The sequence below is a fragment of the Micromonospora sp. NPDC007208 genome (assembly GCF_042869175.1).
GTDB classification, from domain to species: domain Bacteria; phylum Actinomycetota; class Actinomycetes; order Mycobacteriales; family Micromonosporaceae; genus Micromonospora; species Micromonospora foliorum.
Genome location: NZ_JBIAFG010000004.1, coordinates 115,344 through 228,651, shown reverse-complemented (window position 1 = coordinate 228,651; position 113,308 = coordinate 115,344). Strand labels below are relative to the sequence as shown.

The window sequence follows — 113,308 nt, the reverse complement described above, 5'->3', positions numbered from 1 at the left end:
ACCTGGCGGCGCTGGTGCCGCCGCCGGCCAAGCGGCGTCGGCGCGCGAATCGCGTGGCCGACTCGGACGCGGCCGTGGGCGGCGGGGCGGGTGCGTCGCGGTGAGGCGCGTCACGACACCACCCCCGACCGGGGCGTCAGCGCATGCCGGAACGGCCGCCACGCCCGGGTGTAACCCCTGTTACACCGGGCGCGCCGTCCCTGCGGCGATTCGCGTCGGTGGGGTGCGCGGTGCCAGGGCGGGCCGGATAGGGTCGTGGGTATGACCCACCAGGTGCACGCCTTCGAACCGCCGGAGCGGTTCGTCGCCGGGACTGTCGGGCCGCCGGGGGAGCGCACGTTCTTCCTGCAGGCCCGCGGCGGCGGCAGGCTGGTCAGCGTCGCGCTGGAGAAGGTCCAGGTGTCCCTGCTCGCCGAAAAGCTGGAGGAGCTGCTCACCGAGGCGCAGCGTCGCTTCGGGGTGGACCTGCCCGAGCTGGCGCCGGTGATCGGCGACAACGAGCCGCTGGACACTCCGGTCGACGAGGAGTTCCGGGTCGGGACGCTGGGGCTGGCCTTCGACGTGGACACCGCGACCGTGGTGATCGAGGCGATCGCGGCGGGCGAGGTGGAGCCCGAGGTCGAGCTCGGCGACGAGGATGACGAGGACGACGACGAGGACGACGAGCCGGACGAGGACCTGGATCGGCTCCGGGTCCGGCTCACCCCGCAGGCGACCCGCCAGTTCATCGAGCGGGCCCGGCGAGTGGTCAACGCGGGCCGGCCACCGTGCCCGCTCTGCGGCCAACCGTTGGACCCCGCCGGGCACCTCTGCCCGCGGCACAACGGTTATCACCGGTGACCTCGTCCGGCCTCCAGCCTCGCCAGGACGGCGACGCCGCGCTGCGGCTGCTGCGTGACGGCGCCCTCGACCTGGAGGGTCGGCTGGTCGACGCGTCGAACACGACGCTGCGCGGCATCCTGACCCTGGACGGGGTGACGGCCCGCTGCGTCTACAAGCCGGTCCGTGGCGAGCGCCCACTCTGGGACTTCCCCGACGGCACCCTGGCCGGTCGGGAGGTCTCGGCGTACCTGGTCTCCCGGGCCACCGGTTGGGGCCTGGTGCCGCCCACCGTGCTGCGCGACGGCCCGTTCGGCCCCGGCTCCTGCCAGCTGTGGATCGACGAGCCGGAGGACGCCGAACCGCTCGTCGGGTTCCTGCCCGCCGGGGAGTTGCCGCCGCGCTGGATCCCGATCGCCGCGGCCCGTGACGACGACGGCGCCGCGTACGCCCTCGCCCACGCCGACGACCCACGGCTGGCCCGGCTCGCGGTGCTCGACGCGGTGCTCAACAACGCCGACCGCAAGGGCGGTCACGTGCTCGTCGGGGCCGACGACCGGATCTACGGCGTGGACCACGGGGTGAGCTTCCACGTGGAGGACAAGCTGCGGACGGTGCTCTGGGGTTGGGCCGGTAAGCAGTTGCCCCCGGACGCCGTGGAGATGCTCGACGCGCTGGCCGGGCAGGTCGCCGGGGAGCTCGGCGCGGAGCTGGCCGACCACCTGACGATCAGCGAGGTGGCCGAGGTGGCCGCCCGGGTCGACCGGCTGCGCGAGACCGGCCGCTTCCCCCAGCCTCCGGAGGACTGGCCGGCGATGCCCTGGCCGCCCATGTGAGCCGCTGTCATCTTGATCACCCGTGGGGTGCTCCGGCGTCGTCGCCGGGCTGGCTAGGCTGATCCCATGGAGTCTTGGGCGGGACACGAGGTGCCACGGCTGCCGGGCAGGGGCGAGCCACTGGCGTTGTACGACTCGGCGCGGCAGGGCGTCCACCCGAGTGAGCCGGCGGACGCGGGAAGCATGTACGTCTGCGGCATCACCCCGTACGACGCCACCCACCTCGGCCACGCCGCCACCATGATCACGTTCGACCTGGTGCAGCGGATGTGGCGCGACGCCGGCCGCCCGGTGCGCTACGTGCAGAACGTCACCGACATCGACGACCCGCTGCTGGAGCGGGCCGCCCGCGACGGCGAGGACTGGGTGGTCCTGGCGATGCGCGAGACGGCGCTGTTCCGGGAAGACATGGAGGCGCTGCGGATCATCCCGCCGGCCCACTACGTGGGCGCGGTCGAGTCGATCCCGGACATCGCCGACAAGGTCGAGGTGCTGCTCAAGGACGGCGCCGCGTACCGGCTCGACGACGGCACCGGTGACGTCTACTTCGACATCTCGGCCACGCCCCGCTTCGGCTACGAGTCGAACCTGACCCGCGAGCAGATGCTGGAGATCTTCCCCGAGCGCGGCGGCGACCCCGACCGGGCCGGCAAGCGGGACCCCCTGGACCCGCTGCTGTGGCGCGGCGCCCGCGAGGGCGAGCCGTCCTGGCCGGGCGGCGAGCTGGGCCCGGGCCGCCCCGGCTGGCACATCGAGTGCGCGGTGATCGCGCTCAACCTGCTCGGCGACCGGATCGACGTGCAGGGCGGCGGCAACGACCTGCTGTTCCCGCACCACGAGGCGTCCGCCGCGCACGCCGAGCGGCTCACCGGCCAGGCACCGTTCGCCGAGCACTACGTCCACGCCGGCATGATCGGTCTGGACGGCGAGAAGATGTCCAAGTCCCGCGGCAACCTGGTCTTCGTGTCCCGGCTGCGCGCCGACAAGGTCGACCCGATGGCGATCCGGCTGGCGCTGATCTCCGGGCACTACCGCAGCGACCGTACCTGGACCGACGACCTGCTCACCGCCGCACACGAGCGCCTGGACCGTTGGCGGCGGGCCGCCGCCGCGCCCGCCGGGCCGTCCGGGGCCGAGCTGCTGGCCGAGGTACGCGCCCGCCTGGCCGACGACCTGGACACCCCCGGAGCCCTGGCCGCAGCCGACCGCTGGGCCGACGCGACCCTCGCCGGCGCCACGGACGACCCCGAAGCGCCCGCCCTCTTCGCGAAGACGGTAGACGCCCTCCTGGGCATCCGCCTCTAATCCCTCGCGGCCTCGCGGCCTCGCGGCCTCGCGGCCTCGCGGCCTCGCGGCCTCGCGGCCTCGCCCCGCGCTGACCGGGGTCGATCATGGAGTTGTGGTGGCCGGTATGCGGTGCTGCGCCCCTTATGTGACCCACCGCAACTCCATGATCGAGGAGCGCTCGGGGCAGGGCATAACGCTGCGGGCCGTGCCCCCACTACTTCACCGTCGATCTTGCACTTTCGGTCGTTACGAAAGTCGCCAATCGGGGCAAAGCGGCGACAAGAAGTGCAAGATCGCCGGGCCGGGCCGGGCCGGGGCGGGGCGGGGCGGGGCGGGTCAGCCTAGGACCAGGCCGGGGTCGGGTTCCGGGTCGGGGGTTGGGCCGGGGATCTTGTACTCCTCGGTGAGGGTGGTCATGGGGCCGGGCCAGGTCGCCTGGGACACCTCGATCGGCTTGCGGTGCGCGTCGTACGCGACGTGCAGCAGGTGCAGCACCGGGGTGTCCGGCCGGATCTGGAGGGTCTCGGCCTCCTCCCGGCTCGGCTGGCGGGCGCTGATCGTGTCGGTGGCCGAGACGTACCGCCGTCCGGTGGCTTCCTCGGCCTCCTGGTAGAGCGGCCGGCCGAACGCCTCGGTGCGTTCCAGCGAGGTGCCGGCGGTGTCGCGGGGCAGGAACCAGGAGGCGCCCACCTCGACGGGGGAGTCGTCGGTGCGGACGAGGTGTCGGCGGCAGAGCAGGTTGGTGCCGTCGGACACGCCGAAGGCGTCGGCCACCTCGGCGGGGGCGGGGGCGTGCCCCACGGAGACGAGTTGTTGACGGTATCGGGCGGCCAGGTCGGTGTGGTAGCCGCGGAAGCCTCCGTACCGGCCTCGGGAGAGGCGGTTGAGTCGGCGGCGGGTGCCCCGGACGTACGTACCGGAGCCGGGTTTGGTGATCAGGATGCCCTCGACCCGCAGCTGGTCGACGGCGCGCTGCACGGTCTGCTTGGCGACGCCGAACATCTCGGCGATGGCCGGGATGGACGGCAGCCGCTCGCCCGGCCCCCAGTCGCCGCGGCGGACCTGGGCCTTGAGCTGCGCGGCGATCTGTCGGTGTGGGAACTCGGCGGCCCCGGGGTTGATCTGCACACCCGCCTCCTTGATCACATCTAGGTTCCTAGGATGCCCCAGCGGGTGTGACGGCGCCACCCCAGACACGCGAAAACGGGCCCCCGGACCACAAAAGGTCCGAAGGCCCGCAACGAAGAGCGGCCCGCAGCGAAGAGCGGCCCGCAACGAAGAGCGGCCCGCAGCGAGACAGTGCTACCAGGAGCCGGCGGTGGGGCCGGCGGAGCCGCCCCGGCGGCGCAGGTACTTCTCGAACTCCTGGGCGATCTCGTCACCGGTCAACGGGGTGATCCCCTCGTCGCCGACCCGTTCCTCCAGCTCGCGGACGTACTCGCCCAGCTCGGCGTCCTGCTCGGCGGCGCTGCGCACCCGCTGCTCCCACTCCGCGGACTCCTCGGCGAGGTCGGCCATCGGCACCGGCAGGTCGACGACCTCCTCGACCCGGTGCAGCAGGGCGAGGGTGGCCTTCGGGCAGGGCGGGTTGTTGGCGTAGTGCGGCACGTGCACCCAGAACGAGACGGCGTCCACCTCGGCGCGGGTGCAGGCGTCGTGCAGCACGCCGACGATGCCGGTCGGCCCGTCGTACCGGGTGGGGGTGAGCTGGTAGCGCTCGGCGGCCTGCGCGTCGGAGGCGCTGCCGCTGATCGGCAGCGGCCGGGTGTACGGCACGTCGGCCAGCAACGCGCCGAGCAGCACCACCCGTTCCACCTCCAGGCTGTGGCAGATCTCCAGCACCTGCTCGCAGAACGTCCGCCACCGCATGCTCGGCTCGATGCCGCGGATCAGTACCACGTCGCGGTCGGTGCCCTCCGGGCTGGCCACCATGAACCGGGTCGTCGGCCACTCCACCCGCCGGGTCTCCCCGTCGGCCATGGTGATCGTGGGCCGGCTGACCTGGAAGTCGTAGAAGTCCTCCGGATCCAGCTCGGCGATCTGCCGCGCGTTCCAGACCTGCTCCAGGTGCTCGACCGCGGCGGTGGACGCGTCGGCGGCGTCATTCCAGCCCTCGAAAGCGGCGATCGCCACCGGGGACCGCAGTACCGGCAGTCCGTCGAACTCGGTCACGCCGTCACCTCACCCTGCTCGTCGCGGCTGGCGCCGGGACCGCGCCCGGTCGTCATACCGTGTGGCACGGCGGCGTCCCTGTTGTCCTTCACGTCCGTCAGCCTACGTGCAGGGCGAGGGTGCGGCCCGGTGGCCGCGCCGGTCGGCCGCTCCGGCAGCAGGTCATACCCAAACGAACCGGACAGGGTGATCCCCGTGACACAATAGGGGATCGCTCGAGGAAAGTCGTGGAGTCCGGCCGGGTCGCACTAACCTGAACGGGTGCGGACTTCATTGATGGATGTGCTAGCTGATCGCATTCTCATCGCCGACGGCGCGATGGGCACGATGCTGCAGGCCGCGGACCTCACGCTCGACGACTTCGACGGGCTGGAGGGGTGCAACGAGATCCTCAACGTCACGCGCCCGGACGTGGTGCGCGGGGTGCACGACGCCTACCTGGCCGTGGGTGCCGACTGCGTGGAGACCAACACCTTCGGCGCCAACCTCGCCAACCTCGCCGAGTACGACATCCCGCACCGCATCCGCGAGTTGTCCGAGGCGGGCGCCCGGATCGCGCGGGAGGCCGCCGACGCGGCCAGCACCCCGCAGCGGCCCCGGTTCGTGCTCGGCTCGATCGGGCCGGGCACCAAGCTGCCCACCCTCGGGCACGCCGACTACTCGACCCTGCGCGACGCCTACCAGGAGAACGCCGCGGGTCTGATCGTCGGTGGCGCGGACGCGCTGATCATCGAGACCTGCCAGGACCTGCTTCAGGTCAAGGCGGCCGTGGTCGGGTCGAAGCGGGCGATGGCCGAGCTGGGCCAGCCGGTGCCGATCATCTGTCACGTGGCCGTGGAGACCACCGGCACGATGCTGGTCGGCAGTGAGATCGGCGCGGCCCTCGCCGCGATCGAGCCACTCGGTGTGGACCTGATCGGGCTCAACTGCTCGACCGGCCCGGCCGAGATGAGCGAGCACCTGCGCTACCTGTCGCAGCACTCCCGCATCCCGCTGTCGGTGATGCCGAACGCCGGCCTGCCGGTGCTGACCGCCGACGGGGCGTACTTCCCGCTGACTCCCGTGGAGCTGGCCGACGCCCTGGAGCGGTTCATCACCGAGTACGGCGTGGGGCTGGTCGGCGGCTGCTGCGGCACCACCCCGGAGCACATCCGGGTGCTGGCCGAGCGGCTGCACGGCGTCACCGCCCCGGCCCGCGAGCCCCGGCACGAGGCGGGCGTCTCCTCGGTGTACCACCCGGTTCCGTTCGCCCAGGACGCGTCGGTGCTGATGGTGGGGGAGCGGACCAACGCCAACGGCTCGAAGGCGTTCCGGGAGGCGATGCTCGCCGGCGACTGGCGGGCCTGTGTGGAGATCGCCCGCAGTCAGGCACGCGACGGCTCGCACCTGCTCGACCTGTGCGTGGACTACGTCGGGCGCGACGGCACGCAGGACATGCGGGAACTGGCCGGCCGGTTCGCCACCGCGTCCACCCTGCCGATCATGTTGGACTCCACCGAGCCGAACGTGGTGGAGGCCGGGTTGGAGATGCTCGGCGGCCGCTGCGTGGTCAACTCGGTGAACTTCGAGGACGGCGACGGCCCCGACTCCCGGTACGCGCGGGTGATGCCGATCGTGCGCGAGCACGGCGCCGCGGTGGTGGCGCTGCTCATCGACGAGGAGGGCCAGGCCCGTACCCAGGAGTGGAAGGTCCGGGTCGCGGCGCGGCTGATCGACGACCTGACCACCCGGTGGGGCATGGACCGCTCCGACATCCTGATCGACGCGCTGACCTTCCCGATCGCCACCGGGCAGGAGGAGACCCGCCGCGACGGCATCGAGACGATCGAGGCGATCCGGGAGATCTCCCGCCGCTACCCGGGCGTCAACTTCACCCTGGGCATCTCGAACATCTCCTTCGGGCTCAACCCGGCGGCCCGGCAGGTGCTCAACTCGGTGTTCCTGCACGAGTGCGTGCAGGCCGGCCTGACGTCGGCGATCGTGCACGCCAGCAAGATCCTGCCGATGTCGAAGATCCCCGACGAGCAGCGCGAGGTCGCCCTGGACCTGGTCTACGACAGGCGCCGCGAGGGGTACGACCCGGTGCAGCGTTTCCTGGAGCTGTTCGAGGGCGTCGACGTGACAAGCGCCCGGGCCAGCCGCGCCCAGGAGTTGGCGGCGCTGCCGTTGGACGAGCGGCTCAAGCGGCGGATCATCGACGGTGAGCGCAACGGCCTGGAGGCCGACCTGGACGAGGCGATGGCCGGCGGCCGGTCCCCGTTGTCGATCATCAATGACATTCTGCTGGACGGCATGAAGGTGGTCGGTGAGCTGTTCGGCTCCGGCCAGATGCAGTTGCCGTTCGTGCTCCAGTCCGCCGAGGTGATGAAGACCGCGGTGGCCTACCTGGAACCGCACATGGAGACCGCGGAGGACGGCGGCAAGGGCCGCATCGTGCTCGCCACCGTGCGCGGCGACGTGCACGACATCGGCAAGAACCTGGTCGACATCATCCTGTCCAACAACGGCTACGAGGTGGTGAACATCGGCATCAAGCAGCCGATCAGCGCCATCCTGGAGGCCGCCGAGCAGCACCGCGCCGACGCGATCGGCATGTCCGGGCTGCTGGTGAAGAGCACGGTCATCATGAAGGAGAACCTGGCCGAGATGGCCACCCGCGGGGTCGCGGAGCGTTGGCCCGTCCTGCTGGGTGGCGCGGCGCTGACCCGCGCGTACGTCGAGGACGACCTGCGGTCGACGTTCCCCGGGCAGGTGCACTACGCGCGGGACGCGTTCGAGGGCCTGTCCCTGATGGACCGGGTGATGACCGCCAAGCGTGGCGGCGCCCCGGTGATCGACCCGGAGCGGGAGGCGGCTCTCGCGGCCCGGCGGGCGCGCCGGGAACGGCAGCGCTCGATGGTCACCACGTCGCTGCCCGAGCTGCACGACTCCTCGGTCCGTTCCGACGTGTCAGCCGACGTGGCGGTGCCCACCCCGCCGTTCTTCGGCACCCGCGTCGTCAAGGGCGTGCCGATGGCCGACTACGCGGCGCTGCTCGACGAGCGGGCCACCTTCTCGGGGCAGTGGGGGCTGCGCGGCGCCCGGGGCGGCAGCGGACCCTCCTACGAGGAACTGGTCGAGACCGAGGGGCGGCCGCGTCTGCGGTACTGGCTGGACCGGCTGATCGCCGACCAGGTCCTTGAGGCAGCCGTGGTGTACGGCTACTTCCCGGCGTACTCCGAAGGCAACGACCTGGTGGTGCTCGACGAGAACGGGCACGCGGAGCGCGCCCGGTTCTCCTTCCCCCGGCAGCGGCAGGAGCGGCGGCTCTGCCTGGCGGACTTCTTCAAGCCCCAGGGCGACCAGCTCGATGTGGTCGCGTTGCAACTGGTCACCGTCGGCCAGCCGGTCAGCGAGTACGCGGCGAAGCTGTTCGCCCGCAACGAGTACCGCGACTACCTGGAGGTGCACGGCCTCTCCGTGCAGCTCACCGAGGCCCTCGCCGAATACTGGCACCAGCGCATCCGCGCCGAGATGACCCTGCCCGACGGTCGTCCGCTGGGGCACGACGACCCGGCGGACCTGGCCGGGATCCTGCACAACGACTACCGGGGCTGCCGGTACGCGTTCGGCTACCCGGCCTGCCCCGACCTGGAGGACCGGGCGAAGATCATGGATCTGCTGGGCGCGGACCGGATCGGGGTCGAGCTGTCCGAGGAGTTCCAGCTCATGCCGGAGCAGGCCACCGACGCGATCGTGGTCCACCACCCGGAGGCCAACTACTTCAACGCCAAGTGACGGGCACAGGTGCCCTGACCTGCACCTGAGGTCGTCCGGACGGCCGCTGATCCATGATCATGCCGTCCGGCGACCAGGCCGAGCACACGAACTGCGGCAGGAAAGTGCATCAAGCCAGGTCGTGGGGTTGGCTCGAAACCAATTGCGCTTCCGGCCCCCACTACTGCAGGCTGCGGACATGATCAACTCGGCTCGACTGCTTGCGGCCTACGACGAACAGCTTCGGACCGACGCCGAGACGCCGAGCGCGGTCTCAGTCACCCGGCACGGGCCACTGCGTCTCGTGACCTTCGCGGGTGGTCGTGGGTTTGTCACCTACCGCGATCTCGGCGGGGCGGACGCCGATACGATTCGTCGGCTCGTCACAGCGGCGCTCGCTCACTACCGGGCAGACCCCGAGATCGAGCGGGTCAAGTGGAAGGCGCGTGGGCACGACCATGCGCCGGGGTTGCACGAGGCGTTGCTGGAGAATGGGTTCACCGCGGATGAGCCTGAGTCGATCATGATTGGCGAGGCGCGGCTGCTAGCCGTTGACGTTTCGCTGCCCGAAGGCGTGACGCTGCGTCGGGTCAGCGAGGAGGCGGACGTCCGCGCGATGAGTGCGATGCAGGACGAAGCCTTTGAGAACCCGGTCAGCGATGACATGGCGAACGCCCTCCTGCGCCGCCTGGCCCGCGATGACGGCATGGAGTTGTGGGTTGCGGAGGCGGAGGGACGGATCGTCAGTGCCGGCCGGCTGGAGCCGGTGGCTGGGACCGACTTCGCCGGGATCTGGGGCGGCGCGACCCTTGCGGAGTGGCGCGGCCGTGGGATCTACCGCGCGTTGACCGCGGCGCGGGCCCGCTCAGCACTCCGTATGGGCAAGACACTCATCAACAGCGACTCGACCGAGTACTCGCGCCCGATCCTTGAACGCTACGGTCTGATCAAGGTGTCGACGACGACGCCCTACAACTGGCAGCGGTGAGCGCCCTTCTCGCGGGACCCCCGTCCGCTCGTCCTCGACTTGTCCCGTTCTCCGTGACAGGGGCAGGATTGGATACGTGGGACCGGTCGGTAGCCCGTGGTGGCAGGCAGCGAAGACGCCGAAGCAGGGGTTCATCCTGGGGGCGTCTGGTCTTTCCTTGCCGTGACGTACTGGGTGTTCGCCATCGGGGAGCCGATCGGTTGGTCCGTGATCATCGCCGCGCTGGCTGCACTGCTTGGCGTTGGCTACCTAGTGACAGCCGTGCTGCTGCGCCGGCGCCAGCGCTCAAATCAGTAGTAACCGGCGGCATCCCACACCAGCGGTGTCCACGCCACCTGAGGAAATGACACGCTAAGTTCATGCGACAGGTCACCGTGCTCGGCAGTTCTGGGGCCTTTCCCGAGCCAGGCCGTGCCTGTAGCGGCTTCGCTGTGGACTGGGACGGCTACCGCCTGGTGCTCGACCTGGGCTACGCCACGCTGCCACGGTTGCTCCAGCACTGGCCGGACGGTGCGGTGGACGCCGTCGTCATCACCCATGAGCACCCGGATCACTGCGTCGACCTGCACGGTCTGTTCAGGATGCGGTTCTACGGTCAGCCCGGCGGGCCACGGCTGCCGTTGTACTGCCCGCCCGGCGTGCTCGACCGGCTCGGCGGCCTGGAGCCCGATGTCGACCTGCACGCGGTCTTCGACCTGCACCCATTACCAGGCAGCTACCGAGTCGGGCCGTTCGACCTCACCGGGCTGTCTCTGCCGCACTTCGTGCCCAACGCCGGCATCCGGCTCCAGGCCGACGGGATTGCCGTGGCCTACTCAGGGGACACGGGGCCGGCTCCCGCGTTGGCCGAGCTGGGCCGTGACGCCGACCTGTTCATCGTCGAGGCGACGGACTACGACGGCGAGGCCAGCCGTCCCACCCGAAACCTGCTGACCTCCACCGAGGCCGGTCTGTGGGCTCGCCGGGCGGGTGCCCGCCGCCTGATGCTCACCCACTTTTGGCCCGGCAACGACCGGACAGCTGCGGTGGCAGCCGCTCAGGTGGAGTTCGGCGGTGCCGTGCTGGCGGCCGAGGAAGGGCTCACCCTGGTGCTCGGGGAGTCGGACAGCTGAACCCCCCTCGCTTGAGGCTCGCCGACGGCTAGCGGGGCCGCCACGCGAAGCTCTGGATGTCGAGAACGGCCAAGCGGCTCCGTCCTCGGGGAGGATGCGGTCACCGTGACCGCACCAGAGCAGGGAGATCCAGCATGGCGATCCAGCGGATGGACAACGTCCTCATCGTTGTCGAGGACCTGGACGCGGTCATCGCGTTCTTCGTCGAACTCGGCATGGAGTTGGAGGGGCGCGGGCCGGTCGAGGGCCGGTGGGTGGAGCGGGTCATCGGGATCGAGGACGTCCGGCAGGAGGTCGCGATGCTGCGGACCCCGGACGGCCACGGCAAGGTCGAGTTGGCGATGTTCCACCGACCGGCGGCGATCAGCGCGGAACCGAAGAACGCCCCGGCAAATACGCTGGGCATCCGGCGCATCATGTTCGCCGTCGACGACATCGAGGACGTCATCGCCCGGCTGCGCGGCCACGGCGCCGAACTCGTCGGGGAGTTGGAGCGGTACGAGGACGTCTACCGGCTCTGCTACGTCCGCGGTCCGGAGGGCATCATCGTCGGCCTGGCCGAACAGCTCCGCTGACGGCCCCCCGCCGCAGGCCCCCTACTTCAGGGATATAGGGGCCTCGCGGGCGGCGGAGACCACTACATCCCTGAAGTAGTGCGGATCTTGGGGCGCCCCCGGCCCTGAGCAGCAGCAGCGGGCAGGCGGCCGGCTCAGGAGATCAGGGTGCCGCCGTCCACTGTCACCACCGTGCCGGTGGCGTAGGTCGCCCGCAAAAGGTAGACGAACGCCTCGGCGACCTCCTCGGGCTCGCCCACCCGCCCGAGCGGAAGCGACGCGCTGAGCTGCGCGTACATCTGCTCTCGGGTTTCGGTCGGTAGTGAGTCCCAGAGCGGTGAGCGGATCACGCCGGCCGAGACGGCGTTGACCCGTATCGGGGCGAGTTCGACAGCGAGCGCGCGGACCAGCGCGTCGATCGCCCCGGTGATGCTGGCCGCGACGGACCAGCCGGCGCTGGGCCGGTGGTTGGCGGTGCCGGTGGTGAGGGTGATCGACCCACCGGGGCGCAGGTACGGCAGCGCCGCGTTGACCGCCGACAGGGAGCCGAAGTAGCGCAGGTCGAAGGCGGCCCGGGCGGCGGCGAGGTCGAGGGTGTCGACGGACATCAGCGCAAGGGGTTCGCCGGCGGTGAAGACGAGGTGGTCGAACGCCCCGAGATCATGGAACAGCCGGGACACGGCGTCGGGGTCGGTGAGGTTGGCGACGTACCCCTGGGTGGTGGTCGGCAGGGTCGTGAGGGCGCGGTCCACGCTGCGCTGATTGCTGGAGGCGACCACGACCTGGGCGCCCTCGCGGGCGGCGCGGGCAGCGGTGGCGAGGCCGATCCCCGAGGTTCCGCCGAGTACGACGACGCGCTTGTCGATGAGGGTCATGATCGTGTCCTTCCGGATCGGGTGGTGGGAACGGTTACCACCCTGCTCCGCCGGGAACGCTGGCGTCCAAGACCTCTTTCACCTCCTGTGATGCCCGTTGAGCATCATCCCGGTCATACCTGGCGGGTATCGTGGAACCGCCCGGAGCGTAAACCGGACGGGGGCAGGGTGGACGTCGATCTGCGCAAGCTCCGCTACTTCGTGGCGGTCGCGGAGGAGCTGCATTTCGGCCGGGCCGCCGCGCGGCTGCACATCGCCCAGCCGGTCCTGTCGCGCCAGATCCGGGCCTTCGAGCACGAACTGGGCGCCGAGCTCTTCGTCCGGGACCGGCGCTCCACCGTGCTGACCGACGCCGGCCGCCAGCTGTTGAGCGATGCCGGTCCGCTGCTCGCCTCGGCCGAGGCCCTGCGGCGGCGGGTGCAACGGGCCGCACACGGCAGGCCGACGTTCACCATCGCGTTCATGCCCGGCGTTCTCGTCACCGCCGAGGCCCGCGCCATCGGCCAACGGCACCCCGACCTTGCCGTCAACGTCGTCCGTACGTCCTGGGACGACCAGGCCGAGATCGTCCGCGAGGGGCGCGCGGACGTCAGCTACGTGCGACTCCCGGTGGACCAGCGTGGCCTGCGCCTGCGCCCACTGTTCACCGAACCCCGCGTCGTCGTCCTACCCACCGATCACCGCCTGGCCGGCAAGGAGTCGGTCGACCTCGCCGAGTTGGTCGAGGAACGGCTCTTGCAGGACCCGGACGCGGTGCCGGAGTGGCGGGACCTACCGAACCGCCCGACGGAGCCCGGCCCCCGCCCCCGGCCCGAGCTGAACTCCGTGGAGGAGAAGCTGGAGCATGTCGCCGCGTACGCCGGGATGGTGATCCTGCCGTTGTCGACGGCGACGTTCTACACGAGACCCGACGTCAGCCACGTGCCCGTCGCCGACCTCGGCCACAACCAGGTGTGCCTGGCCTGGGCCGAGGACAACCGGTCGCCTCTGGTGCACGAGTTCGTCGAGATCGCCGCCCGGCAGGTCCCACCACCCGACGATCGACGCCACGGGGAGTCAGGCGGCGGCGATCGGGAAGGTCTCGCGTAGGGCCGGGTCCAGCGGGCGGCCGCTCGTCGGTTCGATGAACAGGTCGGCGAGCAGGAGGTCGGCGAGGTAGCTGGGGTTCACCCCCGACTCCTTGCGGCCGAGGGCCTGCGCCGCGCCGCCGAGTCGCAGCGCGGCCCGCGCCGCGCCGGCTGGCAGGCGACCGACCCGGCGGGGGCGGCCCACCGCGTCGGCGATGCGCCCGATCATGTCGTGCCAGGTGAGGTTCTCGTCGGCGACCGGCAGGTCCGCGCCGCTGGCCTGCTCCAGGGCGTCGACCGCGGCCTCGGCCACGCTGCGGGCGGAGGCCGCGGCGCTTCCGCCGGTCGGGGCGACCAGCGGGGTACGCGAGCGGGCCCACCGGTCCAGCGGACCGGCCCAGTTGGGCAGCCGGTCGCCGGCCCGACCGAAGACGAAGGGCAGTTCGAGTACGGCGACCGGCAGGCCCTCGCCCGCGGCCGCCCGCCCCTCCCGGGCCTGCTCCAGGCGGCACCGGATGTACGTGTGGCGCTCGGCGAGGCGCCACTGGGGGTGGAGCCGGTCGAAGTAGGTGTAGTAGGAGCCCATCACGACGCCCCGGCTGAGACCTTCGAGGCGGGCGGCGGTGAACAGGCGGACCACCGGGTCGACGTTGTCGCGGCGGAACTCGGGGTAGATCGGCTTGGGTAGCGGCCGTTGCTCGTCGGTGCGGGTGGCGTACACGACGCCGTCGTGACCGGCGAGCAACGGCCGCAGCTCGTCGACCGAGGCGGACCCGACATCGAGCAGGTGGTCGACGCCCGGCTGGGCGGTACGCGCCACAGTGGTCGCGGCGTGGCCACGCTCCCGGAGCACGTCCACCACGTGAGCGCCGATCAGGCCACTGCCACCCACCACAAGAATTCGCACGGTGCATCGTCCACTCTCGAGCCGGTGTCTTGTCAACCCACGACCAGCCGTCCGTGGCTACCGGTCACTGCTTGTTCTTCGCGACGTTGTAGATGTCCAGGACGTCGTCGTCGAAGTAGGGGCCGTACATGTTGCCCGAGTACTTGTAGGACATCACCGAGTTGACGTAGCCGAACCGGAGGGCGTTGTCCCAGGCGCGCAGGAACGGACCCCCGCTGGCACCTCGGTTGAGCGGGCAGTCCTTCAGTTTGACCCGCTGTACCCCGGCCGCCTTGATGTTGCCCTGGGCGTAGTACTGCGACTGGCCGTCGTACGGTGCTTCCGCCGGATAGCCGAGCAGCATCGCGGAGAGCGTCTTGGACTTGTTGACGCTGAGCCCCTGTCCGCCGGTGACGTGTACCAGCCGGTCACCGCCGAGTGGGTGCATGGTGACGAACGCGAAGTCCCACCAGAGGTAACCCCAGTCGACCCAGCCTTCGACCGAGGTGAACTCCTTGGCCGACCAGAGGCCGTGCAGCGGCTCGCCCTCGGTGAACTCCGGCGCGTACACCCAGTTGTCGAACCAGACCGACCCGCCGTCACCCGGGTGTACGCAGTGGCCGGCGGTGGACACCATGTTCGCCTGGGGGTTGTTGATGGTGCCACCGGAGCAGAAGAAGTCCTCGTCGTTGTGGGTGAAGAAGACCCGACCGACGCCGGGTGAGGCGTTCACCGCCTGGGTTTGCTGGCCGCTGCCCGCCGCGCTCAGGGCGGCGGCCGAGGAACGTGGTGCCGCCGGCGCTGCCACGTCGCGGGGCGCACCGATTCGGCCGGGGCGGTCGGCGGCCTCCCCGTCGGGCGCGTCGACCCCGTCCGGCATGGGAGCGGGTCGCGCGGCTCGCATGCGTTCCGGCGTCCAGTAGGCGGTGCTCAACCTCGCCGCGGTGTCGGCGTCGGTGGACGGCCGACCATGGATGGTGGCGCGCCCCTCGGCCACGGTCGCGGACCCGGCGGCAGCGGTCTCGGCCGCCTGGGCCGGCGGCGGCGCGACAGTGAGAGCGGCCAGCACCATGCTGCCCACCGTGATGAATCCGAATCGCCTACGCACGGAACCTCCCGGGGTTGCGGTCGGAGCCGATACGCTCCGACGTCCTTCCGCAGACGCTAGGCTCGGACGGACGGTCTACAGTGGGCATGTCGTATACGGTCAGTGACGGTTGCCTGACTGCGGGATGCGCCACCGTGTGTCCGAGAACTTCTCACAAACGGGGGTTGAGGATGCCGGAACCGCGCGCCTTCTGGCTGGACGAGCAGTTCGACCGCGAACACGGCGCCGACGGGCGCGGCCGGTACGAGGCCGCGGTGCTTCGTCGGATCGACGAGTTCGCCGACACCTGGGGTGACTTCGCGCCCGTCGCGTTCGCGGTGACGGCCTGGCGGCTGGCCACCGAGTTGTCGCCGGGTTTCGTCCGCTGGCACCGGCGGATCATCTCGGCGACCTGCGCGCGCAGCCCGTGGGACGGCAGCCTGGTCTGCGCGGTGACCGTGGCCTCCCGCTGGCCGGCCGAGCTGACCTGGACCAAGCAGTGGCAGCGCGACCGTGGCTGGCAGGACTGGCCCCAGCTGTTCGGCCAGTTCACCACACCCACCGACCAGGACCAGACCCGCCGGCCGCATCTGCGCGCGCTGCTCCAGGTGGAGGCGCCGGTTCCGCTCGGCGACCTGCCGCCGACGCCCGGCGGTCCGGACGACGACGTCGCCGCGGCGGCGCGCCGGGCCGTGGCGGTGCTGGCCCGGGAGCTCAATGACCTCCTCGCGCCGATGATCGGGCAGCTCGACGCCGGGGTGCCGGCGGACTCCTGAGAAGGCCCGCCGGCCGGTAGGGTCGTCCGCGTGGATCTGGACGACATCGCCGCCCGGCTCGGGGTGCCCGTCGAGGAGGTCGACCGCGTACACCGGCTCGCCGGTGACGGGCCCTCAGCTCCGCTACCAGCCAAGGCCGACGCGCCCGCGCTCCTCGACCGCCTCGCCGTGCGGCCGGACGACGCCGCCGAGGTCATGGCGGGCTGGCCCGACCCCGGCTCTCCGCTGTGGACTCCGGAGCTGCGCTGGCTGCTCGACCGCTCGATCGCCCTGGTCCGCGCCGACCTCGCGGGCTACGACTGGATGGCGCCCGGCCCGGAGCTGCCGCGAGACCGAGGGCCTGCCTGGCGGCACCTCTACGTGTACGCGTACCTGGCCCTCGTCGACGTGGCGCGGGGGTACCACCGCGACCACGACGTCCCCGATGCCGTGACCTGGGCGACCCTCGCCGACCTGGGCCGCAACCTCGCGATCGACAGACGGATGCGCGGCGAGGGTTGGCCGATCATGCAGAGCTGGCTGACGCTGCACTCCCGCGGCAGCGTCTACGAGCTGGGCCGGCTCCAGCACCAGCGTGGCGACGGCGCCATCGGCCTGCACGTCCCGGATTCGGGGCCGTTGACCCCGGAGGCGGTCGAGGCGTCCCTCGACGAGGCCCGCGCGTTCTTTCCACGACACTTTCCCGACGAGCGCTACACCGCGTTCTCCTGCGCCTCGTGGCTGCTCGACCCGCAGCTGCGGGAGTACCTTCCCGAGGACTCCAACATCGTGCGGTTCCAGCGCCGGTTCGAGTTGGAGCCCTACGACGAGTCGGCGGGGCCGGACGCCGACATCGAGGTGCTGCGGTTCGGGTTCCGCACCCTGACCACGCCGCTCGACGAGTTGCCGCGCCGCACCGTGCTCCAGCGGGCGCTCATCGACCACCTGCGGGCCGGCGGCCACTGGCACTGGCGCCACGGCCGCTTCCCGATCTAGCCAGACCGGCAGAGCGTCGCCCACTTCACGCAGTAGGGCCCGGCCTGGTCACCGTCCAGGCCGGGCCCTACCACTCGCTCGTCAGCCGGTGGTCAGGACGAACCTCTCCCAGGACCCGACCGACGTCCGGTTGGCGATCAGTGCCCCCGCCCCGGCGTTCTCGGCGGCCACGATCTGGTTGTTGGCCAGTGCCCGCAGACCGACCGTTCCGTCGGAGTTGGTAATGATCTGGAACGTCTCCCACGGTCCGATCGTCGTGCGGTTCGCGATCAACGGATTCGCGCCCGCGTTGTCGGCGCAGACGTACAGCCCGTTGGCGCGGGACCGGAGGGCGATGTTGCCGTTGCCGGCGTCCACCCGGTCGAACTGCTCGGTCGTCGAGACGCTGGCCTTGTTGGCGATCAGCGGGTTGGTGCCGACGGCCGACACGTACTGGTTGTTGACCTGCGCCCGCAGCGTGATTCCTCCGCTGGGGGTGGTGGTGCCGGTGGTGAAGGTGAACGCGTCGATGTCGAACAGGTTGCCGGACCCGCCCTTGAAGACCAGGTACAGCGTGGTCGTCGAGGCGGGCGGGTTGCTGATGGCGGTGGAGACGTCGACGAAGGTCTCCCAGTTACCGGTCACCGGCACCGTGGCGGTGCCCAGCAGGGTGCCGGTGGCGGAGCCGGCACGAACCTCGATGGTGCCGCCGGCACCGGCCGAGGAGACCCGCGCGGTGAACCGGTTCGCGTTGGACAGGTTGTACGGCTGGTACGAGATCCAGTCGTTGTTCTCGATGAACCCGGCCGTGCGGCCACCCTCGGCGTTGGTGTGGTCGGTGGCCTGGACACCGGACTGGGCGCTGAAGTGCTCACCCTGGCGGTGCTTCGGTTGCAGCGTCTTGATGCTGTGCGTGGTGAGCCCGCCGTTGTCGGTGTACGCGGCGTCGAAGACCCCGTAGATGTTGGCCGCCGCGTCGTGCTCGCCGTCCGTCGGGACGGTGATCGTGCCGCTGCACCCGGTCTTCGAGGTGATCTGGTGGGCGTGGCTGTCGTGGCCCAGCGCGTACGTCAGGGTCACCTTGGAGCAGTCGATCGTGCCGTCCTGCGGGTCGCTCACCGAGATCTGGTACGGCACCGTGTCACCGAAGCTGAACAGCTGCCCGTCGGTGGGCGAGGTGAGCGACACCGTCGGGGCGGTGTTGCCCACGGTGACGATCAGGCTCGCCGTGCCGGACAGGCCGGTCGGGTCGGTGACCTTCAGGGTGGGGCTGTACGTGCCGTTCGTGGTGTACGTCTTGGTGGGGTTGGCCGCCGTCGACGTGGTGCCGTCACCGAAGGTCCACAGGTAGCTGAGCGCGCCGCCCTCGGGGTCGGAGCTGCCGGCCGACGAGAAGTTGACAGTCAACGGGTTGGCCCCCGACGTGGGGTTCGCCGAGGCGACCGCGATCGGGCTGCGGTTGCCACCACCGATGTACTCGATCCGGAACAGCGCCTGGTTGTTCGAGCCGGTGCCGTAGTCCAGCACGTACAGGGCGCCGTCCGGGCCGAAGGCCATGTCCATGACCTGGGTGCCGGTCCACGGGAAGTTGGAGATCTCCCCGCGTGAGCCGTCGGAGTTGACCGCGATGGCCTTGATCCAGCGGCGGCCGTACTCGCCGGCGAAGAACTGGCCGTTCAGCGAGGACGGGAACTTGATGCTGGAGTTGAGCGAGGCGTCGTACCGGTAGACGGGCCCGCCCATCGGCGACTCGGAGCCGCTGCCGAACTCCGACGGTGAACCGGAGTCGCCGGCGTACTTGATCCAGGCCGGCTTCGCCGCAGGCAGCGTGGTGAGCCCGGTGTTGCGGAACGAGTTGTTGGTCGGCCCGCCGGTGCAGTTGTACTTCGACTGCGACGGCCCGGACGGGAAGGTGTATTCATTGTATGTTTCCGTGCTGGTGTTGCTGCCGGTGCAGTACGGCCAGCCGTAGTTGCCGGGCGACGCGATGCGGTTGAACTCGACCTGGCCGGACGGGCCACGGCTGGAGTTCGTGGACCCGGCGTCGGGGCCGTAGTCGCCGAGGTAGACGACGCCTGTCGCCTTGTCGACGCTCATCCGGAACGGGTTGCGCAGACCCATCGCGTAGATCTCCGGGCGGGTGCCCGACGTGCCGGGGGCGAACAGGTTGCCCGACGGGATGGTGTACGTGCCGTCCGCCTGCGGCTTGATCCGCAGCACCTTGCCGCGCAGGTCGTTGGTGTTGCCCGCCGAGCGCTGGGCGTCGAACTGCGGGTTGCGGTTGGTCTGCTCGTCAAGTGGCGCGTAGCCGGACGACTCGAACGGGTTGGTGTCGTCGCCGGTGGTCAGGTACAGGTTGCCGGCGGCGTCGAAGTCCAGGTCACCGCCGACGTGGCAGCACTGCCCGCGGTCGTTGGCGACCTGGAGCACGATCTTCTCGCTGCCCAGGTTGAGCGTGTCGTCGCTGTTCAGGGTGAACCGGGACAGCCGCAGGTGCCCCTTCCACCGGTCCCAGTCGGACTGTGAGCCGGTGGTCGGGGCGTCCCCGGACGGGGTGCTCAGCGTGGGGGAGTAGTACAGGTAGATCCACCGGTTGCTGGCGAAGTTGGGGTCGACGGCGACGCCCTGCAACCCCTCCTCGTCGTGGGTGTAGACCGACAGGGTTCCGGAGACCTTGGTGTTGCCGGCCACGTCGGTCACCCGCAGGACGCCGTTGCGGGCGGTGTGCAGCACCGAGCGGTTGGGCAGGACGGCCAGGGACATGGCCTCACCCAGCTCGCCGGAGCCGGTGGCGAGCTTGACCTGCTGGTAGTCCGAGGCGGGGATGACCGCCGCCTGCGCGGTGGACGGTGCGGCCACAGCCAGGGCCACGCTCGCGACGGTGGTGACCGCCGCGAGGAGAGCCCGGGGCCAGCGCCGGGGGTACGAGAGCATGATCGTCCTTTCTCGACGACCGGGGGACGGGCGCGCGGGGGCGCACCACGACCAGGTGGGGTGGTGGAGAACGAGCGGGGGACCAGGTCAGCTGGTGGTGACCAGGTCGAACTTCTCCCACTGACCGATGGAGGTCCGGTTGGCGATCAACGGGGAGGCGCCCGCGTTGTCGGCGGCGACGTAGCGGTTGTTCACCGTGGCCCGCAGGCTCACCGTGCCGTCGGAGTTGCGGACGAGCTGGAACGTCTCCCAGGCGCCGGCGGTGGCCCGGTTGGCGATCAGCGCGGCGGCCCCGGCGTTCTCGGCCGCGACGAACTGCCCGTTGCCCTTGGCGCGCAGCGCCACGTTGCCGTTGGCGAGGTTGACCAGGTCGAACCGCTCGGTCGTGCCGACGCTTGCCTTGTTGGCGATCAGCGCGGTGGTGGCGTTGGGCGCGCTCACGTACTGGTTGTTGGCGCGGGCCCGCAGGGTGGAACCGCTGGCGGTGGGCGGCGGGGTGGTGGTGCGCGGCGAGCAGTCGGCCGTCACGGAGCCCGCGGCGACCTGGAGGCCACCGAGCAGCATCTTGGTGAAGTTCGGGTCGGTGTACGACGCCTCGGTGTGCCCGAGGCCGGTGTACCAGGCACGCCCGCCGCCGTACGCCTTGCACCAGGTGATCGGGTGGTCGCCGCTCATGTTGCCGCCGCTGTAGGACGACTCGTCGAGGCTGGCCAGGACCCGTGCGCTGGACCGGGGGTTGGTGCGGTAGTTGTACCACTCGTCCGAGCGGACCCAGGTGGTGCCGAGGTGCGCGGTCGACGGGTTGGTCTGGTCCTCGATCTTCACGGTCGCCGTCTGGATCGCCGGGTGCGAGTCGAACCACGCACCGACAAGCGAGCCGTACCACGGCCAGCTGTACTCGGTGTCGGCGGCGGCGTGCACGCCGACGTAGCCACCACCGGCGGCGATGTACGACTCGAACGCGGTCTGCTGGCTGGCGTTGAGGACGTCGCCGGTCGTCGACAGGAAGACCACCGCCTGGTACTGGGCCAGGTTGGAGGTGGTGAACTGGGCGGCGTCCTCGGTCGAGGTCACGGTGAAGCCGTTGGCCGCGCCGAGCTGCTGGATCGCGGCGATGCCGTTGGGGATCGACGAGTGCCGGAAGCCGGCGGTCTTGCTGAACACCAGGACCTTGGTCAGTGGTGCCGCCGATGCGGGGGTCGGCAGGGCGACCAGGCTGGCCAGCATGACGGCCAGGCCGGTGACGAGTGCCAACAGGCGGGGACGGGAACGCATGGTCTTGCTCCTCTGCTGAGCGTTGACCTCAGGCTGTGCACACGGGCATGCCGGAGGCCGCGATGGCGGTGGTGCGGAAGCCGGGCCGCCGATGCTCGGCTGAGGTGGTGCGGGGTGGTGGGGGATGGGGCGGGTGAAATCAGCCGACGATTCGAACCACCCACAAAGGACGGTCAAAATTCATCGACTGGTATCGTTGACGCAGTAAACCTCCGATGTCTACGCCCCGTCAAGCCCACGTGCTCGGGCCCGAGGACGTCCGCTCACGGTCGGCGGCGGTGCGGAGGTGAGACGTATGACGTATGGTCGATGGCGTGGCCACCGACGACTATCGAGAACGCCTCGCGCGGCACCTCGTGGCGCTGCCGGTCCGCGAACTGGTCGAGAGGACGGCCACTGCGTGCCTACGCGGGTCCGGTGCCCCGGGTCGCCATCAGAATGAGGTCGGCGATCGTCTCCGGGTGGGTCACCATGGCGAGATGCGACGATTCGACCTCGATGGTCGTCGCGTCCATCCGGTCGGCCAGGAACCGCTCCAGCTCCGGCGCGGTCGTGCGGTCCTGCGTGGAGATCGAGTAGTAGCAGGGCCGGTCCCGCCAGGCAGCCGTCGTCGTGCGGCCGTGGAAGAGGTCCTTGGCGATCGGGCCCTGCACCGCGTACAGGGCGCGGGCCCGGGTCTCCTCGATTCCCCCGGCGAAGTCGGAAAGGAAAGAGCTCTCGCTGAGCTGCGCGTACCCATCGTGGTGCACGAGGCCGGCGTTCGCCGGCGGCGTGGGGTACTTCGCCGCGAGCGCGGCGTAGTCCTCGCCGGCGTCCGGCGCGCGGGCCGCGACGTACACCAGGGCGGTGACCCTCGGGTGGTTGCCGGCCTCGCTGATGATCGTGCCGGCCCAGGAATGGCCCACCAGCACCGTCGGGCCGTCCTGCCGGTCCAGGGCACGGTTGGTGGCCGCGACGTCGTCGGCCAGGGAGGTCAGCGGGTTCTGCACCGCGGTGACCGTCAGACCGGCCCGCTGCAGCAGCGGGATGACGTCGGACCAGGATGAGCCGTCGGCGTACGCGCCGTGGACCAGGACGACGTTGCGGGCCGGCTGGGCCGAAGACGTGTCGCTCACCTGAAAACCTCCGCACGCGGCCGACGACAGCTCTCGTCAGCCACTCTTCCCCATGCCGGTCGGGCCGGTGGGCCAAACGCCGAGGCTTCAGCCGCTCAGCGCGGCGGGTCCGGTGCGAGGGCGCGCCAGTTCAGGTGGTCCCGGTAGCGGTGGCGCAGGACCAGCCAGCTGACCGAGAACGGAACGGCCCCCATGGCCACCATGCCCAGGACGTCCGCGCCGACCACGTCGAAGACCGCCCCGACGTCGCCGAACAGCTGAGCGACCGTCTGGAAGGCCACGTGCAGGCCGATGCCGGCCCAGATGTCGCCGGTGGCGGCGCGGAAGGCACCCAGCAGCAGCGCGAAGACGAAGAAGAGCGCCAGTCGGTCGACGGACCTGGCCGCCCCGACGAGGAACCCGAACACTGTGAACAGCACGGCCTGCCCGATGACCGCCTGCCCGGCGGGCAGCCGGGTGGCGAGGTTGTGTTGCAGGTACCCGCGGAAGATCAGCTCCTCCGGCAGCGCCTCCTTCAGGAAGACGAGCACGACCAGCAGCACCGCCACCCGCAGCATGTCACCGACGGACGTCCGGACGCTGATCTCGACCCAGCCGAGGCCGAGGCAGAGCGCGAACCCCGCCGCCGCGGGGACGAGCCAGCAGGCCATGCCGAACAGCAGACGCCGCCAGCCGGCGCGCAGCGACGGCAACCCGAGGCCGGCCCAGGGCCGTCGGTCCAGGACGCGACGGGCGAGAACCACCAGGGGTACGACGACAGCAGTGGTGAGGACCGCCCCGACCGCGTGGGTGGGCCGGTCGTAGTCACGGCCGAGCAGGGCGCCCAGGAACAGCCACACCAGCACGGCGCCGGTGACCACGACGAGGATCCGCCAGGACAGGGCGGCACGAGGTCCGGCGCTCACCACGCGCAGCGTAGCCAGCGGCGTCAACGACGGACCGTCAGCGGCCCAGCACGAGGTAGGCGAGGCCCAGGACACCTCGGTAACCACCGACGTACTGGCGCAAACGGTCGTCGAGTTCCGCGCGGACGTCGGCCGCACGGGGATCCTCCGGGTACGCCAGCAGCCACTCCTGCCGACCGGCGAGCCAGGTGGACTCGAAGTCGTCCCATTCCCGCTGGTCGGCGGTGCTCAGGTGCAGCAGCCGCCAGCCCCGCTCGCGGGCGGCCTCGACCAGCCCGGGGAGGCTCGGGACGTCCGGGCCGAAGACCTCGGCGATCTCCGCCGTGGGCGACCGTTCCCAGTACGCGTCGCCGAACAGCAGCCGCCCACCGGGCCGGACCACGGCGGCGAGGGCGTCGAGGGCGGCCTCGGTGCCGCCGAAGGCGTGGGCCGAGCCGATACAGAGGACCCGGTCGGCCGGCTCCTGCCAGGCCGCCGCTTCCCCCATCACGAAGGCGACGTGCCGGTTCAGCGACCGACCCGCGGCCAGCCGCCGCCCCCGGGCGAGCGCGGCCTCGTCGGTGTCGACGCCGACGCCCCTGGTCGCGACCGGGCCGGACACACCGCCGGCGGCGACCGCCCGCAGCAACAGCTCACCCCAGCCACAGCCGAGGTCGAGCACACGCGCGCCGGGGCGGACGTCGAGCCGTTGCAGCAGCAACGCGGCGTGCTCCGGCGAGAGCGGCGTGTTCCAGCGCATCCGCGCGTAACGGCTGGCGGCGAGGTGGTCGGTTGACTGCATCCGTTGAGGGTGTCAAGCCGTGCGCCGGGTCCGGCACCGGGGCGTACGGCAGGATCGGTGGGGTGGACGCTGAGCGTGCGGGGCCGCCCCGGCGGCCGACCCCGCAGGAGGTGGCGGCGGCGGCCGGCCGAGGTCTGCCGGACATCATCGGCCCCGGGCTGCGCGTGCTGTTCTGCGGCTACAACCCGGGCCTCTACTCGGCCGCGGTGGGGGAGCCGTTCGCCCGCCGGGGCAGCCGATTCTGGCCGGCCCTGCACGGGGCCGGCTTCACCGACCGCCAGCTGCACTCGTGGGAACGCGACGAGCTGCTGCGGCAGGGCCTGGGCATCACCAGCCTGAGCAACCGGGCCACCGCCCGCGCCGCCGAACTGACGTCGGGGGAGTTGGTGGCCGGGGTGACCGGGTTGGCGGTGAAGGCCGAGCGCTACCGGCCGCGCTGGGTGGCGATCCTCGGGGTGACCGCGTACCGGATCGCCTTCGCCCGCCCGGAGGCCGCGCTGGGCCCGCGACCGGAGCGGCTGGGCCCGGCCCGGGTCTGGGTGCTGCCGAACCCCAGCGGCCTGAACGCGCACTTCCCCCTGCCGGCATTGACCGCCGAGTTCGCCAAGCTGCGGCGGGAGCTCGACTCCTAGCCGGCCGCGGCGACCAGCCCCTGGTAGTACGGCTGCATCGCCGGGTGGTACTCGTCGAACTCCGGGCGGGGTGAGCCGTCCCGGGAGGCGACCAGCAGGTCCAGGTAGTACTCCCAACCGGCGCCCACCTCGGCGATGCCCTCCACGCTGCTCAGGTGCTGCACGAACCGCAGCTCGGTGGTGCCGCCGGTCTCAGTCAGCGACAGCTCCAGCAGCCAGCTGCCGTAGCTGTCGACCATCGACACGGCGAGGCGCTGGAGCGGTTCGCACGCGTCGATGTGCACCTCACACCAGGGCTGCCCCTCCTCGTACGCCATCTGGACCCGGATGGTCCGTCCGGGCCCGGCCTCGCCCTCCCACGGGCCGAACCAGCGGGCCGTGCGCTCCGGCTCGGTCAGGCTGGCCCAGACGTCCGCCACCGGGGCGCGGAAGGTCCGGGTGAGGACGAGATCGTGCCCGGTGGCGGTGCGGAACAGGCGTCCGGCGGGTGTGCGGGTCATGCCGTGTGCTCCCTTCGGTGTTCCGCCGGGCCGCGGCTGCGGCGCTCTCGGCGGGTGCGATAGACCTCGGTCTCCAGCGCGTCGAGGTGCCGCTCCCACCTGTCGACAGTGGTGAGCGCGGTGAGCCAGTCGAGCAGCGGGGCGAGTGGGCCCGGGTCGAGCCGGTAGATCCGCTGCCGTCCGACCAGCTCGTCACGGACCAGCCCGCTCTCGCGCAGCACCCGTAGGTGGCGGCTGATGGCGGGCCGGCTGATCGTGAACCGCTGGGCGATGCCGCCGGCGGAGAGGGGCTCGTCACGCAACATGGTCAGGATGTGCCGCCGTACCGGGTCCGCGATCGCGACGGCCACCTCATCCACCCGACAAGCGTAACGTACAGGTTACGCTTCTGCCCGTTGTGGGCCTCCGACACCGCAGAACGCTGCGTCGATGGTGGGCACATGATCACCTGACCTGGCACCCTGGACGGCATGGCCGCCCTGCTCCGCTCCCGCCTGACCGACTGGACCGTCGCCGTACCCGTGCTCGCTGTGCTGGTGCTGATCCTCACCTGGGGGCGGAACCTGCCCGGCCCGATCATCGTGGTGGTCGCGCTGCTGCTGGGCGGTGCCGTGCTCGCGGCCGTGCACCACGCGGAGGTGGTCGCCCACCGGGTGGGGGAGCCGTACGGGTCGCTGGTGCTCGCCGTCGCGGTCACCGTGATCGAGGTCGCGCTCATCGTCACGCTGATGATCAGCGGACCGGAGAAGACCCAGTCGCTCGCCCGTGACACCGTCTTCGCCGCCGTCATGATCACCTGCAACGGGATACTCGGCCTGTCCCTGCTGCTCGGGGCGTTGCGCCGTCGCGTCGCGGTGTTCAACCCGGAGGGCACCGGCGGGGCCCTGGCCACCGTGATCACCCTGGCCACCCTGAGTCTGGTCATCCCGACCTTCACCACGGCCCGGCCCGGCCCGGAGTTCAGCCCGGCCCAGCTCGCCTTCGCCGCCGTCGCGTCGCTGGCCCTCTACGGGCTGTTCGTGCTCGTGCAGACCGGACGGCACCGCGACTACTTCCTGCCCGTCGACAGCCGGGGTCAGGTGATCGACGCGGAGGAGCACGCCAAGCCGCCGACCACCCGCGCCGCGCTGGTCAGCCTGGGGCTGCTGCTGGTGGCGCTGGTCGCGGTGGTCGGCGACGCCAAGACCGTCTCCCCGACCATCGAGGCCGGCGTCGCCGCGGCGAACCTGCCGCACGCGTTCGTCGGCGTGATCATCGCCCTGCTGGTGCTGCTGCCGGAGACCCTGGCCGCCGCCCGCGCCGCCCGTCGCGACCGCGTGCAGATCAGCCTGAACCTCGCGCTCGGCTCGGCGATGGCCAGCATCGGTCTGACCATCCCGGCCATCGCGATCGCCTCGATCTGGCTGGACGGCCCGCTGCTGCTCGGCCTCGGCGGCACCCAGCTCGCCCTGCTCGCGCTCACCGCCGTGACCGCCGTCCTCACCGTGGTGCCCGGCCGGGCCAACGTGTTGCAGGGCGGCGTACACCTGGTGTTGCTGGCCGCCTTCGTCTTCCTGGCCGCCAGCCCCTGACCCGCACGGCCCGTCGGGTCAGCCCGCCGGCCCGCCGGCCCGCCCGGCCCGCGTGGCCCGCATGGCGCGCCGGTCAGCCGGCGGGTGGCGGGTCGCCCGCGAGGCGCTCCGCGCGGGCGTTCAGGTAGCGCTGCTGCGCCAGGTTCGTCGAGCGCGCCGCCGCCATCCGGTACGCCTCCCGCGCCGCGACCCGATCACCCTCCAGCTCCCACAGGTGAGCGCGGGCGGCCGGTAGTCGCGGGTCGTCGGCGAGACGGGGATCGTCGGCCAAATCGGCGAGCAGCGCCAACCCGGCCGGCGCGCCCCGGCTCATGGCCACCGCCACCGCGTGGTTGAGCGCCACCACCGGGTTGTCGGACATGCCGAGGAGCACCTCGTACAGCGCGGTGATCTGCGCCCAGTCGGTGGCCGTCGCGCTGGGTGCCTCGTCGTGCACGGCCGCGATGGCCGCCTGGAGCTGGTACGCCCCGACCACCCCGCGCGGCAGCGCCCCGCTGATCAGCTCAACCCCCTCGGCGATCTGGTCGGCCCGCCACCGGGCGCGGTCCTGCTCGGCCATCGGCACCAGCTCGCCGTGCGGGCCGATTCGTGCCGGCGCCCGGGCGTCGGTGAGCAGCATCAACGCGAGCAGCCCGGTGACCTCCGGGTCATCCGGGACCAGCCGGCGCACCAGGCGGGTCAGCCGGATCGCCTCGGCGGTCAGGTCGGCGCGCAGCAGCCCGGGCCCGGCCGTGCGGGCGTACCCCTCCGTGAAGATCAGGTAGAGCACGTGCAGCACGGCGGCGAGCCGGTCGGCGCGCTCCGCGCCGGTGGGCGGCGCGAACCGCAGCCCACTGTCGCGGATCCGCTGCTTGCCCCGACTGATCCGTCGGGTCATCGTCGCCTCCGGCACCAGGAAGGCGCGCGCCACCTCGGCGGTGCCCAACCCGCCCACCGCCCGCAGGGTGAGCGCGATCTGCGACGCCGCCGACAGAGCCGGGTGGCAGCACAGGAACAGCAGGATGAGCGTGTCGTCGGCGTCCGCCGGTGGGCGGTCGGCGGCGGGGGCACGCCACTGCTCCGGCAGCACCCACCGCGCCACCGTGTCCTCCCGCCGCATCCGGGCCTGCTCGCGACGCAGCAGGTCGGTCAGCCGACGCGACGCCACGGTGATCAGCCAGCCACGAGGATTGTCCGGTACGCCGTCGCGCGGCCAAGCGTCCACCGCGGCGATCAGCGCTTCCTGCACCGCGTCCTCGGCCGTGTCGAAGTGCCCGTAGCGGCGGACCAGCGCGCCGAGGACCTGCGGCGCCAGCTCGCGCAGCAGGTCCTCGGCGGGAGTCTCCGGCACCGGGTCAGCCGGCCAGGTCCTCGACACCGTCGAGCACCGGCCGCACGTCCACGTACCCACCGGGGGCGTCCGGGTCGACCAGGCCGGCGGCGATCTCGGTGGCCCGGTCGAAGCTGGCGCACTCCACGATGGTGTAACCGGCGAGGACCTCCTGCGTCTCCGGGTACGGGCCGTCGGTGACCACGGGTGCCCCCTCGCGTACCTGCACCCGGCGGGCGTGCACCGGCTCGCTCAGGCCCCGGGCGTCGACCAACTCCCCGGACTGGGCCAGCGCCTGGTGGAAGGTCTCCATGTGCTGGTGCATCGCCGCGATCTGCTCGGCCGACATCGCCGGCCGGTCGGAAGCCCGCCCCGACAGCACGTCATAGTCCTGCTGCGACCCGTAGAGCAAAATCATGTACTTCACAGCCCACCTCCTCCTCCTGCCAGGAGCGCCACCCCGACGCCCCCACAGGAAACGTCGAACCCCAACCCCCCACCCGGACACACCCCCCCGGGCCTACCTCCCCCACCCGAACCGGTGATCATGAAGTTAGCGTCACGACACGCCGAGTGGGATGACGCTAACTTCATGATCACCGGGAGGCGGCCCAGCCGGGGGCCGGGGCGCGTGAACCGTGCGGCAGCGCGGTGCGTGGAACCGGTGACGGGCGTTTCGGTCGTGTCGTCGGGGTACTACCAGCACGAGCACCGAGGTCTGGGGAGGCACAGTGGCGGCACGGTTCGGACGCGACGCGCGGGGCCCGTTGGCGGGACTGCTGATCGCCGCGCTGGTCTCCCTCGCCTGCGCCGGCGGTGGGCTGGCCGAGCCGGAGGCCGAACGCCCCGGGGCGAACCCCTCGGCCGCCTCGCCGGGGCCGAGCACCACCCGGGCCGACAGCACCACAAGCGTCGCCGAGTTCAAGCAGGACGTTGCCGACGCGCAGGCGGTCGCCGAACGGTACTGGGCGGCCCAGTTCAAGGAGTCCGGGCAGCGGTTCCGACCGATCCGGCGGATCACCCCGTACCAGCGCGACGGCGAGGTGTCCTGCGGCGGCCAGCCGTTGCCCCGCAACAACGCCGTCTACTGCTCGCAGGGCGACTTCATCGCGTACGACATCGCCTGGTCGGTGGCGGCGTTCCGCCAGGTCGGCGACGCGTTCGTGTTCTACCTGCTCGGGCACGAGTACGCGCACGGCATCCAGGTGCGCCTCGGCATCAACTACAGCTTCACCATCCAGCAGGAGTTGCAGGCCGACTGCATGGCCGGGGCGTACCTCGGCGACTCGGTGCGCTCGCGTGCCCTGACCCTCGCCGAAGGTGACCTGGAGGAGTTCCGGGAGGGGGTGGCGGCGGTCGGCGACGACCCGGACCAGCCGTGGTTCGCGGAAGGGGCGCACGGCACCGCCGAGCAGCGCACCGACATGTTCTTCCGGGGTTACGAGGGCTCCCTGAAGGAGTGCGACCTGGGCTGAGCGGGGTTGCCCGGATCACCCTGGCGCCCGTTGCCGCCGCCGGCCAGCGGCGCTGCTGGCAGGATCGCGGTGTCGGTCACGACCCTGGAGGTTCCGCTGAGCAGCCATCACCCCGCCGCTGTGCTCTTCGACATGGACGGCACGCTGGTCGACAGCGAGAAGCTGTGGGACGTCGCGTTGCAGGAACTCGCGAAGGAGTACGGCGGGAAGCTCTCCGACGACGCCCGCCAGTCGATCATCGGCACCGCCATGGCCGAGTCGATGCGCATCCTGCACGACGACCTGGGGCAGCCCGAACGGGATCCGGAGATCAGCGCGGCGTGGATCAACGCCCGGATCCTGGAACTGTTCCGGACCGGTCTGCGCTGGCGGCCGGGGGCGTTCGACCTGTTGCGCGCGGTCCGCACGGCGGGAATCCCCACGGCGCTGGTCACCTCCAGCCCTCGGGCGCTGGTCGAGATCGCCCTGGACACCCTCGGTCGGGACAACTTCGACACGGTGGTCGCCGGCGACGAGGTGGTGGCGGCCAAGCCGCACCCCGAGCCCTACCTGACCGCGGCCCGGCTGCTGGGTGTGCCGATCGAGCGCTGCGTGGCGATCGAGGACTCACCGACCGGGGTGGCCAGCGCGCTCGCCTCCGGCGCGGCGGTCCTGGCCGTTCCGGCGGAGGTGGCGTTGCCGAGCACTGTCGGCGTACACCAGGTGGAGAGCCTGACCGGCGCGGACCTGGAGCTGCTCGCGGCCCTGCTGACCGATCGGGCCGCGGCGACCGGCTGACGAGCCCGGCACGGGTCGGGGGCGCCCGCCGCGGTCACTGGCGCTCGGCGAAGACCGCGGCGACCACCTGGTAGCTGTCGAATGCCCGCGCGGCCCCCGCGTACGCGGCCAGGTGGATGAACAGCTCGACGATCTCCTCCCTGGTCACGCCCGAGGTCAGCGCGATGCGCAGCTGCCCGCGCAGCGGCTCGTGGGTGCCGAGGGCGGCGGCGATCGCCACCGAGACCAGGCACCGGCTGCGCAGGTCCAGGCCCTCCCGGGGCCAGGCCGCGCCGAAGGTCTGCACGGTGGCGAGACGACGAAAGTCGTGCCCCACCGGCGGCTCGCCCTCGCCGAGCGGTAGGACCAGCGGCTGCCCGAGCAGCCGCTCGGCGTTGTCGAGTGCCCGCTGGTAGGCGTCCTGATCGGTCATGTCACCGGCCCCGGTTCTCCGGCCGCCCGCTCGCGGGGCGGGCCGGCGCCCTGCCGGCAGCACCAGCCTGGCAGTCGCGAACGGGTGGTCGAGGGCGAATGGGACAGGCCGAGGCCCCCGGTCGCGCGGATGGCGACCGGGGGCCTCGGTAGTGCCGATCAGTCGTGGGCGATGGCGCCCAGGACGTTGATCCGGGCCGCCCGGACGGCCGGGAGCACCGCGGCCACGACGCCGATGATGGCGGCGAGACCGAGGAAGACACCCATCTGCCCCCAGGGCAGGATCAGGTCGGTGATGCCCTCGTCCTTGAGGGCCTCGACCACCGCGGCGCCGAGGCCGGTGCCGACCGCCACGCCGAGCAGCGCGCCGAACACCGAGATCACCACCGCCTCAACGGTGATCATGCCCATGGTCTGCGAGCGGCGTAGGCCGATCGCCCGCAGCAGACCCAACTCGCGGGTCCGCTCCAGCACCGACAGGGCCAGGGTGTTGATGATGCCCAGAACGGCGATCACGATGGCCAGCGCGAGCAGGATCTGGATCATCGTGAGCAGCCCGTCGAGCGAACTGGTCTGCTGCTTGATGAACGCGTCCCGGTCGGCCACCGACACCTCGGGGCTGTCCGCGAGCAACGCTTCCACCTGCGGCTGAACGTCGGACACCCGGGTGCCCGGGGCCAACTGGATGAAGCCCTGGATGGGCTGCGGGATGGCGAAGTCCTTCGCCGCGGTCGCCGGCAGGGTCACCGGGTTGGTCAGCTGCGACGACTCGTAGATGCCGCTGATCGTGTAGGTGCGTGCCTCGCCCCGGGTCAGTTGCACGTTGACCGTGGAGCCCACCGACCAGCCACGGGAGGTGGCCGTGTCGGAGCTGGCGAGCATCTGGGTCGGCCCGAGCCGGTCGATGTCACCGGCGGTGGGTTTCGCGCCGAAGATCTGCCGCAGCGACGCGATGTCGCTGCTCGCCGCGACCCAGGTGCTCTCGCCGTCGATCCGCCCCATGTCGCCGTACTCGCCGTCGACCATCCGCACACCGGGCAGGGCCTTGGCCCGGTCCAGTACCCCCGGGTCGAAGGTCGGCGGACGCGGGCCGCCCTGCTGGCCGGCGATCACCAGCTCCGCCTTGATGGTGTCCTTGGCGAGCGCGCTGATGCTGCCCTTGGCCGAGTCGAGGATGACCGTGACGCCGGTGACCAGCGCGATGCCGACCATCAGCGCGGCGGCCGTGATCGCCGTACGGCGCGGGTTGCGCCCGGAGTTGAGCCGGCCCAGCTTGCCCGGCACCGACCAGGAGAAGATCGCGCCGAGCAGGCTCACCACCGGCCGGCTGATCAGCGGGGTCAGCAACGCCACCCCGATGAAGGCGAACAGCACCCCACCGAGGATGGTGGCCAGCGTCTGACCGCCGGCGTTGCCGCTGAGCCCGAGGAACAGCAGCACCGCGCCGACGCCGGTGACCAGCGACCCGGCCACGGTGACCTTGGTCAACGGCCGGTCCGGGGTGGCCACGTCCTGCATGGCCGCGATCGGCGGGATCCGGGACGCCCGCAGCGCCGGCAGCAGCGCCGCCACCACGGTGATCACCAGACCGACGCCGAACGAACCGATCACCGCAGCTGCCGGCACACCGATCCCGGCCAGGGTGAGCCCGCCGGCGAGCTTGCCGAACAGGAACGCCAGCAGCGCACCCACCCCGATGCCGGCCGCGAGGCCGAGCACCGACGCGATCAGACCCACCGCGATGGCCTCCAGCACCACCGAACCGATGATCTGCCGGCCGCTGGCCCCGATGGCGCGCATCAGCGCCAACTCCCGGGTCCGCTGCGCCACGATGATCGAGAAGGTGTTGAGGATCAGGAAGGTACCCACCAGCAGCGCCACCGCGGCGAAGCCGAGCAGGATCTTGTTGAAGAAGGACAGGCCCTCCTTCAGGCTGGCCGAGGCGTCCGCGGCCACCTGCTCGCCGGTCTTCACCTCGAAGTCCGCGCCCAGGGTGCGGGCCACGTCGTCGCGCAGCTTCTCGTCGGAGACCCCGTCGGCGGCCTGCACGGTGATGCTGCTGAACACGTCCGGCTCGCCCAGCATCAGCCGCTGCGCCACCGGCGTGGTGAAGAAGACCTCGTTGACCCCGCCGATCGAGTCCCGGTCACCGCTGTAACCGAACACGCCGACCAGAGTGAAGTCCCGCTTCTTCGACTCGAACGCGGTGAGCACGCCGACCTTCTGGCCGACCTGCACCTTCGCGGCCGTGGCCAACGCCTTGTTGATGACGATCTCGTCCTCGGCCTGCGGCGCGCGCCCCTCCCGCAGCTGCAGCAGCTCACTCTCGCCAGTCCAGTTCTCGCCCAACTGCGGCGGGCCGAACGAGGTGACCACCTTGCCGTTGCTGCCGATCACCCGGGCGCCGTCGGCGTTGACCACACCCGTCGCCGAGGCCGCCCCCGGCACCTGCTTCACCCGGTCCACCAGGGTGGCCGGCAGCGGGGCGACGGTCTGCTCGCCCTCCATCTCGTTGACCTGCACCTTCGGCTTCGCCGCGACGTTCACGTCGATCTCGGAGAAACCGTCGGCGAAGACCGAGTCGAAGGAGCGACCCAGCGTGTCGGTGAGCACGAACGCGCCGGAGACGAACATCACCCCGAGCACCACCGCCAGGCCGGACAGGATCAGCCGGACCTTACGGGCCAGCAGACTCTTCAGCGTCGCGCGGAACATCAGTTGCCCACCTCGGCCGCAGTGTCCAGCTTCTTCATGGTGTCCAGCACCGTCTCGGCGGTCGGCTCGATCAGCTCCGAGACGATCTCGCCGTCGGCGAGGAAGACCACCCGGTCGGCGTACGCGGCGGCCGTCGGGTCGTGGGTGACCATCACGATGGTCTGGCCGTGCTCGCGCACCGAGTTACGCAGGAAGTTGAGCACCTCCGCACCGGAGCGCGAGTCCAGGTTGCCGGTCGGCTCGTCCGCGAAGATCACCTCGGGGCGGGAGACCAGCGCCCGGGCGCACGCCACCCGCTGCTGCTGCCCACCGGAGAGCTGCGCCGGCCGGTGGTCCAACCGGTCCTTCAGACCCACCGTCTCGATCACCGTGTCGTACCAGGCCGGGTCCGGCTTGCGCCCGGCGATCGACAGCGGCAGCAGGATGTTCTCCTTGGCGGTCAGCGTCGGCAGCAGGTTGAACTGCTGGAAGATGAAGCCCACCTTGTCGCGTCGCAGCTTCGTCAGCCCCGCGTCGCCCAGCCCCGTGACGGTCGTCTCACCGATCGCCACCGTCCCCCGGGTCACCGAGTCCAGACCGGCCAGGCAGTGCATCAGCGTCGACTTACCGGAACCCGAGGGGCCCATGATCGCGGTGAAGCGGCCACGTTCGAACTCCGCGCTGACCCCCCGCAGCGCGATGACCTGAGCCTCGCCGCTGCCGTACACCTTCCACACGTCGTTCGCCCGGGCCGCGGCCTGCGCCTGCTGGCCTACCGTCGCGGTCACGTCATCTACCTCTTCCGTCTGTCCGAAAATGCACGCCGCCCCCCGATGGTCCGGCGCGACTGTTCAATCATCGGTGCTGCGTACGCCCGTTCCGTCCAACCCTGGGGGGACCCGGGGCGGATTTCCCGCTGCGGGTGCACCCCCATGTCTGATCAGGGTTGCCCCTGAGTCGACGGCCGGTCGACCCTTTTTCCCCGGCGTCGGGCGGCAGCACCGACACTTGCACCTGACGCCACAGGAGGGTCAACCGAACCAGGCCATCTCCGGTCACGGTAGGTGACGACGGCAACGGTGGCCGTCCCCCCACGGAGGGATCTTCGAGTACGCCGAGTGAGGTACCCGGGCCGGTGCGGCTACGCCCGAGGGCGGACCAGCCCCGACTCGTACGCCAGCACCACCGCCTGCACCCGGTCGCGCAGCCGCAGCTTGGTCAGCACGTGCCCGACGTGCGTCTTGATGGTGGTCTCGCTCACCGACAGGACGGTCGCGATCTCGGCGTTGGACAGCCCCCGGGCGACCTGCACGAGCACCTCGCGCTCGCGGTCGGTGAGCGCGTTCAGCGCCGCCGACGGTGTCGCCGCCGGGTCGGGCAGCAGCTCGGCGAAGCGGTCCAGCAGTCGCCGCAGGATCCGAGGTGTCACCACCGCGTCCCCGCCGGCGACCGTGCGGATCGCCGCGATCAGATCCTCGGCCGGCACGTCCTTGGCCAGGAACCCGCTGGCGCCGGCCCGCAACGCGCCCACCACGTACTCGTCCAGGTCGAAGGTGGTGAGCACCAGCACCCGCACCGGCAGTCGGGCGTCGACGATCGCCCGGGTCGCCGCCACCCCGTCCATCCTTGGCATCCGGATGTCCATCAGCACGACGTCGGGCAGCAACCGGCGGGACAGCTCCACCGCCTCCACGCCGTCACCGGCCTCCGCCACCACGTCCAGGTCGCTCTCGGCGCCCAGCACCATCCGGAACCCGGTCCGCAGCAGCGGCTGGTCGTCGGCGAGCAGGATCCGCACCGGCCGCGCCGAGGGCGCCTGATCGCTCATTCCGTCTCCCGTCCCCGCCCCGACGCCGTGTTGCGCACGCGTCATCCTCGCGCACCCGGGCCGTCCGAGGGGCGATCAGCCCGCCGGTGCGCCGCCAACCTCGTTGAACCGGGTGAGTATGCAGGCACCTGGCCATTCCGATCGATGGTGGATAAGGTCGGCGTGCCGAAGGCATCCGGAGAGGAACAGTCATGCTTTGGACGAGGGACGTTCCAGTCATGTCGTGCATATTCTTTGATTTCTTCGGAACGCTCGTGAACTATTCGCCGAGCCGCACGGAGCAGGGCTTCCACGAATCCCATGCTCTGCTCCGGAAGCTGGGGGTGGAAATAGGGTACGCGGAATTTCTCAACGAATGGTCCATCGAGTCGACGCGGTTCGACGAGATGACTCGCGTAAACAATCGCGAATTCTCGATGGAGGACGTCACCGCGGCGTTCTTGGGGCGGCTGCTCAAGGGCGACCCCGGCAGCGATACGGTGGCACGCTTCGTTGACGTGTACCTTGTCGAGTGGAATCGCGGAGTCACATATCGTCCCGATGTGCCGGGGATCATCGAGACGCTTGCTGAACGCTTTCGGCTTGCCGTCGTCACCAACACTCACAAGGCTGACCTGGTGCCCCGTCATCTGGCCGCCATGGGAATCTCCGGTCTGTTCGAGACAGTTGTGACGTCGCTGGAGGTGGGCTGGCGGAAGCCCCACCCCGCGATCTTCGCCGAGGCGCTGCGCCAGATGCGGACCGACGGGGCCGACGTCCTGTTCGTCGGCGACGATTACACGGCCGACTACCTCGGATCGGTGGCGGCGGGAATCAAGGTGTTCCTGATCGACCCAGGGCGCCGGTTCACCATTCCGGAAGAACACCGCCTGGAGAGCCTGGGCCAGGTGTTGGTCAAGCTCCCGCCACTCCGGTGATGTCAGCGGCCCTCGGTGGGTCGACCGCCGTTGTCGGCTTCGGCAGGCCGTAGGCGGGATCGGCCGCGACGGCATAGGACGTGAGGTGGGGAGGCGGATCGCACAGCCCGTGGTCGACCGCCCGCTTGGCCTGCAACCATCGCTGCTCGACCAACATTTCGATGGGTTCCGGGTTGCTGAACTCGGACGTGGCCAGTCGCAGACAGTCCTCGCGAAGTCCGCGCATCCGACGCAGCACCTCCAGGGGCGCTCCGCTGTCCATAACCAGGCCGGCGAGAACGCCCTCCCGCTCGCTGTCCTCCGCGCCCTGCTGGCCCCATACCGCCGTCAACGCCGAGGCCACTCTCTGCCTGTGCTCGGACGACTCTGCCGACAGGGCACACACCACGGGCAGTGTGACGAGGCCACGTCGAGCGTCCTCCCGCACGTCCATCAATTCGTCTGCGGCCTGGCGTAACCGCCCGATGCCCGACGCCACGAACCGCCGATGCGGCGAGAACTCTTGCCCTGTCTCGAGACAGGCAGCACCGAACATCAACTCGTTGACCGCGGAACCGAACAGCCGTGAGTCGGAAGAGTTCCAGTACACGTCGGCCAACACCTCGTACTGGGTGACGTCGTAGCTGTTTTTCAGGTCACGCGTCATCGCGGTGAGAGTGCGTATTGCCAGCCCTGCAATGAGCGCGGGAAGGCCAGCAGCACAGTCCGACACCAGCGCATAGCCCGCGTTCGTCAGCATCGCCGTCGCGGTCGCGGAACCGAGATCTCCGCGCCAGAGCTCCTCACCGCGCCGGTGAATGGGAGCGCCGCCGTCCAGCACGATGTCGATGCCCATCAAGGGGTAGCTGTAGGCCAGGAGGCATCCGACGACCGCGTCAAGTCGCTGTGGAGGATGATTCAGTGCTCTCGAGCAGCCCAGATAGGGCAGCGAGTGGCGGTACGTAAAGTCCGTCGTTCGAGGAGCGTTGAAGCCCATCTCGGCGAGGCAGTCGGCGGCGCGTTGATCGATCAGGCGCAGGTCTTCCTCGAACATTCGCACCAGTGACGCGAGTATGTCCTGGTCCGTGGTCCGTGCAGCCGAGAACGAAGTGGTCCCGCTCGCTACCCCACCTTCGTCCACGTGAAGTCCCCCTTTCTCGACCGCGGTTCCTCGATGCCTATCCACACGCCGTCGATCCGCCCGCCATGCCGGGAGATCCGGCCGAGGAGCAGGCCGTGATACCTGCCGCGAGCGGTCACGCTCCGCCAGGAGCCGGAGAACGTTCCGTCGCTTGCCAGCGTCGCGGAGAACTCGTACGTCGTCTGCTTGAGCGGAAATGCGCCGTTGATGCGGGTGCTCGTGGACCTCCCCCGCAGCAGGAGTCCGATTTGCCTGATGGTCAGGTCCTCTTCGACCCGCACGATCTCCTGAGAATTGTCGTACTCGAAGTGGCCGGACCAATGCCCCTCTGCTCGGATCCCCTGAGGCGAGGAGAGGACCTTTCTTATCGTGCCGAGTGTGCGCGTCGATGCGAGTATGCCCAACAGCAGGACGGTCGCGCCGAGTAGTGCGGCGTTCACATTGGCCGGTTGGGAATCGGATTTGACGATAACGCTGAACGCGCCGCTGATTGCCGCACCGATGAATCCGCCAAGCGTAAGAAGTGCGACCTCGCGCCTCAGGTCCATCTTCGATCCCACTTCCTGGCTGTTGCCGAACGGGCTGCCGACCGAGCAACTCGTGCTGGAAAGGTGTTCGATCAGGCAGTGTCCGGCGCAGCATAACGGAACGCGGTTGACCGAACCAGGGGCCGAATTCCAGCGGCGCTGCTCCCGCCCTGCTCGCAACCGAAGTGATGATCAAGAGTCGATGAAGGTCAGAAGAGAATGCCCTCGGACCTTCGGGCAGCCGCTACCGCCGATAGTTGACGGGCACGATCCGAAATCGGCACTGTACCAATCATGATCGTCCATCTACACTCCGCTGACAGGTCAGCTCACGGACGTCATCTAGCGGGGAAGCGAAGGTCCTCGACGGATGGAGGGTTGGTGGAGTACTACATCAAGCTGCGCGACGTACCGGATGTGGAGCACCTTCGCCAAAAGGTCCGGCTCTGGGAAGATATCGGGGTATCCGGAGTCACCGTCTCTGACCATCTCTACACCAGTCGTGACGTCGACAAGGAACGTGCCGTGCAGCGCCGCCACGACCCGTACGTGCTGCTCGGGGCAGTGGGCGCACTGTCGGCGCGTCTCAACTTGGCCGTCCTCGTCGCCAACTCGTCGTACAGCAGCCCGTATCTGACCATCCGCCACTTCGTCGAACTCGCCCGACTTTACGGTGGCCGCCGGGTCTACGCGGGGTTCGGTGCGGGTTGGAACGCGGAGGAATTCGACGTGTTGGGCATGGAGATGCCACCGCACGCGCAACGGGTCGAACGGCTCGCCCAGACGGTCGCCGCGGCCCGGTCGCTCTTCGACACGGGAGGCGTGTCGCTCGATGGATCTGACCTGACGCTTCGGCGCGCCCCGCTCAGTCCCAGCGTCGACGAACCACCACGCCTGGCGGTCGGCGGCGGCTCCTCCGCGGTGATCCGCGTGGCTGCCGCGCACGCCGATCATCTCGACTTCGACGCACCGGCGCATCGTCTCCCGTTGACCCGATCGGTCGACGGCGCCATCACTCGGAGCCGGGATTTGGAAAGACGGATGCTGACCACCTTTGACGATCTTGCGCGGATGCGCCGCTACCTTGATGAACAACTCACCGCGAACGGACGGGCACGCGCCGCCGTAACCACCTCGATCAACATCACGGCTCTGCGCATACAGGAGAGGGACGCGGCGGACTGGCTGACGGCGTTGAACGACACCTACTCGCTGCGGCTACATGAGGGACATGTTCGAGAGGCAAGTAGGGCGAGTCCGTTTTTCCTGCTCGGGTCGGCAAGCGCGATCAGGGAGCGAATCGCACGATACCGAGCAGAGCTGGGCATGAAGTTCCTCGTGTTGCCGGACAGCCTGGACACGGAGCGACTGCTACGCGGCACCGCCTGAGCACAACCTGGTTTCGTCCGTGGCGACAGAGGGAGCGCAGGATGGTCGATCACATCCGGATGGCGGTAGCCGGCGTCGGCAACAACGTCTCGGCTCTGTTGCAGGGCATCGAGTACTACCGTCCCGGGCCCGGCGACCCGTCACTGGTGGGAGTCACCCACCCCGAACTGAACGGGATTCGCGTCGAAGAGATCCAGTGTGTCGCGGCCTTCGACGTGGATCCGACGAAGATTGGGCAGCCGTTGACCGAGGCGATCCACGGCAGCACCAACAACTTTCCCCAGATCGTCGACCTGGTCGGCGAGTCGGTCACCGTCGAGCAGGGGATCCTCAGCGACCAGATCCGGCCGTCCGGCGTGGAGCAGGTCGTCCAGCGTCTCCGGGACACCGAGGCCGAGGTTCTCCTGCTGTCCCTGCCCACGAGTCGACCCGCGGCAGCACTCGCCTATGCCGAGGCCGCGCTCTCGGCCGGTGTCGCCGTCGTCAATTGTTCGGCGGACCCCGTCGCCCGGGAACCGGGCCTGTTGCGTCGCTTCGCGTCGGCGTCGCTGCCCCTGCTGGGGGACGACCTGGCAAGCCAGTTCGGTTCGTCGCTCATCCACCGTGCGTTGCTCGATCTGCTGGCGCGTCGCGGCCTGCAGATCGACGGCACGTACCAGGTGAACCTCGGCGGCAACGAGGACTTCCGCAATCTTCGTGACGCCGGTGCGCCCAAGCTCACCTCGAAGCTGAACGTCCTCTCCACCGTTCCGGGTGTCGCATCGCTATCGGTGATCCCCTCCGGAGGTCACGTCCCCTTCCTGATGGACCGAAAAGTCGCCCACATCAGTATCGAGGGGCGTGGTTGGGCAGGCTCCCGGGTGGCGGTCGACGTGCGCCTGGAGGTCCAGGACTCGAGCAACGCCGCAGGGGTGATCGTCGACCTGGTGCGTATCGCAGCCGATGGGCGTCGACGCCGTGTCGGTGGCTTCCTTGGCGCTGCGTCCACACTTCTCAAGTCTCCGCCTCCCGCCGAGGACGGGTGGGAACGGTAGCGGCTGGCACCCAGGTGGGGCGGCTGAGAAGAACCCGACAATGGCATTTTCGACGTCTGGAGGGCGATGTGCCTGACATGACGGTTGTGGACTGCTCGATCGGCGAAGGTGGTGGCGGAGCCCTAAGGGCGGCCCTGCCCTTGGCAGTCCTGGCGGGTCAGCCACTTCGGCTGGTGAACATCCGAGCCAGCAGGCCGGATCGCTCACGTGGGGTCGGCTGGACCCACAAGAGCTACATCGACGCGGTCTGCCGCTGGACCTCCAGTACGGCGAGCCACATGATGGGCCGGACCGAGCTGACGTTCCGGCCGGGCGGCATCCCCGAGGGCGACGTACTGGCGGATCTCGACGATCCGGACGGGACGTTCGGTACCAACCTCGTGTCCGGGCGGCGGAACTACGCGGAGGCCAGCGACCACTTCGCGGAGAACATCGACAACGTCAACGGACGGGGTCTCATGGGCAACGCCGTGAGTGTCTTCTTCGTCGGCCTCCTCCCGCTCCTCTACGCGGCGCCCGCAACCGCGTCGATCGAAGTCTCGGGCGGGACGGAGACGCTCGGGGCCCCATTCGTCGATGTTGTCCGCAACATCCTCTACCCGGTTGCCAACGAGCTCACGGGTAGGAACGCGCAGCTCAGCGTCGAGCGGCGAGGGTGCATCGGCCGCGGCGGCGGCTTCGCGGTGGCGAGGCACCGGACCGACCGCAGCCGAGAGTCCGCACCGCGGCCGACTCCCGGCGATCCGATGAGCCCGGGTATCTCGGCCCGCTTCTACGTCTTCGGTGGTCATCGCTGGCGTCTGGAGATCGCCGAGAAGGCACTGAGACTCGCAGGGCAGCTCAGCTCCCGCCTGTCACGAGCGGTGTCGCCGGAAGTCGAGATGGTGCCCTACCCGGTCAACCGGGTCCAGGTCATGTTCCTCATCGGCGAAGGGCTGCACAGACGTGACGTCAGCTTCTGCTTCGAGGAGGCGGGCCACGGTGTGCTCGATGTCGAGACGGTGCTCGACCGACTACGTCCCGAATTGGAGTGCTCGGGCATGACCAGCCGTTTCATCGCTGAGCAGTTGCTGCCGTTGATGTGTACGAGACCCGGAACCTGGACGGTCACCACCGAACGCTTCACCCCGCATCTCCGTACGGTGGTGGGTTTGGCGGAAATCATCACCGGCCGGAAGATCGACGTCACCTCGTCCGGCCGCAGCGCCACAATTGTTGTGTCCTGAAGCGCAGTCGCCGCACGGGTCACTCGTCGGCGCCCGGCGCCACCGGGGTGGACCGGGAGTCGCGCAGCGGGTCGGCGCTCGCCGCGGCGACCGGAAATGGCGGTGGCGTGCCGCCGAAGCTGGGACAGAGCGCCTGGTGACTGCACCAGTCACAGAGCCGGCTCGGCCGGGGCCGAAAGTCCTGCCGGGCGGTGGCCTGCTCGATCGCCCGCCACAGCGCCACCACGGTGCGCTCGAAGCGGACCAGCTCGTCGGCGTCCGGGGTGTAATCCAACACCTCGGCGTCGCGCAGGTAGAGCAGCCGCAGCACCCGGGGCACCACGCCCCGGGTGCGCCACAGCACCAGGGCGTAGAACTTCAGCTGGAACAGCGCCCGCGCCTCGAACGCCTCCCGTGGAGCGCCGCCGGTCTTGTAGTCGACCACCCGCAGCGCGCCGTCCGGAGCGACGTCGAGCCGGTCGAGATAACCCCGGATCAGCAACTCCTCGTCGACGACCGCGGAGATCAGGCTCTCTCGTTCGGCCGGCTCCAGCCGGGTCGGGTCCTCCACCGCGAAGTAACCCTGCAACAACCCGGCGGCGGAGCGGAGGAACTCCACCGGGCCGGCCGGCTCCGCGCCGTCGAAGATCCCGGCCAGCTCCGGCTGCTCGGTGACCAGCCGGTCCCACTGGGGGGCCACCAGGTCGCCGGCCGCCTCCGGTGTGCGGCCGGTGGCGGGCAGGTCGAACAGGCGCTCCAGCACCGCGTGCACCAACGTGCCCCGGGCCTGCTCGATGGTGGTGCGCTCGGGTAGCCGGTCGATGCTGCGAAACCGGTAGAGCAGCGGGCAGGTCTTGAAATCCGCCGCCCGCGACGGGGACAGCGAGGCCCGCACCGTCGGCGGCGCCTGCACCGCGGGGGAGGGTTGGGAGGTGGTGACCGATTCCGCCGTCATGTCGGCAAAGGTTAGGGCACCGGTGTGACACCGACCGCCGCCCGCCCCACACAGCGACGGTCCGTAGCATCGTGGCGATGGAGCAGACAACCCGGCCGCCGCGCCGACCAGACCGACGCCTCGGCCTGAACGTCGGCCGGGTGTTCGGGGTGCCACTGCACCTCAACGGCTCCATGGTCCTGCTCGCGGTGCTCATCGCGGTGCTGTACGGCGAGTTCGCCCGCCGACAACTGGACCTGCCGCAGCTCAGCGGCTACCTGATCGGCTTCGGGTTCGTCGTGTCGCTGCTCGGCTCGGTGCTGCTGCACGAGCTGGGCCACGCCCTCACCGCCCGGCGCTACGGCATCGGTGTGCGCGGGATCACCCTGGAGCTGCTCGGCGGCTACACCGAGATGGACCGGGACGCCCCGTCGCCCCGCGTCGACCTGCTGGTCTCGCTGGCCGGCCCGGCGGTCTCCGCGGTGCTCGGCGTCCTGGCCGTGGCCGCCACGCTGGCCCTGCCCGAGGGGACCGTGGCGCACCAGCTCGCCTTCCAGCTCGCGGTCAGCAACGTCATCGTGGCGCTGTTCAACAGCCTGCCCGGGCTGCCGCTCGACGGCGGCCGGGCGTTGCGCGCCGCCGTCTGGGGTCTGACCCGCGACCGGCACCTCGGCACCGAGGTCGCCGGGTGGGCCGGCCGGGTCGTCGCCGTGGCCACCGCGGCCCTGGTCCTGCTGCTCACCGTCGAGCGGCGACTGGCGCCGCTGGCGCTGCCACTGATGCTGCTGGTCGCCGTCACCCTCTGGCGCGGCGCCGGTCAGTCGATCCGGGCCGCCCGGGTCAGCCGCCGGTTCCCGCTTATCGACCTGGCCCGGCTGGCCCGCCCGGCCTGGCCGGTGCCCACCGGTACGCCACTGGCCGAGGCCCAGCGCCGACACGCCGAGAGCGGACAGCCCGGCTCCGCGCTGCTGGTCACCGACTCCACCGGTCGACCGGTGGCGCTCGTCGACCCGGCCGCCGCCGACGCGGTGCCCGTCGAGCGCCGACCGTGGCTGGCGGTGGACGCCGTCGCCCGGTCACTGGGCACACTTCCCACGTTGCCCGTCGGGTGGGACGGCGAGCGGGTGATGGAGGCCGTACAGACCCACCCGGGCGCGCAGTACGTGGTGACGTCAGGCGAAGATGTCGTCGGCATTCTGCACATCGCGGACCTGGCACAGCTCCTCGAACCCAACCGGAAGATGACACCGTGACCGCAACTCCCTCCACCGTCGCCGCCGACCCCGCCAACCCGGCGCTGACACCCGTGCACCGGGGGCCGTTCCGGCCCGGCGACCGGGTCCAGCTGACCGACCCCAAGGGGCGGATGCACACCGTGACGCTGGAGCCCGGCAAGGAGTTCCACACCCACCGCGGCATCCTGGCGCACGACACGCTGATCGGGCTCCCCGACGGCAGCGTGGTGACCACCGCCGGTGGCGGCACCGCGTTCCTGGCCCTGCGTCCGCTCCTGTCGGACTACGTGCTGTCCATGCCGCGCGGCGCCCAGGTGATCTACCCGAAGGACTCGGCGCAGATCGTCGCGATGGGCGACATCTTCCCCGGCGCGAAGGTCCTCGAGGCCGGCGCCGGCTCCGGCGCGCTGAGCTGCTCCCTGCTGCGCGCCGTCGGCACCGAGGGCGAACTGCACTCGTTCGAGCTGCGCGACGACTTCGCCCAGATCGCCAAGCGCAACGTCGAGGCGTTCTTCAACGGGCCGCACCCCTCGTGGAACCTGCACGTCGGCGACGTCGCGCAGTGCCAGGAGACCGGCTTCGACCGGATCATCCTGGACATGCTGACCCCCTGGGAGACCCTCGACATGGTCGAGCGGGCGCTGGTGCCCGGTGGGGTGTTCATCGGCTACGTCGCCACCACACCGCAGCTCTCCGAGCTGGTGGAGGCGCTGCGTGAGCGCGGCGGCTGGACCGAGCCACGGGCCTGGGAGTCCCTGGTGCGCGACTGGCACGCCGAGGGGCTCGCCGTCCGCCCGGACCACCGGATGATCGCGCACACCGCCTTCCTGGTGTCCGCGCGCAAGCTGGCCCCGGGGGTCACCGCGCCGCCGCGCCGGCGCAAGCCCAGCAAGGGCACCGAGGCGTACGCGCAGCGCCGCCAGGACCTGCGCGAGGCGGAGGCAGCCCGACAGGCCGCGGCCGCCCAGGCGGCAGGCGCGCAACCCAACGGTGCGGGGGAGATGGACAGGCCGTGACCATCGAGCTGGGTGTCGGCACCGCCGAGCAGGGGGAGACGCTGGCATGAGCCGACCGGGCTACGGCGGTGGAGACCTCCCCGCGGTCTTTCCCGACTGGTCGCCCTACCAGGACCTGGAGTCGGCGGCGCGGGCCTACCTGCGCGACCCGGACGTCGCCCTGGAGGCGCTCGGCGGCGTGCTGCGCGGCGCGTCGGTGCTCGGCTTCACCCTGGAACGCTTCGTCAACGAGGTCAACGGGGTGTGGCAGGAGGTCGTCGTCTGCGACGGCAGCCGGCTCATCCTCTGGCACGGCGAGGACGTACCGCCGGAGGAGGGCCCGCCGGGCTCGATGACCTCGTCGCTGCGGGTGGTGCCGGTCTCCACCGTCACCGAGGTGGGCTGCCGGCGGCGGCTCAACCGTGCCGAGAGCGGCGAGATCCGGGTCGACAGCATCGACGTCTACCTGTTGCTCACCTCGCTGGACGAGGCGCCGCCGAGCGAGGAGATGGCCGGCACACCCCGGCACGACGCGCTGCGCTTCGGCAAGACCCTCGACGACGGCGGGGCCGGGCAGATCGCCCGGTTGGAGGAGTTCGCGCGGTTGGTCGCCTCGGTCGTCGGCCGTCCGATGCTCTGAGGCGTACCGCGATCTGGACCCGGCCGGGCCACGCGGCCCGGCCGGTGGGTCAGTCTTCCTCGGCCTCCGGGCCGGCGACCTCGACGCCGTCGCCGCGCACCACGTGGATGCAGTCGCCCGGGCACTCCTTCGCGGAGTCGATCACCTCGAGTCGCAGGTGTGCGGGGACGTCGACACGGCTGCCCGGGGCCATCCGCAGCTCACCGTCGACGCCCTTGACGTAGGCCAGGCCGTCGATGTCGAACTCAAAAACCTCCGGTGCGTACTGCACGCAGAGCCCGTCGCCCGTGCAGAGATCCTGGTCGACCCAGACCTGCAACTCGTCGGTCGCGACCTCGGCCACCTGTGCACCCCCCATGTTCTCCCGTGCCACGCCTCGACGGTACCCGAACGCCGGTAACGGCCCGTCGGGCCACCCTTGGCGATCAAGGTTCGGTGACGAGGGTGTTGCGTGGGACCGAATCGGCCTCATAGCGGCTAGTGTTAGGGCAGAACGTTCAAGCCCCCCGGGGAGGTGGGACGTGGCAGCACGTAGCGACGACGCGGACTCGCGCGCCGCACGGTGGGAGAAGGAAGCCCACGATCTCTCCACGCAGGTCGCGTTCCTGCAAGAGGAACTCGCCCTGGTGCGGCGCAAGTTGACCGAAAGCCCCCGACACGTCCGGCAGCTCGAAGAGCGGCTGGCGGCCACCCAGGCACAGTTGGCGCGGCTGACCGAGAACAACGACCGGCTGGTGAGCACCCTCAAGGAAGCTCGCACGCAGATCGTGACGCTCAAGGAGGAGATCGACCGGCTCGCGCAACCGCCGAGCGGTTACGGAGTCTTCCTGGCCAAGCACGAGGACGGCACGGTGGACGTCTTCACCGGCGGCCGCAAACTACGGGTCGCGGTCTCGCCCTCGCTGGACGTGGGTGACCTGCGGCGCGGCCAGGAGGTCCTGCTCAACGACGCGCTCAACATCGTCGACGCGTTCGGTTACGAGCGGGTCGGCGAGGTGGTGATGCTCAAGGAGATCCTGGAGGGGCCGAACGGCGGGCCGGGCGACCGGGCGCTTGTGGTCTCCCACTCCGACGAGGAGCGCATCGTGCACCTCGCCGAGACGCTCATCGGCTCGGCGATCCGGGCCGGCGACTCGCTCATGATCGAGCCCCGCTCGGCGTACGCGTACGAGCGGATCCCGAAGAGCGAGGTCGAGGAACTGGTCCTGGAGGAGGTGCCCGACGTCGACTACGGCGACATCGGTGGCCTCCAGTCGCAGATCGAGCAGATCCGCGACGCGGTGGAGTTGCCGTTCCTGCACGCGGACCTGTTCCGTGAGCACCAGCTCCGCCCGCCCAAGGGCATCCTGCTCTACGGCCCGCCCGGCTGCGGTAAGACGCTCATCGCCAAGGCGGTGGCCAACTCGCTGGCCAAGAAGATCGCCGAGCGCCAGGGCAAGGAGAAGCACACCAGCTTCTTCCTCAACATCAAGGGCCCGGAGCTGCTCAACAAGTACGTCGGTGAGACCGAGCGGCACATCCGGCTGATCTTCCAGCGCGCCCGGGAGAAGGCCGGCGAGGGCACGCCGGTGATCGTGTTCTTCGACGAGATGGACTCGATCTTCCGGACCCGCGGCTCCGGTGTCTCCTCCGACGTGGAGAACACCATCGTCCCGCAGCTGCTCAGCGAGATCGACGGCGTGGAGGGGCTGGAGAACGTCATCGTCATCGGCGCCTCCAACCGGGAAGACATGATCGACCCGGCGATCCTGCGCCCCGGTCGCCTCGACGTGAAGATCAAGATCGAGCGACCGGACGCCGAAGCGGCCAAGGACATCTTCTCCAAGTACATCCTCTCCGGGCTGCCCCTGCACCCGGACGACCTGGCCGAACACGGCACCGACCCCCAGGCCACCGTCGCGGCGATGATCGACGCCGTGGTGCTGCGGATGTACTCGGAGACCGAGGAGAACCGGTTCCTCGAGGTCACCTACGCCAACGGTGACAAGGAAGTCCTCTACTTCAAGGACTTCAACTCCGGCGCGATGATCCAGAACATCGTCGACCGGAGCAAGAAGATGGCCATCAAGGAGTTCCTCACCTCGGGTCGCAAGGGGCTGCGCCTGCAGCACCTGCTCGACGCCTGCGTCGACGAGTTCCGCGAGAACGAAGACCTCCCCAACACCACCAACCCCGACGACTGGGCGCGCATCTCCGGCAAGAAGGGCGAGCGGATCGTCTACATCCGCACGCTCGTCTCCGGCGGCAAGGGCGCCGAGGCCGGCCGGTCCATCGAGACCGCCAGCAACACCGGCCAGTACCTCTGACCCCAACAGCGAGGGTGTCCGCCATAACGGCGGACACCCTCGCTGCGGGTAGGTCAGGAGCCGGTCACGCAGCGAAGATCCACCGCTTCGACACCACGTAGTTCGCCGCCGACAGCGACGCCGTGACCAGCAACTTCGCCAGCAGGTACGGCGTGCCCGCCCAGGTCAACGCGGACACCAGCACCACGTTCGCCGTCAGGTTGGCGAGGACCAGCGCGAAGTAGCGCCCCACCTGCGGCACCATCTGCGCGGACGAGCCGAACGACCACGCCCGGTTCAGCCCGAAGTTGACCCAGAACGAGGTCAGGAACGACAGGGCGGCCGCAACCGGCAGGACAATCCGGAGAACTCCGTGGTAAACGAAGAGCGACCCCGTGTCCACGGCAACGCTCAGGCCCCCGACGACCAGGAACCGCACAGCACTGTGTCGGGACAGGTGGCGGACGGAATCGGCAACAGGTGACAGCAAAGAGTTCTCCAAGGGGGGACCCGGAGCGGTGAGGACGACGAGGGAGTCTATCGTCTGTCCATCCACCCAGCGGGGCCTGCCCGCGCGAGCCGCGAGGTTGACGTGCCTGATCCCGGAAGAGTGACGCCGCCGGCCGCCGCCGCAAGCCCGGCGGCCACCACGAGCGCAGCCCGACGACACTGGGCCCTCGCCTTCGCCGCGTTCTTCCTGATCATCTTCGCCTGGTCGATGGCCGCCCCCTACGACGGCACCCCCGACGAGCGCGAACACATCGTCCGGGCGGCCGGCGTCGCCGCCGGGCAGATCGCGCCCCCGCCGGCCGCCGCGAAGAAGGGCACCGGAGCCTTCCAGACCGTCCCCGGCGGTCTCGTCCGCGAGCAGTGCTGGCAGTTCAAGAAAGACGTCTCCGCGGCCTGCGCCCAGCCCCCCGGCAGCGACGACACACCCACCCGCGCCGGCACCGGGGCCGGTCGTTACTTCCCCGCCTACTACGCCCTCGTCGGCGCGCCCACGGTGCTCTGGCCCGGCTGGTCCGGTGTGCTGCTCGCCCGCATGATCAGCGCCCTGTGCTGCGCCGCGCTGCTCGCCTGCGCGTACGTCGTGATCCGCAACCGATCCCGCCGCGGCCTCATGATGGGCGCCCTGGTCGTCGTCACCACCCCGATGGCCGTGCACATGGCCAGCGCGGTCAACCCGAACGGCCTGGAGATCGCCGCCGGCATCGCCTTCTTCAGCGCGGTCATCCCCCTGCTGCTCGGCCCACCCGGCCCACGACGCGGCCTCATCCTCCTCGTCGGGATCAGCGCACTGCTCCTGGCCATCCTGCGTCAGACCGGCCCGCTCTGGCTCGCGACCGCCTTCGTCGCGTTCGCCTTCCCACTACGCCGCGGCAACCTCGTCGGCCTGCTACGGGACCGGGCCGCGCAACTCTGGGCGGGCGGCATCGTCCTGTCCACCCTCGTCGTGCTCGCCTGGTCCGTCCGCCAACAAACCTCCGACCTCGGCAACTACTCCGCCGACCGGCTCACCTACGGGCAGGCGGCCCTGCGCGAGGCCGACCGGTGGCGGGGATACCTCGACCAGATCGTCGGAGTCACCTCCTGGCTGGACACCCGCATGCCCGCCCCGCCGTACCTGATCTGGCAGCTCGTCGCCGGAGCACTGCTGCTCATCGGCGTCGTCTGGGGCAGCACCCTCGACCGGTGGCGCCTGCTCGTGCTGCTCGGCGGCGGCGTGGCCGTCCCCTCCCTCATGCAGATCGCCCTGGTCAACGAGAGCGGCTTCGTCACCCAGGGCCGCTACATGCTACCCATGCTGGTCGGCGTCCTGCTCTACGCCGCGTGGACCGCCGAACAACGCGGCTTCGAAACCGCCCGGGCCCGCTCCTTCAGCCGACTCGCCGTGCTGCTCCTCCTGCCGATCCAGCTCTTCTGCCTGGCGTACACGATGGTCCGCTGGCAGAACGGCCTGCCCGCCAACATCGGGCTGAGCAGCCTCAACCCGCTCGCCGGCGACTGGCACCCGGTGGTCGGTTCGGTGATCCCGCTGCTGAGCGCCAGCCTCGGCCTGGTGCTGTTCGGGTGGCTCGTCTGGACCACCACGCGCTCCGCCGCGAGCGACGACCCGACGCCGACCGCCGAGCGTTCTGACACCGAATCCACCGAACTGTTCCGGCCCGCCGGCACTCACCTACAGAGTGCAGGTGCCCAGGGCGGACTACGCTCGACCTGACGGTGGACCGGGTCGGGCGAGCGAAGCGGGTAGGTCGATGAGCGTAAGACGGATCATGGGCACCGAGGTCGAGTACGGCATCTCCGTGCCAGGGCAGGCCGGAGCCAACCCGATGGTCACCTCATCGCAGGTGGTCAACGCCTACGGGGCACGTCCGGAACTCAACCGGGGCGGCCGGGCCCGATGGGACTACGAGGAAGAGTCGCCGCTGCGCGACGCCCGCGGGTTCACCTACTCCGGTGCCGCGTACGACCCCGCCGAGGCACTCGCGGACGAAGACCTCGGCCTGGCCAACGTGATACTCACCAACGGCGCACGGCTCTACGTCGACCACGCCCACCCCGAATACTCCACCCCTGAGGTCACCACCCCCCGCGACATCGTGCGCTGGGACAAGGCCGGCGAGCGGGTGATGGCCGAGGCGTCCCGCCGCGCCGCCACCATCCCGGGCACCCAGCCGATCCACCTCTACAAGAACAACACCGACAACAAGGGCGCCAGCTACGGCGCCCACGAGAACTACCTGATGCGTCGGCAGACGCCGTTCGCCGACATCGTGGCGTACCTGACGCCGTTCTTCGTCACCCGGCAGATCGTCTGCGGCGCCGGCCGGGTCGGCATCGGCCAGGACGGCGGCCAGAGCGGCTTCCAGATCTCCCAGCGTGCCGACTTCTTCGAAGTCGAGGTGGGCCTGGAAACCACCCTCAAGCGGCCGATCATCAACACCCGCGACGAGCCGCACGCCGACGCCGACAAGTACCGCCGGCTGCACGTCATCATCGGCGACGCCAACCTCTCCGAGATCTCCACCTACCTCAAGGTCGGCACCACCGCGCTGATCCTCACCATGATCGAGGAGAAGGCGCTCGGCGGCGACCTCGGCATCGCCGACCCGGTCAGCGAGCTGCGCGCCGTCAGCCACGACCCCGCCCTGACGCACCGCATGCGACTGCGCGACGGCCGCCGGCTCACCGCCCTCGACCTGCAGTGGGCGTACCTGGAGCGGGTCCGGTCCTTTGTCGACGACCGGTACGGCACCGACGCCGACGAGCAGACCATCGACGTGCTCGACCGCTGGGAGAGCGTCCTCGACCGGCTCGGCCGGGACCCGATGCTCTGCGCCGACGAACTGGACTGGGTGGCCAAGCTGCGGCTGCTGGAGGGCTACCGGGAGCGGGAGAAGCTCGGCTGGGGCTCGCACAAGCTCCAGCTCGTCGACCTCCAGTACTCCGACGTCCGGCCGGAGAAGGGTCTCTACCACCGGCTGGTCAGCCGGGGGGCGATGAAGACGCTGCTCACCGACGACGAGACCCGCAGCGCGATGACCGAGCCGCCGGAGGACACCCGGGCCTACTTCCGGGGACGCTGCCTCGCCCAGTACGCCTCCGAGGTGGTCGCCGCGAGCTGGGACTCGGTGATCTTCGACGTGGGCCGGGAGTCGCTGGTCCGGGTGCCGATGATGGAGCCGGAGCGGGGCACCCGCGCGCACGTCGGTGCCCTGTTCGACCGCTGCGCCAGCGCCAAGGACCTGCTGGAGACCTTGACCGGGGGCTGAGCCCGGGTGCGATTGCCCGCCGTGTGCCGCAAGCCGGCGCGCGGCGGGCTTTTCGTCGCCCGCGCGAGGTAAGTTCATCGCAGACGATCGTGGAGGAGGCAGCAATGGCCACTCATGACAGCGGCGGCCAGTCGCAGTCCGGCAAGTCCCGTCAGGGCGAGGAAATCGAGGACGTCACCACCGAGGCCAACCCCGAGGTGGCCGAGCGGCACGCCGAGATCACCGAGGACGTCGACGACCTCCTCGACGAGATCGACTCCGTCCTCGAAGAAAACGCAGAGGAGTTCGTGAGGGGTTACGTACAAAAAGGAGGTCAATGAGCATATAGGGTCAATTCGGACATGCCTAAAGCTGGCGATGATCGGGACGGACTCCGCCGCTGTCGAGATTGCAGCGAATGGAAGGCGCTCGATCAGTTCTGCGTGAGTTCCAAGCGGCCAGGCGGTCGGGGTAGCTACTGCAAACTCTGCTTCAACGAGCGATCCAAGGCGAGCTACGCGCGTCGGGTGAAAGCCAAGCTCGACCGTGAGGTACGCGTAGGTCGCGTCGTGCCAGAGGGCCACAAGTACTGCCCGGCCTGCGATGCGGTCATGCCGTTCGATGCCTTTCCCCGAAACCGGGCGGATGCTTCCGGTTACGCCACCTACTGCAAGCCCTGCGACAACACGAAGACCAGAGAGAACAAAGAGCGCCTCTACGGAGGCAACCGCGAGTATCACCTGCGGCGGCGGTACGGCGTGGGCGAGAAGGAGTTTCAGGAGCTCCTGGCCGAGCAGGGCGGGGTCTGCGCGATCTGTGGCGGTGCCGACCCGCAACATCTGGACCACGATCATCGCACCGGATGGGTGCGCGGGATACTCTGCTTCAACTGCAACGGTGGTCTTGGCCAGTTCCGTGACAGTCCCATGAGGCTGGCCAGGGCGATCACGTACCTGAGAGGAACCACGTGGCAGCGGGCTTTGATCCATCCGGGCGTCTACCAGATGTGTTCACCAACGCGGGGACGTCCTCCTTCACGACGTTTCTGAGTCGGGTGGCCCCCGAGATGTTGCCCGGTCGGCGACCGCTGCCGCCGGGCATGGCAGCCGACCTGGCGCCGCACGCGACCACCATCGTGGCCATCGCGGCCGCCGAGGGTGTGGTGATGGCGGGCGACCGACGGGCCACCATGGGCAACCTGATCGCCCAGCGCGACATCGAGAAGGTGCACCCCGCCGACGCGTACTCACTGGTCGGCATCGCGGGCACGGCGGGTATCGGCATTGAGCTGATGCGACTGTTCCAGGTGGAGCTGGAGCACTACGAGAAGATCGAGGGCGCGATGCTCTCGTTGGACGGTAAGGCCAACCGGTTGGCCTCGATGATCCGGGGCAACCTGGGGGCGGCGATGCAGGGGTTGGCCGTGGTGCCGCTCTTCGCCGGGTTCGACCTGGCCGCCGCCGACCCGGCGCGGGCCGGTCGGATCTTCAGCTTCGACGTGACCGGTGGCCCGTACGAGGAGACCGGCTACGACGCGATCGGGTCGGGGTCGCTGTTCGCCAAGTCCGCGTTGAAGAAGCGGTTCCGGGCCGGGCTGTCCGTCGAGGACGCGACGCGGCTGGCGGTCGAGGCGCTCTACGACGCGGCCGACGACGACACCGCGACCGGTGGGCCGGATCTGACCCGCCGGATCTACCCCGTGGTGATGACCGCGACCGCCGAGGGCACCCGCCGGTTGACCGACACCGAGACGGCGGCGATCGCCGAGGGTGTGGTTGCCGGCCGGATGGAGAACCCGGGCGGTTGAGACCCGCACCTCACCAGTCAGCAGTCGTCAGCACAGCGCCGTAAGGAGAACCGCCGACGTGGCCATGCAGTTCTACGCCTCTCCCGAACAGATCATGCGCGACCGCTCCGAGTTGGCCCGCAAGGGCATCGCTCGGGGTCGCAGCGCGGTGGTCCTCAGCTACTCCGGCGGGGTCCTCTTCGTCGCGGAGAACCTCTCCAGCGCCTTGCACAAGGTCAGCGAGATCTACGACCGGATCGGTTTCGCCGCGGTGGGCCGGTACAACGAGTTCGAGAACCTGCGCCGCGCCGGTGTGCGGATGGCCGACCTGAACGGGCTCAGCTACGACCGGCGGGACGTCACCGGCCGGGCGCTGGCCAACGCGTTCGCGCAGACCCTGGGTGCGATCTTCACCGAGCAGTCGAAGCCGTTCGAGGTGGAGATCTGCGTGGCGGAGGTCGGTGCCACCGCGGACGCGGACGAGCTGTACCGGCTGACCTACGACGGTTCGGTCAACGACGAGCCGGGTCGGATGGCCATGGGTGGTCAGGCCGAGGCGATCACCGGTGTGTTGAAGTCGCAGCACCGGGCGGACATGTCCCTGGGTGAGGCGGTCAGGGTGGCGGTGCAGGCGTTGAGCACCGTGGGTGGTGAGGGCGGTGCCGCCCGGACGATCGCCGCGAACCAGCTTGAGGTGGCGGTCCTGGACCGTCAGCGGGTCGGGCGGACGTTCCGGCGGATCACCGGTGCCGCGCTGACGGCTCTGCTGGACGGGGACGCGGCGGCCGAGGGGCAGGCGGCGGATGCGGCGGGCGGTCCCGCCGAGCCGGTCGTGCCGACCACGGAGGCGCACAAGCCGACCACTTCGGCCGGCTCCGCGGATCTGGAGGACCGGCCCGCGGAGGGCGGCGAACGCTAGGGTTTCGCCCGCTGGTGCCGGGCCCGTGTTCGGGGCCGGCACCAGCGGTCATCCTCGGCGCAGCAGGGGTCTGGTCAGGGCCCAGTAACCGCCGGCGACGGCGTTGAAGGCGCCCAGGCCCGGCGTGGTGGGCACTCCGGAGGGGGTGACCCGACCGGTCATCAGTTCCGCGATGACCCCGTCCGGCACTCGGCGTTCGGCCTGTAGCTGCCGGCGACGGCCGCGTACCCAGCTGCGGTTGCGCCACAACCAGCCCCAGCCCTGCAGTTTCTGCCGGGACCAGCCGCCGACGACGGCGGCGGTGAGCATGGCGGCCTCGGTGAGCAGCAGCGCCGGGGCGAGCACGACGAGTGTCCGCGCCTCGTACGCGGTGAGCAGGGTGACCAGCCGGTTCCGCTCGACCAGGTAGAGCTTGAGGGCGTTGCGGGAGAACTCGTAGTGGTGACGCACGATGGCGTCCGGCACGTACTCCAGTCGTAGTCCGCGCTGCCACAGTCGCAGGCTGAGTTCGGTGTCCTCGTGGTAGGCGAAGTACTCGGCGGCGAAGCCGTCGAGCTCGCGCCAGAGCTGCCGGCTGATCACGAAGCAGCAGCCGCTGAGGGAGGGCACGACTCGCCGCTCGGCGTGGTTGCTGGCCGGTTCGCCGTTGCCGCCGGCCCAGGAGAGCCCGGTGAAGTGCAGCGGGTTGCCGCTGGTGTTGATCAGCTCGGGGGTGTCGGCCAACCGGATGGACGCCATGGCGGCGCCGACGCCCGCCTCGGCGGCGACGGCGGTGGTCTTGGCCAGGGCGTCGGGTGCGACGACGGCATCGGAGTTGACGAACGCGAGCCAGTCACCGGTGGCCTCGGCGGCGCCGACCCGGCAGCCGCCGGAGTAGCCGGTGTTCTCCTCTGGTCGGATGACCCGCACACCGGGGAGGCCCTTGACGATGTCGATGCCGTCCCCGGTGCAGCCGTTGTCGACGACGATGAGGTCGATCTCGACGTCGGCGCTGGCCAGTACCGCCCGTGCGGCGTCGACGAGGTAGGGCTCCGGGCCGTAGGCGAGCATGACGGCGCTCACCCGGGGTCGGGTCATCGGATGCCTCCGGGTACGGCAGGGGAGACGGCCTCGGCGAGTGGCCGGGTGGGGGTGGTGGGTCGACGGACGCCGCCGCGCAGCAGTATCGCCATGGTGGCGGCCACGATGACGGAGCCGATGGTGTACGCCAGTTCGACTCGCAGGGTGACCGGCGCCGGGATCAGCGTCACGGCGATCAGGGCGGCGACGCCGGCGGTCCAGGCGAGGGCCTGGGCGCGGTGCCGGTCGAGGGCGAGGAGGGCTTGGCCGAGCACCATCGCCCACAGGTAGGCCAGCGTGGCGGCCCCCAACCAGGCGAAGTCGCCGTGGCCGAGGACGCCGGGTGCGTCGAAGAGTGTGCCGACCAGCCACGGGCCGAGCAGCACGGCGCCGAGGGCGCCGGTGAGGCCGAGTGCGGTGACGATGCCGAGCGCCCGGCGCAGCAGGCTGTGGAAGCCGGCCTGGTCGCCGGTGGTGGCGGTGGTGGCCAGGCCGGGCAGCAGTGACGCCTGGAGGGAGCCGAAGACGAACAGGGGGATGCGGACCAGCACGAGGGCGGAGAGGAGCGCGCCGGCGGCTGCCGCGTCGGAGGGGGCGAGCAGTTGCACGTTGATCACGCCGATGTTCACCACGACCTGGGAGAGCAGGCTGGAGGCGGTGAGCAGGCCGAGGCCGCGCAGCAGGGTGGCCCAGGCCACCGGTGGGCCTCCGCCGATGGTGCGCAGCACCGGCGGCAGGGTGAGCAGGACGCTGACCAGTGGGGCGGCGACGAGCACGAGCCCGTACCAGACGGGGGAGGTCACCCCGGCCAGCCCGAGTAGGGCGACCATGATGATGCGCAGGCCGCCGTCGATCCCGAGTTGGGCGCCGTACCAGGGGAACAGTTGCAGGCCGGAGAGGACGCCGCGGGTGGCGTAGGCGACGGCCATCGCGGCGAGTGCGCCGATCAGCACGGTGACCAGGTTGCCGTCACCGGCGAAGAGCTTGTCGGCGAGCGGTTGACGGCCGATGGTGACGGCCAGCACCAGCACCGCGAGCAGCACGGCGGCGACGGTGACGCCGCGGGCCAGCACCGGCCCGGGGGGCAGCCCCTGGCTGTGTCGGGCGGCGACGACCCGGGCGACCTCCTGCTCGATCGGCATGAACACGCCGATGCCGAGGGTGAACACGATCGACCAGAGCACGGAGAGGGACGAGTAGTCGGCCTTGCTGAGGCTGTGGCCGGCGACGGCGAGGTGAACGTAGGAGGCGAGCCCGAGAAGGGCCAGCCCGGCACCGACAGCGACGGTGCCGGGCGGGACCAGGCTCAGTAGCCGTCGGATCACCGGCGGATGAGCGCCAGCGTGAGGACAGCGAACGCGCGGCCGAGGTAGACCATCGCCTTGGCGGGGGAGTGGCTGGGTGTGCCGGCCATCCGCTTGCGCATGGCGACCGGCACCTGGCGGATGCGGTAGCCGCGGCGGGCGGTGTGCACCAGGGTCTCCACGGTGTCGCCGAGGTACTCGGCCGGGTACCAGCTGGCGAACATCTCGATGACCCGCCGGTTGGCGGCCCGGAAGCCGGAGGTGGTGTCGGTGAGTTTGGTGTGGGCGACCCGGGACAGCACGGCGGAGAGCATCACCATCGCCCAGCGGCGGGGGCCGCGGACGTTGTAGTCGCCCTCACCGGCGAAGCGGGCGCCGATGACAAGGTCGTTGTCGTCGAGCAGGTCGACGAGCTTCGGCACGTACCGGGGGTCGTGCTGGCCGTCGGCGTCGATCTGGATGGCGACGTCGTAGTTGTTGTCGCGGGCGTAGCGGTAGCCGAGGCGCATGGCCCCGCCGACGCCGAGGTTGTACGGCAGTTTGGCGACCTTCGCGCCGGCGGCGGCGGCGACGGCGGCGGTGCGGTCGGTGGAACCGTCGTCGACGACGAGCACGTCGACGCCGGGCAGTTCGCCGCGGACCTCGCCGACGACGTCGGCGATCGAGCCCGACTCGTTGAGAGCCGGGATGATGATCAATGTGCGCTTGCCGTTAACCATCGGTCGACACCAGTTCGTCTCGGGCTGCCCGGTCCGCGTCGATCTGCGCGCGGAGCAGGGCGAAGTCTTCGGCCAGGGTGCGGGTCTCTTCTTCCAGGGCGCTGACCTCCCAGCTGAGGTGTACGCACACCAGCAGCAGGAAGACGATGCCGAGGAAGAGCACCAGGCTGACACCGGAGGCGACGCCGAGGAGTTCGGCGACGTTGTCGAGCAGCCGGGGGAACAGGGACAGCGGGATCACGATGATCAGTACGGCGAGCCAGAGCATGCCGTACTTCTCGCGCAGCTGACGGCGGCGCAACAGCTCGACGATGGTGCCGAGGAGCAGCAGGCCGGTCAGGCCGGTGACGAGGGTGAGCTTCATGCGACCTTCCACGGGGCGGGTGGAGCGGGGGAGTGGAACGCGTCAACCAGGGCGCTGTGCCAGTCTGGAAGCGGGGCCAGACCCACGGCTGCCCAGCGGCTGTGCCCTAGCACACTGTACGCAGGCCGCGGGGCGGGACGCGGATACCGGTCGCTGGTGGTGGGTCGGATCCGCTCCGGGTCCAGCCCGGCCAGCGTGAACGCGGCGCGCGCGAGCCCGTACCACGTCGTCTGGCCGGCGCAGGTGCCGTGGTAGACGCCCGGCGCCGCGGAACCGGCCAGCGCGGCGTCGGCGAGCGCGACGAGCCGCTCGGCGAGCGCGTGGGACCAGGTGGGCTGGCCTTGTTGGTCGTCGACCACGTCGAGGTGCTCGTGCTGGGTGGCGAGTCGGAGCATGGTGGCCACGAAGTTCGGGCCGTGCGCGCCGTACAGCCAGGCGGTGCGTACGACGTACCCGGTGTCGGGCAGCAGCCGCGCGACGGCCTGTTCGCCGACGAGCTTGCCGCGGCCGTAGGCGTTGACCGGCGCGGTGGGCGCGTCCTCCGGGTAGGGGCTGTCCGCGTTGCCGCCGAGGACGTAGTCGGTGGACACCTGGATGAGCCGGGTTCCGTCGGTGGCGCAGGCCGCGGCCAGGTTGGCGACGGCGTCGCCGTTGACGGCGGTCGCCGCGGCTTCGTCGGTCTCGGCGGCGTCGACGTTGGTCCACGCGGCCGCGTTGATCACCAGGTCGTGCCCGGCGACGGCGGCGTCCACCGCCGCGCGGTCGGTGATGTCCAGGTCGGCGCGGGTGGCGGCGGTCACCTTGAGGTCGGGCCGTGTCCCCAGCACGGTGACCAGGTCCCGGCCGAGCATCCCGCCCGCGCCGGTGACGAGTAGTCGGGTCATGCGCTCGGCGCGGACTTGAGGGGTTCCCACCAGCTGCGGTTGTCCCGGTACCAGCGGACGGTGTCGGCGAGGCCCTGTTCCAGGGTGATGCTGGGTTGGTAGCCGAGCTCCTCGCTGATCTTGGTGATGTCGAGGGAGTACCGGCGGTCGTGGCCCTTGCGGTCGGTGACCGGGACGACCCGGTCCCACCCGGCGCCGCAGGCGTCCAGGAGCAGGCCGGTGAGTTCCTTGTTGGTCAGCTCGGTGCCGCCGCCGATGTTGTAGACCTCGCCGGCGCGGCCCTTCTGCTGCACGAGGGCGATGCCACGGCAGTGGTCGTGTACGTGCAGCCAGTCACGGATGTTGCCGCCGTCGCCGTAGAGGGGGACGGTGCCACCGTCGAGCAGGTTGCTGACGAACAGCGGGATGACCTTCTCGGGGAACTGGTACGGGCCGTAGTTGTTGGAGCAGCGGGTGACCACCACGTCCATCCCGTGGGTGCGGTGGTACGACAGCGCGAGCAGGTCGGAGCCGGCCTTGGACGCCGAGTACGGCGAGTTGGGGGCGAGGGGCCAGGTCTCGGTCCAGGAGCCCTCGTCGATCGAGCCGTAGACCTCGTCGGTGGAGACGTGCACGAACCGGCCGGTGCCGTGGCGCAGCGCCGCGTCGAGCAGCGTCTGGGTGCCCAGCACGTTGGTGGTGACGAACGGCGCGGCGCCGGCGATCGAACGGTCGACGTGTGACTCGGCGGCGAAGTGCACGATCACGTCGTGCTCGGCCACCACCTCGTCGACGACGACCGGGTCGCAGATGTCGCCCTGCACGAACCGCAGTCGCGGGTCGTCCCGGACGGGCTCGAGGTTGGCCAGGTTGCCGGAGTAGGTCAGTTTGTCCAGCACGGTCACGACGGCCGGCTCGAGCGGCGGCACGCCGTCCGCACCGCCGAGCGGCTTGCCCAGCAGCAGACGAACGTACTCCGACCCGATGAATCCGGCTCCGCCGGTGACGAGGATCCTCACGGGTCCGGAAGTATACGCGACCGGCGGTGCGACACCTGGGACGCGACCCCCGCATAATCTGTCCGGGTGCGGCTAGGCTTCCCCGGTGCGTGGAATCCTACTTGCCGGCGGCACCGGATCCCGGCTCTGGCCGATCACCCGGGCGGTCTCGAAGCAGCTGATGCCGGTCTTCGACAAGCCGATGATCTACTACCCGCTCTCCACCCTGGTGATGTCCGGGGTCCGCGAGATCCTGGTGATCACGACTCCGGACGACCAGGACCAGTTCCGTCGGCTGCTCGGCGACGGCAGCCAGTTCGGGCTGCGGCTGGAGTACGTCAGCCAGGAGCGCCCGGAGGGCATCGCACAGGCGTTCATCCTCGGCGCGGACTTCATCGGCACCGAGTCGGTGGCGCTGGTCCTCGGCGACAACATCTTCCACGGCGTGGGTCTGGGTCGGCAGCTCGCCGACCACGGTGACCCGGTCGGCGGGCGGGTCTTCGCCTATCAGGTGGCCAACCCGCAGGAGTACGGCGTGGTCGACTTCGACGCCGATGGTCGGGTGCTCTCGATCGAGGAGAAGCCGGCCCGGCCGAAGTCCCGCTACGCGGTGCCCGGCCTCTACTTCTACGACAACCGGGTCGTGGACATCGCCCGCAAGCTCACCCCGAGCGCCCGCGGCGAGCTGGAGATCACGGCGGTCAACGAGGTGTACCGGGAGACCGGGGAGCTGTCGGTGACGGTGCTGGACCGGGGCACGGCCTGGCTGGACACCGGCACGTTCACCTCGATGATGCAGGCCGCCGAGTTCGTCCGGGTGGTCGAGGAGCGGCAGGGCCTCAAGATCGGTTGTGTCGAGGAGGTCGCCTGGCGGGCCGGCCTGATCGACGACGCGCAGCTGCGCGCGCTCGCCGAGCCGCTGACCAAGAGCGGTTACGGCGACTACCTGCTCCGTCTGCTCACCGAGCAGGCCGGCGACGGGGGTTCCTGGTGAAGATCCGGGAGTTGAGCATCGAGGGCGCCTGGGAGATCACCCCCCAGCAGCACGGTGACCCGCGCGGCATGTTCATGGAGTGGTACCGCTTCGACAAGCTCGCCGAGGCGGTGGGGCACCCGCTGCGGCTGGCCCAGGCCAACCTGTCGGTCTCCGCGCGGGGCGTGGTGCGCGGCGTCCACTTCGCCGACGTCCCACCCGGGCAGGCCAAGTACGTCACCTGTGTGCGCGGCGCGGTCCTCGACGTGATCGTGGACCTGCGGGTGGGTTCGCCCACCTTCGGCCGTTGGGAGGGCGTCCGGTTGGACGACACCGACCGGCGGGCGGTCTACCTCAGCGAGGGGCTGGGGCACGGGTTCTGCGCGTTGACCGACGACGCGACGTTGAGCTACCTCTGCTCGGCCACCTACAACCCGACCGGCGAGCACGCGGTGCACCCGCTGGACGACGAGTTGGGCATCGAGTGGCCCGCCGACGTTCCGCTGTTGTCCGCGCGTGACGACGCGGCGCCGACTCTGGCGCAGGCCCGCGAGCGGAGCCTGCTCCCGGAGTACGACAGCTGCCGGCGGTTCGTGGCGAGCCTCGGCGCGGACGGAATGTCGCACTCAACCGGTATGTGACAGCGCTCGGAGCACGACCTGTGGTCTGACAGTGACGAACCGGGCCTCCGGGCGGCTAATGTCACACCATGGAGCGGCGAATCTTCGGCCTCGAGACCGAGTACGGCGTCACCTGCACCTATCGCGGGCAGCGGCGGCTGTCCCCGGACGAGGTCGCGCGGTATCTGTTCCGTCGCGTGGTGTCCTGGGGCCGGTCGAGCAATGTCTTCCTGCGCAATGGAGCCCGGCTCTACCTGGACGTCGGGTCGCATCCGGAGTACGCGACACCGGAGTGCGACTCGGTGACCGATCTCGTGGCCCACGACCGGGCCGGCGAGCGGATCCTGGAGGGCCTGCTCGTCGACGCGGAGAAGCGGCTGCACGACGAGGGCATCGCGGGTGAGATCTACCTGTTCAAGAACAACACCGACTCGGCCGGCAACTCGTACGGGTGCCACGAGAACTATCTGGTCTCCCGGCACGGCGAGTTCGGCCGGCTCGCCGACGTACTCATCCCGTTCCTGGTCACCCGGCAGTTGATCTGCGGGGCCGGCAAGGTCCTGCAAACCCCCCGCGGCGCGGTCTACTGCCTCTCGCAGCGGGCCGAACACATCTGGGAGGGCGTCTCCTCGGCGACCACCCGCAGCCGCCCGATCATCAACACCCGCGACGAGCCGCACGCCGACGCCGAGCGCTACCGGCGGCTGCACGTGATCGTCGGGGACTCCAACATGAACGAGGTCACCACGCTGCTCAAGGTCGGCACCGCCGACATCGTGCTGCGGATGATCGAGGCCGGGGTGGTGATGCGCGACCTGTCCCTGGAGAACCCGATCCGGGCCATCCGGGAGGTGTCGCACGACATCACCGGCCGGCGCAAGGTGCGGCTGGCCAACGGCAAGGAGGTCAGCGCGCTGGACATCCAGCAGGAGTACCTCTCCAAGGCCACCGAGTTCGTCGAGCGACGCGGTGGCGACCAGGCCGCGAAGCGGGTCGTCGAGCTGTGGGGCCGGGTGCTCAACGCGGTGGAGACCGGCGACCTGGAGCCGGTCTCCCGGGAGATCGACTGGGTCAGCAAGCTGCGGCTCATCGAGCGCTACCAGCGCAAGCACGACCTGCCGCTGTCGCACCCCCGGGTGGCGCAGATGGATCTGGCGTACCACGACGTGCGCCGTGGGCGGGGCCTCTACGGGCTGCTGGAGCGCCGCGGCGAGGTGGACCGGGTGGCCACCGACCCGGAGATCTTCGAGGCCAAGGAGACCCCTCCGCAGACCACCCGGGCCCGGCTGCGGGGCGAGTTCATCCGGCACGCCCAGGAGAAGCGCCGGGACTTCACCGTCGACTGGGTGCACCTGAAGCTCAACGACCAGGCGCAGCGCACCGTGCTCTGCAAGGACCCGTTCCGGGCGTACGACGAGCGGGTGGAGCGGCTGATCGCCAGCATGTGAGCGGGTTGCCGGCCCCGGCGGTGCGCTGCGCCGACGGGGCCGGTCAGCCCGGCGTACTGAGCGGTTAAGCTGAGCGCGCCATGACGACTTCTGGACCTTCCGACCCCTCCGACCGCGGCACCGAGCGGCAGAACTGGGTCGAACGCCGGCGCGAGAAGATCCGCGCCGAGGTCGACCGTAACCGGCGCGGTGAGTACACGGTGCCGACGTGGGTGCTGGCCCTGGCCCTGGTGCTCATCGTGGGCGGCTGGCTAGCCCTCATCTTCCTGGCCTAACCCCCCACCCCCCACCCCACCCCCCACCCCCGTGTCCTGCCCCCACCCCAGCGCGCGTCGATCATGAAGTTGTTGCCATGACACGCCGGGGCGGCGGGCAATAACTTCATGATCAACCGGGGTGGGCGGCCCCGGGGCCCGGGGCCTGGGGGTTAGGGGAGGAGGGTTACGGCGTGGCGGCCGGCGGCGGCTGCCGCCAGGAAGTACGCGCGGTCGGCGTCGAAGCCACGGCCCATGGTGGACAGCGGCACGGCGCTGGCCCGCAGCGCGGCGTCGAGACCGTCGGTGAGCACCCGGACGATCCGGTGCCGGGCCGAAAGGGGCGCCAGCGCCGCGTGCACCTCGGCCGCGAGGGACGGCGCCAGGTCCTCGGGCACCACCAGCTCCGCCGGGGCGAGCGCCACCCGGCCGTACGCGGTAAGACTGTGGTGTGACACGCCCCGGTGCCGGGGGCGGGGGTCGGCGTCGGAGATGCGCAACGAGCCGACCGGCTTTCCGCCGAGCGTGGCGATCGCGTTGACGGCCTCGCCGACGGCGACGCCGGAGAAGCCCCACCGGGTGCCGGTGCCCAGGTTGCCCGGTCCCTGCGCCACGATCGCCACGTCCGCGTGGAGCACGTACCGGGCGGCGAGCAGACCGCCGTGCAGGGTGGTGGCCTCCAGGTCGCCACCGAACGCCTGCCCGACGGTGATCGTGCCGGCCAGCTCGGCCCGCAGCCCGGCGAGGGTGCGGGAGAACCAGGCGGGCAGCGCCCCACCGTCGGTGAGCAGGTACGCCACCCGCGCCCGCGGGGCGTCGGCCCGGATGCCGGCCAGGATCGCCGGGAGCGCCGAGTGCAGGTCGGCGGTGACCACCGGCAGGCCGCCCAGGTCGTCCGCGTCGGCCAGCACGTCGCGGTGCGGGGACGCCTCCTCGTCGACGCCGAGGAGGATCGGCTGCAACGGCGTGTAGCGGGCCTTGACCAGGTGCCCGGCGTCGCGGGTGTCGGCGACGTCCGGCGGGTCCGGCGGCAGCCGGTCGGGCAGGGCGACCACCAGGGCGTACCCGCCGGTGCCCAACCCCATCAGCAACGCGCCGGCGTTGAGCAGCACCCGGTCGCCGGGCTCCGGCGTGCCGACCAGCTCCGGGTAGGCCAACGCCCGCATCCGCGTGCCGTCGGGTAGGTCGACGTCCAGCTCCACCGCCCCGGTCCACTGCCGTCGCAGCGTCGCCACCGTCCCCGTACGCCATCGCACCATGACGGGCACGCTAGCCGCGCGGGCCGGGCGGCCCGCGCCGGGGTGTGGTTCAGGTCGGTTCGGGGCCGCCGGCGTCCGGGCTCGGCCCGGCCTGGGTGCGCCGGGCGGTGCCGGTGGCGCCCGGCAGCGAACGGGTGGGGTCGAGGAAGACGAACCGGATCTCCGGGTACCGGTCGGTGAGCCGCCGCTCGGCCTCGTCGGCGGTGGCCTCGATCTGCGCGCCGGTGGCCTGGTCGCGGAAGTCGACCTTCGCGGCGACCAGGATGTCCTGCGGGCCGAGCTGCATGGTCAACAGGGTGTCGATGCGCTCCACCTCGGGCAGCCCGGCCAGCTCCCGCTCGATCTCGCGGCGTAGCCGCTCCGGGACGGCCCGGCCGACCAGCAGCGACAGGTTGTTGCCGGCGAGGACCCCGGCGACCGTCAGCAGCAGCAGCCCGATGAGGATCGACGCGACGCCGTCCCACACCTCGTCGCCGGTGGCGTGCGAGAGGCCGACGCCGAGCCCGGCCAGCACCAGACCGACCAGGGCCGCGCTGTCCTCCAGGAAGACCGCCTTGACGGTGGTGTCGGCGGTCAGCCGCAGGAACCGCCGGGGCGTGGTCTCCCAGCGTCGTGACTCGCGGCGGACCTGCCGCACGGCCCGGGCCAGTGAGACCGACTCGATGGCGAACGACACCCCGAGCACGATGTACGAGATCAGGTAGTCGCCGCTGTGCTCGTGCACCAGGATCGTGGTGACGCCGTGGGTGACGGCGAAACCGGCGCCGGCGACGAACGTGAACATGGCCGCGAAGAACGCCCAGACGTAGCTCTCCTTGCCGTACCCGAAGGGGTGTCGTTGGTCGGCCGGACGGGCGCCGCGGCGCAGCGCCTGGAAGAGCAGCACCTCGGTGGTGGTGTCGGCGACCGAGTGCGCCGCCTCGGAGAGCATCGCGGCGGATCCGGAGATCAGCCCGGCGATCAGCTTGGCGACCGCGATGGCGAGGTTGGCGGCACCGGCGACGACGACCGTGCCGACGCTCTCGCTCTCGGGCCTGGCGTCCGCTTGCGACATGAGGATCACCCTATGACCGGGAACGGCGGCGCGCCGGGGGAGGCCCGATCCGAACAAGTGTGCGGCACGCCCGCGTGGGTGCACGGTGTGAGCGTGTCGGCTGCTAGCGTCTACCGCGTGTCGCGGACCCGCACCGAACGCCTGGTCAACCTGGTGATCTGCCTGCTGTCCACGCGACGGTTCCTGACCGCCGCGCAGATCGCCGCGACCGTGCCCGGTTACGAGCACGATCCGGACGACGCGCGCGACCACGAGGCGTTCCAGCGCAAGTTCGAGCGGGACAAGGCCGAGCTGCGCGAGCTGGGCGTGCCACTGGAGACCGGCACGGCGAGCGCCTTCGACGCGGAGCCCGGCTACCGGATCGCCCACCGCGAGTACGCGCTGCCCGACATCCTCCTCGAACCGGACGAGGCCGCCGCGGTCGGCATCGCCGCCCGGCTGTGGCAGCACGCCGGTCTGGCCGCCGCCGCGTCGTCGGGGCTGGCCAAGCTGCGTGCCGCCGGGGTGGACGTGGACCCGCAGGCGACCCTCGGCCTGGAGCCGATGGTCACGGTCGACCCGGCGTTCGCGCCACTGACCGCCGCCGCTCGGGACCGCCGCGAGGTGGGGTTCGACTACCGGGTGCCCGACCGCGACGCGCCCAGCCGGCGGCGGCTGCAACCGTGGGGCGTGGTCTGCTGGCGCGGCCGGTGGTATGTGGTCGGCCACGACCAGGACCGGGAGGCGACCCGCTGCTTCCGGCTGTCCCGGGTCGTCGGCGCCGTCCGGGTGACCGGTGCCCCCGGCGCGTACGAGCCACCGGCCAACGTCGACCTGATCAGCCACGTGGCCCGTTGGTCGGGTCCGGTGGAGCGCACCGGCCGGGCCACCGTGTTGGCCGTCCCGGGGCGGGCCGCCGGGCTGCGCCGCTGGGCGGTGGAGGTGACCGCCGGGCTGGACGGCGACCGGCTGGTCCTGCCGTACGCGGACCCGGACGGGCTGGCCGGTCACCTCGTCGGCTACGGCCCGGACGTGCGGGTCCTCGACCCACCGGAGGTCCGCGAGGCGGTCATCCAACGACTCAAGGAGATCGCCGTGCGACACGACGAGCTGGCCGCCAGCGGGGGTGCCCGGTGACCCGCCCGGCCTCCCGCAACGCTTCCCGCGCGTCCGCCGACCGGCTGGCCCGACTGCTCAACCTGGTGCCCTACCTGCTGGCCCGGCCCGGCATCGAGATCGCCGAGGCGGCCGGTGACCTCGGCGTCACCGAGCGGCAGCTCCGGGAGGACCTGGAGCTGCTCTGGGTGTGCGGGCTCCCCGGGTACGGGCCCGGTGACCTGATCGACATGGCGTTCGACGGTGACCGGGTGACCATCACCTACGACGCCGGCATCGACCGGCCGTTGCGGTTGACGCCCGACGAGGCCCTCGCGCTCGTGGTGGCGCTGCGGATGCTGGCCGAGACGCCCGGGGTGGCCAACCGGGAGGCCGTCGAACGGGCCCTCGCCAAGATCGAGGACGCGGGTGACCTGGTGGGCGCCCCGGTGGCGGTCCGGTTGCCCGGGGACACCCGGCGGGTCGAGGCGCTGCGCGCCGCCGTGGAGGGCGGCAAGGCCCTGCGGATCACCTACTACACGGCCGCCCGGGACGAGACCACCGAGCGCGTCATCGACCCGCTGCGGGTGCTCATGGTCGGCGGCCGGGCGTACGTGGAGGCGTGGTGCCGGCGTGCCGAGGCCGTTCGGCTGTTCCGCGCCGACCGGATCGACGCGATCACCGAACTGGACGAGCCGGCCACGGTGCCGCCGCAGGCCGTCCCGCACGACCTCACCGAGGGCGTCTTCCGCCCGTCGGCCGACCTGCCGCTGATCACCCTGCGTATCGGTCGGAGCGAGCGGTGGATCACCGAGTACTACCCGTGTGAGCGGGTGGAGGCCGGCGACGGCGACCAGTGGCTCGTCTCCCTGCGGGTCACCGACCTGGGCTGGGCCCGCCGGTTCGTGCTGGGCCTCGGCCCGGAGGTGACTGTGGTCGCCCCGGTCGAGTTGGCCGAGCAGGTGCGGGCGACGGCGGCCGCCGCACTGGACGCGTACGCCGTGCCCGCGCCCACGGCCGTGCCCCTGCCGACCGAGGTCGACCCGCAGCGCGCCCCGTCGGGTGACCCGGCGGTGGCCGGCCGCACCCAGTAGGCTGACCGCCGTGCTGATCTGGATCGTGCTCGCGGTGGTGCTGCTACCCCTCGTGGCGCTCGCGCTGGCCGTGCGCCCGGTACTGGCCCGGTTGCCCCGACTGCGCCGCGCCGCCGTGGCGTTGCAGCGGCGGGCCGTCGAGGCCGAGGCGCTGCGGGAGACCGCCGAGGCGCTGCAACAGCGTGCCGAGGACGTTCAACGTCGGGTCGACACCACATCCCGACGGCTCGCGGTGATCAAGGCCAAGCGCGGCTGACCGAGCACGCGCCCGGCGGTGGTTGACGGATCATCGCGGGTTGGTCAAGACTTCACCCTTCCGCCCAGACCACCACCACCCAGTGGGTGGCGGGCAGCCGATCCGCACGTACGATGGGCTGCGTACCACCCCCCGGACACAGAGCGACTGGAGCTTCTCATGGGTGCCCTCAAGCCGTGGCACATCGCTGTTCTCGTGGTTGTGCTGATCCTGCTCTTCGGTGCGAAGCGGCTCCCCGACGCGGCCCGCTCGCTGGGTCGGTCGCTGCGGATCATCAAGGCCGAGACCAAGAGCCTGCAGGACGACGACCGCGACCTCGCCGAGAAGGCCGACGCGCAGGCCGGCTACCAGCCGCTGCCGCCGCACGTCGGGCAGCAGGCGCCATACGCTGGCCAGCCGCAGCAGGCCCCGTACCAGCAGGCGCCGCCGCAGCAGCCGGTCGTCGACCCGGTGCACCGCGTCCGCGACAACTGACCGAAGGGCCCCCGACCGTGGCCTTCGCACTGCGTAAACGCAGCCCAAAGGCGTTCGAACGGGCCGCCGACGGGTCGATGACGCTCATCGAGCACGTCCGTGAGCTGCGCAATCGTCTCTTCCGCGCCTCGTTGGCGATCATGATCGGCTTCGGCGTCGGCATCTGGCTGGCGACGCCGGTCCGGATCCTGTTGTCGGAGCCGTACTGCAGCCTCGACGCCTCGATCGATCCGGTCTCGGGCAAGTGCAAATTCGTCCAGCTCGGTGTCGCGGACGTCTTCCTGCTGAACCTGAAGATCGGTCTGTGGGTGGGCCTGGTCATCGCGGCCCCCATCTGGCTCTACCAGCTGTGGGCGTTCATCGCGCCGGGTCTGCACCGGCACGAGCGGCGCTACGCGTACATCTTCACGGCGCTGGCCGCGCCACTGTTCGCGGCCGGCGCGGTGCTGGCCTTCTTCGTCACCACCAAGGGCCTCGAGTTCCTGCTGAACGTGTCCGGCGATGACATCTCGACGAATCTGGAAGTCACCCGGTACATCTCGTTCGTCACCAACCTGATCCTGTTGTTCGGGGTGGCGTTCGAGTTCCCGCTGATCGTGCTGATGCTCAACTTCGTCGGCCTGGCCAGCGCGAAACGACTGCTCAGCTGGTGGCGGGTGGCGATCTTCGTGTTCTTCGCCTTCTCCGCCGTGGTCACCCCCACCCCTGATCCGTTCGGGATGACCGCTCTGGCGCTCTGCCTGACGGCGCTCTACTTCGCCGCGGTCGGCGTCGCCTTCCTCAACGACCGGCGGCGTGGGCGGGGCAAGGAGATCTACGCCGGCATCGACGACGACGAGGTGTCGCCGCTGGAGTTCGACGCGGACCCGGTCGTGGCCGGGCAGCGGGTCGACTCGACCGCGCCGATCGGCGTACCCGAGCCGATCGCCAAGCCGGCGCCGATCGAACGCCGCTACGACGACATGACCTGACGGCCCCGCGCCGCCCGGTCCACCGACGCCGTCCCCGTTTCCTCGGGGGCGGCGTCGTCGCGTCACGTCGAGCGCCGGCGGCGGAACCGATGGTGACGGCGCCTGCCCCTGGTGAACGGCGGGTGTCCGACCGGTACGGTGCTGCCCGTGACCGCAGACGATCACCGGCCCGGCCCGGTCGCCGTGCTCGCCAACCCGACCGCCGGTCGCGGTCGGCACCGCGCCCTGCTGCCCCGGCTGCTGGACGCCTTGGCCGCCGCCGGGCGGCCGGTCCGGCTGTTGCCGGCGTCCAGTCCCGGCGAGGCGGAGGCGGCGTGCCGGGCCGCCGTCGCCGACGGCGCTGGCGCGTTGGTGGCGGTCGGTGGGGACGGCACCGTGCACCGGGCGTTGCAGGCGGTCGCCGGCACCGACGTGCCGTTCGGCCCGATCCCGGCCGGCACGGGCAACGACTTCGCCCTGGACACCGGTTTCCCGGCCGACCCTCTCGCGGCGGCGGTGGTGATCGCCGAGGCGGTGCGCGACGGCCGCAGTCAACCCATCGACCTGGCCCGGATGGTCGGGGTCGACGGCGTCGAGCGCTGGTTCGGGGCGGTCCTCGCGGCCGGGTTCGACGCGATCGTCAACGAGCGGGCCAACCGGATGCGCTGGCCACGCGGCCCGCGCCGGTACGACCTGGCGATCCTCGTCGAGCTGGCCCGGCTGCGCCCACGGCGCTACACGCTGCGCCTCGACGGGGTGCCGCACGACCTGGACGCGGTACTCGTGGCGGTGGGCAACTGCCCCACGTACGGCGGCGGGATGCGGATCTGCCCCGACGCGGACCCGACCGACGGGCTGCTCGACGTGGTGGTGGCGGGTCGGGTCAACCGGCGGACCCTCATCCGGGTGAAGCCGCGCATCTACCAGGGCACCCACGTCAGCCACCCGCTGGTGCGCAGCTTCCGGGCCCGCACCGTGGAGTTGGCCGCCGAGGGCATCACCTCGTACGCCGACGGGGAACGCTCCCTGGAGCTGCCGGTGACGGTCAGCGCGGTTCCGGGCGCCCTGCGGCTGCTGCGTTGACCCGTACCGCGCCGATGCTCGCCGCGATGACCAGCACGATGGCGGCGCACTCCAGCAGGGTCAGCGCCTGCCGCAGCACCAGCCACCCGGCGAGCGTGGCGATGGCCGGGCCGAGGCTCATCAGCACCGCGAAGGTGGCGGTGGGCATCCGCCGTAGCGCCAGCAGCTCCAGGGTGTAGGGCAGCCCGGAGGCGAGCACCGCGAGGGCGGTGCCGAGCGCCAGCACCGGTGGGTCGAGCAGCACCGCACCGCCGTCGACGATGCCCAGCGGCAGGGTGACCAGCGCGGCGAGGGTCAGCGCCAGGGCCAGCCCGTCGGCGCCGGGGAAGCGGCCGCCGACCCGGGCGCTCAGCACGATGTACGCCGCCCACATGGCGCCCGCGCCGAACGCGAAGGCCACCCCGACCGGGTTCAGCCGGTCGAAGCCGCCCTGCCCGAGCAGCGCCACCCCGGCCAGTGCGAGCCCCGCCCAGCCCCAACTGGCCAGTCGTCGGGCGGAGAACACCGACAGCGCCAACGGGCCGAGCACCTCGAGCGTCACCGCCGGGCCCAGCGGAATGCGTTCGATGGCCTGGTAGAACAGCGAGTTCATGCCGGCCAGCGCCAGCCCGAACGAGCCGGCCGCGAGCCAGGCCGACCGGTCGTGCCCGCGCAGTCGGGGCCGGCACACGATGAGCAGCAGCACCGCCGAGATGGTCAGCCGCAGGGTCACCGCGCCGGCCACCCCGGTGCGCGGGAAGAGCAGCGCGGCCACGGCGGAGCCGAACTGCACCGACAGGGCCCCGCCGAGCACCAGCCCCACGGCGGCGACGCCACCGCGCCCGGCCGGTCGCGTCTCGCCCGACCGTGGCGTGGGCAGCAGGGTGTCCGTCACGGGCACGACGGTAGGCCGTCCGCTTCGGCCACCTTGCGGCGGTATCCACCTGCCGACACGGCCGTAAGTGTTCGCCAACGTGGTGCTACCGGCGTACGGTCCCTGGTATGACCGGCGCGATGCGGAAGCTGTCGATCTCCGTGCCACCCGACGTGGCTGAGCGCCTGGAGCGCGAGTCGAGCGCCAGTGCTTACATCACCCAGGCCGTCCGTGACCGGATGCGGCTGGACGCCCTGGACGCGGAGCTGGCTCACCAGGGCATCCCGATCACCGAGCAGGGCGTGGCCGAGGCACGCGCCCGCCGGGCTGCCGTGGAGGCCGACTGGTCGCCGGAGCGCCGCAGCGCCCTTCGCGAGCGGGCCCGCCAGCACGCGCTGGGCGCCGACGGCACGCTCGAACAACCGGCGGCGTGAGCCCCGAGGACGACCGCCCGGTCCGGCTCGTGCTGGACCGGTCGGCACTGCTGGCGTACCTGGCGGGATCGGTGCACGTCGGGGAGCCGCTGCACGAGGTCATCCAGGACCGCAACAGGTTTGGCGTCACCGCCGTGACCGCGGCGGAGGCGCTGGCGATCGTCAGCGATCCGAAGGAACGGGCGACCCTGCACCGACTGCTGAACCTGGACGCCTGCGAGGTGCTCTCGACCGAGGGTCACTCCCGGCACGAACTCAGCTTCTGGCGGACGGTGACGGGACGTGCCGATCTGGCCAGCACAGCGCTGGCCGTCCTCGAACACGACGCCTCGATCCTCACCGGGGAGGACCGGTACGGCGACGGTGAGCTACCGGTGATTCACATTCCCGACTGACGGCACCCCAACCGCCGGTCAGCCGGGCAGGGCGAGGTCGAGCACGGCGCCCAGCCCGTTCTCCCGGCCCGGCTCGGCCGCCGGGAGCACCAGCACCGAGCAGCCGGCGGCCACCGCGCCCGCGTCCGCCGGGGTGTCACCGACCATCAGCGTCTGCTCGGGGTCGACGCCCAGCATCCCGCAGGCCCGCCAGAAGATCGCCGGGTCGGGTTTGCAGCGCCCCACCTCGTACGAGAGTACGAACGCGCCGACCAGGTCGGTCAGCCCCCAGGCGTCGAAGTGTGGCCGCAGGTCGAAACCGATGTTGCTGACCACCGCCACCGGCACCCCGGCGTCGCGCAGCGCGGTCAGCGTGGGGGCGGTGTCGGCGTACGGTAGCCAGCCCTCGGCGGTCAGCAGCCGCTCGTAGAGCGCGTCGGCGAAGCCGTCGATGCCGGCGTCCACGGTCTCGGCCAGCCCGGTGTACGCGCCCCGGTGGGCGTGTTGGTAGAGGTCCCGGTCGGCCCACAGTTCGGCCAGTCGGGGTGGCACCCGCGCCGGCAGTGGCCCGCCGGCGCGGCCGGCGGTCAGCAGTCGGTCGGCCAGCGAGGTGGCGCGGACCCGGTCCAGGGTGACACCGCACGCCGCCGCGGCCTCCAGCACCCACTGCCGGGGATCCTCCACCTGGGCCAGGGTGCCGTGGAAGTCGAAGAGCACCGCCTTGACAGGGCGTCGGGACGCCCGGCGGGCGGCGGGCGCGTCGGCGGTGCCCGGCGGACTGGTCTGGGGCGGTTCGGCATGGTCCGGCACGCCGTGCACCCTACCGACCGCCTCCGACCGCGCCTCCGGACGGCCTTGTGGGGTGGTGTGACTCGGCACGCACTAATCTTGGTGTCATGTCGAGCCCCGCCGAGCGGTACGCAGCGGCGCGCCGCAAGGCCGCACAAGCCGCACAGTTTCCGGCGCTGAACGAGTTCGCCCTCGAGTTGGGGTTCGACCTCGACGACTTCCAGCGGGAGGCGTGTCAGTCGCTGGAGCGGGGCAGCGGTGTGCTGGTCTGCGCCCCCACCGGTGCCGGTAAGACGGTGGTCGGGGAGTTCGCCGTCCACCTGGCGTTACGCGGGCGGCCCGACGACCCGGTGCCCGCGGCCGACGCGACGACCCCGCCGGCTCGGCGCAAGTGCTTCTACACCACGCCGATCAAGGCGTTGTCCAACCAGAAGTACCACGATCTGGTCGCCCGGTACGGCGCCGAGCAGGTCGGCCTGCTGACCGGCGACAACGCGATCAACGGCGACGCGCCGGTGGTGGTGATGACCACCGAGGTGCTGCGCAACATGCTCTACGCGGGCTCCAGCACCCTGCAGGGTCTCGCGTACGTGGTGATGGACGAGGTGCACTACCTGGCCGACCGGTTCCGCGGTGGGGTGTGGGAAGAGGTGATCATTCACCTGCCCGCCTCGGTCACCCTGATCTCGTTGTCGGCGACCGTCTCCAACGCCGAGGAGTTCGCCGACTGGCTGGTCACCGTGCGCGGCGAGACCGCAGTGGTGGTCAGTGAGCACCGGCCGGTGCCGTTGTGGCAGCACATGCTGGTCGGCAAGCGGATGTTCGACCTGTTCCACGACGCCGACGCCGCCCGCAAGCACGACGTGCACCCGGAGTTGCTGCGCTACACCCGGGAGACCGCGCGGCGGCTGGAGTTGGGCGAGGGGCGCAGCGCGGGGCCCGGTGCCGGCCGGCGTGGCCCGCGCTGGCGTGGCCCGTCGCGCCCGGACATCGTCGACCGACTGGACCGGGAGGGTCTGCTACCGGCGATCCTGTTCATCTTCAGCCGGGCCGGCTGCGCCGCCGCGGTGCAGCAGTGTCTCGCCGCCGGGCTGCGACTCACCTCGGCGGAGGAGCGGGCCGAGATCCGCCGGGTCGTCGAGTCCCGGGTCACCGCCATCCCGGGCGAGGACCTGTCGGTCCTGGGCTACTGGGAGTGGCTGGACGGCTTGGAACGGGGCCTGGCCGCCCACCACGCCGGCATGCTGCCGGTGTTCAAGGAGGTCGTCGAGGAGTTGTTCGTCCGCGGCCTGGTCAAGGCGGTCTTCGCCACCGAGACCCTGGCGTTGGGCATCAACATGCCGGCCCGCTGCGTGGTCCTGGAACGGCTGGTGAAGTACAACGGCGAGGCGCACGTCGACCTGACCCCGGGGGAGTACACGCAGCTCACCGGGCGCGCCGGCCGCCGTGGCATCGACGTGGAGGGGCACGCCGTCGTGGTGTGGTCCCCGGAGGTCGACCCACGGCAGGTGGCCGGGCTCGCGTCCACCCGCACGTACCCGCTGCGCTCCAGCTTCCGGCCGTCGTACAACATGGCCGTGAACCTGGTCGGCACGGTCGGCGCGGAGCCGGCCCGGGCTCTGCTGGAGTCCTCGTTCGCCCAGTTCCAGGCGGACCGGTCGGTGGTCGGCCTGGCCCGGCAGGTGCAGCGCAACACCGAGACCATCGAGGCGTACGGCGCGGAGGCGGCCTGCCACCACGGCGACTTCGACGAGTACTTCGCGCTGCGGGTGGCGATCGCCGACCGGGAGAAGGCGATCGCCCGGCAGGGGCAGACCCAGCGCAAGGCCGCCGCGGTGGCCTCGTTGGAGCGGCTGCGGGTCGGCGACGTGATCCGGGTGCCGTCGGGCCGGCGGGCCGGGCTGGCCGTGGTGCTGGACCCGGCGACGGGCGGGTTCGGTGAGCCCCGGCCGCTGGTGCTCACGCAGGACCGCTGGGCCGGGCGGGTCAGCCCCGGCGACTTCACCACCCCGGCCGAGGTGCTGGCCCGCATCCGGGTGCCCAAGCACTTCAACCACCGGTCCCCGGGCGCCCGGCGGGATCTCGCCGCCGAGGTCAGCGGCACCGGCCTGGACCGGCACGGCGGCCGACGCGGGGGTCGTTCCCGGCAGGTGACCGGCGAGGACCACCGGATCACCCAGCTCCGCACCGAGCTGCGCAACCACCCCTGCCACGCCTGCCCGGAGCGGGACGAACACGCCCGCTGGGCGGAGCGGCGTCGGCGGCTGGAGCGCGACACCGAGGAGTTGCGCGAGCGCGTCAGTGGTCGTACGGGGTCCCTCGCTCGGACGTTCGACCGGATCGTGGCGTTGTTGACCGAGCGGGGTTACCTCGCCCGCGACGGCGCGGTGACCGACGCCGGTCGGATGCTGGGCCGGATCTGGACCGAGGCGGACCTGCTGGTCGCCGAGTGTCTGCGCCGGGGGGTGTGGAACGGGCTGTCCCCGGCCGAGCTGGCCTCCGCGGTGTCCGTGGTGGTGTTCGAGGCACGCCGTGATGTCGACGAGCGGGCGTCGCTGCCGCGCGGGCCGGTGGCCGACGCGGTGGACGAGACGCTGAAGCTGTGGGGGGAGATCGAGGCCGACGAGGCGGCGCGGGGGCTGACCGCGACCCGGGAGCCGGATCTTGGTTTCGCCTGGCCCGTCTACCGGTGGGCGCGGGGCGAGGCGCTGGCCAAGGTGCTCGGCAGCGGTCACGAGATCGATGGTGAGATGCCCGCCGGTGACTTCGTCCGGTGGGCCCGACAGGTCGTCGACCTGCTCGGTCAGATTGCCGACTCCGGTGGTGCCACAACGGAACTGCGGTCTACCGCGCGACAGGCTATAGCGGCCGTCAATCGGGGCGTTCTCGCATACCACACGTCAGCCTGACCATTACGCTCGGTCATTTTCGTCGGGTAATCGACGCAGCGGACGGTCACCGCAATGGCACCCCTCGGATAGCCCCGGGGGCACTGTTGCGCCTGATCACAGCACCCCTGATCATTGCCGAGGCGTCTTGTTGACGCGTCGGTAACGAATGGGGAGAAACCCGCCGTGGCGGAGATCAATCACTTTGAGTACGGGTGGATCACGCCCGCGCTGAGCTACGCGCTGTCCGTGCTCGGTTCGATCCTCGGTCTGGTCTGCGCCGGTCGCATCCGCACGGCCGGGACGAGCGGTCAGCGGGCGTGGTGGGGTCTGCTGTCGGCCTGGGCACTGGGCGGCACCGCCATCTGGGCGATGCACTTCATGGCCATGCTCGGCTTCGCCGTCGAGAACACCCGGATCCGTTACGACGTGCCGTTGACCGCGGCCAGCACGGCCATCGCCGTGGTGGCGGTCGGTATCGGCCTGGCCATCGTGGGCACCGGCCGGCTGAACCCGGTCCGACTGATCGCCGGCGGCGTCTTCACCGGTGTCGGGGTGGCCTCCATGCACTACACCGGCATGGCCGCCATGCGCCTCAACGGCAGCCTCGGCTACGACACCGTCCGAGTCGTGCTCTCGGTGGTCATCGCCCTGGTGGCGTCCACGGTCGCCCTGTGGCTCGCGATGACCGTCCGGCGGGGGCTGGCGATCTTCGCTTCCGCGCTGGTCATGGGCATCGCCGTCAACGGGATGCACTTCACCGGCATGAGCGCCCTGTCGGTGCACCGCCACGAGGGCACGGGCGAGGTGACCGGCACCGGGGTGAGCACCCTGCTGGTGCCGATCGTGCTGGCGGTGGTCTTCGGGGTGGTCGGTCTGCTCTACGCGCTGCTCGCCGCCCCGACCGACGACGACCGGGCCGCCACCGCGTACCTGGACGGGCGGCGCCTCTCGGAACCGGCGGCTCCGACGCCCACCGCTGCGCCCGACCCGGTCGGGTTGCGCGCCCGCTCCACCCTCGGCCAGCCGGGTACCCCGTTCCCGTCCCGCCGGGACACGCCGCCGCGCTGACACCGTGCGGTGGGCGGCCTCGTCCTGCTGCGCGAGCACGGTCTGGCCGGCCGGGCGTTGCCGCCCGCCCCATCCGCGCGCCCGGAGGCCGGGCGGTCAGGACGGCCGGCGGCCGGGCCGGCTGCGGTCGATGGTGAGGGTGGCCAGCAGGCCGGGGTGGTCGGTCGCCCCGTGCATGGGCACCAGGGCGCGACAGCAGAGCGTGATGTCGGTCGTCGCCGTGATGTGTTGCAGTCGGCCGTCGTCGATTCGCTGGTGGCCCGGCGGCGTGCAGGCCCTCACGTCGGGGTCGTGGCCGGCGAGCAGGTTGAGGTCGCCGCCCAGCACGGTGGGCTCGTAGCCGGCGTTGCGACTGATTCTCGGCAGGATGGTGTCGAGCAGGTGGTCGCACTGGGTCAGCGCGACGCGGTAGCCGGTGGCCGACAGGTGGGTGGTGCAGGCGAGCAGGGCGCCGTCGACGTCGACGCAGAGCCAGGCTCGTTCCTCGGGGTCCGCCAGGTCCTGCGTCGGGTGGGTTCCGGCGTACACGGTGCGCGGGCTGGTCGGCGCCGGCACGTGGGTCAGCAGCCCGATGCCGAACCGTTGACCGTTGCGGCAGCGGGTGTCGTCGCCGCTCGGGCGGTCGCCGGCGGCCTGGAACGCGCTCACGACGGTCCGGCCAGGGTGAACGGTTTCGAACACGTCGTGCAGGGCGGGGAGGTCGTCCGCGCAGATCTCGTTGAGGGTGACCAGGTCGGGTGCCTCGGCGGTGATCACCTCGGCGGCCCTGGTCATCGCTCGGCCGGTGTAGCAGCCGGCGCGGCCACTGTTGCAGAGGTTCAGTTGGAGCATCCGCAGGACCGTGGCCTGCGGGGCGTCCGTGGCGTCGGTGGGGAAGGCCGGCGGTGCGGCCGGCAGTGCGGCGGCGGCGAGTAGGCAGCCCACGGCCATGGTTCGACGCAGGAACCGGTACGGACGGGCGGCCACACGGACTCCGGGGGGCGCGAGGCGACGGTCATCGCCGAGGTGCCAGTGATCCTACTGGCGGCCGATCGGCGTTCGAGATCCACAGCGGTGGACCGAGGGGGTACGCGCGGCGCGTACCCCCTCGGGTCGCGCTCAGTGGGCGCGGACCGCGACGGCCGTGTACGGCGTGGTGGGGGTCGGCGGTGTGGTGAACCGGGCGTTGGGCAGGTATAGCCGACCCAACGCCTTGGCGACGGTGGTGGGCACGTCGAAGTTCGGGTCGGTGATGGTGCCGGTGAGCGCTCCGGCGGTGCCGGCGTGGTTCAGCCGGACCACCGCGATCTGGTTGAGACGGTTCTGCACGACGTAGAGGGTGCGGCCGAGCAGCAACAGTCCGTCGCCGTTGGCGAAGGTGTGGCCCGGCACGTCGACGACTGTGCTCGCGCCGGTCCGCGGGTCGACCCGGTACAGCGTGCCGGTGTTGGACTGGACGACGATCAGCGCCCGGCCGTCCGGTGTGGTGGCGATGCCGTTGAGGTTCACGCCGGTGCCGACCTGTTCGTACGCGCCGGTCAGCGTGATGGTGGTGAAGGCGTCGGCGGGCGGCAGCGCCCCACCGCGACCGAGCGGCAGCCGGTAGAGCACCGGCCGGTTCGAGTCGGTGAAGTACGCGGCGTCGCGGGTCAGGACGACGTCGTTGACGAACGTCGGGGCGGTGGCGAACTGGTAGCGGGCCAGCAGCTCGCCGGTGCGGGTGTCGAGCACGCGGGCGTCGCCGGCCGTTCCGCCGGAGACGAACAGTCGGCCACGGGCGTCGACCTTGAGACCGAGCGACGGGGTGCCGGTGGCCGCGCCGATCGTCGTGCCCCGGCCGGTGACCAGGTCGACGCGGTGGATCTCACCGGTGGCGCGGGAGCCGAAGTAGGCGTACCGGCCGGCGGCGGCGATGCCCTCGGGCTGGAAGCCGTCGGGGAGGGCGAGGACGGCCGGCGGCCGCCCGGCGGGGTGCGCCTGCGCCGGCGCGACGGCCACGGTGGCCAGCATGACGGCGGTCAACGCGCCGCCGAGCGTGGTGCGGAGGGGGCGGTTCACTGTGCTCCTTCCGGGCGGAAGCGGCACGAGCCGACACGTCCGCCACGTTCACTGGGGCCAGGACCCTCCCCACTGTACGACCGCTGGCGGGCGTCCGCCCGGCGTCACCGGCGCGGCCTTCGGGTGACCGCGCCGGTGAGCCCGTCGGGCGGGGCGGAGGTCAGGCGTTGCGGACCAGCCGCCACCTGTTGTCCGCGCTGCCGTTGTCCGGATCCTGCACGGCCTGCGCGCCCATGGCGGTCGACCCGTTCAGGATGCCGAGCAGCTTGTTGCTGTTGACGTTGCGGATCTTGTAGGTTCCGTCGTCGTTGTCCACGAGGATCCACCGGTGGTCGGCGGTGCCGTTGTCCGCCCACTGCAGGACCCGGGCGTTGTCGGCGGTGGACATGTTCTCCACACCCAGCACCTTGCCGCTGTTGACGTTGCGGAACCGGACCGCGTTGCCGTCGGTCACGACCACCCAGTTGTGGTCGGCGGTGCCGCTGTCGCTCCACTGCACCGCCAGACCACCGTCTGCGGTGGACATGTTCTGGACACCGAGGACCAGCCCGGTGCCGACGTTCTGCAGTCGGTAGCTGCCGCTGCCGCCGCCGCTTCCGCTGGTGTTCCAGTAGACCGTGTAGTTGAAGCCGTGGGCGTCGTAGAAGGGGCCGAGGTTCACCGTGGACCCGTTGGCGCTGGCGGTGAACGCGAGCGAGCTGGTGCTGGTCCGGGTGATCGAGGAGACGGTGAGGGCGGGCAGGGTGCTCAGCGACGTGTTGCCGTAGTTGCCGGCCAGCACCGAGGGGCCGTACGTGATCGCGCCGACGTTGGCGTTGTCGTTGGCGGCCCGGACGGCGACCTGCATCGGCAGCCGCACGGTGATGGTGTCGCCGGCGGCCCAGGTGCGCGTGACCGTGGCGTAGCTGCCCGGTGTGGTGGCGACGTTCTCCACCGTGCCGTTGACGGCGATCGTCGCACCGCTGGTCCAGGACGGGATCCGCACCCGGATGCTCCACGAGCCGCTCATCGAGCCGCTCAGGGTCAGGGTGCTGGTGTCGCTGACCGGGAAGCTGGTGGTCTGGGTGACCGTGATGCCGCGTTGCGTCCAGTTCAGCACGGATGGCGCGAACAAGTTCACGCTCAGCGTCGTGCCGTTGTAGAAGTAGATGGAGTCCATCAACCTCGTGTTGATTTCCAAGCCGGTGCCCTGGCAGCACCAGAACGAGTTGTAGTCGGTGCTCCAGGTGCCGCCACCCCACGCCGGGCCCACGCCCCGACGACCACCCGGCCGCAGCGGGGTGAAGTAGGTGATGTGGCCGTGGCTGTCGGCCGGGTTCTGCCCGCCGATCAGGTGGTTGATCAGCGCGCGCTCGTAGAAGTCGAAGTAGTCCGCCCGGCTCGGGTCGAGCAGCCACAGCTCCCGGGTCAGTTTGAGCATGTTGAACGTGTTGCACTGCTCGCAGGTGTCGTTGCTGAGGTACCCGGCGATCGCGTTCGGCGCCCGGAAGTGCTCCGCCTGGCTGTTGCCGCCGATGGCGTACGTGTGCGCGCCGACGGTGATCCGCCACGCGTTGCTGGCGATGTCCCGGTAACGGGTGGTTCCGGTGGCCTTGTACTCGCGGGCGGCCCCGATCCACTTGGGCACCTGCGTGTTGGCGTGCAGCCCGTTGAGCTGGTCCTGGTTGGAGGCCAGGGGGTTGAACACGGAGTTGTGGTCGAACCGCTGTGCGGTGGCGAGCCACCGGCTGTCGCCGGTCTGCTGGTAGATGTCGGCGAGCACGTCGTTCATGCCCCCGAACTCGGTGCCGAGCATCGACTGCATCTGGCTGGAGCTCAGTCGGCTCGTCCGGGTGTCGACCCAACCCGCCAGTGACAGCAGCACCGTACGGGCCTGCGTGTTGCCGATGTAGCGCCAGACGTCGAGCAGGCCGGCGAGGGTCTTGTGGATGCAGTAGTAGGGCACGTTGCCGTTGGACAGCGTCCGTGCCTCGAGCGCGGTGAAGTCGGACTCCGGGAAACCGGAGAGGTAGCCCGCGCCGAACCCGGCGGCGGAGTTGTTGGCCTGGCACTTGGCCAACTCGGCCACCATGTAGTTGGCCTTGTCCCGGCAGGTGGTGTCGCCCAGCACCGCGTACGCGTACGCCCACGCGCTCAGGAAGTGCCCCTGCATGTGGGTCCGGAACGGGAAGTTCGGCGCGTCCCAGCCGCCGTTGGTGGCGGCGCCGTTGGTGGACAACCGGTGGTTGGCGCGGAAGTTGTAGAGCATCCGGTCGACGTCGACGAACCGCAGGTAGTTCAGGGTCCGGTTCTGGTTGTCCATCCAGCGACCGGAGGTGAGTCGTACCTGACCGGGGTCGAATGCGTACGCCGAGACGCCGATGTCGGACCGGGCCGGGGGCACGACGGCCGCGGACGCGCTGGCGGGGGAGACGACGGCGCCGGTCGCGGAGACCACCACGGTGGCTCCGGCGGCCTGAAGCAGGTGGCGGCGGCTGAGGGGCGGGGGTGGCATGGGGAACCTCCAGGTGGCCGGGTACGTCGGGGCCGCCATCGATGGCGGTGGGGGCGTCGGCGGCGCAGGGCCGACGACGGGTGGGTGGTGGGTCGCGCTCGCGGTCGCCGTGGACGCCGGGTGCCCACCCCTGGCGCTTATCGCGGCACATCGATGTGATCGCTAACATAGTTCGTCGTTAACATGCCCGCAACCCCCGGGGCGCCTCGCCGACCCATCCGGTGGCGACGTGACCGGGTCGGTGCCGCGCCCGCTGGCAGCTATGGTCCGAAACGGACACCTGCTGGGCTCGCGAGCACTGGATGGTGACGCTGTGTGACCGATCCCGGCGGTCGCCCTCCGTTGACGCCCGACCGGTCGCTCAGTACGGTGCATCGTAAATCTTCGATGTCAACGTCGATACATCAATGCTGCGATGTGGTTACGACGGTCATCCCGCACCTCACAAAAATCCAGGTCAGATAGGGGAGGGGGCATCCGCGAAGAGCTGTTAGCGCTAACACCACCCTCGGTCATTGCTGGCATGCGAATGGCGAAGCCCGTTCGGGCGGCAGTCAGGACAGCGGTGGCTCGCCCAGTCAGACATCGCGCACGGCGCACTCTCTGTGGGAGTAATCGTGAAGGTGAAAGATCGAACGACAACCCAAGCCACCCGCCGGGCCAGGCGTGCCATCGCCTGGCTGGCGAGTCTGGCCTGCGTCCTCGCACTGGTCCCGGGCACGGCCAGGGCCGACAACCCCATCGTCCAGAACATCTACACCGCGGACCCGGCGCCGTTGGTGCACAACGGCCGGGTCTACCTCTACACCGGACATGACGAGGACGGGTCCACCTACTTCACCATGCGTGAGTGGCGGGTGTACTCGTCCGCGGACATGGTGAACTGGACCGACCACGGCTCGCCGATGAGCCTGGCGACCTTCGCCTGGGCGGACGCCAACGCGTGGGCCGGCCAGGTCGTCGCGCGTAACGGGAAGTTCTACTGGTACGTGCCGGTGCGCCAGCGCTCCAACGGGCAGATGGTCATCGGCGTCGGGGTGGCCGACAGCCCCACCGGGCCGTTCCGCGACGCGCTCGGTCGACCACTTGTCGGCAACAACGAGATCGACCCGACCGTCTTCGTCGACGACGACGGACAGGCGTATCTGTACTGGGGAAACCCGGGCCTGTGGTACGTGAAGTTGAACCCGGACATGATCTCTTTCGCCGGCAGCGCGACGCGTATCCCACTCACGACGGCGGGGTTCGGTACCCGTACCGGAAACGCGAGTCGGCCGACGTTGTACGAGGAGGGGCCGTGGGTGTTCAAGCGCAACGGCCTGTATTACAACGTGTTCGCGGCGGAGTGCTGCTCGGAGTTCATCGCGTACTCCACGGCGACGGGACCAACGGGGCCGTGGACGTATCGCGGCACGATCATGCCGCGGCAGGGCGCCAGTTTCACCAATCACGCGGGTGTGATCGATTTCCAGGGTGGTTCGTATTTCTTCTACCACAACGGGGCGTTGCCCGGTGGTAGTGGTTACACCCGTTCGGTGGCGGTGGAGAAGTTCAGCTACACCAGCGGTGGTCTGTTCCCGACGATCACGATGACGAGTACGGGTGCCCCGCAGATGGGCACGCTGAACCCGTACGTGCGGCAGGAGGCCGAGACGATCGCGTGGGGCTCGGGGATCGAGACCGAGGCGTCCGGCGAGGGCGGGCTGAACGTCGGTTGGATCGAGAACGGCGACTACATCAAGGTCAAGGGCGTCGCGTTCGGCGCGGGTGCGACCTCGTTCAGCGCCCGGGTCGCGTCGGCCACCAGCGGCGGCCGGATCGAGGTACGCCTCGACAGCGCCAGCGGCCCGACCGTGGGCACCTGCACCGTGGGCGCCACCGGCGGTTGGCAGACCTGGACCGCCACCACCTGTGCGGTGAGCGGAGCGACCGGCACCCATGATCTCTACCTGCGCTTCGCCGGCGGCAGCGGCAACCTGTTCAACGTCAACTGGTGGCAGTTCAGCGGCACCGGTGGCGGCAGCGCCAACCTGATCACCAACGGCGACGTGGAGAACGGCACGACGGGCTGGGGTGTGCACGGCAGCGGCACGCTCGCCAGGAACACCACCGTCGCGCACGGCGGCAGCGGATCGCTCTCGATCACCGGCCGGACCGGCGCGTGGAACGGCCCGAGCCAGGACGTGACCGCCAAGCTCACCAACGGCAAGAGCTACGCCACGAACGTCTGGGTACGCGCGCAGAGCGGCACCCCGTCGGCGAAGGCGACGCTGTCACTGACCGCGAACGGCACGACGAACTACCTCCAGCTGACCCCGGCGGTGGGGGTGAACGTCAACGGCTGGACCCTGCTCACCGGCACGACGACCGTGTCGTGGAGCGGCACGCTGTCCGGTGCCGCCTTCTACGTGGAGACGGCCGAGGGCACCGACGGTCTCCTCGTCGACGACGTCTCGTTCCAGTGACGGGTGCTGCCGGAGCCGTGCTCGTACGGCTCCGGCAGCACGACGACGTGCCCCACCACCGCGGCCGGAGCGACAGGTGCCCGGCCCGGATGGTTACGACTTGACGAACGGCATGTTATCGCTCACAGTCGATGGTTGAGGGCGGCCGCACCTGTGGTTCACCGGGCGAACCTGCTGTGGCCCCTCGGAGCGCGACGTCCGCCCAGGGCATGCCGGACGTCGGGCCAGGACTTCCCCCGCACTGCTGCCGCGACGGCGACCGGCGCTGCCGTCTCCCATGTCGCAGGAGCAGATTCGGGCGTGCGCCTCCATCGCTGCACCACCACAGAGAAGGAATCCGCATGAATCACAGAAGAGCCCTGCGAGCGGCGGTGACCATCGCAGTTACCGGCGTTCTCGCCGCCGGGATGACGATGGCGCTGACCTCCACGGCCAGCGCCGGCACGACCCTCCGGGCCTCGGCGGCCGAGAAGGGCCGCTACTTCGGCGCGGCTGTCGCGACGGGCAAGCTGTCCACCAGCGCGTACACGACGATTCTGAACCGTGAGTTCAACAGTGTCGTGGCCGAGAACGAGATGAAGTGGGACGCCACCGAGCCGCAGCAGGGTCGGTTCAGCTACACCGGTGGTGATCGTCTGGTCAGTCACGCGCAGGCCAATGGCATGAGCGTGCGGGGGCACGCGCTGCTGTGGTACCAGCAGCAGCCGGGCTGGGCGCAGGGCATGTCCGGTAGCGCGTTGCGTAACGCGGCGATCAACCACGTCACCCAGGTCGCGACGCACTTCCGCGGCAAGATCTATGCCTGGGACGTGGTGAACGAGGCGTTCGCGGACGGCAACTCCGGGGCTCGTCGTGACTCGAACCTGCAGCGCACCGGGAATGACTGGATCGAGGCGGCGTTCCGGGCGGCGCGGGCGGCGGACCCGGGTGCGAAGTTGTGTTACAACGACTACAACACCGACGGGATCAACGCGAAGTCGACGGGCATCTACAACATGGTGCGGGACTTCAAGTCCCGTGGTGTGCCGATCGACTGTGTGGGTTTCCAGTCGCACCTGGGCACCTCGTTGGCTGGCGACTACCAGGCCAACCTGCAGCGGTTCGCCGATCTCGGTGTGGATGTGCAGATCACCGAGCTGGACGTGATGACCGGTGGTAACCAGGCGAACATCTTCGGCGCCGTCACCCGCGCGTGCATGGACGTCTCGCGCTGCACCGGCATCACCACCTGGGGTGTGCGCGACTGCGACTCGTGGCGTGGGTCCGACAACGCCCTGCTGTTCGACTGCAACGGCAACAAGAAGGCCGCGTACACCGCCGTTCTGAACGCCCTCAACGCCGGCCCGGCCATTCCCACCACGCCGCCGCCCACGGACCCGCCGCCGACGACCCCTCCGCCCACGGACCCGCCGCCCACCACCCCGCCGCCGGGAACGCCGGACGGCTGCTCGGCGTCGGTGTCACTGAACTCGTGGAACGGTGGGTTCGTGGCCACCGTGAAGGTGACCGCCGGCTCCGCCGGAACGAACGGGTGGAACGTCGGCGTGACGCTCGCGAGTGGTGCCAGTGTCACCAACACCTGGAGCGCGACGGCCAGTGGCTCCACCGGCACGGTGCGGTTCGCCAACGTGGACTACAACGGCCGACTCGGCGCGGGCCAGGTCACCGAGTTCGGGTTCCAGGGCACGGGCAGTGGGGCCGGCATCACGCCCACCTGCACCGCTTCCTGACAACGACTGACTGACCGCACACGTCGGCCGGTGTGGGGGACCGATCCTGGTCCTCCACACCGGCCGACATCGTGTCGCGACGGACGATCGATCAGGAGTACGGCAGCCGCAGCACCGACTGGTTGCCGATGCCCACCGTGGTCGGGTTGTTGCCGATCGCCGACCAGACCTCCACCCGGACCGTGCCGTTGCTCAGCGCGCCCAACGTGCCGGTGGCCGAGGACAGGCCGGCGCTCTGGGTGTAGTGCTCGTAGCCGGCTACCGGGTCGGTGGCGAAGTAGCGCCCCGTCTCCACCCGGTCCCAACTGCCGTTGCCGGTGAGGTCGTAGGAGATCCGCACCTGCACACCGTTGCCGACCGCCGTCCCGGCGTCCACGAACAGGTCGAACGCGGTCTGCCCGCCGGCGTAGGCGAGGTTGAGGCCGGTCGCCGTGAAGACCTGGGCGTTGGTGGGCGTACCGTCGTGGTTTCCGTTCGCCGCCGCGACCGTCGTCGTGGCCGCGCTACCGGCGGCGCCCAACCCGCCCCCGGGCAGCAGGTACCGCGTCGGGGTGCCCGGGTTCGTCGGCGGGTCGGTCGTCGGTGGGGGGTCCGTCGGCGTCGTCGGGGGGACACCGCCGGCCGCGTTGCCGCCACTCCAGGTGTACGCCCCGGTGGAGGCCGTCTTGCCGGCGCCCACGGCGAGCGTGGTGCCGTTGGAGAACGTCACAGTGATCGGCGTCGCCGTCGGGTTCGACGCCACGTAGGTGCGCGCCCCGTTGCGCGAGAACACCGCCGACAGTGGGTGGTTTCCGGTCACCGTCGTGTCGACATTGCCCAGGGCGGCGAGGTTGCGGATCCAGTGGAAGGTGTGTGCCCGGCTCTCGCCCTCCTCGGGGGTGTAGCCGGGGTTCGCGCGGAGGTTCGCCAGCGCCGCGTCGGGATCGCCGAGGGCCTGGAACTGCCAGAGGATGTCCTGCCACACGGTCGGTTGCCCGCCGTTGTTGCGGACGAGTTCGGCGTAGTTGGTCCGCACGTACGCCGGGTTGTTGCCCAGGTAGAGGTGCCCACCGGTGACCGGCAGCAGGTTGATGCCCTGGATCATCTCCGGCTCGCCACTGAACCAGGTGGCGTATGCGCCGCCGTCGCCCCAGACCATGCCGACCGTCGAGTGCCCGAAGGCGGCGGGGAAGTTCTGGTCGCTGACGTCGAACCAGTACTCCTGGATGGCCGCGGCCTGCGTGGTGTAGAGGAAGACACCCGCGTCGCGGACGGCGGTGTCGCCGGTCGTCTGCCCCCACTGGATCAGGGCGCTCGCGAAGTTCATCCCCTCGGACGAGGACTCCTGGTTGTTGCCCGAGCCGAAGGAACCGTGCCCGGACGCCCAGTCGTGCCCGGCGTAGATGTCGAAGTCCCGCAGGTACGGGAAGCGGGTGTCGTCGCGACGGTAGTTGTTGGCGTCGCGGATCAGCAGGTCGACCATCCCGCCGTAGCGGCTGGTGGCCGCCCAGGCCGGGTCGAACTTCGCCAGGGTCGCGGCGGCGGCGATGTAGTAGCCGTAGTGGAAGTGGTGGTCGTTGAGCTCCTGGTCGGACCCGTACGACGCCGGGTAGCCGATCAGGGTGCCCCAGTTGTTGTCGTAGTAGAAGACCCGGCTGGTCTTGCCGCTGGACGCGGTGAACCAGTCGGTGAGCGTGCTGCGAATCGCGTTCAGCGCGCTGTCGCGCGTCGTGGTGTCGTTGACCTGGTCGGCGATCTCGGCGATCCGCGCGGCCCGGCCGAGCCCCTTGCCGGTCCAGTAGGTGTCGTTGCCGCGTTGGTCCATCGGGTTGGCGCGGGTGGCGGCCAGGTGCCCGGTGAGCGTCGCCAGGTCGCCACCGCTGCCGTCGCCGACGGCCGGCAACTCCGGCAGGATGCCCTGGAACTTCATGGCGGTGCGGAACTGGTTGACGCCGGTGAGCACCTTCATCCGGCCGCGCGCCGACGGGTAGGTCGGCGTGATCGCGGTGGAGCCGCTCAGCGACTTCCACTGGTGCGGGTAGAGGCTGACCACGGTCTGCGTGGCGGTGCCCTCCCGGGCCGTGGTGGTGAACGCGTACGTGGTGGTGAGGCCGCTGGTCGCGGGGTTGTAGGCGTACGAGACCTGGGTGCCTGTCACGTGGGCGTGCGCGTACTGGCCGTAGGTCGCGGCCAGTGCGGCGCGCTCCGTCGCGCTCGACGTCGGCGGAAGCAGGGCGACCGAGAAGTAGCCGCGACCGGCCAGGGTGGACGAGATCCGCCCGGACGCCACGGTCCAGCTGGCGCCGCTGGGCGCGAACCCGACGTAGTCGTGGCCGTTGACCCGGAAGCCGATGGTGGCACCACTGTTGGACCACACGTCGGGGGTGCCGGCGGTGCTGATCTGCGCGTTCCCACCGGTGGTCTGGAAGTACGCGAAGGGCAGCCCGTGGCCGATGGTCGCGCGCATGGTGCGCGTGCCGTCACTCCAGTGCGGGCTGACTGTCCAGTCCGTCCACCCGTCGACCCTGACCTGCGGGGCGGCGAGGCCGGCCACACCGACCCGGATGTCCTGCACGTACGGGTAGTGGAACTCGCCGACCCCGGTGGCGGTGCCGCTGATGGCGGGGGTGGAGTTGGCGGAGAAGCCGAGCCCGTCACCGAAGGTGTCGTACGAGATCGGGTGGGCGTGCAGCGGCTCACTGAAGGAGCAGTCGGTGCGCTTCCACAGCAGCGAGGACCACCAGTCGTTGGTGGGAATCGGCCCGGCGGGCGCGTTGGCGGTGGCGAACTGCCGGGGGTTGCTGGACATGGCGCCGCAGCCGCTGGGGAGCGGGCCGACCGGGGTGGTGGTGTAACTGCCCGCGCCGACGGGTGCGGCTTCGGCCGCACGGGTGACGGGGATCGCGAGGCCGCCGACGACCAGGGCCAGCGCGGTGGCGGCGGCCAGGGCCCATCGGCGGTGGGGGACGGGAGGTTTCATCGTGCCTCCATCGCGCGCGCCGGGTGCGGCCCTTGCCGGGTCCAGCGCTTTGCGTCTGAATTGGGGGGAAGGTCAGGTGAGAGAGCGCTCTCTCGGCAACGGTAATGGAGTACCGAGATCCCCGTCAATGTGTCCAACCCGTTGCGTGCTGATGTCGCTATTTGCCGACGCCCGCACGGTCGCCCGGCAGTCCGCCCGCATGGTCGCTCAACAGCGCGTCCGGCACGCGCATCCGCCACGCGTCGGTCACCAGCTCGGTCAGCCGGTCCAGGTCCACCGCCGCCAGGCGCAACAGCACCAGAGGCAGGCCGTGGTAGCCGGGCGTGGTGAAGAAGACCTCGGGCTCCCCGAGCAGGAGAGCCTGCTTCTCGGCCTCGTCGCCGACGAACAACACCGCGATGTCGAGCCGGATCACCCGGGGCTTGCCCGGTATCCGCTCCGGGTAGGACCAGACGAAGCCCTTGTCGGCCACCCGGAAGTCGAAGCCGTCACTGGGAATCTCCACCGTGTGCGGCAGGGCCAGCGCCACCCGGCGTACGTCGTCCGCGTCAGCCACCGAACCTCCTCGCACCGCGCACCATCCGCATGCGCCGAGATTACGCGGTGGACAGCTCGACGGCCGTGGCGCTGACGATGGCCCGCTCGCCGCTCTCCTGAACGTAGCCCACCACGCTGGCGCTCCGCGGATCGAGGCCGGGCGGTGTCGCCAGCTCCACCTGCCCCCGCTCGGCGTCCAGGCCCACCGACCTGAAGGCGCGTACGACGTTGTCCTGCCGTAGCGTCCGTCCGGCGTTCTCGCCCCGGGCGATCTCGCTGGTCAAATCCCGTTCCACGACCGCCACGTGCAACACCGCGCGCTCCGGCGGCCGTTCGGTCCGGTAGTCCATCATCACCCGGTCGTTGCCGAGGTTGGCGATGGAGAGCGCCAGTGGTGTGGTGGCGGTCGCGGCCATGGCGGACATGATCGCGGCGGCCGCCCGGCGGCGATCGGAGCCGACGAACTCGACGGTGCCGTTGACGACCATCTGCGGGGTGTACAGACCACGGGTACCGAGCGCGCGGGCGTACGCCTCCTGCCGCGCGGTGTACGCCGCGTCCGCGAACTGGTCCGGCCACCCCAGGTCGTCCCAGTAGTCGACGTGGAACCCGAGGGCGAAGACGTTCTGTCCCCGTTCCCGTGCGTCGCGTTCGATCTCGCTCAGCAACTCCTCCGCGGGAGGGCAACTATTGCAGCCCTGGGACGTGAACATCTCGACGACGGCGAAGCCGCCGTCCGTCGATGAATTCGTCATGGTGGCGGGTCTCCTCCCACGGTATGCCCGGCGGCCCTGCTTCCCGGTGTCCGGCGGCGTTGCGTTTCCCGTTTCGGCCGAGACAATGCGCGTGGGATGGCGTCCCCTGCCGGCCTCGCGGGAAGCGCCGCCGGGCTGGGTGGTTGGATGGTCGGGTGCAGTACACCGTGACAGACGCGCCGGCGCGGGAGCGTTTCGAGGCGCGCGACGAGGCGGGCGCGGTCGTGGGGTTCGTCACCTACCAGCTGACCGGCTCGATCATCGCCTACACCCACACCGAGGTCGACCCGGCGTACGAGGGCAAAGGCGTCGGGTCGACGCTGGCGCGGGCCGTGCTGGACGACGCGCGGAGCAAGGGCCGGACCGTCGTGCCGATCTGCCCGTTCATCGCCGACTGGCTGGTCAAGCACCCGGAGTACGAGAGCATCGTGGTCCGGTCCACCCGCAAGATCAAATAAGCCCGCGGCCCCCGGTCGAGCGGTGTCAGGCGTCCGGTAGCAGCGTGGCGGCGAGACTGCGGGCCGTCGCGGTCAGGGTGTCGATGTCCAGCCCGGTCCGCCCCATGAACACCAGCCCCTGCTGCGCGGCGAGCAGCGCGCGCGCCGTCTCGACCGGGTCGACGTCGCGCGGCAGGTCACCCTCGTTCTGGGCCCGCTCGACGCACTCGGCGACCAGGGTGGTCGTCGCCTCGTAGGTGCGCCGGGCCTCGGCGAGCACGTCGGGGTCGGTGGTGGCCAGCTCGTACGTGCTGTTGGCCATCAGGCAACCGCGCCGGGCGGCGGCTCCGCCCGGGTCGTCCACCGGCGCCATGACGAACGCGCGCAGCGCGTCCAGGGCGCGGGGAGTGGACGCGAGCATCTCGCGCAGGTAGCCGCCGCTGGTGTCGGTGTATTCCCGCAGTGCCCGCAGGAACAGCCGGTGTTTGTCGCCGAAGGCGCCGTAGAGGCTGCCCTTGCCCAGCCCGCTGACGCGCACAAGGTCCTCCAGCGAGGTCGCCGCGTAGCCGGCGTCCCAGAACTGGTCCCGGACGGCGCGGATCACCTGTTCCTCGTCGAACTGCCGTGGCCTGGCCATGTGACCAGCGTAGCAATTATTGACCGTTCGGTCCACCAAACGTATGGTGGACCGATCAATGGTGTCCAGCCTCGCGATCCAACGGGTCAGCGACCCCGCCGAGACAGCCGCGGCCATCGCGTTCCTGGCCAGCACCGCGGCCTCGTACATCACCGGCGCCGTGCTTGACTCCAACGGCGGATACACCGCCTGAGCCCGCTCTTTCGCAGCCCCGTCGGGAGACCACAACGATGACAGCCGCCACCTTCCGTGCCCTGCACCACGACCGTGCCGCCGGTGACCCGCTCGTCCTGCCGGGCCCCTGGGACGCGGCCAGCGCCCGGGTGCTGGCCGACGCCGGTTACCCGGCGCTCGCCACCCCGAGCGCGGGTGTCGCCGCCTCACTAGGCTACGAGGACGGCGCGACCCCGCCGGACGAGATGTTCGCGGCGGTCGCGCGCATCGTCCGCGCGGTGTCCGTACCCGTGTCCGCGGACGTCGAGGGCGGCTACGGCCTCGCCCCCCGCGAACTGGTCGGGCGGCTGTTGGAGGCCGGCGCCGTCGGCTGCAACCTGGAGGACTCGGAGGGGCACGCCACCCTCAAGGACCCGCGGCGGCACGCCGACTGGCTGGCCGAGGTACGCGCGGAGGCCGGCGACGCGCTCTTCATCAACGCCCGCGTCGACACGTTCCTGGTCGGGACGGGTGACCCGGCCGACGCGGTGGAACGGGCCCGCCTCTACGTGGCGGCCGGCGCGGACTGCGTCTACCCGATCCTGGCGCCGCCGCAGGTGCTCCCGCAGCTGCGCGAGGGCATCTCCGGGCCGATCAACATGGCCGCCGGACCGGACCGGGAGTCCGTGGCCGAGCTGGGCCGGCAGGGCGCCACGCGCATCACCTTCGGCCCGGGAATGCAGCGGTACGCGATCGCGGCGATCGGCGACCTCGCGGCCGAGCTGCGGGCCTGAGGGCTGGGTCCCACCCGCGCGCTACCGCCCCGCCCGGCCAGCCAGGCGAGCCGTTGGGCGGGGCCGCTTCTGTCTCCAAGATCGCGCAACATCGTGGATGTAGTGGCATCCGGCGCGCCCGACACCACTACATCCAGGATCGAGCACGATCTTGGAGGAGGCCCGTCGGGTGAGTGCGTTTACGGTCGAGCCCCCGGCGCGCCGTCGCGTTGACGGCTGCCGGGGGCTCGAAAACAGACGGTCAGGCCGGGTTGCCGTCCGGCAGCACGGCGGCCATCTCGTCACCGGCGCCAGCGAGCACGCGCGCCTGCTGCGGCCAGCTGGCCAGCCCAGGTGCGGCGCGCAGGCCGGCGGCCCGGATCAGGTCGCGCAGCGCCGGCTCGTCCAACTCGCCGAGCTGGCCGTACGTGCGCACGCCCGCGTCCTGCAACGCGGCCGCCATCTTCGGCCCGATTCCCTGAATCCGGCGGAAGTCGTCGGCCGGGCCCGTCGGGTCGGCGTCGATGCTGCTGATCGTCGCGTCGGCGGCCGACCGGACCGGAGGGGTCGCGGTGCTGACCGGCCGGACCGGAGGCGTGGCCACCGCCGACCGCTCGGCCTCCGCAGCGTCGACTGCGGACTCAGCCTGTGCCGGCTCAGCGTTCACCGAGTCGGCCTGTGCCGGCGTCGGGTCGACCGCCGTGGCCTTGGTCTCCGCATCGTCGGAGGCCGGCGCGTCGTCGACCGGCGTCGTGTCGGCGGGGGTGGCCGCGACCGGCGCATCGTCGATCGGCGCGGTGTCGGCCGGGGTGGTGGCTACCGGCGCGTCGTCGACCGGAGTGCTTTCCGTCGGCGTCGTGTCGAGCCCCGCCGTGTCGGCGGGCGGGAGGTCGTCCGCGGGCTGGCGGGGAGCGACCACGGCCGCCGGGGTGGGCTGCTCGTCGACCGTGACCGGCTCGGGGGCCGATTCCTGCCGCAGCTCATCAGCGTCGGACTGCTCGGTCGCCGGCACCGGCGGCGGGTTTTCGGTCAGCGCCATCTCCGCCGGGTCGACGGTGCTCGGGGCGTCCGCCGGCACGGGCACCGGCGTGGGACCGTCCGGTCCGGTCACCGCGGCTGGCGCGCTGACCGTGTCGACCGGCACCGGCTCGTCGGCGACCGCGGTGGGCGCCGGGTCGACGGCGGCCACAGGACGGGCCTCGTCGGTGGTGGCAGCCGGCGTGGGCGATTCGATGACGGCCAGGCCGGCGACGGGGTCACCATCCACTATCGAATTGCCCTGTACGCCCCGCCGACCGCGCAGCAGCCACCCGGCGGCCAGGCCCAGCAACAGTGCCAGTACCACTATCAGCGAGTGTCCGAAAGACCACGCCACGGCGAACCTCCCTCTCAGCTCGTTGGAAAAGTCACGAGAAAAACTCGCCGCAGCTTCGCACACGCGTATTGCCGACGAGAGAGAGGATCGGCCGACAGCGTCGCGGGAGGGTCGACCACCTCAGCCGGTGCCTGCCGGGTGACACAGCGTCGCCCAATCCCACCAGAACCCGACCCGTCGAGACGAGGACCGGAAGGACCGGGAGCCGGCAAGGCCGGGCATGGAACGGGCCATGGCGGGACCGGCCGGGCATGAGCACGCCGCACATGACGAGACCCGGGCCCGGCGCGGGACGCCGAGCCCGGGTCGGGCGATGCGGGGGTCAGTCCCGGTCGCCCTCGTAGGTGTGGAAGTCGTCGACGAAACGGCGACGGAGCCGTGGCACCCGGCTGGTCACTCCGAAGTAGCCGCGCGCGCCGAGCAGCGCGAGCCGACCCACCACCGGGCGGTACATCCGGTCGTCGCCGTTGGTGCCGCTGCGATTCAACGATTCGGCGACCCGCGCGAAGCCGTACGGCGCCATCACGGCCTCGTAGTCGGCGACCGCCTGGAGCAGGGTCTTGTCACCGGCGGTGGCGCGGCTGAGCTGTACGCAGAGCAGGCGGGCGTCGCGTAGCGCGGTGTTCGCGCCCACGCCGCGGCCCGGGGTCATGGTGTGGATGGCGTCGCCGAGCATGGTGACGGTGCTGCTCTTCCAGGGCGGCACCGGCTCGGACGTGGACACTTTGATCGGTAGGGCGCTGGCCGGGTCCGCGTGGGCCAGCAGTTCGCGTAGGTGTGGGTGCCAGTTCGAGGTGAGGTCCAGGGCGACCTGCACCAAATCCTCGCCGCGGCGTTGCATGACGTCGGCCGGGAACCGGTTGGCCGCACTCCAGATGATCAGGTTGATGTTGTCGGTGGTGGTGTCGTGGGCCAGGCCGGGCCAGTCTCGGAGCCGGGCGGCCTCGGCCTCGCTGACGCCGGGTTTGATCGCGCGGTCGGCGTCCCACTTGAACTCCATGACGTGCAGCACGCCCATCATCCCGCCGACGCCGAAGATGAGCGAGATGCCCTGCTGGACCCGCTCCGGAATGAGACCGCGGGTGTGCGGGGTCAACGGGATCCGGGTGGCGATGTTGATCGTCCCGGCGTCGCGGATGACGGCGTGCGGCAGGTACTGGCGGCGTACGGCGGAGTGGGTGCCGTCGGCCGCCACCAGCAGGTCGCCGGTGGCGCTGCTGCCGTCGGCGAAGTGCGCGGTGACCGTGCCGTCGTCGCGCTGCTCGTACCGGGTGAAGGTCTTGTCGAAGTGCACCACGTCCTCCAGGCCGGTCAGCAGCACCTGGCGCAGCACCATCCGGGCCACCGAGTGTTCGGTACGCACCGGGTCGGCGCTCGGCCGCAGCGCGAACGACGCGGTCTGGCGGAGCCCCTGGGTGACGACGTTGAAGTAGTGCGGCGGTCGGGCGCAGGTGGCCAGGAAGGTGGCGAACAGTTCCGGGGGCAGACACTCCCGTAGCGCCCGGCTACCGGTGGGGCCGATGCCGACCCGGTAGCCGAGCAGCCCCTCGGCGCGGTCGCGGTGTCGTTCGTAGACGGCGACGCTGATGCCGGCGCGGCGCAGACCGTGCGCCAGGCACAGCCCGCCCGTGCCCGCGCCGATGATCAGGACGTGCGGCGGCGCGGCGGACATGTCAGCCGGCCGGGTGTGCGGCGGGTGTCTCGGTGCTGGCCGGGCGCGCTCCAGGCACCTCGGTGCTGGCGGTGCGCGCGGCGACCGCGTCGGTGTTGGCGGGCGCGTCGGTGGCGTCCCACCGGTAGAAGCAGCCGGCGATCGCGTCCCGGGGGGAGCGCCAGGTCGGCAGGTACGGCGACGTGTGCGCGGAGAGCCGCTCGTTGACCTGCTGGAAGAGCGGGTGGTTGCGGGCCGCCGCGAGCGCGTCCGGGTCGATGTCGTCCGAGGTCTCCAGCACGTGTACGCACAGGTCGTGCAGGCAGTACAGGGACCGGTGCGTGACGCCGGTCAGGCCGGGGAGTTCGGTGGCGTCGGATTCGGCGAAGATCTGCGCGACCCGTCCCTCCGCTCCCGGGATGATCCGGCTGACGATCAGTAGACGACTCATGGGACCCCTTCCGCCGGTGGCCTTCCCGACCCTCGGGGGGATCGGTGCCACGTGCTCTGAGCGCCCACCGTGCCGCAGCGCCTGTCACGTCACCGTCACGTACGCCGAACGGCCGGTGACGGGCGGCGCCGTCACGTACGCCGGACGGCCGGTGACGGGCGGCGCCGTCACGCTCGCCGGACGGCCGGTGACGGGCGGTCGGTGATGGCGTCGCGGCTGGCCTGGCGGATCGGGGCGAGGGTGTCGTCGAGCAGGGCGCTCATCGCGGGGCTCGGCTCCAGCCGCAGCTCCCGGCGCAGAAGGTCCCGGTAGACGTAGAAGGCGTGCACGGCCTCGAAGGCGTTGCCCTCGGCCAGGTGGATGCGGACCACCAGGCGGTGTGGCGTCTCCCGTAACGGCTCGGCGGCCATCGCCTCCAGCGCGGCTTCGAGGGCCTCACCGTGCCGTCCCGCCGCCAGGTGGTGCCCCGCCACCTGTTCCAGCATGTGCAGGCGGAGCTGGCGCAGGCGCTCCCGGTCCAGCAGCACCCAGTCGTCGTACCAGCCGGGGAGGAGGTCGTGCCGCCCGGCGGCGAGCGCCCCGGCCGCGGTGCGGGGGTCGTCGCCGTCGCGGACCCGGGCCGCGGTGCCGACCAGGTCGTCCACGTCGAGCCGGACCGCCGGGTCGAGGCGTACGGTGTCGCTGGCCACGGTCATCGGGCAGCACGGGTCCTGTCGGAGCCGCCACAGGGCGGTACGCAGGGAGGACAGCGCCCGTTCCTCCGACGCGTCGGGCCAGAGCAGCCCGGCGAGTTGGCTGCGGGTGGCGCCGGGGCGGAGCCCGATCAGGGCGATCACCCGTTGCAGCCCGCGCGGCACCACGACCGGCACCGCCCCGCGGAGGAGTCGGAAGCCGCCGAGCAGGTGGAGTGAGACGCCCTCCTCGGGCGGGTCTCCGGCGGTCGGCACGGACGGATCAGCGGCCACGGCGGCACCCCCTGCGGAACGCTCGTCCCGACTGTCTGCTGTGTCCCGGATCGGTTGCCCGCGACGCCACTGTCGACCCCGCCGATCGTGGCGCGGTCAGGCGCGGCCCCACCCGCCGAGGCCGCCGGGCTGACCAAGCTGAAGATTATCAATAATGGTCACGTTGAGTCAACGGCACGTGGACCTTCTATTAGCGACAGTCAACCCGAGATCGGTTCTGAACTGCACAAACGATGGCGTGCGGCGTACACCGGACGCATAGCTGATACACAGGTTGCGTCAACGCAGCGTCACCACCATCTGTCGTTGGTCGGCCCGGCCCGGTGACGCCGCCGTGACGAGGATCGGCGCATCGTGTCGGCAGTCGTCCAGCGCGTCCGGGGGCCACCCGTCGCCGGCCGGACGCTGTGGGGGGAGGCCCAGTATGGACCGATCGCTGATCGTCGCGAAGGTGGATCCGACCGCCGAGGAGCGGGTCGCCGAGATCTTCGCCGAGTCGGACGCGACGGAGCTGCCGCGCCTGGTCGGCGTCCGGCACCGCTCGCTGTACCGACTGCACGACCTCTATGTGCACCTGCTCGAGACCGCGGAGCCGGCGGAGGGCGCGGTGGAGGCCGCCCGTGGCCACCCCGAGTTCATCCGGGTCAGCGACCGCCTGCGTCCGTACGTGTCGCCGTACCTGTCGACCTGGCGCTCGCCGCGCGACGCCATGGCGCGGTGCTTCTACCGGTTCGACGCCCCGGGCGCCGGGCGGCGGTCGTGACGGCCACCGCGCCGCGCGAGGAGCAGCTCTGGTCCCGCTGCGCCGGCTGCGCCAGCCTGCTCTACCGCAAACGTCTGCGCCGCAACCTCGACGTCTGCCCCGAGTGCGGGGAGCACGCCCGACTCGGCGCGCCGGAACGCCTGCGCCAACTGGTCGACTCGGGCTCGCTGCGCCTGCTGCCCGACCGGCTGCCGGAGGCGGACCCGCTCGACTTCGTCGACGTGCTGCCGTACCCGCACCGGCTCAGCGGCGCGCGGGCCAGCACCGGTCTGGCCGAGGGGGTCGTCTGCGCCACGGCCACCATCGGCGGGCACCCGGTGGCCTTGGCGGTGATGGACTTCCGCTTCCTCGGCGGCAGCCTGGGCTGCGCGGTGGGTGAGCTGATCACCCGGGCGGCCGAACGGGCGTTGGACGACAGAACCCCGCTCGTCCTGGTCACCGCCTCCGGCGGGGCGCGGATGCAGGAGGGCGCGTTGTCGTTGATGCAGATGGCCACCGTCAGCCAGGCCATCGCGGCGCTGCGCGAGGCGGGGTTGCTCACCGTGAGCGTCCTGACCGACCCGACCTACGGCGGGGTGGCCGCCTCGTTCGCCACCAACACCGACCTGGTGCTCGCCGAGAGCGGCGCGCGGATGGGCTTCGCCGGCCCCCGGGTGATCCGCCAGATCACCGGCCGGGCCCTGCCGGAGGGCTTCCAGACCGCCGACTTCCTGCTCCGACACGGGCAGGTCGACATGGTGGTGCAACGCCGGTCACTGCGCGCACGGCTGGTGGCGCTGCTCGCCGTGACCCGCGCCGGCCGTCCGGCGCGTCCGCCCGTACCCCGGCAGGAGCCGGCGCCGCACCGCGAGCGCCTGGCCGACGACGGCGCGGCCCTGGCTCTTCCGGCGGACCCGCCCGCCACCGCGGGTGACACCCCGGCGGTACGCGACGCGTGGGACACCGTCCGGATGGCCCGGCACCCCGGTCGACCGACCACACTGGACTATCTGGACTCGGTCTTCGACGGGTTCGTGGAGCTGCACGGCGATCGGCTCGGCGCGGACTGCCCGGCCATCGTGGGCGGGGTGGCGCGGCTGGCCGGCCGACACGTGATGGTCATCGGCCACCAGAAGGGGCACACCACCGCCGAGTTGGTCGCCCGCAACTTCGGCATGGCCAGCCCGGCCGGGCACCGCAAGGCGCTGCGGCTCATGCGACTCGCGGCCCGGCTCGGCCTGCCCGTGGTCACCCTCGTGGACACCCCCGGCGCCGACCCCGGGGTGAGCGCCGAGGAGCAGGGCCAGGCCGCGGCCATCGCCGAGAACATCCTCACCCTCACCGTGCTGCCCACCCCCGTGCTCGCGGTGATCACCGGGGAGGGCGGCAGCGGCGGCGCGTTGGCGCTGGCGGTGGCCGACCGGGTGCTGATGCTGGAGAACGCCGTCTACTCGGTGATCAGCCCCGAGGGGTGTGCGGCGATCCTCTGGCCGGACCGGTCCGCGGCGCCGCAGGCCGCCCGCGCGTTGCGACTGACCGCGCCCGATCTGTGCCGGCTCGGAGTGGTCGACGAGGTCGTGCCGGAGCCGTCGAGTGCCGCGCACGACGACCCGGCGGAGACCGCCCACCGGTTGCGCGCCGCCCTGCTGACCAACCTCCTGCCGCTGCTGGACGTGCCGCCCGCCATGCTGGTCCGCCTGCGCCGGCAACGCTTCCGACGGTTCGGCGCGAACCGCGCCAGCGCTCGGGCGGGCCTGCGATGACCGCCGGCGACGGGGCGCTGTCGACAGTCGACGCGTCCGACGAGGTGGGGGTGGACGGCGAGGAGGCACTGGCCGGGCTGCGCCGGCAGGCGCAGCACCTGATCGCCGAGCTGGCCGGGCCGGTGCGCCGGATCCGGCTGCGTAGCGGGCCCGCGGTGCTGGAGGTCGAGTGGCACCCCGAGGACGTCACCCGTCCGGAGCTACCCGCGGTACCGGCCCAGGCGGTGCCGGCGCCCGGCTCCCCGCCTGCGGTGCTCCGCCCACCGGTGCCCGGGCGGCCCGCGGTGCGGGCACCGATCGTCGGCACCTTCTACCGGGCGCCGGAGCCCGGCGCGCGGCCGTTCGTCGCGGTGGGCGACCTGGTCCGCCCGGGCCAGCCGGTCGCCATCGTCGAGGCGATGAAGCTGATGAACGAGGTGACCGCCGACCGGGCCGGCCGGGTGGCCGCGATCCTCGTCGAGGACGGACAGCCGGTCGAGTACGACCAGCCGCTCGTCGAACTGGACCCGGCGTGACGGCGCGGGGTGGTTGACCATGTTCGAGACCGTGCTGATCGCCAACCGGGGCGAGATCGCGCTGCGGGTGCTGCGCGCCTGCAAGGAGCTCGGCGTCCGAACGGCGGTGGTCTACTCCGCCGCCGACGCCGACTCGGCGGCGGTCCGCCTCGCCGACCAGGCCGTTCGGATCGGGCCGGCATCCAGTCGGCGCAGCTACCTGAACGCCGCCGCCATCGTGGAGGCGGCCCGGCAGGTGGGCGCGCAGGCCGTGCACCCCGGCTACGGCTTCCTCTCCGAGGACGCCGACTTCGCCGAGATCTGCGCCGACAACGGGCTGACGTTCATCGGCCCGCCACCGGCGGTGATGGCCGCGCTGGCCGACAAGTCCTCGGCGCGGGCACTGATGAGCCGTGCCGGCCTGCCGCTGTCGCCGGGCAGTGTCGCGCCGGTGCCGACCGCCGCAGCGGCGGCCGAGGTGGCCGAGGCCGTCGGCTACCCGGTGATCGTGAAGGCCGCCGCCGGGGGCGGGGGCCGGGGGATGACGGTGGTGCACACCCCGGGCGAGCTGCGGCGGGCGTACGCGCGGACCCGGGCCGCCGCGCAGGCCGCCTTCGGCGACGACCGGGTGTACGTCGAGCGCTACCTCACCGAGGCGCGGCACGTCGAGGTGCAGGTGCTCTGCGACGCCCACGGGAACGGGGTGCACCTGGGCACCCGGGACTGCTCGGTGCAGCGCCGGCACCAGAAACTGGTGGAGGAGGCGCCCGCCCCGTCGCTGCCCGCCGCCGTGCTCGACACGATCGCCGAGACCGCCCTGCGGGGCGCGCTCGAGGTCGGTTTCGTCGGTGCCGGCACGCTGGAGTTCCTGGTCGACGCGGAGGAGAAGTTCCACTTCCTGGAGATCAACTGCCGGATCCAGGTGGAGCATCCGGTCACCGAGATGGTCACCGGGATCGACCTGGTGCACGAGCAACTGCACATCGCCGCCGGGGTGCCGCTGCGCTGGCGGCAGGAGGAGATCCGCCTGCACGGCGTCGCCGTGGAGTGCCGGGTCAACACCGAGGACCCCGATCGTGACTTCGCCCCCACCCCCGGCCGGTTGGAGCGGTTCACCCCACCCGGCGGCCCGTTCACCCGCGTGGACACCCACGCCAGCGCCGGTTACCTGGTCGGCCCCTGGTACGACTCGCTGCTGGCCAAGGTGATCGTCTGGGCGCCCGACCGGGAGTTGGCCCTCAACCGGCTGGAACGTGCCCTGGACGAGTTCGACATCGCCGGGCCGGGCGTGCACACCACCATCCCGTTCGTCCGGCGGGTGCTCGACGACGCCGGATTCCGCAAGGGCCGCTACACCACCGGCCTGGTCGACCGTCTGCTCGCCGCGCCCGCGCGGAAGCCGACGGCCACCCCCGCACCGCGCACCGCGCCCGCCGCAGATCCCGACGCAACCCACAGGAGGACCCGATGACCGTCACCCATGGTCGCCCGATCACCGCCGAGATCACCGACATCCTGGTGGCGCACTGCGGGCTGGACGCCGACGCCGCGGCCCGGGCGCCCGCCGCGTCGCTGGAGGAGCTGGGCATGGACTCGCTCGCCCTGCTGGAACTGTCGGCGGTCGTCGCCGACCGCTGGCAGGTGGCCATCCCCGAGCAGGCCGGGCAGCTGAGCATCCCGGCGGTGGCCGACCTGGTCGCCCGCCGCGCCGACCCGCCCGGGCACACCGAGAACAGCGTGGTCATCGAGGCGCCGCTGGGGCTGGTCTGGGAGGTCACCAACGACGTGGCGAACTGGACCGAGCTGTTCACCGAGTACGCCGTGGTGGAGATCCTGCACCGCGAGGGGCACACGGTGCGGTTCCGACTCACCATGTACCCCGACGAGAACGGGGTGTCCTGGAGCTGGGTCAGTGAGCGCACCGCCGACCCGGTGAGCAGGCAGGTCCGGGCGCACCGGGTGGAGACCGGGCCGTTCGAGTACATGCGCATCCACTGGCGCTACACGGAGGAGGCCGGTGGCACCCGGATGACGTGGACGCAGGACTTCGCGATGAAGCCGACCGCGCCGGTCGACAACGCCGCGATGACCGAGCGGATCAACACCAACAGCGTGATCCAACTAGCGGTGATCAAGGACCGGTTGGAACGGATCGCGTGGCAACGCGCCGACCAGGGCGGCCCGGCCGCTGGTGACGCGCCGACGGAGGCCGACGATGAGTGACCTGAGCACCCGCCCGATCGCAGCCCGGGACGTACCCGCCGACCGCCGTCGCGGCGGTGAACTGCGGGTGCTGCTCGGCCCGCGCACCGTCGGTAGCACCTCGGGCTTCCTCGGGGTGGCCACACTCGCGCCGGGGGAGCGGATCGCCGAGCACTACCACCCGTACAGCGAGGAGTTCCTGTACCTGGTGCGGGGCGCGATCACCGTCGACCTGGACGACCAGCCGACGCTGCTGGCCGCCGGCGAGGGACTGTTCGTACCGGTGAACGTGCGGCACCGACTGCGCAACACCGGCGTCGAACCGGCCGAGGTGGTGTTCCACCTGGGCCCGCTCGCCCCCCGGCCCGAGTTGGGGCACGTCGACACCGAGTTGGTCGAACAGCGAGGCGGATCATGAGCGCGAGGAGTGAGCCGGGTTCGCGAGCCCCGCAGTCGCGAACAGAGGTGACGCGATGACCGGGCGCCGCACGGTGGTGACCGGGATTGGGGTGGTCGCCCCGGGCGGCGCCAGCCGGGACCGCTTCTGGAAGACCATCACCGAGGGGCGGACCGCCACCCGGCGGATCAGCTTCTTCGACCCGTCGGCGTTCCGGTCGCAGATCGCCGCCGAGTGCGACTTCGACCCGGTCGCGGCGGGGCTCAGCGAGGCCGAACGCCGCCGGGCCGACCGGTACGTGCAGTTCGCGCTGGCCTGCTCCGCGGAGGCGGTGGCCGACGCCCAACTTGTGCTCACCGACGCGGAACGGGACCGGGCCGGAGTGGTGCTGGGCACGGCGGTGGGCGGCACGATGGCGTTGGAGCAGGAGTACGTCACCGTGAGCGAGCACGGCCGGCGTTGGCTGGTGGACGGGGCGCGCGGTGGCCCGTACCTCTATCAGGCGCTGGTGCCCAGCAGCCTCGCGGCGGACGTGGCCTGCCGGCACGGGTTGCACGGCCCGGCGCAGGTGGTGTCCACCGGTTGCACCTCCGGCATCGACGCCATCGGGTACGCCCACCAGATGATCGTGGACGGTGAGGCGGACGTGATGCTGGCCGGCGCGTCCGACTCGCCGATCTCGCCGGTCACTGTCGCCTCGTTCGACGCGATCAAGGCGACCAGCCCGGACAACGACGACCCGGCGCACGCCTCCCGCCCGTTCGACGCCGACCGGCACGGGTTCGTGCTGGCCGAGGGCGGGGCGGTGCTGGTGCTGGAGGAGGCCGGGCACGCCCGGCGGCGCGGGGCGCACATCTACTGCGAGGTGGCCGGCTACGCCAGCCGCAGCAACGGCTACCACATGACCGGGCTACGACCGGACGGCCTGGAGATGGGCCTCGCGGTAACCGACGCGCTGCGGCAGGGTCGGATCCTGCCCGAGCAGGTCTCCTACATCAGCGCGCACGGCTCGGGCACCCGGCAGAACGACCGACACGAGACGGCCGCGTTCAAGCGGGCGCTGGGTCAGGCCGCGTACCGGATACCGATCAGCTCGATCAAGTCGATGGTCGGGCACTCGCTGGGCGCGATCGGGTCGATCGAGATGGCCGCGTGTGCCCTCGCCATCGAGTTCGGCGTGGTGCCGCCGACGGCGAACTGGAGCACCCGGGACCCGGAGTGCGACCTGGACTACGTACCCAACGAGGCGCGGGAGGTCCCGGTGGACGTGGCCCTCTCGGTGGGCAGCGGGTTCGGCGGCTTCCAGTCGGCGATGGTCTTCCGTCGGATGCTCGGCGCGGTGCCGGCGTGAGCGCCGCTCCGCACAGTGGCGGCGCGACGGCCCGGGCGGTGGTGACCGGCATCGGGGTGGTCGCGCCGAGCGGCATCGGCGCGGACGCGCACTGGCGCACAGTCCTCGCCGGCACCCGCCGGACCGGCCCGATCACGTTGTTCGACCCGTCCGGCTATCCGACACGCTTCGGTGGGGAGGTGCCCGGCTTCACCGCCGACTCCTACGCCGACAGTCGGCAACTGGTGCAGACCGACCGCTGGACGCACCTCGGCTTCGCCGCCACCCGGCTGGCGTTGGCCGACGCCGGCCTGCCCGACCGGGCCCCCGACCCGTACGGCTACGCGGTGACCCTGGCCAGCTCGTCCGGGGGCAACCTGTTCGGTCAGCGGGAGCTGCAACGGCTGTGGGGTGGCACGTCGCGGACGGTCGGGGCGTACCAGTCGATCGCCTGGTTCTACGCGGCAAGCGTCGGGCAGCTCTCCATCCACCACCAGTTCAAGGGCCCGAGCGGGGTGCTGGTCGCGGAGTCGGCCGGCGGCCTGGACAGCCTGGCGCACGCCGCCCGCGCCGTACGCCGGGGCACCCCGGTCGTGATCGCCGGGGCCACCGAGTGCCCGTTGAGCCCGTACGCGCTCGCCTGCCAGCTGCGCTCGGGGCTGCTCAGTGACGTCGCCGACCCGGAGCGGGCGTACCGGCCGTTCGACGCCACCGCCAGCGGCTACCTGCCGGCGGAGGGGGGAGCGGTGTTCGTGGTGGAGGAGCTGGGGCACGCCCTGGCCCGGGGCGCCCGGGTCTACGGCGAGGTGAGCGGGTGGGGCTCCACCCACGACGCCGCGCACACCACGGCGGAGAGCACCGGTGACCCGGCCCAGTACGCGCGGGCGATGCGCCTGGCCCTGGACCGGGCGGGCGTTGCCGCCGCCGGAGTAGACGTGGTGCTGCCCGACGCGCTCGGGGTGCCCCGCTACGACCGCAGCGAGGCCGAGGCCCTGCGTGCCGTCTTCGCCGACCGGCCGCCCCCGGTGACCACGCAGAAACCGCTTACCGGTCGGGCGTACCAGGGCGGCTCGGCGTTGGACGTGGCCACCGCGCTGCTCGCCTTCGCCCACGACACGCTGCCCGCGTCGGCGGGGCCGGACGAGGTGGCCGAGGGCTGCGAATTGGACTTCCTGCGGGAGCACCGCCGACCACGCAGCCGGCTCGCCCTGATCTGCGCGCGGGGCTTCGACGGGTTCAACAGCGCGCTGGTCCTCCGCGGGGCCGCGCCGATGAGGGGAGAGGCGTCATGAGCGACAAACGGGCCCGGGTGGTCTTTCTGGTACGGGTGCCGGTGCCGCGCACCGAGCAGTTCCTCGCCGCGTACGAACAGGTGCGGCACCTGGTCGCCGGCGGCGTGCCGGGGCACCTCGTCGACCAGGTGTGCCGGTCGTCGACCGACCCGGAGCAGTGGTTGATCACCAGTGAGTGGGCGAGCCTGGCCGACTTCGAGGAGTGGGAACGCAGCCCGGAGCACCGGGAGTTGGTGCGCCCGATGCGGGAGTGCTTCACCGACGCCCGTTCGTTGCGCTTCCACATCCACGCCCAAACCCCAGCCCTAACCTGACGCCCCCCGCGCGCCCCCGCCCTCTGCGCGCCCCGCCCTGCGCCGCCCTGCCCTGACCCGCCCTGCCCTGCCCCTGCCCTGCGCCGCCCTGCCCCGCCGATCATGGAGTTGTGGTGGGTGACAAAGCGTCCCCTACCAGGACGAAGTAAGGCACCACCACTCCATGATCGACGGACCCTCCCCGCGATCTTGCACTTACTGTCGCGACATGGGGGGCATTCGGCGCATCTCGACGACCGAAGTTGCAAGATCGGCGTGGCGTGGCGTGGCGTGGCGTGGTGGGGCGTGGCGTGATGGGGCGGGTTGATGCCTTGGCTGGGCCGAGCGGGGTCGACATTGGGTCGGGAGCGCGTAGGGTCGTGTAGCCATGAAGGTGCTGATCTCGGTGGACCTCGAAGGCGTCTCGGGGATCGTGCACTCCGTCGAGACGAATCCGGATCGGTACGACTACGAGCGCGGTCGGGCGTTGATGACGGCCGAGGCGAACGCGGTGGTCGCCGGGGTCCTCGACGCCGAACCCGACGCGGTGGTGTGGGTCGCCGACGCGCACGGGACGTTTCGGAACATCCTGCCGGAGGACCTCGACCGGCGTGCTCACCTCGTGCGGGGCAAACCCCGCCCGCTGGGCATGCTCGCGGGGCTGGACGAGCAGACGGATGCCGTTCTGCTCGTCGGCTATCACGCTCGGGCCGGTGCCGGGCCCGCCGTGCTGGCCCACACGATAAGTGACGCCATCCTCGACGTACGGGTGGCCGGACGGTCGCTGGGCGAGATCGGCCTCAACGTCGCCATGGCGGGGCACCTGGACGCGCCCGTCGTCCTGCTCAGCGGGGACGACACGGCCTGCGCCGAGTTCAGTGAGCTGGTGCCCTCGGCGGTCACCGTCGCCGTCAAGCAGACCCTGGGTCAGGCCGCCGCGGTGGCCCTGCATCCGCAGGAGGCGCGGGAGCGGCTGCGCCATGCTGCCGCCGACGCAGTAGCCCGGCGCGCCTCGATCCTCCCGGCGACGATGGGCGGGCCGTTGGACGTCGAGGTAGACCTGTACGGCCCGTACATGGTCGACCTCGCAACCCTGGTGCCGGGCGTGACCCGCGTCGGCGGCGGCCGGACGGTCGCCTTCCGCGCCGCCGACTTCGCCGAGGCGTACCGGCTGGTTCAGCTGCTCGTCCAACTCGCCGGCATCAAACCGAGCTAGCGCGCGCGAACCGTCGGGCCTACCCGGTGACCGCGACGCCATCGGCCGTCCGGTTGGGGCCGCGCGACGCTTGTACGAGGCGTCATACCTCGGTGACGCTCTGCCGGATCGGCCGCCCGATCCTGTCCGCCGAACGGGTTGTCGGCAATCCGGCTGGCCGCTGCTTTTGATCCATCCATTCGCATCTAGCAATGGCACTGCGGGGGGTCGTATGGTTCCCCGCAGCACCCCGACAAGCGTACGTGATGGGCGGATTCGCCCTCTTTGATGCTGGGCGGTGAACGGCAGTGGCGGCAGAAGATCCTACGGCGACAGACCCCGGATGGGTGGACGAAGTCCTGTTCGCCGGCCACCCGACCGACATTTGTCTCCGTTTGCCCGAGCCCGTCGACCGGGCCACCCTGCACCGGCTGGTCACCGCCGCGCAGGACCGGCTGACCGCCGCCGGACTGCGCCCCGGCGGCGCCGCGGCGCTGCGGTTGCCGCCGTCGCTGGCGTACGTGGTGAACCTGTTGGCCACCTGGCGCGCCGGGGGGCAGGCGATCCTGCTTGACCACCGGCTCACCGACCACGAGGTGGACCGGGCGCTGCTCCGGTTGACCCCGCAGGTGGTGGTCGCGCCGGTGCGCACCGGTGGCGGCGCGCTGAAGATCTTCGTCGACGTCAGCGAGGGCGTCACCCGGTACGCCGACCGTCCGGCGGCCAGCGGCCATGCCGTGATCCAGCTCAGCTCCGGCTCCACCGGCCCGTCCAAGGTGATCGGCCGCACCGCCGCCGACCTGGTCGCCGAGGTGCACCGCTACACCCGGATCGACGGGGTGGCGCTGCCCGGCGAACGGATCATCCTGCTGCCCTCGATGGTGCACGTGCTCGGCCTGGTCGGCGGCCTGCTCTACGGGCTGCACGCCGGCGTCGAGCTGGTGCCACCGGAGCGGCTCAGCGGCGACGCCGTGCTGGCCGCGATCAGCGCCGACACCACGCCGGCCACCGTGCTGGGTGTCCCGTTCCACATCGGACTGCTCGCCTCCACCCGCCCGACCGGTCCGCTGCCCCAGCTGCGGCGGATGACCACCGGCGGCGAGCTGGTGCCGGCCGCCGTCGCGCGGGCGTTCACCGACCGGTACGGGGTGCCGCTGGGCAACATGTACGGGATGACCGAGGTCGGGGTGATCGGCACCGACCTGTACGGGGCGCACCGGCCGTCGATCGCCCCGGCGCCCGGCATCGAGGTCCGCGAGTCCGGCGGTGAGCTGTGGGTGTCCTGCCCGGCGTCGCCGTACGTCGGACTGAGCGACCCGACCCGCTGGTCCGACGGCTGGCTGCACACCCGCGACGCCGGCACCGTCGATGAGGACACCGGCCTGGTCACGGTGCGCGGTCGACTCGACTCGCAGGTCTCCGTGGGCGGGATGAAGGTCGACCTGACCGAGGTGGAGGCCACCGTCGCCGAGCTGACCGGGGTGGCCGCCGCGGTGGTGGTCTGGGACGACGGGATCACCGCGTACGTCCAACCCGACGGCCCGCTGTCGGAGGAGACGCTGGACAAGCTGCTGGCCGAGCGGTTGGCCGGCTACAAACGGCCCCGGGCGCTGCACCTGCTGGATCAGTTGCCCCGTACGACCACCGGCAAGCTGGTCCGCTCGACCGACGCGCTGCGCTCGGCGGTCACCCCGTGACCGGGCCGCTGCACCACCTCGACGTCGACAGGCGCGCTCGCCTGCGCGGCGACCGCCAGGACGAAGCCTCCGCCCAACCGTGGGTGGCCGACCCACAGGGGCTCGGTGCCGGGCACCTGCCGCAACGGCAGCCCCGGCGTCGGCATCAACCGGCGCAGCCCGCCGTCACGCAACCCCCGCCCGAGCGCCTTACCGACCGCCTCCTTCGCGGTCCACAGCCGCAGGAAGTCCACCGTCCGGCCAGCCTCGGGCCGATCGCCCAACCAGGCCAGCTCGGCGGGCGGGAACCAGCGGCGGGCCAGCGCGAGCGCCGGCAGCGGGCGGATCCGCTCCACGTCCACACCGACCGGACCGGCCCGACGGGCGGTGACCACCACCAGCCCGAAGGTACGGCTGACGCTGACCGCCAACTCGACCGACCCGGTCGTCTCGTCGACCCGGGCGACCGGCCGACCGTCGCGGTCGTGCGTCAGCACCAGCTCGGTGTCCGCGCGGCCGAGCAGCAGAGCGCCCGCCCGCCGCACCAGCACAGCGGCCGGATCCGGCTGACCGCCGGTGTCCCGGTCGACCCACACGTAGACGGTGTCCCGACCGGACGCCGTCAGCTGAGCCACGCAGAAAGGGTATCCATGAGAGCCGAGGTCCGCGCCTTCGTCGTCGAGCAGCTCGCCGACATGAACTACGACGTCGAGGGGCTCGACGACGACACCACGCTCGGCCCGTCCGGGGTCGACCTGGAGTCTCTCGCCCTGGCCGACCTGTCCGTCCGGGTGGAGGACCGGTACGGCCTGACGTTCGCTGACGACGAGTCGGAGCAGCTGGCCCTGATGACTGTCGGCGAGTTCACCACAATGGTCGCCAATCGCGTCACCGAGGCGACGAGCGACAAAGCCTGATGAGCGGTCAGCCCGATCTGGGGCGAGCTGACCTGATGAGCATGCTCGCCGAACTCAGCGCGAAACCGGCTGCCGAAGTGTCCGACCGGATCGGCTCGATGGAGCTCGCCTGGTTGGTGCACCTCGTGGAGCAGCGCTACGAACGCCGGCTCGACCTCACCGACGACGAGCTGGCCGGTGTCCGCACCGTCGACGACGCCCTGGTGGTGTTCCGGGCGTCGCTGACCGCCTCCGCAGATGGTTGAGGCGCGCGTCGCCCAGCTCACCGGCGTGTACGCCGTCAGCGCCCTGGGCAGGGGCGCCGACGCGCAGCTCGCTGGTGTGTTGGCCGGGGTGCCGGCGTTCGGCCCGGTGGGCCGATTCGACACGTCCGCCCGTCGGGTCACCGTGGCCGCCACCCTGCCCGACGTCGGTACGCTCGCCGAGGAGCTGGCCGACGCGATCGACGCCGCCTGCCGGGCGGCCGGCCTGGACCGCGCACAGCGCGCCGGGTGCGCCCTGCTGCTCGCCGTGCACGGCGGCCCGGCCGCCGGTGCGGGCCCGACCCTAGGTGTGGGCCCGGCCCTGCTCGCCGGTCAGCTTGCCGCCCGATGTGGACTCTCCGGTCACACCCGGGTCTACACCAGCGCCTGCGTGTCCGCGAGCACGGCGGTGGCCGACGCAGCCGCCCAGGTCACCCGCAGTGCCGTCGAACGGGTGGTGGTCGCGGCCGGTTACCTGGTGGAGTCGGACCAGTTCGCGCTCTTCGACGCCGGTCGCGCCCTCGCGGTCGACGGGGCGGTCCGCCCGTTCAGCGCCGGCCGTCGGGGGTTGCTGCTGGGCGACGGCGTGGCCGCGGTGGTGCTGGAGTCGAGCACCGGCCGACGACGCGGGGTCGATCCGGTGGCCACCGTGGCCGGTTGGGGACGGGCCGGTGACGCGTTCCATCCCTGCCAGCCGGAGCCCGGTGGCACCGGGCTGGCCCGCGCGGTCGACGGCGCGTTGCGCCGGGCCGGGCTGCCACCGCAGGCCGTCGGCTACGTCAACGCCAACGCCACAGGTACCGCGCAGAGCGACGCCGCCGAGGCGGCCGCCCTGCACCGGGCCCTCGGCGGGCACGCCACCCGGGTTCCGGTCAGCTCCACGAAGTCGGTGCACGGGCACGCGCTGGAGGCGTCCGGGCTGCTCGAACTGGTGGTGACCGCCCTCGCGCTGCGCCACGGCGAGCTGCCGGTCAACGCCGGCTGGCTGGCCCGAGACGAGTCCTGCCCGCTGAACGTGGTGACGGACCGTCCGCAGAGGACGGAGGCGACCCACGCCCTGACCCTCAACGCCGCCTTCGGCGGTGCCAACACCGCTCTCCTGGTCGGCGTCGGATGACCGCCCCCCACTCCCCGCGATCGTGCACTTCCTGCCCCGACGAACCCGGCCAAGCACCCGAAACGACGACCGAAACCGCAAGATCGCCGGGGGAGAGGGCGCGGGCACGCTGGCCTGAGAGCGGGGACGAGGGCGGCGCACCGGGGGTGCCGGGGTTTGTGCACTCGGACTTCGCGCCGGTGGTGGTGGCCGTCGCGGAACGGTGTCTGCGGCGGGGGTACGGGTCGGCGGGAGTGCCCGCCGGGGTGCGGACCGGGATCGTGCTGGTCAGCGCCAGCGGGGATCTCGCCAGCGCCCAGCACGTACGGGAAACGGTCGAGGCCGGCGGGCGGATTGGCCCGCTGTTCTTCTTCCAGTCCGTGCCCAACAGCGTCGCCGGGCACCTCGCGGCCCGCTGGGGCCTGCGCGGCCCGGTGGTCTGCCTCAGCCCGACCGGCGACCCGTACACCGACGGCGTCGCCGAGGCCGACCTGCTGCGCGACGACGGTGACGCCGACGAGGTGTTGCTGATCCTGATCGAACAGGCACCCGACAAGCCGACCGAGGCGGTCGCGGTGCTGCTGGGGGGAGGAGCACGACCATGAGGACACGGGGACTGCGCGGCGCACTGGCCGCCGACACCGAGCTGGGTGCGGGCAACGTCCTGGCCCGGGTGCTGGCGCACGGCGCCGACCCGTACGGGCCCGGCCTGACCTTCGACACCGCCGTCGACGGGCACCCCGCCGAGACGCCACTGACGCTGGGGCGGCTCGACGAGCGGGTCGCCGCCCGCGCCGCCTGGCTGCACGAGCAGGGGGTATGCCCCCGCGACCCGGTCGCCGTCTGGGCCACCGCCGCCGCCGACATGGTGCTCAGTTACCTGGCGCTGGCCCGGCTCGGGGCGATCCCGGCGCTGATGAACGGCAAACTCCGCCCGGAGATCGCCGCCGAGTACATCCGCCGGCTGCGGGGCGTCGGTGTGCTGGCCGACGACGCGCACACCGCGCTGCTGGCCGGGCACGACCTGGGCGTACCGCTGCTCGGCACCCCCGCGCAGGCCGGCACGGGCGACCCGGCCACGGCGCCGGCGCACTACCGGCACCACCCGGAAGACCCGATCGTGATCACCCACACCTCCGGGACGACCGGGGTGCCCAAGGCGGTGCTGCACTCGCACGCCAGCCTCTTCGCGGCCACCCGGCACCTGCTCACGATGCCGCAGGCGCAGGGCACCACCCGGATCCTCAACGCGCTTCCCGCGCCGCACACCGCCACGGTGCTGATGGTCAACCAGGCGCTGGGCAACCGCGCGCAGATGTTCCTGCTCTCCGAGCAGGGCGGCGAGCAGGTGCTGGACGCGATCCAACGCTGGCGCCCCGACGGGGTGTTCGGCTTCTCGGTCACCTGGGCGGAGCTGGCCCGCTTCGACCTGTCCGGGTACGACCTGGACTCGGTGCGGTTGTGGTTCAACACCGGCGACGCCTCGCACGAGCCGCACATCCGCCGCCTCGTCGCGGTCGGTTGGCATGACACAGTCACCCGCGACGGGGTGGCGAAGGTGCCCGGGTCGGTCTTCATCGACGGGCTGGGCTCCAGCGAGATGGGGCACTCGATGTTCCACATCACCCACCGCGCCGACACCGACCGGTACGGCCGCTGCATCGGCCGTCCGTACCGGTTCGCCAAGGTCGCGGTGCTCGACGCCGACGGCGAGCCGGTGCCGGTCGGCGAGGTGGGTTTCCTTGGTATCGACTCGCCGTCGCTGTTCCGGGGCTACTGGAACGACTCGGTCACCACCTACCGCTTCCGCCAGCGCGGCTGGTACCTCACCGGTGACCTGGTCCGCGCCGACGCCGACGGCCGTTACTACCACCTGGACCGGGCGGTGGACTCGGTCGACGCCGGTGCCGGGCGGCGCTTCTACACGGCGCTGTCCGAGGAGCGCATCCTCGCCGCCTGCCCGGACGTCACCGACTGCACGGTGGTGATCGTCGCCGAGTCGGGCACGGTCGTCACCGACGTGCTGTTGGAGTTGACCGCCGGCGCCGACGAGGCCGAGGACCGCACCGAACGGGTCCGCGCCGCCCTCGGTCCGGACGTCGGCGCCACGCTGCGTCGGGTCGTGCCGGTGCACTCCGCCGACATCCCGGTCACGGTGACCGGCAAGGTCCGCAAGGTGGTCCTGCGGGAGCGCTACCTCACCGAGGCCAGCTCGTGACCGCCCTGATCACCGGGATGGGTCTGTTCACCCCGGTCGGGCGGGGCGTCGAGGAGACCTTCGACGCGCTGACCACCGGCCGCTCCGGGCTGACCCGTCCGCCGCTGGGGCACCCGGCACGGGAGTCGCTGGACGTGGCCGGCCTGCTGCCCGACATCGACCCGCGCACCGTCGCGTCCGGGCCGGAGACCCGGGTGCTGGACCGGATCGTCGTCCTCGCCCTGTTCGCCGCCGCCGACGCTCTCGCCGACGCCGGCATCGAGGTGGGCCGCGACGTCGACGCCGACCGGATCGGTGTGATCGTCGGTGGCGTCGGGGGGATGGCCACCCTGGAGTCGCAGGTGCTGGCGCGGGCGGCCCGGGGTCGCGCGGCGGTCAGCCCGTACCTGCTCACCGGGATCCTGCCGAACATGCCGGCGGCGCGGATCGCCATCGCGCACGGCATCCGGGGCTACAGCTCGTCGGTCGGCACCGCCTGCGCCTCCGGTGCGCAGGCGGTCGCCGACGGGGTCCGGCTCATCGCGACCGGAGAGGTCGACGTGGTGCTCTGCGGGGCCAGCGAGGCACCGCTCTTCCCGACCTTCGCCGACACCTTCGGCAACGCGCGGGCGTTGGCGCGCGCCGGTACCGACCCGGGCCGGGCGAGCCGGCCGTTCGACACCTCCCGCAGCGGGTTCGTCCTGTCCGAGGGCGCCGCGCTGCTGGTGCTCGAACGCGCCGAACACGCCGAGGCGCGCGGCGTCGCCGGGTACGCGGAGGTGGCCGGCCACGGCGCGACGACGGACGCGTACCACCCGACCGCGCCCCGCCCGGACGGCGCGGGCGCGGCGGCGTGCATCCGCCTGGCGCTGCGCAGCGCCGGTGTACCGGCGGCGGCGGTCGGCTACGTCAACGCGCACGGCACCGGCACGAAGCTCGGTGACATCGCGGAGACCACCGCCCTGGCCGACGTCTTCGGTGTCGGCGGCGTGCCGGTCAGCTCCACCAAGGCGCTCACCGGTCACCTGCTGGGCGCCTCCGGGGTGCTGGAGGCGGCGGCCACCGCGCTGGCGCTCGGTCGGGGGCTCCTGCCGCCGACGTACCACCTCGACGATCCGGACCCGGCCTGCCCGGCGGACCACATCCGTGGCACGCCCCGCAAGGCCGACCTGGAGTACGCGGTCACCAACTCGTTCGGGTTCGGCGGCCAGAACGTGAGCCTGCTGCTGGCGCGCGTCGCCGAGCCGAGGGGGTGATCGAGGCGGCATCCCGGGCGGGGCGTGCCCGGACGGCAACACAGGGGGAATCGGGTGGGAAGGGTTTCAGGGACATGGACATCCGTGGTATCGACCACATCGAACTCTATGTGGGGGACGCCCGACAGGCGGCCTTCTACTTCAGCACCGCCGTCGGCTTCGAGGTCTGCGGCCAGGGTGGCCCGGAGACCGGGCTGGCGGGGCAGCGCTCGCTGCTGCTCTGCCACGGCGACATCCGCTTGCTGCTCACCTCCGGGCTGAGCGCCGAGCATCCGGCCGCGCGGTACGTGCAGCGCCACGGTGACGGCATCGCGGTCGTCGCGGTCGAGGTCGACGACGTGTCGGCCGCGTACACCGAGCTGGTGGGTCGGGGTGCGACAGGCGTGACGCCGCCGACCACCCGCACCGGCGCGGACGCCGAGGTG

At 71.3% G+C, this 113,308-nt stretch carries 110 protein-coding genes and 1 pseudogene (2 of these 111 only partly in view); 66 read left to right on the top strand and 45 right to left on the bottom strand.

All coding sequences use genetic code 11. The features are described from left to right. The 4 genes from ACFYL6_RS10225 to mshC all read left to right on the top strand — a co-directional run. Window positions 1-104: the final stretch of an MSMEG_4193 family putative phosphomutase gene (locus ACFYL6_RS10225; protein ID WP_387169868.1), read on the top strand. The gene continues 601 nt to the left of window position 1, outside the view; only the last 104 of its 705 coding nucleotides appear in the window; the start codon falls outside the window, past its left edge; the stop codon is at window positions 102-104. Between the two features lie 157 nt (window positions 105-261). After that, entirely contained in the window at window positions 262-840 is a 579-nt protein-coding gene (locus tag ACFYL6_RS10220) for a DUF3090 domain-containing protein (protein WP_357648281.1), read from the top strand. Further along, a complete protein-coding gene (locus ACFYL6_RS10215) occupies window positions 837-1,655 on the top strand; it encodes an SCO1664 family protein (RefSeq protein WP_387169866.1) in 819 nt (272 codons plus the stop codon). The genes ACFYL6_RS10220 and ACFYL6_RS10215 overlap by 4 nt, the downstream gene beginning before the upstream one ends. A 66-nt stretch (window positions 1,656-1,721) precedes the next feature. Continuing rightward, entirely contained in the window at window positions 1,722-2,960 is a 1,239-nt protein-coding gene (gene mshC, locus ACFYL6_RS10210) for a cysteine--1-D-myo-inosityl 2-amino-2-deoxy-alpha-D-glucopyranoside ligase (protein ID WP_387169864.1), read from the top strand. A 318-nt stretch (window positions 2,961-3,278) separates the two neighbouring features. Here the strand turns inward: mshC and ACFYL6_RS10205 are convergent, their stop codons facing one another. Next, complete coding sequence (locus ACFYL6_RS10205) at window positions 3,279-4,070, bottom strand: GntR family transcriptional regulator (protein WP_091408867.1); 792 nt, start codon at window positions 4,068-4,070, stop codon at window positions 3,279-3,281. A 174-nt stretch (window positions 4,071-4,244) separates the two neighbouring features. Then, complete coding sequence (locus ACFYL6_RS10200; protein WP_030332815.1) at window positions 4,245-5,114, bottom strand: PAC2 family protein; 870 nt, start codon at window positions 5,112-5,114, stop codon at window positions 4,245-4,247. Window positions 5,115-5,390: 276 nt separating this feature from the next. Between ACFYL6_RS10200 and metH the strand changes: the two genes are divergently transcribed. The 4 genes from metH (at window position 5,391) to ACFYL6_RS10180 (ending at window position 11,545) form a co-directional block, all read left to right on the top strand. Then, window positions 5,391-8,891 (top strand): methionine synthase, encoded by a 3,501-nt coding sequence (gene metH / locus ACFYL6_RS10195; protein ID WP_387169862.1) that lies wholly within the window; start codon window positions 5,391-5,393, stop codon window positions 8,889-8,891. 178 nt (window positions 8,892-9,069) lie between these two features. Next, window positions 9,070-9,858, top strand: coding sequence for a GNAT family N-acetyltransferase (locus tag ACFYL6_RS10190; RefSeq protein ID WP_387169860.1), 789 nt, complete (start codon window positions 9,070-9,072; stop codon window positions 9,856-9,858). A gap of 359 nt (window positions 9,859-10,217) precedes the next feature. Next, complete coding sequence (locus ACFYL6_RS10185) at window positions 10,218-10,970, top strand: MBL fold metallo-hydrolase (protein ID WP_387169858.1); 753 nt, start codon at window positions 10,218-10,220, stop codon at window positions 10,968-10,970. A 134-nt stretch (window positions 10,971-11,104) separates the two neighbouring features. Beyond that, window positions 11,105-11,545 carry a VOC family protein gene (locus ACFYL6_RS10180; protein WP_387169856.1) on the top strand — a complete coding sequence of 147 codons (441 nt, stop codon included), beginning with the start codon at window positions 11,105-11,107 and terminating at the stop codon, window positions 11,543-11,545. Window positions 11,546-11,679: 134 nt separating this feature from the next. Here the strand turns inward: ACFYL6_RS10180 and ACFYL6_RS10175 are convergent, their stop codons facing one another. Continuing rightward, complete coding sequence (locus ACFYL6_RS10175) at window positions 11,680-12,399, bottom strand: SDR family oxidoreductase (RefSeq protein ID WP_387169855.1); 720 nt, start codon at window positions 12,397-12,399, stop codon at window positions 11,680-11,682. A gap of 168 nt (window positions 12,400-12,567) precedes the next feature. Between ACFYL6_RS10175 and ACFYL6_RS10170 the strand changes: the two genes are divergently transcribed. Continuing rightward, window positions 12,568-13,488 carry a LysR family transcriptional regulator gene (locus tag ACFYL6_RS10170; protein WP_387169853.1) on the top strand — a complete coding sequence of 307 codons (921 nt, stop codon included), beginning with the start codon at window positions 12,568-12,570 and terminating at the stop codon, window positions 13,486-13,488. Here ACFYL6_RS10170 and ACFYL6_RS10165 read toward each other — a convergent pair. After that, window positions 13,456-14,373: an NAD-dependent epimerase/dehydratase family protein gene (locus tag ACFYL6_RS10165; protein ID WP_387169851.1), complete on the bottom strand. Its 918-nt coding sequence runs from the start codon at window positions 14,371-14,373 to the stop codon at window positions 13,456-13,458. The genes ACFYL6_RS10170 and ACFYL6_RS10165 overlap by 33 nt on opposite strands. Before the next feature lie 64 nt (window positions 14,374-14,437). Beyond that, window positions 14,438-15,460 (bottom strand): trypsin-like serine peptidase, encoded by a 1,023-nt coding sequence (locus ACFYL6_RS10160; protein ID WP_387169849.1) that lies wholly within the window; start codon window positions 15,458-15,460, stop codon window positions 14,438-14,440. A 170-nt stretch (window positions 15,461-15,630) separates the two neighbouring features. Between ACFYL6_RS10160 and ACFYL6_RS10155 the strand changes: the two genes are divergently transcribed. Further along, a complete protein-coding gene (locus ACFYL6_RS10155; RefSeq protein ID WP_387169847.1) occupies window positions 15,631-16,215 on the top strand; it encodes a hypothetical protein in 585 nt (194 codons plus the stop codon). Window positions 16,216-16,245: 30 nt separating this feature from the next. Further along, entirely contained in the window at window positions 16,246-17,190 is a 945-nt protein-coding gene (locus ACFYL6_RS10150; protein ID WP_387169845.1) for an acyltransferase domain-containing protein, read from the top strand. A gap of 81 nt (window positions 17,191-17,271) precedes the next feature. On the opposite strand, the gene ACFYL6_RS10145 is transcribed toward ACFYL6_RS10150, so the two are convergent. The 5 genes from ACFYL6_RS10145 to ACFYL6_RS10125 all read right to left on the bottom strand — a co-directional run bounded on the left by ACFYL6_RS10145 (window position 17,272) and on the right by ACFYL6_RS10125 (window position 24,179). Next, entirely contained in the window at window positions 17,272-20,103 is a 2,832-nt protein-coding gene (locus tag ACFYL6_RS10145) for a PQQ-dependent sugar dehydrogenase (protein ID WP_387169843.1), read from the bottom strand. An 87-nt stretch (window positions 20,104-20,190) separates the two neighbouring features. Beyond that, the gene (locus ACFYL6_RS10140) at window positions 20,191-21,378 is read right to left on the bottom strand and encodes a ThuA domain-containing protein (RefSeq protein WP_387169842.1); all 1,188 of its coding nucleotides are present in this window, start codon (window positions 21,376-21,378) and stop codon (window positions 20,191-20,193) included. A 404-nt stretch (window positions 21,379-21,782) separates the two neighbouring features. Further along, the gene (locus ACFYL6_RS10135; RefSeq protein ID WP_387169840.1) at window positions 21,783-22,493 is read right to left on the bottom strand and encodes an alpha/beta fold hydrolase; all 711 of its coding nucleotides are present in this window, start codon (window positions 22,491-22,493) and stop codon (window positions 21,783-21,785) included. Between the two features lie 95 nt (window positions 22,494-22,588). Continuing rightward, window positions 22,589-23,398 (bottom strand): CPBP family intramembrane glutamic endopeptidase, encoded by an 810-nt coding sequence (locus ACFYL6_RS10130; protein ID WP_387169838.1) that lies wholly within the window; start codon window positions 23,396-23,398, stop codon window positions 22,589-22,591. 37 nt (window positions 23,399-23,435) lie between these two features. Next, complete coding sequence (locus ACFYL6_RS10125) at window positions 23,436-24,179, bottom strand: SAM-dependent methyltransferase (protein WP_387169836.1); 744 nt, start codon at window positions 24,177-24,179, stop codon at window positions 23,436-23,438. A gap of 62 nt (window positions 24,180-24,241) precedes the next feature. On the opposite strand from ACFYL6_RS10125, the gene mug reads away from it, so the two are divergent. Continuing rightward, window positions 24,242-24,811, top strand: a complete 570-nt coding sequence (mug, locus tag ACFYL6_RS10120) for a G/U mismatch-specific DNA glycosylase (RefSeq protein WP_387169834.1) — start codon at window positions 24,242-24,244, stop codon at window positions 24,809-24,811. Here mug and ACFYL6_RS10115 read toward each other — a convergent pair. Next, window positions 24,808-25,311 (bottom strand): SRPBCC family protein, encoded by a 504-nt coding sequence (locus ACFYL6_RS10115; protein ID WP_387169832.1) that lies wholly within the window; start codon window positions 25,309-25,311, stop codon window positions 24,808-24,810. The two genes, mug and ACFYL6_RS10115, sit on opposite strands and share 4 nt — an antisense overlap. Beyond that, window positions 25,308-25,670, bottom strand: a complete 363-nt coding sequence (locus ACFYL6_RS10110; protein WP_387169830.1) for a metalloregulator ArsR/SmtB family transcription factor — start codon at window positions 25,668-25,670, stop codon at window positions 25,308-25,310. The genes ACFYL6_RS10115 and ACFYL6_RS10110 overlap by 4 nt, the downstream gene beginning before the upstream one ends. A 111-nt stretch (window positions 25,671-25,781) precedes the next feature. Here ACFYL6_RS10110 and ACFYL6_RS10105 point away from each other — a divergent pair, with 111 nt between their 5' ends. Continuing rightward, window positions 25,782-26,882, top strand: a complete 1,101-nt coding sequence (locus ACFYL6_RS10105) for a calcium:proton antiporter (RefSeq protein WP_387169829.1) — start codon at window positions 25,782-25,784, stop codon at window positions 26,880-26,882. Between the two features lie 73 nt (window positions 26,883-26,955). Here the strand turns inward: ACFYL6_RS10105 and ACFYL6_RS10100 are convergent, their stop codons facing one another. Both ACFYL6_RS10100 and ACFYL6_RS10095 read right to left on the bottom strand, forming a co-directional pair. Further along, window positions 26,956-28,212 (bottom strand): RNA polymerase sigma factor, encoded by a 1,257-nt coding sequence (locus ACFYL6_RS10100; RefSeq protein ID WP_387169827.1) that lies wholly within the window; start codon window positions 28,210-28,212, stop codon window positions 26,956-26,958. A gap of 4 nt (window positions 28,213-28,216) precedes the next feature. Next, a complete protein-coding gene (locus tag ACFYL6_RS10095) occupies window positions 28,217-28,609 on the bottom strand; it encodes a YciI family protein (RefSeq protein WP_387170395.1) in 393 nt (130 codons plus the stop codon). A 313-nt stretch (window positions 28,610-28,922) separates the two neighbouring features. On the opposite strand from ACFYL6_RS10095, the gene ACFYL6_RS10090 reads away from it, so the two are divergent. Together ACFYL6_RS10090 and ACFYL6_RS10085 are read left to right on the top strand one after the other, a co-directional pair. After that, window positions 28,923-29,666, top strand: coding sequence for a neutral zinc metallopeptidase (locus ACFYL6_RS10090; RefSeq protein WP_387169825.1), 744 nt, complete (start codon window positions 28,923-28,925; stop codon window positions 29,664-29,666). A gap of 120 nt (window positions 29,667-29,786) precedes the next feature. Next, the gene (locus ACFYL6_RS10085) at window positions 29,787-30,443 is read left to right on the top strand and encodes an HAD family hydrolase (protein WP_387170393.1); all 657 of its coding nucleotides are present in this window, start codon (window positions 29,787-29,789) and stop codon (window positions 30,441-30,443) included. 34 nt (window positions 30,444-30,477) lie between these two features. On the opposite strand, the gene ACFYL6_RS10080 is transcribed toward ACFYL6_RS10085, so the two are convergent. The 4 genes from ACFYL6_RS10080 to ACFYL6_RS10065 all read right to left on the bottom strand — a co-directional run bounded on the left by ACFYL6_RS10080 (window position 30,478) and on the right by ACFYL6_RS10065 (window position 35,376). Then, on the bottom strand, window positions 30,478-30,855 hold the full coding sequence (locus ACFYL6_RS10080; protein WP_387169824.1) for a carboxymuconolactone decarboxylase family protein: 378 nt from the start codon (window positions 30,853-30,855) through the stop codon (window positions 30,478-30,480). Between the two features lie 158 nt (window positions 30,856-31,013). Further along, window positions 31,014-33,569, bottom strand: coding sequence for an ABC transporter permease (locus ACFYL6_RS10075; protein WP_387169822.1), 2,556 nt, complete (start codon window positions 33,567-33,569; stop codon window positions 31,014-31,016). After that, window positions 33,569-34,336, bottom strand: a complete 768-nt coding sequence (locus ACFYL6_RS10070; RefSeq protein ID WP_124816963.1) for an ABC transporter ATP-binding protein — start codon at window positions 34,334-34,336, stop codon at window positions 33,569-33,571. Before ACFYL6_RS10070 ends, ACFYL6_RS10075 begins: the two co-directional genes overlap by 1 nt. 353 nt (window positions 34,337-34,689) lie before the next feature. After that, complete coding sequence (locus tag ACFYL6_RS10065) at window positions 34,690-35,376, bottom strand: response regulator transcription factor (RefSeq protein ID WP_112673568.1); 687 nt, start codon at window positions 35,374-35,376, stop codon at window positions 34,690-34,692. A 218-nt stretch (window positions 35,377-35,594) separates the two neighbouring features. Between ACFYL6_RS10065 and ACFYL6_RS10060 the strand changes: the two genes are divergently transcribed. Continuing rightward, on the top strand, window positions 35,595-36,293 hold the full coding sequence (locus ACFYL6_RS10060) for an HAD family hydrolase (protein ID WP_387169819.1): 699 nt from the start codon (window positions 35,595-35,597) through the stop codon (window positions 36,291-36,293). Here ACFYL6_RS10060 and ACFYL6_RS10055 read toward each other — a convergent pair. Together ACFYL6_RS10055 and ACFYL6_RS10050 are read right to left on the bottom strand one after the other, a co-directional pair. After that, window positions 36,271-37,326: a hypothetical protein gene (locus tag ACFYL6_RS10055; RefSeq protein ID WP_387169817.1), complete on the bottom strand. Its 1,056-nt coding sequence runs from the start codon at window positions 37,324-37,326 to the stop codon at window positions 36,271-36,273. The genes ACFYL6_RS10060 and ACFYL6_RS10055 overlap by 23 nt on opposite strands. Window positions 37,327-37,394: 68 nt before the next feature. Further along, window positions 37,395-37,961, bottom strand: a complete 567-nt coding sequence (locus tag ACFYL6_RS10050) for a hypothetical protein (protein WP_387169815.1) — start codon at window positions 37,959-37,961, stop codon at window positions 37,395-37,397. Window positions 37,962-38,321: 360 nt separating this feature from the next. Here ACFYL6_RS10050 and ACFYL6_RS10045 point away from each other — a divergent pair, with 360 nt between their 5' ends. The 3 genes from ACFYL6_RS10045 (at window position 38,322) to ACFYL6_RS10035 (ending at window position 41,589) form a co-directional block, all read left to right on the top strand. After that, window positions 38,322-39,329: an LLM class flavin-dependent oxidoreductase gene (locus ACFYL6_RS10045; protein WP_387169813.1), complete on the top strand. Its 1,008-nt coding sequence runs from the start codon at window positions 38,322-38,324 to the stop codon at window positions 39,327-39,329. Between the two features lie 41 nt (window positions 39,330-39,370). Continuing rightward, a complete protein-coding gene (locus ACFYL6_RS10040; RefSeq protein WP_387169811.1) occupies window positions 39,371-40,363 on the top strand; it encodes an inositol-3-phosphate synthase in 993 nt (330 codons plus the stop codon). 77 nt (window positions 40,364-40,440) lie between these two features. After that, window positions 40,441-41,589 carry an RNA 3'-terminal phosphate cyclase gene (locus tag ACFYL6_RS10035; RefSeq protein ID WP_387169809.1) on the top strand — a complete coding sequence of 383 codons (1,149 nt, stop codon included), beginning with the start codon at window positions 40,441-40,443 and terminating at the stop codon, window positions 41,587-41,589. Window positions 41,590-41,608: 19 nt separating this feature from the next. Here ACFYL6_RS10035 and ACFYL6_RS10030 read toward each other — a convergent pair whose 3' ends face one another. Further along, the gene (locus ACFYL6_RS10030; RefSeq protein WP_238661266.1) at window positions 41,609-42,523 is read right to left on the bottom strand and encodes a PD-(D/E)XK nuclease family protein; all 915 of its coding nucleotides are present in this window, start codon (window positions 42,521-42,523) and stop codon (window positions 41,609-41,611) included. Between the two features lie 140 nt (window positions 42,524-42,663). Between ACFYL6_RS10030 and ACFYL6_RS10025 the strand changes: the two genes are divergently transcribed. The 3 genes from ACFYL6_RS10025 to ACFYL6_RS10015 are packed head-to-tail and all read left to right on the top strand — an operon-like array spanning window position 42,664 to window position 45,372. Next, the gene (locus ACFYL6_RS10025) at window positions 42,664-43,755 is read left to right on the top strand and encodes a M50 family metallopeptidase (protein ID WP_387170391.1); all 1,092 of its coding nucleotides are present in this window, start codon (window positions 42,664-42,666) and stop codon (window positions 43,753-43,755) included. Then, complete coding sequence (locus ACFYL6_RS10020; protein ID WP_387169807.1) at window positions 43,752-44,753, top strand: tRNA (adenine-N1)-methyltransferase; 1,002 nt, start codon at window positions 43,752-43,754, stop codon at window positions 44,751-44,753. Before ACFYL6_RS10025 ends, ACFYL6_RS10020 begins: the two co-directional genes overlap by 4 nt. 46 nt (window positions 44,754-44,799) lie before the next feature. Further along, complete coding sequence (locus ACFYL6_RS10015; protein WP_091408625.1) at window positions 44,800-45,372, top strand: hypothetical protein; 573 nt, start codon at window positions 44,800-44,802, stop codon at window positions 45,370-45,372. Window positions 45,373-45,421: 49 nt separating this feature from the next. On the opposite strand, the gene ACFYL6_RS10010 is transcribed toward ACFYL6_RS10015, so the two are convergent. Continuing rightward, window positions 45,422-45,715, bottom strand: coding sequence for a ferredoxin (locus ACFYL6_RS10010; RefSeq protein WP_387170389.1), 294 nt, complete (start codon window positions 45,713-45,715; stop codon window positions 45,422-45,424). A gap of 178 nt (window positions 45,716-45,893) precedes the next feature. Here ACFYL6_RS10010 and arc point away from each other — a divergent pair, with 178 nt between their 5' ends. Next, window positions 45,894-47,678 (top strand): proteasome ATPase, encoded by a 1,785-nt coding sequence (gene arc / locus ACFYL6_RS10005; RefSeq protein ID WP_030332887.1) that lies wholly within the window; start codon window positions 45,894-45,896, stop codon window positions 47,676-47,678. Window positions 47,679-47,742: 64 nt separating this feature from the next. On the opposite strand, the gene ACFYL6_RS10000 is transcribed toward arc, so the two are convergent. After that, window positions 47,743-48,096: a GtrA family protein gene (locus ACFYL6_RS10000; RefSeq protein WP_238660968.1), complete on the bottom strand. Its 354-nt coding sequence runs from the start codon at window positions 48,094-48,096 to the stop codon at window positions 47,743-47,745. Window positions 48,097-48,249: 153 nt separating this feature from the next. On the opposite strand from ACFYL6_RS10000, the gene ACFYL6_RS09995 reads away from it, so the two are divergent. The 6 genes from ACFYL6_RS09995 to prcA all read left to right on the top strand — a co-directional run bounded on the left by ACFYL6_RS09995 (window position 48,250) and on the right by prcA (window position 54,117). Then, window positions 48,250-49,878, top strand: a complete 1,629-nt coding sequence (locus ACFYL6_RS09995; protein WP_387169804.1) for a DUF2142 domain-containing protein — start codon at window positions 48,250-48,252, stop codon at window positions 49,876-49,878. A 37-nt stretch (window positions 49,879-49,915) separates the two neighbouring features. Continuing rightward, window positions 49,916-51,433 (top strand): depupylase/deamidase Dop, encoded by a 1,518-nt coding sequence (dop, locus tag ACFYL6_RS09990; protein ID WP_372492830.1) that lies wholly within the window; start codon window positions 49,916-49,918, stop codon window positions 51,431-51,433. A gap of 104 nt (window positions 51,434-51,537) precedes the next feature. Further along, a complete protein-coding gene (locus ACFYL6_RS09985; RefSeq protein ID WP_030332902.1) occupies window positions 51,538-51,753 on the top strand; it encodes a ubiquitin-like protein Pup in 216 nt (71 codons plus the stop codon). A gap of 186 nt (window positions 51,754-51,939) precedes the next feature. Next, entirely contained in the window at window positions 51,940-52,461 is a 522-nt protein-coding gene (locus ACFYL6_RS09980; protein WP_387169802.1) for an endonuclease VII domain-containing protein, read from the top strand. Further along, the gene (gene prcB, locus ACFYL6_RS09975; protein WP_181518379.1) at window positions 52,380-53,219 is read left to right on the top strand and encodes a proteasome subunit beta; all 840 of its coding nucleotides are present in this window, start codon (window positions 52,380-52,382) and stop codon (window positions 53,217-53,219) included. Before ACFYL6_RS09980 ends, prcB begins: the two co-directional genes overlap by 82 nt. Before the next feature lie 58 nt (window positions 53,220-53,277). Beyond that, entirely contained in the window at window positions 53,278-54,117 is an 840-nt protein-coding gene (gene prcA / locus ACFYL6_RS09970) for a proteasome subunit alpha (RefSeq protein WP_387169800.1), read from the top strand. Between the two features lie 48 nt (window positions 54,118-54,165). Here the strand turns inward: prcA and ACFYL6_RS09965 are convergent, their stop codons facing one another. From ACFYL6_RS09965 to rfbB, 6 genes are read right to left on the bottom strand one after another with little or no spacing between them, the layout of a single operon-like run. After that, on the bottom strand, window positions 54,166-55,194 hold the full coding sequence (locus ACFYL6_RS09965; RefSeq protein ID WP_387169798.1) for a glycosyltransferase family 2 protein: 1,029 nt from the start codon (window positions 55,192-55,194) through the stop codon (window positions 54,166-54,168). Continuing rightward, window positions 55,191-56,501, bottom strand: coding sequence for a lipopolysaccharide biosynthesis protein (locus ACFYL6_RS09960; RefSeq protein ID WP_387169796.1), 1,311 nt, complete (start codon window positions 56,499-56,501; stop codon window positions 55,191-55,193). The genes ACFYL6_RS09965 and ACFYL6_RS09960 overlap by 4 nt, the downstream gene beginning before the upstream one ends. Beyond that, window positions 56,498-57,199 carry a glycosyltransferase family 2 protein gene (locus tag ACFYL6_RS09955; protein ID WP_387169794.1) on the bottom strand — a complete coding sequence of 234 codons (702 nt, stop codon included), beginning with the start codon at window positions 57,197-57,199 and terminating at the stop codon, window positions 56,498-56,500. The genes ACFYL6_RS09960 and ACFYL6_RS09955 overlap by 4 nt, the downstream gene beginning before the upstream one ends. Next, window positions 57,192-57,563, bottom strand: coding sequence for a DUF2304 domain-containing protein (locus tag ACFYL6_RS09950; protein WP_139584287.1), 372 nt, complete (start codon window positions 57,561-57,563; stop codon window positions 57,192-57,194). The genes ACFYL6_RS09955 and ACFYL6_RS09950 overlap by 8 nt, the downstream gene beginning before the upstream one ends. Beyond that, a complete protein-coding gene (gene rfbD, locus ACFYL6_RS09945) occupies window positions 57,560-58,447 on the bottom strand; it encodes a dTDP-4-dehydrorhamnose reductase (protein ID WP_387169793.1) in 888 nt (295 codons plus the stop codon). The genes ACFYL6_RS09950 and rfbD overlap by 4 nt, the downstream gene beginning before the upstream one ends. Beyond that, window positions 58,444-59,445, bottom strand: a complete 1,002-nt coding sequence (gene rfbB / locus ACFYL6_RS09940) for a dTDP-glucose 4,6-dehydratase (RefSeq protein ID WP_387169791.1) — start codon at window positions 59,443-59,445, stop codon at window positions 58,444-58,446. Before rfbB ends, rfbD begins: the two co-directional genes overlap by 4 nt. Window positions 59,446-59,530: 85 nt before the next feature. Between rfbB and rfbA the strand changes: the two genes are divergently transcribed. The 4 genes from rfbA to ACFYL6_RS09920 all read left to right on the top strand — a co-directional run bounded on the left by rfbA (window position 59,531) and on the right by ACFYL6_RS09920 (window position 62,740). Continuing rightward, the gene (gene rfbA, locus ACFYL6_RS09935; protein ID WP_387169789.1) at window positions 59,531-60,418 is read left to right on the top strand and encodes a glucose-1-phosphate thymidylyltransferase RfbA; all 888 of its coding nucleotides are present in this window, start codon (window positions 59,531-59,533) and stop codon (window positions 60,416-60,418) included. Further along, complete coding sequence (gene rfbC, locus ACFYL6_RS09930; RefSeq protein ID WP_387169787.1) at window positions 60,415-61,038, top strand: dTDP-4-dehydrorhamnose 3,5-epimerase; 624 nt, start codon at window positions 60,415-60,417, stop codon at window positions 61,036-61,038. The genes rfbA and rfbC overlap by 4 nt, the downstream gene beginning before the upstream one ends. A 68-nt stretch (window positions 61,039-61,106) precedes the next feature. Continuing rightward, window positions 61,107-62,465 (top strand): Pup--protein ligase, encoded by a 1,359-nt coding sequence (gene pafA, locus ACFYL6_RS09925; protein ID WP_357379633.1) that lies wholly within the window; start codon window positions 61,107-61,109, stop codon window positions 62,463-62,465. A gap of 80 nt (window positions 62,466-62,545) precedes the next feature. Further along, window positions 62,546-62,740, top strand: a complete 195-nt coding sequence (locus ACFYL6_RS09920) for a hypothetical protein (protein WP_387169785.1) — start codon at window positions 62,546-62,548, stop codon at window positions 62,738-62,740. Between the two features lie 152 nt (window positions 62,741-62,892). On the opposite strand, the gene ACFYL6_RS09915 is transcribed toward ACFYL6_RS09920, so the two are convergent. Next, window positions 62,893-63,978, bottom strand: a complete 1,086-nt coding sequence (locus ACFYL6_RS09915; protein WP_387169784.1) for a DUF3866 family protein — start codon at window positions 63,976-63,978, stop codon at window positions 62,893-62,895. 49 nt (window positions 63,979-64,027) lie between these two features. Beyond that, window positions 64,028-65,032 carry a cation diffusion facilitator family transporter gene (locus ACFYL6_RS09910; RefSeq protein WP_387169782.1) on the bottom strand — a complete coding sequence of 335 codons (1,005 nt, stop codon included), beginning with the start codon at window positions 65,030-65,032 and terminating at the stop codon, window positions 64,028-64,030. Window positions 65,033-65,149: 117 nt separating this feature from the next. Between ACFYL6_RS09910 and ACFYL6_RS09905 the strand changes: the two genes are divergently transcribed. The 6 genes from ACFYL6_RS09905 (at window position 65,150) to ACFYL6_RS09880 (ending at window position 69,963) form a co-directional block, all read left to right on the top strand. Further along, window positions 65,150-66,148 (top strand): helix-turn-helix transcriptional regulator, encoded by a 999-nt coding sequence (locus tag ACFYL6_RS09905; RefSeq protein WP_387169780.1) that lies wholly within the window; start codon window positions 65,150-65,152, stop codon window positions 66,146-66,148. Next, the gene (locus ACFYL6_RS09900; protein ID WP_387169778.1) at window positions 66,145-67,200 is read left to right on the top strand and encodes a helix-turn-helix transcriptional regulator; all 1,056 of its coding nucleotides are present in this window, start codon (window positions 66,145-66,147) and stop codon (window positions 67,198-67,200) included. The genes ACFYL6_RS09905 and ACFYL6_RS09900 overlap by 4 nt, the downstream gene beginning before the upstream one ends. Window positions 67,201-67,210: 10 nt before the next feature. After that, window positions 67,211-67,456 carry a hypothetical protein gene (locus tag ACFYL6_RS09895; RefSeq protein ID WP_387169776.1) on the top strand — a complete coding sequence of 82 codons (246 nt, stop codon included), beginning with the start codon at window positions 67,211-67,213 and terminating at the stop codon, window positions 67,454-67,456. A gap of 159 nt (window positions 67,457-67,615) precedes the next feature. Further along, window positions 67,616-67,930 (top strand): Sec-independent protein translocase subunit TatA, encoded by a 315-nt coding sequence (tatA, locus tag ACFYL6_RS09890; RefSeq protein ID WP_387169774.1) that lies wholly within the window; start codon window positions 67,616-67,618, stop codon window positions 67,928-67,930. Window positions 67,931-67,947: 17 nt separating this feature from the next. After that, on the top strand, window positions 67,948-68,901 hold the full coding sequence (gene tatC / locus ACFYL6_RS09885) for a twin-arginine translocase subunit TatC (protein WP_387169772.1): 954 nt from the start codon (window positions 67,948-67,950) through the stop codon (window positions 68,899-68,901). Window positions 68,902-69,039: 138 nt separating this feature from the next. After that, window positions 69,040-69,963 (top strand): diacylglycerol kinase, encoded by a 924-nt coding sequence (locus ACFYL6_RS09880; protein ID WP_387169771.1) that lies wholly within the window; start codon window positions 69,040-69,042, stop codon window positions 69,961-69,963. Here the strand turns inward: ACFYL6_RS09880 and ACFYL6_RS09875 are convergent. Continuing rightward, complete coding sequence (locus ACFYL6_RS09875; protein ID WP_387169769.1) at window positions 69,926-70,843, bottom strand: DMT family transporter; 918 nt, start codon at window positions 70,841-70,843, stop codon at window positions 69,926-69,928. The genes ACFYL6_RS09880 and ACFYL6_RS09875 overlap by 38 nt on opposite strands. A gap of 101 nt (window positions 70,844-70,944) precedes the next feature. Between ACFYL6_RS09875 and ACFYL6_RS09870 the strand changes: the two genes are divergently transcribed. Both ACFYL6_RS09870 and ACFYL6_RS09865 read left to right on the top strand, forming a co-directional pair. After that, window positions 70,945-71,250, top strand: a complete 306-nt coding sequence (locus tag ACFYL6_RS09870; protein WP_387169767.1) for a hypothetical protein — start codon at window positions 70,945-70,947, stop codon at window positions 71,248-71,250. Continuing rightward, window positions 71,247-71,645: a PIN domain-containing protein gene (locus ACFYL6_RS09865; protein WP_387169765.1), complete on the top strand. Its 399-nt coding sequence runs from the start codon at window positions 71,247-71,249 to the stop codon at window positions 71,643-71,645. The genes ACFYL6_RS09870 and ACFYL6_RS09865 overlap by 4 nt, the downstream gene beginning before the upstream one ends. Window positions 71,646-71,663: 18 nt before the next feature. Here ACFYL6_RS09865 and ACFYL6_RS09860 read toward each other — a convergent pair whose 3' ends face one another. Beyond that, the gene (locus ACFYL6_RS09860; RefSeq protein ID WP_387169763.1) at window positions 71,664-72,434 is read right to left on the bottom strand and encodes an HAD family hydrolase; all 771 of its coding nucleotides are present in this window, start codon (window positions 72,432-72,434) and stop codon (window positions 71,664-71,666) included. Window positions 72,435-72,520: 86 nt separating this feature from the next. Between ACFYL6_RS09860 and ACFYL6_RS09855 the strand changes: the two genes are divergently transcribed. Together ACFYL6_RS09855 and ACFYL6_RS09850 are read left to right on the top strand one after the other, a co-directional pair. Continuing rightward, a complete protein-coding gene (locus ACFYL6_RS09855) occupies window positions 72,521-75,322 on the top strand; it encodes a DEAD/DEAH box helicase (RefSeq protein ID WP_387169761.1) in 2,802 nt (933 codons plus the stop codon). Window positions 75,323-75,487: 165 nt separating this feature from the next. Next, window positions 75,488-76,372: an MHYT domain-containing protein gene (locus ACFYL6_RS09850; protein ID WP_387169759.1), complete on the top strand. Its 885-nt coding sequence runs from the start codon at window positions 75,488-75,490 to the stop codon at window positions 76,370-76,372. Window positions 76,373-76,468: 96 nt separating this feature from the next. Here ACFYL6_RS09850 and ACFYL6_RS09845 read toward each other — a convergent pair whose 3' ends face one another. The 3 genes from ACFYL6_RS09845 to ACFYL6_RS09835 form a co-directional block, all read right to left on the bottom strand. Then, on the bottom strand, window positions 76,469-77,338 hold the full coding sequence (locus ACFYL6_RS09845) for an endonuclease/exonuclease/phosphatase family protein (protein ID WP_387169757.1): 870 nt from the start codon (window positions 77,336-77,338) through the stop codon (window positions 76,469-76,471). Between the two features lie 132 nt (window positions 77,339-77,470). Beyond that, window positions 77,471-78,409, bottom strand: coding sequence for an SMP-30/gluconolactonase/LRE family protein (locus ACFYL6_RS09840; protein WP_387169755.1), 939 nt, complete (start codon window positions 78,407-78,409; stop codon window positions 77,471-77,473). 160 nt (window positions 78,410-78,569) lie between these two features. Beyond that, a complete protein-coding gene (locus ACFYL6_RS09835) occupies window positions 78,570-80,903 on the bottom strand; it encodes a beta-L-arabinofuranosidase domain-containing protein (protein WP_387169753.1) in 2,334 nt (777 codons plus the stop codon). A 623-nt stretch (window positions 80,904-81,526) separates the two neighbouring features. On the opposite strand from ACFYL6_RS09835, the gene ACFYL6_RS09830 reads away from it, so the two are divergent. Then, complete coding sequence (locus ACFYL6_RS09830) at window positions 81,527-83,368, top strand: family 43 glycosylhydrolase (RefSeq protein ID WP_387170388.1); 1,842 nt, start codon at window positions 81,527-81,529, stop codon at window positions 83,366-83,368. A gap of 341 nt (window positions 83,369-83,709) precedes the next feature. Then, window positions 83,710-85,098, top strand: a complete 1,389-nt coding sequence (locus ACFYL6_RS09825) for an endo-1,4-beta-xylanase (protein WP_387169751.1) — start codon at window positions 83,710-83,712, stop codon at window positions 85,096-85,098. A 91-nt stretch (window positions 85,099-85,189) separates the two neighbouring features. On the opposite strand, the gene ACFYL6_RS09820 is transcribed toward ACFYL6_RS09825, so the two are convergent. The 3 genes from ACFYL6_RS09820 to ACFYL6_RS09810 all read right to left on the bottom strand — a co-directional run bounded on the left by ACFYL6_RS09820 (window position 85,190) and on the right by ACFYL6_RS09810 (window position 89,349). After that, window positions 85,190-88,057, bottom strand: a complete 2,868-nt coding sequence (locus tag ACFYL6_RS09820) for a glycosyl hydrolase (RefSeq protein ID WP_387169749.1) — start codon at window positions 88,055-88,057, stop codon at window positions 85,190-85,192. Between the two features lie 157 nt (window positions 88,058-88,214). Beyond that, complete coding sequence (locus ACFYL6_RS09815; protein ID WP_387169747.1) at window positions 88,215-88,613, bottom strand: MmcQ/YjbR family DNA-binding protein; 399 nt, start codon at window positions 88,611-88,613, stop codon at window positions 88,215-88,217. A gap of 40 nt (window positions 88,614-88,653) precedes the next feature. After that, window positions 88,654-89,349 carry a DUF1223 domain-containing protein gene (locus ACFYL6_RS09810; RefSeq protein ID WP_387169745.1) on the bottom strand — a complete coding sequence of 232 codons (696 nt, stop codon included), beginning with the start codon at window positions 89,347-89,349 and terminating at the stop codon, window positions 88,654-88,656. A gap of 155 nt (window positions 89,350-89,504) precedes the next feature. Between ACFYL6_RS09810 and ACFYL6_RS09805 the strand changes: the two genes are divergently transcribed. Beyond that, window positions 89,505-89,807 carry a GNAT family N-acetyltransferase gene (locus ACFYL6_RS09805; protein ID WP_387169743.1) on the top strand — a complete coding sequence of 101 codons (303 nt, stop codon included), beginning with the start codon at window positions 89,505-89,507 and terminating at the stop codon, window positions 89,805-89,807. Between the two features lie 25 nt (window positions 89,808-89,832). On the opposite strand, the gene ACFYL6_RS09800 is transcribed toward ACFYL6_RS09805, so the two are convergent. Beyond that, a complete protein-coding gene (locus ACFYL6_RS09800) occupies window positions 89,833-90,423 on the bottom strand; it encodes a TetR/AcrR family transcriptional regulator (protein ID WP_387169741.1) in 591 nt (196 codons plus the stop codon). A gap of 43 nt (window positions 90,424-90,466) precedes the next feature. Between ACFYL6_RS09800 and ACFYL6_RS09795 the strand changes: the two genes are divergently transcribed. Beyond that, a complete protein-coding gene (locus ACFYL6_RS09795) occupies window positions 90,467-90,616 on the top strand; it encodes an SDR family oxidoreductase (protein ID WP_387169739.1) in 150 nt (49 codons plus the stop codon). Between the two features lie 37 nt (window positions 90,617-90,653). Further along, the gene (locus tag ACFYL6_RS09790; protein ID WP_387169737.1) at window positions 90,654-91,370 is read left to right on the top strand and encodes an isocitrate lyase/phosphoenolpyruvate mutase family protein; all 717 of its coding nucleotides are present in this window, start codon (window positions 90,654-90,656) and stop codon (window positions 91,368-91,370) included. 241 nt (window positions 91,371-91,611) lie between these two features. Here the strand turns inward: ACFYL6_RS09790 and ACFYL6_RS09785 are convergent, their stop codons facing one another. The 4 genes and pseudogenes from ACFYL6_RS09785 to ACFYL6_RS09770 all read right to left on the bottom strand — a co-directional run bounded on the left by ACFYL6_RS09785 (window position 91,612) and on the right by ACFYL6_RS09770 (window position 95,791). Further along, window positions 91,612-92,694: a hypothetical protein gene (locus tag ACFYL6_RS09785; RefSeq protein WP_387169735.1), complete on the bottom strand. Its 1,083-nt coding sequence runs from the start codon at window positions 92,692-92,694 to the stop codon at window positions 91,612-91,614. A gap of 352 nt (window positions 92,695-93,046) precedes the next feature. Continuing rightward, window positions 93,047-94,396, bottom strand: coding sequence for an FAD-dependent oxidoreductase (locus ACFYL6_RS09780; RefSeq protein ID WP_387169733.1), 1,350 nt, complete (start codon window positions 94,394-94,396; stop codon window positions 93,047-93,049). 97 nt (window positions 94,397-94,493) lie between these two features. Next, window positions 94,494-94,826 (bottom strand): annotated as a pseudogene (locus tag ACFYL6_RS09775) (TcmI family type II polyketide cyclase); the annotation flags it as partial. Between the two features lie 167 nt (window positions 94,827-94,993). Next, entirely contained in the window at window positions 94,994-95,791 is a 798-nt protein-coding gene (locus tag ACFYL6_RS09770; protein WP_387169731.1) for a BTAD domain-containing putative transcriptional regulator, read from the bottom strand. Between the two features lie 424 nt (window positions 95,792-96,215). On the opposite strand from ACFYL6_RS09770, the gene ACFYL6_RS09765 reads away from it, so the two are divergent. The 11 genes from ACFYL6_RS09765 to ACFYL6_RS09715 all read left to right on the top strand — a co-directional run bounded on the left by ACFYL6_RS09765 (window position 96,216) and on the right by ACFYL6_RS09715 (window position 107,196). Next, a complete protein-coding gene (locus ACFYL6_RS09765; RefSeq protein ID WP_387169729.1) occupies window positions 96,216-96,554 on the top strand; it encodes a TcmI family type II polyketide cyclase in 339 nt (112 codons plus the stop codon). Further along, a complete protein-coding gene (locus ACFYL6_RS09760) occupies window positions 96,551-98,296 on the top strand; it encodes an acetyl-CoA carboxylase carboxyltransferase subunit alpha (protein WP_387169727.1) in 1,746 nt (581 codons plus the stop codon). The genes ACFYL6_RS09765 and ACFYL6_RS09760 overlap by 4 nt, the downstream gene beginning before the upstream one ends. Continuing rightward, complete coding sequence (locus ACFYL6_RS09755) at window positions 98,293-98,811, top strand: acetyl-CoA carboxylase biotin carboxyl carrier protein (protein WP_387169725.1); 519 nt, start codon at window positions 98,293-98,295, stop codon at window positions 98,809-98,811. The genes ACFYL6_RS09760 and ACFYL6_RS09755 overlap by 4 nt, the downstream gene beginning before the upstream one ends. A gap of 19 nt (window positions 98,812-98,830) precedes the next feature. Continuing rightward, entirely contained in the window at window positions 98,831-100,261 is a 1,431-nt protein-coding gene (locus ACFYL6_RS09750; RefSeq protein WP_387169723.1) for an acetyl/propionyl/methylcrotonyl-CoA carboxylase subunit alpha, read from the top strand. Then, window positions 100,258-101,013, top strand: coding sequence for an SRPBCC family protein (locus tag ACFYL6_RS09745; protein ID WP_387169721.1), 756 nt, complete (start codon window positions 100,258-100,260; stop codon window positions 101,011-101,013). The genes ACFYL6_RS09750 and ACFYL6_RS09745 overlap by 4 nt, the downstream gene beginning before the upstream one ends. After that, entirely contained in the window at window positions 101,006-101,410 is a 405-nt protein-coding gene (locus tag ACFYL6_RS09740; RefSeq protein ID WP_030332975.1) for a cupin domain-containing protein, read from the top strand. Before ACFYL6_RS09745 ends, ACFYL6_RS09740 begins: the two co-directional genes overlap by 8 nt. Window positions 101,411-101,465: 55 nt before the next feature. Next, window positions 101,466-102,740 carry a beta-ketoacyl-[acyl-carrier-protein] synthase family protein gene (locus ACFYL6_RS09735; RefSeq protein WP_387169719.1) on the top strand — a complete coding sequence of 425 codons (1,275 nt, stop codon included), beginning with the start codon at window positions 101,466-101,468 and terminating at the stop codon, window positions 102,738-102,740. After that, window positions 102,737-104,011 (top strand): beta-ketoacyl synthase N-terminal-like domain-containing protein, encoded by a 1,275-nt coding sequence (locus ACFYL6_RS09730; protein WP_387169717.1) that lies wholly within the window; start codon window positions 102,737-102,739, stop codon window positions 104,009-104,011. The genes ACFYL6_RS09735 and ACFYL6_RS09730 overlap by 4 nt, the downstream gene beginning before the upstream one ends. Continuing rightward, complete coding sequence (locus ACFYL6_RS09725; RefSeq protein ID WP_238660317.1) at window positions 104,008-104,325, top strand: antibiotic biosynthesis monooxygenase; 318 nt, start codon at window positions 104,008-104,010, stop codon at window positions 104,323-104,325. Before ACFYL6_RS09730 ends, ACFYL6_RS09725 begins: the two co-directional genes overlap by 4 nt. A gap of 367 nt (window positions 104,326-104,692) precedes the next feature. After that, a complete protein-coding gene (locus tag ACFYL6_RS09720) occupies window positions 104,693-105,520 on the top strand; it encodes a M55 family metallopeptidase (protein WP_387169715.1) in 828 nt (275 codons plus the stop codon). Window positions 105,521-105,846: 326 nt separating this feature from the next. Further along, window positions 105,847-107,196 carry a class I adenylate-forming enzyme family protein gene (locus ACFYL6_RS09715; RefSeq protein ID WP_387169713.1) on the top strand — a complete coding sequence of 450 codons (1,350 nt, stop codon included), beginning with the start codon at window positions 105,847-105,849 and terminating at the stop codon, window positions 107,194-107,196. Here the strand turns inward: ACFYL6_RS09715 and ACFYL6_RS09710 are convergent. Continuing rightward, window positions 107,124-107,810, bottom strand: coding sequence for a 4'-phosphopantetheinyl transferase family protein (locus ACFYL6_RS09710; RefSeq protein WP_387169711.1), 687 nt, complete (start codon window positions 107,808-107,810; stop codon window positions 107,124-107,126). The two genes, ACFYL6_RS09715 and ACFYL6_RS09710, sit on opposite strands and share 73 nt — an antisense overlap. A gap of 15 nt (window positions 107,811-107,825) precedes the next feature. Here ACFYL6_RS09710 and ACFYL6_RS09705 point away from each other — a divergent pair, with 15 nt between their 5' ends. From ACFYL6_RS09705 to hppD, 7 genes are all read left to right on the top strand, one after another. Continuing rightward, entirely contained in the window at window positions 107,826-108,092 is a 267-nt protein-coding gene (locus ACFYL6_RS09705) for an acyl carrier protein (protein ID WP_196922961.1), read from the top strand. Next, on the top strand, window positions 108,092-108,337 hold the full coding sequence (locus ACFYL6_RS09700; protein ID WP_387169709.1) for an acyl carrier protein: 246 nt from the start codon (window positions 108,092-108,094) through the stop codon (window positions 108,335-108,337). The genes ACFYL6_RS09705 and ACFYL6_RS09700 overlap by 1 nt, the downstream gene beginning before the upstream one ends. After that, window positions 108,330-109,451 (top strand): beta-ketoacyl synthase N-terminal-like domain-containing protein, encoded by a 1,122-nt coding sequence (locus ACFYL6_RS09695; RefSeq protein ID WP_387169707.1) that lies wholly within the window; start codon window positions 108,330-108,332, stop codon window positions 109,449-109,451. The genes ACFYL6_RS09700 and ACFYL6_RS09695 overlap by 8 nt, the downstream gene beginning before the upstream one ends. A 146-nt stretch (window positions 109,452-109,597) precedes the next feature. Further along, on the top strand, window positions 109,598-110,035 hold the full coding sequence (locus ACFYL6_RS09690) for a beta-ketoacyl synthase chain length factor (RefSeq protein WP_387169705.1): 438 nt from the start codon (window positions 109,598-109,600) through the stop codon (window positions 110,033-110,035). After that, window positions 110,032-111,648 (top strand): class I adenylate-forming enzyme family protein, encoded by a 1,617-nt coding sequence (locus tag ACFYL6_RS09685; RefSeq protein WP_387169703.1) that lies wholly within the window; start codon window positions 110,032-110,034, stop codon window positions 111,646-111,648. The genes ACFYL6_RS09690 and ACFYL6_RS09685 overlap by 4 nt, the downstream gene beginning before the upstream one ends. Then, a complete protein-coding gene (locus tag ACFYL6_RS09680) occupies window positions 111,645-112,883 on the top strand; it encodes a beta-ketoacyl-[acyl-carrier-protein] synthase family protein (RefSeq protein ID WP_387169701.1) in 1,239 nt (412 codons plus the stop codon). The genes ACFYL6_RS09685 and ACFYL6_RS09680 overlap by 4 nt, the downstream gene beginning before the upstream one ends. A 74-nt stretch (window positions 112,884-112,957) precedes the next feature. Continuing rightward, window positions 112,958-113,308, top strand: partial view of a 4-hydroxyphenylpyruvate dioxygenase gene (hppD, locus tag ACFYL6_RS09675; protein ID WP_387169700.1) — the start only. Its footprint extends 741 nt past the window's final position; 351 of the gene's 1,092 nt are visible here — the first part of the coding sequence; it begins with the start codon at window positions 112,958-112,960; its stop codon lies beyond the right edge, outside the window.

Coding starts and splice junctions, on each gene's coding strand:
- ACFYL6_RS10180 (WP_387169856.1), top strand. CDS start 11,105: ATGGCGATCCAGCGGATGGACAACGTCCTCATCGTTGTCGAGGACCTG.
- ACFYL6_RS09755 (WP_387169725.1), top strand. CDS start 98,293: ATGACCGCCGGCGACGGGGCGCTGTCGACAGTCGACGCGTCCGACGAG.
- ACFYL6_RS09955 (WP_387169794.1), bottom strand. CDS start 57,199: ATGGTTAACGGCAAGCGCACATTGATCATCATCCCGGCTCTCAACGAG.
- metH (WP_387169862.1), top strand. CDS start 5,391: ATGGATGTGCTAGCTGATCGCATTCTCATCGCCGACGGCGCGATGGGC.
- ACFYL6_RS10185 (WP_387169858.1), top strand. CDS start 10,218: ATGCGACAGGTCACCGTGCTCGGCAGTTCTGGGGCCTTTCCCGAGCCA.
- ACFYL6_RS09685 (WP_387169703.1), top strand. CDS start 110,032: ATGAGGACACGGGGACTGCGCGGCGCACTGGCCGCCGACACCGAGCTG.
- ACFYL6_RS10050 (WP_387169815.1), bottom strand. CDS start 37,961: ATGGACCTGAGGCGCGAGGTCGCACTTCTTACGCTTGGCGGATTCATC.
- ACFYL6_RS10040 (WP_387169811.1), top strand. CDS start 39,371: ATGGTCGATCACATCCGGATGGCGGTAGCCGGCGTCGGCAACAACGTC.
- ACFYL6_RS10095 (WP_387170395.1), bottom strand. CDS start 28,609: ATGATTTTGCTCTACGGGTCGCAGCAGGACTATGACGTGCTGTCGGGG.
- ACFYL6_RS09720 (WP_387169715.1), top strand. CDS start 104,693: ATGAAGGTGCTGATCTCGGTGGACCTCGAAGGCGTCTCGGGGATCGTG.
- ACFYL6_RS10105 (WP_387169829.1), top strand. CDS start 25,782: ATGGCCGCCCTGCTCCGCTCCCGCCTGACCGACTGGACCGTCGCCGTA.
- ACFYL6_RS09795 (WP_387169739.1), top strand. CDS start 90,467: ATGGTGGACCGATCAATGGTGTCCAGCCTCGCGATCCAACGGGTCAGC.
- rfbD (WP_387169793.1), bottom strand. CDS start 58,447: ATGACCCGACTACTCGTCACCGGCGCGGGCGGGATGCTCGGCCGGGAC.
- mshC (WP_387169864.1), top strand. CDS start 1,722: ATGGAGTCTTGGGCGGGACACGAGGTGCCACGGCTGCCGGGCAGGGGC.
- ACFYL6_RS09915 (WP_387169784.1), bottom strand. CDS start 63,978: ATGGTGCGATGGCGTACGGGGACGGTGGCGACGCTGCGACGGCAGTGG.
- tatA (WP_387169774.1), top strand. CDS start 67,616: ATGGGTGCCCTCAAGCCGTGGCACATCGCTGTTCTCGTGGTTGTGCTG.
- ACFYL6_RS09705 (WP_196922961.1), top strand. CDS start 107,826: ATGAGAGCCGAGGTCCGCGCCTTCGTCGTCGAGCAGCTCGCCGACATG.
- ACFYL6_RS10140 (WP_387169842.1), bottom strand. CDS start 21,378: ATGCGTTCCCGTCCCCGCCTGTTGGCACTCGTCACCGGCCTGGCCGTC.
- ACFYL6_RS10065 (WP_112673568.1), bottom strand. CDS start 35,376: ATGAGCGATCAGGCGCCCTCGGCGCGGCCGGTGCGGATCCTGCTCGCC.
- ACFYL6_RS10155 (WP_387169847.1), top strand. CDS start 15,631: ATGCCGGAACCGCGCGCCTTCTGGCTGGACGAGCAGTTCGACCGCGAA.
- ACFYL6_RS09725 (WP_238660317.1), top strand. CDS start 104,008: ATGAGCGACAAACGGGCCCGGGTGGTCTTTCTGGTACGGGTGCCGGTG.
- ACFYL6_RS10190 (WP_387169860.1), top strand. CDS start 9,070: ATGATCAACTCGGCTCGACTGCTTGCGGCCTACGACGAACAGCTTCGG.
- ACFYL6_RS09950 (WP_139584287.1), bottom strand. CDS start 57,563: ATGAAGCTCACCCTCGTCACCGGCCTGACCGGCCTGCTGCTCCTCGGC.
- ACFYL6_RS09835 (WP_387169753.1), bottom strand. CDS start 80,903: ATGCCACCCCCGCCCCTCAGCCGCCGCCACCTGCTTCAGGCCGCCGGA.
- ACFYL6_RS09740 (WP_030332975.1), top strand. CDS start 101,006: ATGAGTGACCTGAGCACCCGCCCGATCGCAGCCCGGGACGTACCCGCC.
- ACFYL6_RS09810 (WP_387169745.1), bottom strand. CDS start 89,349: ATGACGAATTCATCGACGGACGGCGGCTTCGCCGTCGTCGAGATGTTC.
- pafA (WP_357379633.1), top strand. CDS start 61,107: ATGGAGCGGCGAATCTTCGGCCTCGAGACCGAGTACGGCGTCACCTGC.
- ACFYL6_RS10035 (WP_387169809.1), top strand. CDS start 40,441: ATGACGGTTGTGGACTGCTCGATCGGCGAAGGTGGTGGCGGAGCCCTA.
- ACFYL6_RS09910 (WP_387169782.1), bottom strand. CDS start 65,032: ATGTCGCAAGCGGACGCCAGGCCCGAGAGCGAGAGCGTCGGCACGGTC.
- ACFYL6_RS10080 (WP_387169824.1), bottom strand. CDS start 30,855: ATGACCGATCAGGACGCCTACCAGCGGGCACTCGACAACGCCGAGCGG.
- ACFYL6_RS09855 (WP_387169761.1), top strand. CDS start 72,521: ATGTCGAGCCCCGCCGAGCGGTACGCAGCGGCGCGCCGCAAGGCCGCA.
- ACFYL6_RS09765 (WP_387169729.1), top strand. CDS start 96,216: ATGGACCGATCGCTGATCGTCGCGAAGGTGGATCCGACCGCCGAGGAG.
- ACFYL6_RS10075 (WP_387169822.1), bottom strand. CDS start 33,569: ATGTTCCGCGCGACGCTGAAGAGTCTGCTGGCCCGTAAGGTCCGGCTG.
- ACFYL6_RS09965 (WP_387169798.1), bottom strand. CDS start 55,194: ATGACCCGACCCCGGGTGAGCGCCGTCATGCTCGCCTACGGCCCGGAG.
- ACFYL6_RS09825 (WP_387169751.1), top strand. CDS start 83,710: ATGAATCACAGAAGAGCCCTGCGAGCGGCGGTGACCATCGCAGTTACC.
- ACFYL6_RS09695 (WP_387169707.1), top strand. CDS start 108,330: ATGGTTGAGGCGCGCGTCGCCCAGCTCACCGGCGTGTACGCCGTCAGC.
- ACFYL6_RS10125 (WP_387169836.1), bottom strand. CDS start 24,179: ATGCAGTCAACCGACCACCTCGCCGCCAGCCGTTACGCGCGGATGCGC.
- ACFYL6_RS10115 (WP_387169832.1), bottom strand. CDS start 25,311: ATGACCCGCACACCCGCCGGACGCCTGTTCCGCACCGCCACCGGGCAC.
- ACFYL6_RS09750 (WP_387169723.1), top strand. CDS start 98,831: ATGTTCGAGACCGTGCTGATCGCCAACCGGGGCGAGATCGCGCTGCGG.
- ACFYL6_RS10175 (WP_387169855.1), bottom strand. CDS start 12,399: ATGACCCTCATCGACAAGCGCGTCGTCGTACTCGGCGGAACCTCGGGG.
- ACFYL6_RS09985 (WP_030332902.1), top strand. CDS start 51,538: ATGGCCACTCATGACAGCGGCGGCCAGTCGCAGTCCGGCAAGTCCCGT.
- ACFYL6_RS09870 (WP_387169767.1), top strand. CDS start 70,945: ATGACCGGCGCGATGCGGAAGCTGTCGATCTCCGTGCCACCCGACGTG.
- ACFYL6_RS10145 (WP_387169843.1), bottom strand. CDS start 20,103: ATGCTCTCGTACCCCCGGCGCTGGCCCCGGGCTCTCCTCGCGGCGGTC.
- ACFYL6_RS10060 (WP_387169819.1), top strand. CDS start 35,595: ATGTCGTGCATATTCTTTGATTTCTTCGGAACGCTCGTGAACTATTCG.
- ACFYL6_RS09780 (WP_387169733.1), bottom strand. CDS start 94,396: ATGTCCGCCGCGCCGCCGCACGTCCTGATCATCGGCGCGGGCACGGGC.
- ACFYL6_RS09800 (WP_387169741.1), bottom strand. CDS start 90,423: ATGGCCAGGCCACGGCAGTTCGACGAGGAACAGGTGATCCGCGCCGTC.
- ACFYL6_RS09745 (WP_387169721.1), top strand. CDS start 100,258: ATGACCGTCACCCATGGTCGCCCGATCACCGCCGAGATCACCGACATC.
- ACFYL6_RS09700 (WP_387169709.1), top strand. CDS start 108,092: ATGAGCGGTCAGCCCGATCTGGGGCGAGCTGACCTGATGAGCATGCTC.
- ACFYL6_RS10055 (WP_387169817.1), bottom strand. CDS start 37,326: ATGTTCGAGGAAGACCTGCGCCTGATCGATCAACGCGCCGCCGACTGC.
- ACFYL6_RS09735 (WP_387169719.1), top strand. CDS start 101,466: ATGACCGGGCGCCGCACGGTGGTGACCGGGATTGGGGTGGTCGCCCCG.
- ACFYL6_RS10030 (WP_238661266.1), bottom strand. CDS start 42,523: ATGACGGCGGAATCGGTCACCACCTCCCAACCCTCCCCCGCGGTGCAG.
- ACFYL6_RS10015 (WP_091408625.1), top strand. CDS start 44,800: ATGAGCCGACCGGGCTACGGCGGTGGAGACCTCCCCGCGGTCTTTCCC.
- ACFYL6_RS10220 (WP_357648281.1), top strand. CDS start 262: ATGACCCACCAGGTGCACGCCTTCGAACCGCCGGAGCGGTTCGTCGCC.
- ACFYL6_RS09820 (WP_387169749.1), bottom strand. CDS start 88,057: ATGAAACCTCCCGTCCCCCACCGCCGATGGGCCCTGGCCGCCGCCACC.
- dop (WP_372492830.1), top strand. CDS start 49,916: ATGAGCGTAAGACGGATCATGGGCACCGAGGTCGAGTACGGCATCTCC.
- ACFYL6_RS09790 (WP_387169737.1), top strand. CDS start 90,654: ATGACAGCCGCCACCTTCCGTGCCCTGCACCACGACCGTGCCGCCGGT.
- ACFYL6_RS09920 (WP_387169785.1), top strand. CDS start 62,546: ATGACGACTTCTGGACCTTCCGACCCCTCCGACCGCGGCACCGAGCGG.